Raw genomic sequence first — 89,686 nt, forward strand, 5'->3', positions numbered from 1 at the left:
TGGATCAGCACCGGTGCCCGGCACCCCGGCGCGAGATCGTGGCGCCGCCAGACGTCGAGCAGGTTGTCGCGGCCGCCCGGGCCGTAGGAGATGTTGGAGGTCTGCGCCGCGTACCGGCGATGCGGACCGGGCCGGCCCAACACGCCGCCGCGCGGTGCGCAGACCGGCTTGGTGGCGCCCGGGTGGCACACCTGCTCGCGGAAGTCCGCGCCGAACGACTCCTCGAGAGCCGCGGTGAGGGCCCGATCCGCCCGCTGCGCCGCCCAGCTGGCGCCGACGCGGCCGATGGATGGGTGCGAGACCCGCGACAACGCGTGGCCGGTGAGGACGTGCGGGGGAAACTCCGTGGACAGCCAGCCGGCGAGACACCCCAGCGCAAACGGTGAACCGCGCAGCAACAGTGCGCCGGCCCGGTAGGCGTCCATCGCATCGGCCGCCAAGCGTGACGCCTGGCCACTGGCCCACGAGCACCGTGAAGTCAAGTGCATGGTCACGCTCATGACAACGCCACCCGTCGACGCTATGCACACGTCCCAATGCGGTAAACGGCCGATGAGCAGCCGGTGTTGTACGTGTGTCAAGGGCCCCAACAATAGCCGATACTTGCGGTGCGCGAACGCTTTTCGTGCGCGACGCGGCGGCGAGTCGTGTCGCGACACGCCGTTGGAATAGACTGACCTGCGCATTGCCTCCGTAGCTCAGGTGGATAGAGCAAGGGCCTTCTAATCCCTAGGTCGCACGTTCGAGTCGTGCCGGGGGCACCCAACGTAATGTATGACGTCGGCTGATGCTTGACATTCCTGCTTCGGGTGATGCCTGACAGTGTTTCGGCTGATGCGTGACACCTACTTCGGTTGATCCTTGACACCCCCTCATGAGGAGGCGAGCGTCGGCAGAGCAGCGTCATCGGGCCGTGTCGGTCAGGCGCTAAACCCGCCGTCGACGTTCCAGGTAATGCCGGTGATGAAGTCTGCCTCCGGACTTACCAGGTAAGCCACGGCGCTGGCGATGTCCTCGGCGCGGCCGTAGTGACCGACCGCCGTGAGTTGCCGCATGGCGTCGGCGAATTTGCCCACATCCGGATTAGCGTCGGTCGCCGTAGGCCCCGGCTGGATGACATTGACCGTGATGCCGCGCGGGCCCAGCTCGCGGGCCAGCCCGCGCGTCAACCCGCCGAGCGCGGCCTTGGTCATGGCATAGACAGCGCTGCCCGGATGCGGAACGCGGTCAGCGAAGATGCTGCCCGTGGTGACGATGCGGCCACCGGCACCTAGGTGCGGAATCGCCCGCTGGATCGCCACGAATACGCCCCTAACATTGACCGCCAGCATCCGATCGAAGTCCTGCAACGCAAAAGATTCGGCGACACCGGAGTTACTCAGGCCGGCGTTGTTCACCAGGATGTCTAAGCCGCCGAAGGCCGCCACCGCGGCATCGACCGCATCGGTCACCTGTTGCGCGTCGGCGCTATCGGCCCGAATGGCTACCGCCGCGCCGCCCCGTTCCGACACCTCCGCCCGCAGCGTCTCTGCCGCAGTTCCCGAAGCGGCGTAGGTGAACCCCACCATCGCGCCGTCGGCGGCCAACCGCTTGACGATCGCCGCGCCGATACCCCGCGAGCCACCGGTTACCAGTGCCCGCCTCCCCACCAGAACATTCATATCGGTGCCCGCCTCCTTCAGCTTTGGGATCCGAAGACGCGCCGCGTCCAGTCGGCGAACGACTGCCACCGGATGTCCGGGTTCGCGGTGTGTAGGGCCTCGATGTCTACGCGGTAACCCGGGCCGTTGAGGAACTGCCACATCGCGTGCATATCGGGATTGGCGATGGACTCCAGCGGGGTCTGTTCATGTCGCACGGTGTGCCCCAGCGCCGCGCTGAGCGCGTCGGCCATCTGCGCCGGCGTCGGAGCGTCGCCGGCCAGCTCGATGCGCCGCCCCAAGTACGGCTCCGGATTCGCTAGCACCTTCGCGACGAACGCACCCAAGTCCGGACGGGCCAACTGTTGCAACGGACGATCGGGCGGCAATGGCAGATCGAGCACCCCGGCATTGATGCGGTCCATTCCGCCGAGCGCATTGTCGAAGAAATAGGTGGGGGCGGTAATGGTGTACGGCACACCGCTTGCGGTCAGCTCTGCCTCGATGATGGCTTTGCTTTCGAAATGCGGCACACCGGTGCGCTGATCCGCGCCGGCGACCGAACTGAACACCAGGTGTGGCACCTGCTCGTCGATGGCCGCCCTGACGATCGCACGGCCCTGGGCCACCTCGGCATCGACCCCCGCGTCGAACGGGGTGGTCAGCGCGAATACTCCTGCGACACCGCGCGCCGCCACGTCAAGCGCACTGCGGTCGTCGAGAGAGCCGACGACAATCTCGACGCCGCGCTCACGCAGCCGCCGAACCGACGGCACGTCTGGACGCCGCACCATTGCGCGCACCCGGGCTCCGTGGGCCAGCAACGCGGTGGCAACCGCGCCACCCTGCCCACCGGTGGCACCCAACACCAGAAAGGGTGATTCGGAGGTCGCTCTCAACAGGGTTCCTTGGCGCCACGGCCGCACACCGACTCAGTCTTCGACGTTTTCGCCCCCTTCTGGTGGCTGCCACCCGGCCAGCAGGCGCTCCATGTCGGTCAGCTCCTCGGAAAACACATCCCGACGAGTGCGGGGACCGCACGCTTGTACGAGCCGAGCGAAATCGTCGGCGGCTTTGCGGATCCTCTCCGAGAGGCCAACGGAACCATGTTGGGCGCCGAAGTCATGAGTGGCCGCGTACACCCCCGTCGGCGACACCACCGCATGCAGGTAGGAGAACATCGGCCGCAACGCGTGTTCGAGCACCAGCGAGTGCCGCTCGGTACCACCGGTCGCCGCGATCAGCACTGGCATGTCCGACAGGGTTTGCTCCGGCAACACGTCAAAAAACGATTTGAACAACCCGCTGAACGAGGCATTGAATGCCGGGGTCACGGCAATCACCCCGTCGGCGTCGGCGACCGTGTCGAAGGCGGATTCGAGGTCCGGCGCGGCGAACCCTGCCAGCATCGCGTCCACGATCGGGCGGGCCAGGGGGCGCAGCTCGATCACCGATGCGGTCGCGGTCAGGTTCCGGTCCGCCAACGCCGCACGCACCGCCGCGGTAATCCGGTCGGCCAGCAGCCGGGTCGATGACGGTTCTCGCAGCCCGCCGCTGATGATTGCCAACTTCGTCATGCGCGGTCCTGCCCTGAAGTGGCGGGCCGTTGTGCGCTGCTAGCGCCGGAGTCGCTGCTGGTCGCCGCCTTGACCAGCGCCTCATGCGTGGGAGCGTCGGGCACGTGGTCCGGTCTGCCGATCGCAAACTCCTTGCGCAGTACCGGTATCACTTCTTCTCCAAGCAGGTCGAGTTGTTCCAACACCACCTTCAGCGGTAGACCGGCGTGGTCAATCAGGAACAACTGCCGCTGGTAGTCGCCGGCATATTCGCGGAAACCCAGCGTCCGATCGATCACCTGCTGTGGTGAACCGACGGTCAACGGTGTCTGGGCGGTGAACTCCTCCAGACTCGGGCCGTGCCCGTAGACCGGGGCATTGTCGAAATAGGGCCGAAACTCCGCGGTCGCATCCTGACTGTTGGGTCGCATGAAAACCTGCCCGCCGAGACCCACAATCGCCTGATCGGCGGTGCCATGCCCGTAGTGCTCGAACCGTTGCCGGTACAACTGCACCATTCGTTTGGTGTGCCACGACGGCCAGAAGATGTGGTTGGCGAAGAAACCGTCGCCGTGATACGCGGCCAATTCAGCGACCTCCGGGGTCCGGATTGACCCGTGCCACACGAACGGTGGCACTCCGTCCAACGGTCGGGGCGTCAGGGTGAAGCCCTGTAACGGCGTGCGGTAATTGCCGCTCCAGTCGACGACGTCTTCGCGCCACAGCCGCCTCAGGAGGCCGTAATGCTCGACGGTCAACGGGATCGCTGCCCGGATGTCTTGGCCGAACCAGGGGTAGACCGGCCCGGTGTTCCCGCGGCCAAGCATCACGTCCACCCGTCCCTCGGAAAGATGCTGCAGCACGGCGAAGTCCTCGGCGATCTTCACCGGATCGTTCGTGGTGATCAATGTCGTCGAGGTGGAAAGAATGATCCGCTCGGTCTTTGCCGCGATGTAGCCCAACAGGGTTGTCGGCGAGGACGGCACGAACGGCGGGTTGTGGTGCTCGCCGGTGGCGAACACGTCAAGACCGACCTCTTCGGCTTTCTCCGCGATCATCACCGTGGCACGGATGCGCTCGGCTGCGGTGGGTGTGTAGCCCGTCGTCGGATCCTCGGTGACGTCACCGACCGTAAAAATCCCGAATTGCATACCGGACATCGAGTCACACCTCACGGCCGCGGTGCGCTTTGGGACCCGCTATGTCCGAATAGGCCCGCGGCGCGTGGAAAACGTTACGCCTCGTCCGCAGCACGGGTAAGTGCTTGACTAAAGACCTGGCCGCTAGATGCCGCACCGACGCAGGAGTGATCAGCCGATGACGCAGGACAACGATGCGTGGCCCAGCCTCCGAATTGACGACTGGGCTCCGACGCGGGCCACACTGCACATGTGGATGCAGATCGTCGGCAAGGTGCGACTCGCCCACTCGCCGATGGTCAACCATTGGTGGCAAGTCACTTCGTACGTGACTCCCCGCGGGTTGACAACCTCGGCAATTCCGTATGGGGCCGAGGTCTTCGACATCGAATTCGATTTCATCGATCACCAGTTGCGGATTCGAAGCAGCGCCGGCACCACCCGTGCCGTGGCCCTGGAAGCGATGTCGGTCGCCGAATTCTACGCGCGGACCATGCGGGCATTGGATGAACTGGCACTCCCCACGCGCATCCAGTCACATCCCAACGAAGTCGACCCGGCCCTGCCGTTCACTGAGGACACCGAGCACGCGTCGTACGACCCTACCGCCGCCAACCTGTTCTGGCGCCAGCTCCTTCATGCCGACCGGGTACTTGGGCAGTTCCGGTCGCGCTTCGTCGGCAAGGTAAGCCCCGTGCATTTCTTCTGGGGCGCAATGGATCTCGCGTGTACTCGATTTTCCGGCCGCAAAGCGCCTCGCCATCCCGGTGGTGCGCCGAATTGTGGGGACTGGGTCATGGTCGAGGGCTACTCACACGAACTGAGCAGCTGCGGGTTTTGGCCGGGCGGGGGTGATGAGGGTGCGTTCTACGCTTACGCCTATCCGGAGCCCGACGGATTCGCCGACCACGCGGTCAGCCCCGCCGAGGGTGGTTACCGCAAAGATCTCGGTGAATTCGTCTTGCCGTATGAGGTTGTGCGGCGGGCGACTGACCCAGATCGGACGCTGCTCGGTTTTCTCCAAGACACCTATGAAGCGGCGGCGCTCAATGCTGGCTGGAACCGCGCCGCGTTGGAAGACGACCCGAATCGGTGGAGCGCCTACCGAACACGCGGATGACCGCCGAACGAAAAGCCATTGCCGCGCAGCGAGTTCCGCTGACGTCGCCTGCGGCGCGGTGGCTGATCGCAGCTGCGGTCCTTGGCTCTGGCATCGCCTTTCTCGACGGCACAGTGGTCAATGTCGCGCTCCCCGCTATCGGACGTGACTTGCGCACCGGGTTGACGGGCCAGCAGTGGGTACTCGACGGCTACCTGCTGTCGCTGGCGACGTTGCTGCTTTCCGGAGGCGCGGCGGGCGACCGTTATGGCCGGCGCCGTATTTTTATCGGCGGCTTGGCCGTTTTTACCGTGGCCTCTCTCGCCTGCGGACTATCGCCGACCGTGAGCTGGCTGATTGGCGCACGGATGGTTCAAGGCGTCGGCGCGGCAGCGTTGGTTCCCGGCAGTCTTGCATTGATCGACGTCGGAATCAAAGACCAAGACCGAGGGCGTGCCGTGGGGATTTGGGCGGGCATGTCCGGGGTGACCTCGGCGCTCGGTCCGTTGATCGGTGGTTGGCTTGTCGACGCCGCATCCTGGCGATGGATCTTCTTTGTGAACGTTCCACTGGCTGCCGCCGCGGTGTGGATCGCGGCTCGCCACGTTCCCGAATCGAGCAACACCACCGCACGCGGAGGCCCTGATGTCCTCGGCGCCGCAGCGGCCGTGGTCGGCCTTGCGGGCGTCATCTACGCGCTGATCGAAACCCCTTCTCGCGGCTGGACTTCGGTCACCGTGGCGGCCGCCGCAATCGGCGTCGCGGCACTCGTGATGTTTGCGTTGATCGAGTCGCGTGCCGCCGCCCCGGTGCTACCGCTGCAGTTATTTCGCTTACGCCAATTCACTGGCGCGAACCTCACCACTCTCGCCGTCTATGCCGCGCTCGGAGGCGCTCTCTTTTTGTTGGCGCTGCAGTTGCAGCAAAGCCTCGATTACTCGGCGCTAGCCGCCGGCCTCGCGACGCTGCCCACCACCGTCATCATGTTGCTCGGCTCGCCGTTGGCCGGGGCCTTCGCGGAGCGTGCGGGTCCGCGGCTGCCCATGACAATCGGCCCACTGTTTGCCGCAGCCGGACTGGCCTTTATGGCACGCATCACCCCGGGGTCGTCATATCTCGAAGCGGTGCTGCCTGCAGTCACCGTCTTCGGCCTCGGCTTGGCGTTCACCGTCGCGCCGCTCACCGCCGCGGTCCTCGCCACCGTGCCGGAAGAGCTTGCCGGAACCGCTTCAGGCGTCAACAACGCGGTCGCGCGCCTTGGCGGACTGCTCGCCGTCGCGGTCTTGCCAACCGCGGCCGGTGTCGACGCCGGCATCGGACAACCGCTCGGCCGCAGCTTCGCAGTTGCAATGCTCATTGTCGCTGCAGTCTCCGCGAGCGGTGGGGTCGTCGCGGTCCTCACCATTCGTAGCGGCGTCCGCGTCGTACACCAAGTACTGCCCGGGGTTAACTGCGCCTGCCAGGACCCCTGCACGCGACATGCCGAAGGCTTGGAAGGCGTGTAGTCGCGATCGCCTGCTACAGCCGTGTTGAGCTCACTGCGGAGCCCGCGCAGGTCTCGTCGTATTTCACGGTGTTCACCGGGATCGGTCCGGACCACTACGGCCGCTACCGCGATGTCTTCGTCCCGCTCGGAAAGGCCTGGTTGATCGCGCACCGATTCGTCTCAACGGACCGGCGGGCGCCGAATCCGAACGACGGCACCACCGTCGTCGGTCGGTCTCATGACTCGACGCGCAGCGACGGCACGCGTTCGTACCGCTATTTGCCCATGCCGCGCGCAGCGCCGGAGTTATCCTTCGGCGAAGGAGGACCCATGACGCTCGCATCGACCGCCAGCCCTGAGCGGGCGGTGCTCGCTGGGTTCGGTGGTCGCGTCCGCCAGGCCTGCGACCAGGCGCGCACGGCTGTCGATCCGCGTCCGCTGGAGCGCCTCAGCGCCGAGCTACGAGCAGTGCTGCGTTCGCCGGGCCATCCGCCGCGGGTGTCCGCTGAGCTCACCGGGATGCTCGCCGAACTGGCACAGGCCCGTGCGGCCCAGCTCAAGCGCGGCGACTCGGTGTCGCCGGCGGGCGCCGTCAGCGCGGTGTACGAGCAATTGGACGGCCTTCGCACCGCCGATACCGCACCGGCACTGATCGAGGCCGCAGCGCACGCAGCAGTGTCATGCATCGGCGCCGACCGGGTGTTCGTCTCACGAGTGACCGCGTCATCCTGGATTGTGCAAGCCGTCGCCGGTAGCACGTCGGGTGGCGCGCTGGCGACGTTGGAGAAGCGTCTGCGCGGCATCCCCGCCGTGCTGGGGGCACCCGAACGAGCCTGCCTCGACAGCCGCCACGCTCTTCTGGTCGACGGGGACGCCGCCCAAGGTTCTGACTTCGGTCGCTCCACGGGCAGCGCAAGCTATGTCGTGGCTCCGGTGCTTGCGGCCGGCGACGTGGAGTTGTTGATCCACGCCGACCGGGAACCGACGCGGGGCCGACTCGACGTCGTCGCTCAGGAGACCGCCGGTCAGTTCGCCGACGGCCTGGGTCTGCTGCTGGACAACTTACAGCTGCGGACCACGTTGGTACGCGGGTCGCAGCGCCCCGACCCCGACCCGGCCGATGCGGCGCCGGGCCAACCGATACCCCTGGACGGCGCGCCGTTGCCGGGCGGGCACTCCCTGCCGGCCGGCGCCAACTCGGCTGCCGCCAAAGTGCTTTCGCCACGCGAACTCGAGGTCATGCAATGCATGGCTCGTGGTCAGCGCAACGCCGAGATCGCCGCGGAGCTGATCCTCGGCGAAGCGACGATCAAAAGTCATGTCGCCGCGATCATGCGCAAGCTGCACACCCGTACGCGTGCTGAGGCTGTGGCGCGTTACCTGCGCATGGCGGGTGGGACCGAACCCGAATGACCAGCCCGACCCTGAATTCTTCGTCCCGCCGGCAGCGCGATCTCGACCGACGCACCGATGAACTGCGCATCCGGGCGAGCGTCCTGCTGCGGACCGCACCGGCGGAGGACACCGACCGTGCCGCAGAGATGATCGCGCTGGTCAGCGCCATCTCCGAGGTGCTGGTCACCCAGCCATCGGGTAGCTCTGTCGCCGACTCCCTGACGGGGCTGGCGGCAGATCTGCAAGAGCTCGCATTCGACCTGTATCGGCACCAGGCCGCGGAGCAGGAGCTGCGCGTCGGCGGCTTCAGTAAGGCGTTACGGCGACTGCAGCTGAGCACCGACAGCGCCGTACTCGTCAAGGACGCCTGCGATGAGGTCCGCCGCAGTTGTGGCTTCGAGCGGGTGCTGCTATCCCGCGTCGATCACAGCCGCTGCCGCCCGTGGCGGGCCAGCAGCGACGCTCGCCGGCAGCCGTGGTTCACCAGTTGGGTCGACGGTGATATCAGCCTGCACGACCTCTCGCTGGAACATGTTGTCGCCGAACGTCATCCCGACGTCATCGATACCCGCCAAGCCGGCGGCCATGACATGATCCGGCAGAGCCGATCGACCTCGTACGCGGTGGCTCCGATCGATCCGGGCGGGCAGGTTTCCGGCCTGTTCCACGCCGACCACGGGGTCGGCGGTCGACCCTGTGACGAGACCGACCGCAACATCCTCAACGCCTTCACCGTGGTGTTCAGTCACGTCTACGAGCGGGCGTTCCTCCTCGAACGCTTGCGCTTTCAGCAGCTTCGGCTGCGCGAGACCCTGGCCGCCGTCGACGCCGAGGTCGGCAGGCTGGCGACCTTGCGACCGCTGAATTCGGGCGCTTCCCTACGCGCGGGACTCAGCCGGCGCGAGGACGAGGTGCTCGATCTGCTCGTCCGGGGGATGAGCAACAACGCCATCGCCGAGGCGCTCTGCATCAGCGTCCGCACGGCCAAGGCGCACGTGACCAGCATTCTGATCAAACTCGGTGCGAAAAATCGCTCGCAGGTGATCGCGCAGCTGCACTCGGTACCGAGGATCTCCGCCGACTGAGCTATGCCGCCCGGCTTACCGGGAGCAATCGGCACCTTTGGCGGAGGCCATTCCGTCGACGGTCCGATGTGCGCGACGGGGCCGCATCGCCACGGTAGAGGCGTACGCACACCGCTAAAGGAGCACTTCACACCATGAGCACTACCGTCACTGGTCATGTCAAGCGCTACGTCTACGGCCCCGAGGTCAACTACCTCGGCACCGAGGCGTATCCGCACTACTCGTTCTGCGACATCACCCAAGCCGGCAACACGCTGTACTGCTCGGGGGTCACACCGACTCGAGGTGTCCAGGACGGCACGAACTACCCATACAACCTCGAGGTCGTCTCGGCCGGTGACTTCCGCGGGCAGTACGACTGGGTGCTGGGCACCCTGGGCCGGATGCTCGTGCTCGCAGGTGCGCAATTCCCGCGCGACGTCGTGAACGTGACGGTGATGTGCACTGACATGCAGGCCCTCAACGGGAGTGTCGACATCTGGGCCAAGCACTTCGGCGACGCCTGGCCCGCCCTGACCTACATGCAGGTGACGGCCCTCTACCACCCGGAGCAGATGGTCGAGGCCAACGCCATCGCCGTGATCGGGGACAACTAATGGCAGCGGGCGAACACGTCGTCGAGATGACGGCGGCCGAGCAGCAGGAGGTCATTGCGGCGGCTCGTGAGCTGGCAGTCGAGTTCGACGCCGCCGGCGCAAAAGCCGACGAGGAGAACCAGTTCCCGTTCGCGCTGGTGCCGCGCTACAAGGCAGCGGGTCTGGCCCGGTTCGGGGTTCCCAAGCGTTACGGCGGTGGCGGAGCGGATATTTGGACGATCGCGCGGGTTTCTCGCGCGCTTGCCAACGGCGATCCCGCGATTGCGCTGGCGTTCAACATGCATCAGTGCATGCTCGGCATCTACAAGGCGATGATGACCGAAGAGCAGCGTGAGTACTGGCTGCGGCGCATCGTCGACGAGAACCTGCTGATGTGCGCCGCGTTCAGTGAGGACCGCGCCGGCGTCACCGGCCTGTCCGACGTGACCGCGACACCGGTCGACGGTGGATATCGCATCAGCGGGCGCAAGTCGTGGGTGACGCTCTCGGAGGCGGCCGACCTGCTGACGTTCAGCGCGACCGTCACTGATGCCGACGGCACCCTGCCGGAGGATCACGCGGAAAAGGTCAATCGCGAGCAGATCTTCATCGTCGACAAAAACTCGCCCGGCGTTGAGGTCCTGCGGACATGGAACACCCACGGTATGCGCGCCACCGGCACGCAGACCGTGATGTTCACCGACGCGATCGTGCCGACCGACGCACTTGTCGGCACCATGCGGGGCGGGTTGTTCGCGCAACTCGAGTGGGTCACGATGACCTTCTCGGGCGTCTACCTCGGGCTGGCGGACAAGGCATATGCATCCATGCTGAAAACCCTGCAAAAGAAGAGCCTTGGTGCCACCGCGGCCGCCTCCGACAATCCGTTGCGAGAGAAGGGCTGGGTGCAGCACGACGTCGGCCGTTTGAAAAGCCGCCTGGAACAGGCCGAGCGTCTACTCGAGATGTCCTGCCGACTGCTCATCGAGGGGCGTGACGCGAACTGGGATCCGATGGCCCGGCCGGCACTACTGAATCCGGTAAAGCTGTTTGTATGTGAGACGGCCCAGGACATCACCGAGACCGGCATGCGCTTGATCGGTGGCTCGACGTTCCGTCGCGGCAATCTCCTCGAGCGGCTCTACCGCGACGCGCGAAGTGGACCGTTCCAGCCCGTCACCCCGGACCAGAGTTACGAAATGCTCGGGCAGTTCGAACTCGGGTTGATGAGCGTTCCGGCACCACAACTGGCGCACGACGGCGAACCACAGCTCGCGGCCAGTCGCTGAACCTCGCTCAGGGACCGGATCGTCCACAGGCGGCCGGCGGGCGCTAACCCGCGACACCAGCCAGTTCGTGTGCCACCGCATCGAATGCGCGCAGCGTGTCCAACATGTGCGGTTCGTGGGAGTGGGCCTGGGTGGACACCTTGGCGGCGACGACCTCCGCGGCGCGGTTGACGTAGACCATCTGGCCGCACATGCCAAGGCACAGCACGACATTGCTGCCCGGGTACGGAAACCACATCTGGTTGCGGTACATCCCGCCGGGAAGATCGGTGTCGTGGTCGGGACTGGCGGCGAACGCCTCCCGCGAGTCGGTTCCGCCGTCGAAGGTGTCGGCGAGCCACGCCGCCGGCACCACTTGCCGACCGGTCAACGACACACCGTCGCGCAGGAACAACGAACCGAACCGGACCAGGTCGGTGAGGCAGGCGTTGACGCCGCCGTCGAAAAAGCCGGTGCCGACGGAGTCGACCGCGATGGTGGCGTCGCACTCGGCGCCGATGCGACTCCACAGCAGTTCCGACATCAGTTCCGGCATCCGCTGACCGCCGGCGGCCTCGCAGATCCAGCCGAGCACGTCGGTTTCACACGAGCGGTATTCGAACGGGCCGCCGTGCGCCGATTTCTGCCGCAGGGTCAGCAGGAACTCACGCAGCGTGGCGGGGGCGTCCGAGTTTCGCCTGGGCGCCCACCCCATCGCCTGGTCGAGCAGATGTATCTCCGCGGCCGGATCGTCGTAGTCTTCGGAGAACTTGATGCCCGACCTCATGTCCAGCAGGTGGCGTACCGTCGCACCGGCGTAGCCACAGCTCGCCAAGTCGGGGACGAAAGCCGTGACCGGCGCGTCGAGCTGGATGGCGCCGACCTCGTGCAGCGCGCCGACGACAGCGCCCACCAGCGACTTGCTCACCGAAAACAACAGGTGCCGGGTGTCGGCGGCCATGCCATGCAGGTACTCCTCGGCCACCATCGACCCGCGGTGGGCGACGGCCCACCCGTCGGTGGCCGTGGCGGCCATCACCGCCCCGACGGTGGTGGCTGACCCGTCAGCGCTGGCCAGGCCGATCTCGGCGACGGGGGCGCCTGCCGCGGGCAACGCGGCGACCGGTCCGGTCCCGCGGGGGATCATGGCCGTTGGCACGAAGTCTTCGACGTGTTGAAACGACCAATGCGCATAGGGCGCCGACAGCCAGTTGTCCAGGGAGATACCGGCCGGGGCGCTCACGCGCGCGCGACGAGGCGAGAGACGATCGGCGCGGCGGGCGTCAGGGGCGTCGAGACGAACTTCGCCTTCATGCCCTTCACCCAACGCTGGCAGCGCTCGCTGAGCTTGTAGTCGTCGGTTTGCAGGTGTGAGCGAGTGACGAGCACGCCGAGTTGCGCACCCTCGGAACGCAAGTCGCCGGGCGCGGCGACCCGCAGGTAGAAGGCCTCGGAGCCGTCGAGCAGCGTGGCCCAGTCGTTGGCGGTCCGTGAAAAGGAGACCCGACCGTCGTCGTCGATGCGCCATACCCCGGTGCGTGGCGTCGCGGTGAAGATCTCGATATCCGGCGACGTCTCCGTGATGATCACCTGGCCCCAGACCTCGTCTTCGCCATAGCCCCGCTCCCAGCGCGAGTTGATTTCGTCGACGTCGAGCTCGTACTCGACGTCCATGTACTCGAGCAGGTGAAAGAGGAACAGCGGGATGTCGGCGTAGGCCTCGGTGGTCAGGTTCGTCATCGGGCTCGCGCCGCTCAGGCGCGGGTTCACCTCGCCGAGGTAGAGCTCATCGGAGTCGAGATCATGCAGCAGGTCCACCTCGAAGTAGCCGAGGTAACCCTCGCGGCGCATGACGTCGCCCAGCTTCGACACCATCTCCCGCGCGGCGTGCGTCTGGGCCGGCGGCAACACCTCGCGCCAGATGTCGTTGCCGCACCAACTGCCCCGGCTCGGAGTCAGCTCCGAATAACCGACCAGACTCGTCATCGCGGGGCCGACCACGGTGCCGTGGCGGGTCACGGCACCTTCGAGGCACACCTCGACATTGCGGATGCGCTTCATGACTTTGACTTCCTGCTGCGAGGTCAGCGCACCGGCGTGCTCGTCCCAGTCGCGCTGACCGTGCACAAAGAACGTCCCGCTGCCGGCGGCGCCGTAGGCGATCGAGATGACGAGGTCGTCGCCCAATCCGGCGTTTTGCGCGAGCGTAAGCAGTTCGTCGTAGGAACCGACCCGTCCGATTGCGTGCGGCACGCTGGGTATGCCCGCCTCGTTGGCCAGGCGCGTCATGACGATCTTGGAGCCCAGGCGGTTGCGCAGCTCGATCGGCGGGTGCATGACCTCGAGGCCGGCCGACCGCGCGAGGGCCTGAATTTCCTCGTTCATCATCACAAAGCAGCATTTGCCGCCGGGGCCTTTGCCCGCGATGAACTCGAGCGTCTCGGGATCGGAGAGCAGGTGGCTGCACACCTCGTCCATCGAGTCGAAATCACGGCGGTCGCGCCGCCGGGGCACGAACACGCGCGAATGTGTGCCCTCAAAAGAGTCAAAGTAGGTGAGGTAGAAGAAGTTTCGTATCCAGCGGTCCACACCGAGCAGGTTGAACGGGGTCGGCGAGATGAAGAACAGCGGCACCTTGTTGGTGTGGAAGAACGCGCGGACGTCCGAAAGGCCTTTGAGCGGGCCGCGCCGGTCCGGTTCGGGCACGATCACGCCGCCCGCGCTGACGTTGACGGCAGGCGCGTTGCGATCGGCGAGCAGGCGGTGAAGTCACACGGTTTCATTGTTCAAGTGTGGACCGCCCACGGCCGTGCGGCAGTCGCTTAACGCAGTTCTTTCATGAACTCTTTCGCCAACGGTCCGGCGGAGGCCGGGTTCTGGCCCGTGAAGAGATTGCGATCCCGCAACGTGTAGGGCTTCCAGAGTTCGCCGCGCGAGAAGTCGACGCCCATCTTCACCAGCTCGTCCTCGGCGGTCCATCGCGCCTTCTCCCGCAGCCCAACGGCGTCCTCTTCGTCGTTGGTGAAAGCCGTGACCTGATATCCGGCGAATGGTGAAACCCCGTTTCGCCGAGTAGCCAGCATGGCGACCGGAGCGTGGCAGACGATGGCCAGCGGCTTGCCGGATGCGAGCGCCGCGGTCAGTAAGCGACCGGAGTCGGCGTCCTGCCACAGGTCCTCCATCGGGCCGTGGCCGCCCGGGTAGTAGACGGCGTCGTAGTCCTCGAGACGGGCGTCGGCCAACTCGATGGGGCGGCGCAATTCGTCAGCCGATCGCAGGATCTCCTCGAGTTCCCGGGCGATCTCTTCGCTGCCGGCCATCGATGGACGCAGGCTCATCACATCCACGTGCGGCACAACGCCTTTCGGCGTGGCAACCACGATTTGGTGACCGGCATCGGTGAGCTCGCGGTAGGGGGCCGCGAATTCCTCGGCCCAATAGCCGGTGGGATGCCGCGTGCCGTCCTCGAGGGTCCAGTAACTGGCACCGCTCACGACAAACAGAACTTTCGCCATCGCGCATCCCCTCGTCAGCGTGCACCGGATCGACTACCCAGCCTCACCCATCCGATGGCCGGCGTGCAACCGCGAACCACCATTACGACGCCGGTGCGAACTTCCACACGAGATCACGCGCACTCGCGGTCGTTCGATCGCAGGACACCGTGTGGCCGCTCGAGTCCTTCGTGGTCACATTCGGCATGGAACACGGGTGACCCGCGGCAGGTTTGTTCGCGGCGATGAGACCCAAACCGAGCGCGATCAGTGCGGCGATCACGGCAGAGACAATCGCCAGGCGGATGTAACCGATTTTCTTGTCCGTGTTGTTCTGCGCCACGGTTCGCATTGAGCGCTCCTGCCGTCGATGCATTGGGGTGGGTGGCCTCTGCGGCCCGCGATCAGCATCAGCGGCGGGCCTTGGAGGATCCTCAAAAGCTCCTTGGTGGCCCCCCGCAGCGGTGACCGCGCCGGACGACACGGCGGTGTAAATGGCTCTTAACAAGTGCCGGGTGCACATCGTCGCCCAGAGTTTGCCAATTAGATAGCTAAGGAATAACAATTGTCGTGTCGTGCGAGCAGATGACGCCTGCAGGGGGATCATGACTTAGGGCGTCTCTATTCGAGGGGTGGTCGATGTGACGTCGGACGACTGGCAACCGGTGGTGCGAGTTGGAGAACCAAAGTTCGTAGCCGGCCTTGGGAACCGGATCAAAGTTGAGGTCAAGACGCGGGGCTGGCTAAGCCGAGACTGGCGCAACTATTTCGGTCTCCAAGTATCGCTGCAAGGGCTCGATGCCAGGTACTCGTCGTACCCCTGCTGGGATGAGGTCCAGCGCATCGTGGGCACGTGTGCCGTCGATGAGGCGGAGCGCTACATCGAAATGATCGATGCCGCAATCCACTACGCGAACAACAGATTGCGCCACGACACAATGCCCACGACGGTGCTACCGGGGACGCAGCGGGATCACCGAGCATGCGCGGTGCGACGTCGCCAAGCGGCGCTCGATCAGCTGGCGAAGAAGTTGGCGCGGCCCGAGGCCGGGTAATGCCACACCCGGCGGCGAATCCGGCCGCGCGGCAGCAGTTTTACCATTAACCTGCTTAATTATCTCCGTGTAATCAAGCGTCCGCGATAGAACGCTGACTGCCAATCGAAAACTCATTCACGTCGTACGACCATTCTTTGGCGCCCGCATCCCCGGACTAAAAGCAAATCGTCGGCGGGCAGACTCAATACGATTCGGTAATTGACTCAAACGCGCAAGGGGCGCACCGGCGAGCGTGAGTTGGCACGTCGCGCAGTACCCTTACCGTGCCCCGGAGTCACAGCCGATGGCGCAGCATTCGTGCGTCGCCCGGACCCGTCAAACCCCAAGCCGCGGAGGTGCCCGATGGTCCAATCCGACCTGGTCTTGTCCACCGTCGACAATCGCGTCGCGCTCATCACCGTCAATGACCCCGACCGGCGCAACGCCGTGACCGCAGAGATGTCGGCGCGCTTGCGCGAGGCCGTGGAGCGGGCCGAGGCCGATCCCGACGTGCACGCCGTCGTGATCACCGGCGCCGGCAAGGCCTTCTGCGCCGGCGCGGACCTCAGCGCGCTCGGCGCCGCGGGCGGCGACAAAGCCGAGAAGGGCCTGCAGCAGCTCTACGACGGATTCATGGCCGTCGGCGGCTGCCGGCTGCCGACCATCGCCGCCGTCAACGGCGCGGCCGTCGGGGCGGGTCTGAATCTCGCACTGGCCGCCGACGTGCGCATCGCGGGCCCGGGGGCCCTGTTCGACGCCCGATTCCAGAAGCTGGGATTGCACCCGGGCGGGGGCGCGACCTGGATGCTGCAGCGGGCGGTGGGCCCCCAGGTCGCCCGCGCGGCCTTGCTCTTCGGGATGCGTTTCGACGCCGAGGCCGCGGTGCAGCACGGCTTGGCGCTCACCGCGGCTGACGATCCGGTCGCCGCGGCGCTGGAGTTGGCCGCCGGGCCGGCGGCCGCCCCGCGCGAGGTGGTGCTGGCGACGAAGGCGACGATGCGCGCGACCATCAGCCCGGGGGCGCTCGATCATGAGCAGCACGTCTTCGCGATGCGCACGGAGCTCGGCCCGCAGGCGTACTCCATCCAGTCGCCGGAATTCGCTCAGCGGCTGGCGGCGGCGCGACGGCGGTAGTGCCCTCGCAGGTTCATAGGTTGGGATCGGTAGCGGATCGGCCAGAGTGTGCTTTGCTACGAAGACGCCGGCAGGCCCGGCGCCCGACCAAAGGACGTGCACGTGGAGATCAACCGCACCCTCGCCCGAATCGCCGCCGGGGCCTTACTGGCCAGCGGCCTCGCGTCGGCCGGATCGGCTCTGGTCGAAGGCGTCGCCCAGGCGCAACCGGCTCCCGCGCCCCAGGTGTACTGGTGCCCGAACCAGCCGTGGAACCCGGCATGGGGCGAGAACAAGTACTGGAACCAATGCTGGGACACCGACAACCCGCCGCACTTGCCTCCCCCGCCTCCTTCTCGCGCGCCGAGCTTCAACTGCGGCCTGTTCTGGTGCCCCGTACCGCCGCACCCCTGAGCTCTCACAGGTCGAGCAACGCGGTCAGCGGTGACTCCACCAGATCCCGCAGTCCGGTGACGAACCGGGCCGCTTGGGCGCCGTCGGCGACGCGATGGTCGAAGACACAGGTCAGCGTCATCGTCGGGCGCACCACGACCTGATCGTCGACGGCGACCGGGCGCGGTTTGATGGCGCCCATCCCAAGGATGGCCGCTTCCGGGTGGTTGATCACCGGCACGCCGTCGTCGGCGCCCAGCGCCCCGAAGTTGGACACGGTGAAGGTGGAGCCGCGCAACTCCCCCGGCGTCAGCGTGCCCGCCCGCGCACCGCTGATCAACTCGGCTGCCCGAGTTGCCAGTTCGCGGGTGTTCTTGTCGTGCGCGTCGGCGATCACCGGGACCAGCAGGCCCCGCGGGGTGGCCACTCCGAATCCCAGGTGCACCCGCCGGTGGACTCGAACCTGCGGGCCGTCGGGCGAGTCGACCCAAGTCGAGTTGAGAATCTCGTTGTGCCGCAGCGCAATGAGTAACAACCGCATGGTCAGGACGAACGGCGTGACCTTCTGGTCGGCAGCCGTTCGGTCCGCCAGCCGCAAGAGTTCGGTGCAGTCGACCGCGACGCTGACTTTGGCGGCCGGGATCTCCTTGTGCGACAACGTCATCTTCTCGGCCATCCTGGCCTGCACGCCGCGGACGGGTCGGACGTCGGCCCCGTTTTGGTCGGCCGCCGCCAGCACGTCCGCGCGGGTGATGATGCGGTCGGGATCGCGCTGCAGCGAGCGCAGGTCCACCATCAGTTCCTTGGCCAGTTTGCGCGCCGGAGGGGCGGCGAGCGGGCGGCCGGTCCGTCGGCTGGCGTCGATGCCCTCGTCCGCCCCGTAGCCGACGAGCGTGGGCACCGTATCTGCCGTCGGCGGGATGGCCCCATTCGCCGGTGCCGTATCGATGCGAACGAGCACCGCCCCCACGTCGAGCACATCGCCTTCGGCGCCGTGCGTTTCGACGATTCGCCCCGCATAGGGACTGGGAAGCTCGACCTCGGCCTTGGCGGTCTCCACCGAACACAACACCTGGTTGAGCTCGACGTCGTCGCCCGCGGCGACGTTCCAGTGCGTCACCGTCACTTCCTGCAATCCCTCACCGAGGTCGGGAACACGGAACTCCTTGATCCCTGCGGTCATGGCAACTCCAGCGCACGCTCGACGCAGTCCAGCAGCCGGTCGGGGCCGGGCAACCACAGCCGCTCCAGTCGGGCCGGCGGGTAGGGGGTGTCAAATCCGCAGGCGCGCAACACCGGCGCCTCGAGCTCGTAGAACATGTCCTCTTGAATCCTGGCGGCCAATCCGGCGCCGTACCCCAGGCTGCGGGGCCCCTCATGCATCACCACGCAACGCCCGGTCCGATGAATCGACGCCGCGACGGTATCGAAGTCCAGCGGGACGAGTGAGCGCAGGTCGATGACCTCCAGGCTCCAACCACGTTGCCGCTGGGCCTCTTCCGCGGCGCCGACCGCGGTGCTGACCAAGCTGCCGTAGGTCACGACGGTGACATCGGAGCCGGTTCGGCGCACCATCGCCCGGCCGATCGGCGGTTCGGGCCGTTCGGTGTCGACGGTGCCGCGCACCTGATAGCGCCGCTTCGGCTCGAGGTACATCACCGGGTCGGGGCAGGCGATCGCGTGGCGAAGCAGCCAGTACGCGTCCGCCGGGCTGGACGGAACCACCACCTTCAGGCCGGCGGTGTGGGCCCAATACGACTCGGTGGAGTCCGAATGATGTTCGGCCGCACCGATTCCGCCGAAGGACGGGATTCGCACCGTCACCGGCATGTTGATCTCGCCGCGGGTTCGAGTGCGGTACTTCGCCAGGTGGCTGACCACCTGATCGAAGGCGGGGTAGGAGAACCCGTCGAACTGGATCTCGGGCACTGGCACGAAGCCGCGAAGCGCCAGCCCCACCGCGATCCCGATGATGGCCGACTCCGCCAGCGGCGTGTCGAAACAGCGTTTCTCACTGAACGTTTCGGCCAGGCCCTCGGTTACCCGGAAGACTCCCCCCTCGACCGAGACGTCCTCTCCGAACACCAGCACCCGGTCGTCGGCGGCCATCGCGTCATGCAGGGCACGGTTGAGCGCCTGCACCATGGTCAGCGACTGCGCGACGTCGGACGCTGCGGCAGTGAGCGTTTCGTCGGAGCTGGCCGGACGATCCGCGAGCTGGGTCATTCAGGCCTCCCCATCGCTGCGGTCCAGTTCTGCTCGCAGCTGTTGGCGCTGCGCCTCCAGACCGGGTGTCATCTCGGCGTACACCGTGGTGAACACCTCGTCGATGTCGAAATCGGGTGCGCCGAACACCGCGTCACGCAGATCCGCGCGCATTCGTTTGGCGCGCGCGGCGACCCGGTCTTCCAAGCGGTTCGACCACAGCCCCTGCTGCTCAAGGTAGGTGCGATAGCGCGGGATCGGGTCGAGCGCGGCCCAACGGTCCACCTCCTCCTGCGTCCGGTAGCGGCTGGGATCGTCGGAGGTGGTGTGCGGGCCGAGCCGGTAGGTGACCGCCTCGATCAGGGTCGGCCCACCGCCGGCGCGGGCGCGGGCGGCGGCCTCGGCCATCACCGCGTAGCAGGCCAGCACATCGTTTCCGTCCACCCGGATTCCGGGCATGCCGTAGCCGATTGCCTTGTGCGCGATGGACGGCGCCGCGGTCTGTTTGTAGATCGGCACCGAGATGGCCCACTGGTTGTTCTGCACGAAAAACACGCACGGCGTGGCGAACACGGCCGCGAAATTCAGCGCCTCGTGGACGTCCCCGACACTGGTGGCGCCGTCACCGAGGAAGGCCACCGTCACCGAATCCTCGCCGAGGCGCTGGGCGGCCATCGCGGCGCCGACGGCGTGCAGGGTCTGGGTGCCGATCGGGATCGAGGTCGGGGCGCAGCATTTCTTGGTGAATTCCAGTCCGCCGTGCCAGGTTCCGCGCCAAACCGCGCCGACGTGCCCGGGCGGGATGCCGCGGACCAGGTACGCACCGAGTTCGCGGTATTGGGGAAACAGCCAGTCCGTCTTGCGCAGACAGGCCGTCGCACCCACCTGGGCGGCCTCCTGACCGCGACAAGACGCGAACAGCGCCAACTCCCCCTGGCGTTTGAGGTTGACGAACTCGGTGTCCAGCTCGCGGGTGACCACCATCATTTCGTAGAGCCAGCACAGCGTCTCGGCCGGAAGATCGCGGCCGTACCGGGGTTCTTGGGTCGGAGCGCCGTCGGCGGCGACGAGTTGCACGGGCTCGAGGTCGACGGTCATCGGCAATTGGGGCACCATCGCCATACCGTCTCCCTACTTCGGTGCCGCAGGGGTCACAGCAAAAACTCAGCCGGGACCTACCGCGAGCCGAAGCCGATCGCCAGCTACCCGAAAGGCTTCGCTCGCCGCGACACTGGCGTATCCACCATTATGCGCCCGAATGAGAGGAGACCGCGGTGATCGCGAACGTGTCGCGCGCACCCGGTCGGAGCTTAAAACCACGACTTCTGATTTCGGATCGCCGGTGACTTTCGCGGAGTTCACCCGGTCGCGGACTGCCCCGCCCTGCGCACCAGCATTTCCGCGTGCTTGAGCACCGGCGAATCCACCATCTGACCCTCGAACGCGAAAACGCCGCGCTCGCTGCGCGCCGCAGCCAATACCCTTCGCGCCCAGTCGAGTTTTTCCTCGGTGGGGCGGTAGGCGTCGCGCACAACGGGGATCTGGGTCGGGTGGATGCAGACGGTCCCATGGAAACCCACCGCTACGGCGTCGGCGGCCTCGGCCCGCAAGCCTTCGACGTCGTGGATGTCCAGATGCACCGAATCCAGGGCGGCCCGGCCGAAGGTGGACGCCGCCAGCAGCACCGTCGACCGGACGTGGCGGGCGACGTCGCGGTAGGTGCCGTCAGCCAGGCGGTTGGAGCTGCCGCCCAGGGCCGCGACGAGATCCTCGGCACCCCACATCATGGCGATGGTCCCCTGCGCGGCGGCGATCTCGGTGCTGAAGACCGCGCCGCGGGGCGTTTCGATCAGCGCAATGACGTTGCGCGGCGCCAGCGCCGAAACCTGCGCGGCCGATTCCGTCTTGGAGAGCATCACCGTCGTGTAGGGAGTCTCGGCCAGGGCGTCCAGGTCGCGGCCGTGGTCGTCGGTGCCGGCCGCGTTGATGCGCACCACGGTGCGGTCGGGATCCAGCGGGGTCTCGCGCAGCGCCTTGCGCGCGGCGGGCTTGTCCGCCTCCGCCACGCCGTCCTCGAGGTCAAGGATCACCACGTCGGCCGCGGCGGCGGCCTTGGCGAACCGCTCGGGACGGTCCGCTGGGCAGAAGAGCCAACCCGGGCCGGCGTCGTGCAGGTTCATCGGTTCTCCTCTTAGTCGGGGCGCTTCTGGACCAGCGTGGTGCGCACGGCGCGCGCAACGACATCGCCGTCCTGGTTGCGCCCCGTGTGCTCGAGAGTAACGATGCCCTCGCCGGGCCGGCTCTTCGACTCACGTTTGCCGGTGCACACCGTTTCCGCATACAGCGTGTCACCGTGGAAGACCGGCTTGGGAAACGACACCTCGGAGAATCCGAGATTGGCGACGATGGTGCCCAGCGTCAGCTGTGACACCGACAGCCCGACCACCGTCGACAACGTGAACATGGAGTTCACCAGGCGCTCGCCCCGAAAGCCCGGCTGTTGGGCGGCCCACGCCGCATCCAGGTGCAACGACTGGGTGTTCATCGTCAGCGTGGTGAACAACACGTTGTCGGCTTCGGTGACCGTGCGACCGGGCCGGTGCAGGTACGTTGTGCCGATCTCGAATTCCTCAAACCACAGGCCCCGCTGGATAATTGACTTGTCGCTCATGACAGCCCCAGCGACCGCGCGATGAGCATCAGCTGCACCTCGGTGGTGCCCTCACCGATCTCGAGGATCTTGCTGTCGCGGTAGTGACGTGCCACCGGGTACTCGTTCATGAATCCGTACCCGCCGTGGATCTGGGTGGCGTCGCGCGCGTTGTCCATGGCCGCCTCCGACGCGATCATCTTCGCGATCGCCGCCTCCTTCTTGAACGGCTTGCCGGCCAACATCTTTGCGGCCGCATCGTAATACGCCGTGCGGGCGACGTGGGCGCGGGCTTCCATCCGGGCGATCTTGAAGCTGATCGCCTGGTAGGACCCGATCGGCTGGCCGAAGGACTGGCGTTGCGTGGCGTACTTGACGCTCTCGTCGACGCAGCCCTGCGCGGCGCCGGTCGCCAGTGCGGCGATCGCGATGCGGCCCTCGTCCAGGATGGACAGGAAGTTGGCGTAGCCGGTTCCGCGGGGACCGAGCAGGTTCTCCTCCGGCACGCGGGCGTCGGCGAAGCTCAACGGGTGGGTGTCGGAGGCATTCCAACCGACCTTGCTGTAAACCGGTTCGACGGTGAATCCCGGTGTGCCGTTGGGCACGATGATCGTCGAGATCTCTTTCTTGCCGTCACCGATCGTTCCCGTGACGGCGGTGACGGTGACCAGTTTGGTGATGTCGGTGCCGGAGTTGGTGATGAACTGCTTGCTGCCGTTGATCACCCACTCACCGTCATCGAGACGGGCCGTGGTCCGGGTGGCGCCCGCGTCGGAACCGGCACCCGGCTCGGTGAGCCCGAAGGCGGCCAGGGCCCGGCCGGCCGTCAAGTCCGGCAGCCACTTGCTTTTCTGCTCTTTGGAGCCGAAGCGGAAGATCGGCATCGCGCCGAGGCTGACACCGGCCTCCAAGGTGATCGCCACCGATTGGTCGACCCTTCCCAGTTCCTCGAGCGCCAGCGACAGGGCAAAGTAATCACCGCCCATGCCGCCGTACTCCTCGGGGAACGGCAGGCCGAACAACCCCATCTCGCCCATTTTGGCGACGACTTCGTACGGGAAGCTGTGCTCTTCATCGTGTTTGGCCGAAACGGGTGCGACCACGGTGCGCGCGAACTCGGCGACCGTGGCGCGAAGATCCTCGTATTCCTTGGTCAGCGTTCCCGCGCTGGTGGATGTCGTCATGTTTCGTCCTCACTCGAATCTGCTGCTTCGGGCTCTTCGGGCACCAGCCGGGCCAGTACCTGGTCGACCGTGACCTGGTCGCCGACGGAGACCAAGAGCTCCACTCGTCCCGAAACGGGTGCGGGGAGCGAGTGTTCCATCTTCATCGCCTCCACGACCACCACCACGTCCCCCTCGGACACCTCGTCGCCGGAAGCGGCCTGGACCGCGATCACGCTGCCGGGCATGGGGCTGAGGATCTCGGCCTGCTGCGCACCGGCGGCGCGGTGGATCTTGTGTTCCTCGGCCTCGCGCAGGTGCCACGCTCCCCGTTCGTCGGCGATCCACAGATGCCGGTCGGCCTCCGCCCAACGGTATTCGCGGCGCACGCCGTCCAGCGTGACGTCCATCCGTTCCCCGTCCACTTGCACGGCGGCGCACTGGATCTCGCCAGCACCCACCTGTACCCGGGCGTCGGTGGGTGGTCCCCAAACCGACACGGTGTCGCTGCGCAACGGGGTCTGCATCTCGGTCCGCACGGGCGCGGGCGCGCCCCCGACCCGCCATCCGGTCGGGACGGCCCAAGGGTTGCCCGCGGCGCGCCGGTCCAGCGCCCACTGGCGATAGAGCCCCCCGGCGGCGAGCACGTCGTCGGGCGCCGGCAATGGCGCGAAGTCCGCCACCCTCTCGTCCAGCAGCGCCGTATCGAGGTCACCGGCTTGCACCCGCTCGTCGGCGAGCAGGAACCGGAGGAACTCGATGTTGGTCTGCACGCCCAGGATCGCGGTCTGCGTGAGCGCCGCGTCGAGTTTCGCCAACGCCTCGTCGCGGTCGTCGCCGTAGGCGATCACCTTGCTCAGCATCGGGTCGTAATCACTGCCCACCACCGTGCCCGCCAGCAGCGACGAGTCGACCCGCACGCCGGCACCCGACGGTTCGGATACCCGCAGCACCTTGCCGCCGGTGGGCAGGAATCCCCGCGCGGGGTCCTCGGCGTACACCCGGGCCTCGATCGCGTGGCCCCGCAGTTCGACGTCGTCCTGCGCGAACCCCAGCTTCTCGCCCGCGGCCACCCGAAGCTGCCACTCGACCAGGTCCAGGCCGGTAACCGCCTCGGTGACGGGGTGTTCCACCTGAAGGCGGGTGTTCATCTCCATGAAAAAGAACTCGTCGGGCCGGTCGGCGGAGACGATGAACTCCACTGTGCCCGCGCCGACGTAATCGACGCTGCGGGCGGTGTTGCACGCCGCCGCCCCGATGCGCGCGCGGGTCTGTGGGTCGAGCAAGGGGGACGGCGCCTCCTCGATCACCTTCTGGTGGCGGCGCTGCAGGCTGCATTCGCGCTCACCCAGGTGCACCACGTTGCCGTGCGTGTCGGCGAGCACCTGCACTTCGATATGTCTGGGGCGCAAGACAAATCGTTCCAGAAAAAGGGTGTCGTCACCGAACGCGGCGGCGGCCTCCCGTCGCGCGCCGACCAGCGCGTCGCGCAGCCGGCTCGGGTCGTCCACCAGGCGCATGCCCTTGCCGCCGCCGCCCGCCGAGGGCTTGATCAGCACCGGATAGCCGATTTCGTCTGCGGCCGAGGCTAACTCGTCGTCGCTCAGCCCCGGCTTGGCCACCCCGGGCACCACCGGCACGTCGAAGGCGGCGACCGCGTTCTTGGCGGTGATCTTGTCGCCCATCACCTGGATGGCTCGCGCCGGCGGGCCGAGGAACACCACGCCGGCCCGCTCGCAGGCGGCGGCGAATTCGGCGTTCTCGGAGAGGAATCCGTAGCCCGGATGGATCGCCCGGGCACCGGTGCGTGCCGCCGCATCGAGCACCTTGCCGATGTCGAGGTAGCTCTCGCGGGCAGGGGCGGGACCGAGGCGGACGGCCGCGTCGGCCTCCTGGACATGCCGGGCCTCGACGTCGGCGTCGCTGTACACCGCGACCGATCGGATACCCAGCCGGCGCAGGGTGCGCATCACCCGGACAGCGATCTCGCCGCGGTTGGCCACCAAGACGGTCTCGAACATGGTCATCACATCCGGAAGACGCCGTAGGAGACCGGATCCAGCGGGGCGTGGGCGCATACCGAAAGGGCAAGCCCGACAACGGTTCTGGTGTCAGCGGGGTCGATGATGCCGTCGTCCCACAGTCGGGCGGTCGAATAGTACGGGTTGCCCTGGTCCTCGTATTGCGCGCGAATGGGCGCCTTGAACGCCTCCTCCTCGTCGGGCGGCCAGGGTTTTCCGGCCGCGGCGAGCTGTTCGCCGCGCACCGTCGCCAGCACCGAGGCCGCCTGCTCACCGCCCATGACCGAGATCCGGGCGTTGGGCCACATCCACAGGAAGCGTGGGGAGTACGCCCGGCCGCACATCGAATAGTTGCCCGCGCCATAGGATCCACCGATCACTACGGTCAGCTTGGGCACCCGGGCGCAGGCCACGGCCGTCACCATCTTGGCGCCGTGCTTGGCGATGCCGCCGGCCTCGTAGTCACGGCCGACCATGAAGCCGGCGATGTTCTGCAGGAATAGCAGCGGGATCTTGCGTTTGTCGCACAGCTCGATGAAATGGGCGCCCTTCAAAGCGGATTCACTGAACAGGACGCCGTTGTTGGCGACGATCCCGACCGGGTGGCCGTGGATGCGGGCGAACGCGGTCACCAAAGTCTTGCCGTAATTGGCCTTGAACTCGCTGAATTCGCCGCCGTCGACCAGCCGCACGACCACCTCGCGCACGTCGTAGGGCACCCGCGGATCCGGCGGCACCACATCGTAGAGCTCGCTCTGCGGGTGCTTGGGTTCGACGGACGGCAACACCTCCCATTGGGCGGGGTCGCGCGGGCCGAAGGTCGCGGCGATCGCCCTGACGATGCGCAGCGCGTGTTCGTCGTCGTCGGCGAGGTGGTCGGTGACACCGGAGATCCGCGAGTGCAGGTCTCCGCCGCCGAGGTCCTCCGCCGAGACCACCTCGCCGGTAGCGGCCTTCACCAGGGGCGGACCGCCCAGGAAGATGGTCCCCTGCTCACGCACGATGACGGCCTCGTCGCTCATCGCCGGCACGTAGGCGCCGCCGGCCGTGCACGAACCGAGGACGGCGGCCACCTGCGGAATCTCCTTGGCGCTCATGGTCGCCTGGTTGTAGAAGATACGGCCGAAGTGCTCGCGGTCGGGAAACACCTCGTCCTGGCGCGGCAGGAAGGCGCCGCCTGAGTCCACCAGGTAGATGCAGGGCAGGCGGTTCTGCAGCGCGACTTCCTGTGCGCGCAGGTGCTTCTTGACGGTCATCGGATAGTAGGTACCGCCCTTGACCGTCGCGTCGTTGGCGACGATCACGCACTCGCGGCCCGACACCCGGCCGATCCCGGTGATGATTCCGGCGCCCGGGGATTCGTCGTCGTACATGCCGTTGGCGGCCAGCGGGGCCAGTTCCAGGAACGGGCTGCCCGGGTCGAGCAGTCGATCCACCCGCTCGCGCGGTAGCAGCTTGCCGCGGCTGACGTGACGTTCGCGGGCGCGTTCGTTGCCGCCCAGCGCCGCGGCCGCCAGCTTGGCGTTCAACTCGGTCACCAGCCGGCGGTGCTCGTCGGCGAACGATGGCGCGGTCATCACTGCTGAACTCACGAATGCCTCCCGGTCCTCGCCAGCACAAGCGGCGGTTCGGTCTTGTCGCGCACCTCGTCGGCCGAGACGCCGGGGGCGGTCTCGACGAAACGCAGACCGTCATCGCATACGTCGATGCCGGCCAAGTCGGTGATGATGCGGTTCACGCAACCCGCGCCGGCCTGGTCCATCGCCGCAGCAACCTCCTTGCCGTCGGGCGGGGGTTTTGAGTTAATGCTCATTAACTCACGGCTGAGAATACCATCATCGATCCCGCCGGTCCAGGGACGACGACACCGGACCGTCGCACCCATTACGGCAGGTTAAGCCGCGGAAGACTCGTGCTAAGTTAGTGACGATTAACCAACTGGACGGGGATTCGTCATGACAACGTCCACCTCGGACGGGCAGCCGGGCCCACCGGATGTCCCAAATCGACGCAGCCAGTTGAAATCCGACCGCCGCTTGCAGCTGCTGGCGGCGGCCGAGCGCCTGTTCGCCGAGCGCGGCTTCCTCGCCGTGCGGCTGGAGGACATCGGCGCGGCCGCCGGGGTGAGCGGCCCCGCCATCTACCGCCACTTTCCCAACAAGGAGTCGCTGCTGGTTGAGCTGCTGGTGGGCATCAGCGCACGCCTGCTCGCGGGCGCCCGGGAGGTGCGGGCCCGCAGCTCCGACGCGGCCACCGCGCTGGACGGTTTGATCGACTTCCACCTGGACTTCGCGTTCGGCGAGCCCGACCTGATCCGCATCCAGGACCGCGACCTCGCGCACCTACCCCAGACGGCCGAGAAGCAGGTGCGCAAAGCGCAACGCCAATACGTCGAGGTGTGGGTCGGAGTGCTGCGCGAGCTGGACCCCGACCTGGCCGAGGCCGACGCCCGGCTGGCGGCCCACGCGGTCTTCGGCCTACTCAACTCGACGCCGCACAGCATGAAATCGCCCGACACCTCGCGCAGCAAATCCGCCCGCACCGCGCGGTCGCGCGCCGTCATGCGAGCGATGACGGTCGCCGCGCTGGCCGCCGGGAACCGCTGCCCCTGAGTCACCGCTGGTGAGGTGATTCGCCGTTCGGAGGCGCGGCGCAGGTACTCTGCAATCCATGAGGTGGACATGAACGATTCACGTCCCACCGAGCGGTTCAGCCCCTCTCTGCCGGGATCGGGCCCGCAGGGCCCGTGGTATCCGCCCGCCGACCCCGCATACGCCGATCAGGCGCGCTATGCGCCCACCTACGGCGGGCAGGCTCCGCCGTGGGCGCACGACATGAACGAGGCCAACACCACCAAGGAGTTGCCGGCGTACTGGCAGCACGAGCTGCCTTCGTCCGGACAACCCCCGGGGTCGGCGCCCCCACCGCCGGATGGCCCGAAGCCTCCGCCGCGGTGGCTGTGGATCGTCGCCGGCGCGGCCGTGCTGCTGGTGGTCGCCCTGGTCATCGCTTTGGTGCTGGTGAACGACGCGATCAAGACGCAGACCGCCGTCCCGCCGCTGCCTGCCATGCCGGAGACGACCGCGACGATGCCCAGCCCGTCGACACGCACGTCGACACCGCGCATCCCGGCCCCCGTGCCGCCCACCGGCGGTTACCCGACGCCCACCGAGTCCACCGGCCCGGCCGCGATGCAAGACATCGTCTACAGCGTGGCCGGCGAGGGCCGGGCGATCAGCATCATGTACATCGATACCGGCGACCTGATCCAGACCGAATTCAACGTCGCGCTGCCATGGACCAAAGAGGTCAGCCTGGCCAACTCGGCCGCGCATCCGGCCAACGTCACGATCGTCAACATCGGCCACAACGTCACCTGTTCGGTCACCGTCGACGGTGTCCAGATGAGCAAGCGCGTCGGCGTGGGCCTGACGATCTGCGACTCGAGGGGCTAAGCGCCTTAGGACGGTTCGGCCGCGAGAGCGCCGCGTGCGGGAACCCGAACCGCCAGCATCGCCAGCAGACCGGCGAGCAGCACCAGCGAGATGCCGCCCAGACCTGCGCGCACGGCGCCGAAGATGTCCACGAATACCGAGAACAGCCAGGGCGCGACGAACGCCACCGCCCGCCCGGTCATCGTGTAGAGGCCGAAGGCGACCCCTTCCCTGCCGTGTTTCGCCATCTGCAGCAGCAGGGCACGCGAGGACGACTGCGACGGCCCGATGAACATGCACAGCAGTAGCCCGCAGATCCAGAACGCCACCGGACCGGACAGCAGCATCAGCGTGATGCCCAGGACGACGATCGCGGCCAGCGACGCCACGATGACGGGTTTCGACCCGACCCGGTGATCGACGAACCCGCCCAGCACCGCGCCCACGGCCGCGACCACGCTGGCCACCACACCGAACACCAGCACGTCACCCTGCGAGATGCCGTACACGTTGACGCCGAGCACGGCGCCGAAGGCGAAGATCGCCGCCAGGCCGTCGCGGAAAAGTGCGCTGGCGAACAAGAAGTAGACCAGGTTGCGGTCTCGCCGCCATTCCGCGGAGACCTCGGTCCACAGCTTGCGGTAGCCGCCGAGCATGCTCGTCGGCTCGTAGGCCTCGGCCGAGTCGGGAAGCCGATGCGCGACGAACAGCAGCGGCAGGGCAAAGATCGCCAGCCAGGCCGCCGCGACCAGCATTGCCTCCCGGACGTAGAGGCCGTCGTGCATGGACACCCGCAAGAACCCACGCGTCGCGTTCGGCCCGGAGCCCTCCCCGGAAATGAACCCGCTGTAGACCACGAGCAGCAGCAGGACGCTGCCGACGTAACCGGCCGCCCAGCCCACCCCGGAAATCCGGCCAGCGGTCTGCGGCGTCGAAAGTTGGCGCAGCATGGCGTTATACGGGACGCTGGCCAGGTCGCCGCAGGCCGCCGTCGCCCCCATCAGCACCAGCCCGGCCCACAGATAACCGGGGCGGTCGTGGATGAAGAACATCGCGCACGTCAGCGCGACGGCCAAAGCGGTCAAGACGCTCAAGGCCACCCGCCGGCGATGCGGGGACTCCACCCAGACGCCGACGGCCGGCGCCAGCAGCGCGACCGTCAATCCGGCGATGGCGGCGGCGCGCCCCAACCAGCTTGCCGGCGTGGTGGCACCGGAGATGCCCACCCCCACGCTGCTGGTCAGATACACCGAGAAGACGAAGGTCCCCACGATCGCGTTAAGGCCGGTGGAGCCGCAGTCCCAGAGCGCCCACGCGACCACCCGGGATGGCACCGGCGTGAGCGAACGCGACGACGGCTGACCCATGCCCGGCACTCTATTTGCTTCGCAGCCGACCCGCCGCGCCCGGCTTCGCCGCGCTCGCGATCGCTGCAATTTGTTTCGCAGTCGACCCGCCGCGCCCGGCTTCGCCGCGCTCGCGATCGCTGCAATCTGTTTCGCAGTCGACCCGCCGCGCCCGGCTTCGCCGCGCTCGCGATCGCTGCAATCTGCTTCGCAGCCGACCCGCCGCGCCCGGCTTCGCCGCGCGCGCTGTCTACGATTGGCTCATGCCGATCCCCGCTCCCAGCCCAGACGGGCGTGCCGTTGTGACCGGAGCCTCGCAGAACATCGGCGAGGCGCTGGCGACCGAACTGGCCGCTCGCGGACACAGCCTGATAGTCACCGCGCGACGCGAAGACCTGCTCAACGAGCTGGCCGCCCGCCTGAGCGACAAGTACCGCGTCACGGTCGACGTGCGACCCGCCGACCTTGCCGATCCCGGGGAACGGGCGAAGTTGTGCGAAGAACTGGCAGCCCGGCCCATTTCGATCCTGTGCGCCAATGCCGGCACCGCGACCTTCGGTCCGGTGGCGACGCTGGACCCCGCGGGCGAGAAGGCCCAGCTGCAGCTGAATGTGCTGGGCGTACACGACCTTACGCTGGCGGTGCTGCCCGGCATGGTTGAGCGCAAGGCCGGCGGAATCCTGATTTCCGGGTCGGCGGCGGGCAATTCGCCGATTCCGTACAACGCCACCTATGCGGCCAGCAAGGCGTTCGCCAACACATTCAGCGAGTCGCTTCGCGGCGAGCTGCGCCACTCCGGTGTGCACGTCACGCTGCTGGCGCCCGGACCCGTGCGCACCGACCTGCCCGACGACGCCGAACGGTCGCTGGTCGAAAGGCTGGTGCCGGAATTCCTGTGGATCTCCACCGAACACACAGCCCAGGTGTCCCTGGATGCCTTGGCGCGCAACAAGATGCGCGTGGTTCCGGGCCTGACGTCGAAGGCGATGTCGGTGGCCAGCGGCTACGCGCCGCGCGCTATCGTCGCGCCCATCGTCGGCGGCTTCTACAAAAAGCTCGGCGGCGGGTAGTCGTTACTTCCGGCGGCGGCGGCCGGTACCGAAGATGTTCTTGGTGATTTCGCGGATCGCCGTGTTGATGCCGCTTTTCACAGTCGGGTTGCTCAGCACTTCCTCCCACATGGCGGGGCCTTTCGGCTCTGCCGGCTGCGGCATCGGCAGCGGCGGCTCGTTCGCCGGCACCGGCGGATAATCGGACTGGGCCTGCGGCGGCGGGGCCTGCCGATCCGGCGCGCCAACCTGAGGCGGAGCCGGCTGTTCGATGGTCTGCCCGTATTTCTCTTGCAGCGGACTGCTTTTCGCTGCGGCGGTGATCGCGTCATTTCCGATCGAGGCCATCAGCGACCGCGGCACCCGCATGCGGGTCCATGCGACGGGGGTGGGCGCGCCCTTCTCGGATAACACGGTGACGACGGCCTCCCCGATACCCAGCGACGTCAGCGCCGACTCCAGGTCGTAGACATCGGTTTTCGGATAGGTCCGCACGGTTTTGCTCAGCGCCTGCTGATCGTCGGGGGTAAACGCCCGCAGCGCGTGCTGGATCCGGGCGCCGAGCTGGGAGAGCACATCGTTGGGCAGGTCGGTGGGCAGTTGCGTGCAGAAGAACACCCCGACGCCCTTGGAACGGATCAGTTTGACGGTCCGCTCGACCTGTGCGAGGAACGCCTTGGAGGCGTCGGCGAACAGCAGGTGCGCCTCGTCGAAAAAGAAGACCAGCTTGGGCTTGTCGATGTCGCCGATTTCGGGCAGCACCGCGAACAAGTCGGCGAGCACCCACATCAGAAAGGTGGAGAAGATGACGGGTCGCAGTGACTGACCGCTGAATTCGAGCAGCGAGATGACACCGTGGCCCCGGTCGTCGACGCGCAGCAAGTCCTGGGGATCGAGCTTCGGCTCGCCGAAGAACGTGTCGCCGCCCTCGCCGGCGAGGTTGACCAGCGCCCGCAGGATGACGCCCGCCGTGGTCGGCGAAACACCGCCCAGGTCTTTCAGATCGGCCTTGCCCTCGTCGCTCGCCAAGTGGCTGATCACGCCGCGTAGGTCAGCAAGGGTGACCAGCGGGCGGTTGGCCTGCTGGGCCCAGTAGAAGATCAGCCCCAGCGTCGACTCTTGAGTGGCGTTGAGCCCCAAGACTTTCGACAGCAGAACGGGGCCGAAACTGGCAACGGTCGCCCGGACCGGCACGCCCAGTCTCCCGGTGCCCAGCGACAAGAACTCGACCGGGAATCCGGTCGCCGCCCAGTCGTCGCCGGTGTCTTTGGCGCGCGCGGCGGTCTTGTCGTTGGCCTCCCCCGGCCGGGCCAGACCCGATAGGTCGCCCTTGACGTCGGCCATCATCACGGCCACGCCCGCCGCGCTGAGTTGTTCGGCGATCAGCTGCAGCGTCTTGGTCTTGCCGGTTCCGGTCGCGCCGGCCACCAGGCCGTGCCGGTTGATGGTGGCCAACGGGATGCGAATCTGTGCCGTCGGGTCGACGGTGCCGTCAACGACGACCGTGCCCAATTCGAGTGCCTGCCCGTCGACGGCGTACCCGTTGGCGATCCGGCGCGCGGGTGTCTCGGCGGATTCGGTGCTCATCGTGCTGCGCCCCCATTCCCAGTGGTTCGGCATGCGGTCCGGCAACGCTCACCCTACTTCTCCGGCGCGATTAGGGGCGATGGCCAGCGCGAGCGCCACGTGGGCCTAGTCTGAGCGCTGTGCGAGACGAGTTGGTGTGGATTGATTGCGAGATGACGGGGCTGGACCTGGGCTCGGACAAGTTGATCGAGATCGCGGCCCTGGTCACCGACGCCGACCTGAACGTTCTGGGCGACGGCGTCGACGTGGTGATCCACGCCGACGACGGGGCGCTGTCGTCGATGATCGACGTGGTCACCGAAATGCACACGCGTTCAGGGCTGATCGACGAGGTGCGGGCGTCGACCGTCGACCTGGCGACCGCCGAGGCGATGGTGCTCGATTACATCGGCAAGCACGTCAAGCAACCCAAGACGGCGCCGCTGGCGGGCAATTCCATCGCCACCGACCGCGCGTTCATCTCCCGTGACATGCCGGCGCTGGACTCGTTCCTGCACTACCGGATGATCGACGTGAGCTCGATCAAGGAGCTCTGCCGGCGCTGGTATCCGCGGATCTACTTCGGCCAGCCGGTCAAGGGGCTCGCCCACCGGGCGCTGGCCGACATCCACGAATCGATCAACGAGCTGCGGTTCTACCGGCGCACCGCGTTCGTGCCCCCGCCGGGTCCGTCTACCAGCGAGATCGAGGCGGTGGTCGCCGACCTGAGCGGCGGCAGCGGGGCACCGGGACCAATCGATTCGGCCCCCGAGCCACCGACCGGTTAGTATCGACGTCGCCGCTCGTTGGCGGCAATGGTGGCTGTAGTTCAGCTGGTAGAGCACCAGGTTGTGATCCTGGATGTCGCGGGTTCGAGCCCCGTCAGCCACCCCAATCGGCCGGAAGCCCTTGCTGCTTCCTGACCGCTGGGTCGTTCCGGCCCACGCAACGCGAATGCACCCCGAACGGGAGGGACAGCGCGCCGTGCCGCCGAACCGTCATCGGCTCCCCCTGAACGCGGCCATCGCGGGCTGCGCTGCCCTGCTCGCGGCATGCGGGGGTTCGAACCAGACGGCGACCACCGTCACGTCGACGGTGCCGGCAGAGACCAAGACAGTGACCGTGACCGCCGCCCCGCCACCCCCGCCGGGACCGAAGACGACCATTGCCTCGGACGGCACGTTCATCATCGGCAGCGACATCGCTGCGGGCACTTATCGAAGCGCCGGGAAATACGGGTGCTACTGGGCGAGGCTGCGCAGCCTGGACACCACCGACATCATCGACAACAACGTCAACGACGGCCCGCAAGTGGTGCAGATCCTCCCGAGCGATCGCGCATTCATGACCAGAAACTGCGCGGCCTGGCACAAGGCCGACTGACACGCACGTCAGGTGTTGGCGTTACCCGCTTTCCACTGCGGCCAGGGAATGTTCCAGTCGCCCAACCCTTCCGTGCCGGGCAGCGTAGGCCCCACCGTGTTGATGACCTCGACGATGTCGCCGGTCTTGCTGTGGTCGTAGAACCACTCGGCGTTGCTGGGGCTCACGTTCAGGCACCCGTGGCTGGTGTTGGTGTGCCCCTGGGCGCCGACCGACCACGGCGCGGAGTGCACGAAGACACCGCTATAGGACATCTGGGTGGCCCAGTCGACTTCGGTGCGATATCCGTTGGGCGAGTTGACCGGAACGCCGTAGGTCGACGAGTCCATGATGATGTGCTTGAACCGGCCGCCGATGATGTAGAAGCCGTTGTCCGTCGGTGTGCTGTCCTTACCCATCGACGTCGGCATGGTCTTGACCACTTCGCCGTTGACGCGCACGGTCACCGTCTTGGTGGTGTCGTCGGCGGTCGAAATGACCTCGTCGCCGATGGTGAAGTGGGTCTTGACGTTGTCCTCACCGAACATTCCGTCACCCAGATCGACGCCGTAGGTGTTGACCGCCACGTCGATGGCCGTTCCGGATTTCCAGAAATGCTCGGGGCGCCAACGCACTTCGCGATTGTTGAGCCAGTAGAACGCGCCCTCGACGGGCGGGTTGGTGGTGATCTTGATGGCCTTCTGGGCGGCGGCACGGTTCGCGATGTTCTCGTCGAACCGGATCGCCACCGGCTCACCGATGCCCACGACCTCGCCGTCGCCCGGGGCGACGTAGGGCATCGTCAGGTGAGCGGGCGAACTCGTCTGGAAGGTCATCTGCCGAGTCGCCGCGCCGCCCATGCCCAGCGCTTTCACGTTCAAGGTGTAGCGCCTGTTGTAGCCGAGTTGCTCGGTGGTCGACCAGCGCAGCCCGTCGGGACTGAGCTGTCCGCTGATGGACTTGCCGTTCTCGTTGACCATGGTCACCGACGCCAGAACGCCGTCGGCGACACTGACCGTCACCGGGGCATCGACGGTGACTCCGACGGCGCCGTCGGTCACCGAGGAGGTGAGCTTCGGGACGAGCAGGTCAGCGAACGGGGTGCCCTTGTCGAAGATCACTTTCGCCGGCGCGGCGGTGTGGTCACCACCGCAGGCAGCGCCGAACACGGCAACCGAAGCGATCGCGGCAGCCAGCCACGACCGTCGTCTGCGCAAAGGCGTCATCGAGTGACCTTCCACCAAATTGATCCAGTTGGTCACCGCTGACCAGAACAGTGCACGCATTGTAATGGGTTTTGTGGCCCTCAGAGGCCGACCTTGACAGGTCCGTGACCAGGTGCCACGCCGGGCCGGCTGGATGGTGCGTTCAGGCCGGTTGGTCGATGCGGTCGCGGAGTTCGGCCTCGACCCGGTCGTGGGTCGTGACGGCCTCGATGCGCGCGAGCTTGACGATGGCCGCCGCCATCGCCAACACCGCCAGTGCGAGGACGCTCAGCCTGATCGGGCCCGCAGCCAGCGTCTCGTCGAGCACGACTACGCCCAGCGCCGCCCCCACGACCGGCTGCGACACCTGCAGCGCGGGCATCGACGCGGTCAGCGGTCCGGCCCGGAAGGCCGCCTGGCTCCACACCACACCACCGACCGTGACCAGAATCGCGGCGTACAGCTCCGGGGTTCGGATGACCGCCCATGCGCCGTCGCCGAGCCGGGCGACGACCTCCTTGGCGAGCACCGCGAAGATTCCCCACAGCGAACCGGACACCAGGGCGAACAGCACCGCCGCCGCGGAGCCACCCCAGATCCGGCCCGCCACCACGCACGCGACCAGCAGCGGCCCCAGCACAGCGGCCACGAGGGCCCAGGTTCTCAGGGGCGCGGACGAATGACCGGCCCGCGGATTGCCGACTACGGCGACCACCGTTACGGAGACCGTCAGCAGCCCGGCCCATATCCACTCCGCGCCGGTCATCTTTCGATGAAACAGCCTGGCGTTGATCGGCAGCGCAAACAGCAGCGAACACATGAGCAGCGCCTGCACCAAGAGCACCGAACCCTGACCCAGAGCGGCGGCCTGCAGTCCGACGCTCGCGACGAGCAGCGCCGCACCCCACCACCACCGCCCGTTTCGCAGCAGGCTAGCGAACAGTCCGACGTGACCAATCGACTTGTCCTCGATGCAATGCGCCGCCCGTTGCTGCAGAACGTCACCGGTCGCGACGCACAGCGCCGAACTCAGCGCGAGCACTGCGGCGATCTCCGCGTGGGCCATGGAAAGGTTCTCCGTCGATGTCGGAAGTCAGCCGCAAAGCCCGGCAGGCAGTAGCGACGGTCGTGCGTCAGCCACGGTTCGCCGCTTTCGTCGGCCATCTCTTGATCATCGGTCGTGCCGACTCGGGCGCGTCGGCGGCCCAGCGCCGCCGGCCCACCTCCGCGGCCGCGTCCTCACCGGTGGCCGACCGATTCCGCAGCCACTCCAACGGTCTGGGCGCCCACCAGGTCCACCGGCCAAGCGCGTGAATGAAGGCGGGCACCAACACCATTCGCACCAGGGTCGCATCGGCCAGCACCGCGAGCGTCAGGCCGAGGCCAAGCATCCGCATGAACGACACGTGAGCCGGGATCAGTGCGGCGAACGAGATCGACATCACCACCGCGGCGGTGGTGACCACCCGGCCGATCCCCGCTATGCCCAAGGCCGTGCTCTCGTCGGTGGCGGCGCGCTCTTCGGCGGGGCTCGGCGGTGTGTCCTCGATGGCTTGCGAGGCCAGCCAGTACTCGTGGATTCGGGACACCAGGAATACCTCGTAATCCATCGCCAGCCCGAACGCGATGCAGAACAACAAAACCGGGATGTTGGCGTTCAACGTCCCGTTCGGCGTCGTCCCCAGCGCACCGAGATTCCCGTCTTGAAAGATCCACACCATGGCGCCGAACGCGGCCGTCAACGACAGCACGTTGCACACCAGCGCCTGCAGCGGCAGCACGGCGCTCCCGGTGAGCAAGAACAGGAGCGCGAAGGTGATCAGGGCGATCAAAGCGAACACCAGGGGCAACCGCGTGGTGATCGCGTTGACGCTGTCGCGGTTGATCTGAGACAGGCCCGTCATCTCCACGGGATGTCCGGCCGGCCCGGCGACCTGGTGCAATCGGTCCAGCTGAGTGTTGGAGGCCTGCGAATACAGCGGCGCGGAGCTCGTCACGGACAGGAACGCAGCGCCGTTGGCCAGCCCGGTCGCCGTGGCGGCCGGACCCACCCGATTCCCCGCGACGAACGTTCCTGTCGGCGCGCTGACAGCGGACACGTCGGGTATCCGCGACAGATCGGCGGCGTAGCGCTCGAGGTCGGCCGGTGTCACACCGCGCGTGTCGGGAACCACGACGGTGACGCCCGTTCCGAACCCGTTGGCAAAGTCGTTGTCCAACATGTCCGCGACCTGACGGGACGACGCTGACCGGGGCAACACCCGCTCGTCCGGGAAGCCCCATTTCACGCCGAGGAAGGGAACGCCCAACAACAGCAGCAAGGCGACCACGCTCAGACCGACCGGCAGGGCGTGACGTAACACGAACCTGGTGGACCGGTACCAGAACTGGTCTTGTAGCGGCTGGTGCGCATGATCACGGAACGACCGCTGCCCATGCAAGACTCGGTGCATCACGCGACGGGCGTCCATCGCGTCCAGCCGGGGCCCCAGCAGCGCGATCGCGGCGGGGGTGATCACGACCGCCGCTACCGCGACGATGGCCGCGGTGGCCACGATGGTGTAGGCCGACGACTTCAGGAAATACATGGGGAACACCGCCATCACCGCCATCGACAGCCCGACGGTGGTCGCCGAGAAGAGCACCGTGCGGCCGGCGGTGGCCATGGTGCGGATCAGCGCCCGGTCCCGGTCGCCGCTGCGCGCCAGCTCCTCGCGGAAGCGGCTGATAATCAGCAGGTTGTAGTCGATCGCGAGGGCAAGGCCCATCGCGATGCTGAGATCCAGCGCGTACGTCGACACGTCGGTGGCGAACGTGATCAGCCGCAACACCGACATGGTGCAGACGATGGCCAGGGCGCCCAGCATGATCGGCAGCGCCGCCGCGACCACGCCGCCGAGCACCCACACCAGCACCGCGAAGCTCAGCGGGATCGCGATCGACTCCATCAACAGCAGGTCACGCTCGTTCTGGTCGTTGATCTGGGCGTACGCCACGGCCATGCCACCCGCGCGCACGGTCACACCTTCGCGGTCGTGCACCAGTTCGTCCGTCAACGCGCTGGCGTACTTCTGGGCGTCGTTCTCCCCGCCTTTCAGGCCGGCGACGATCATCCCGGACTTGTGGTCCTTGCTGACGAGCTGGGCGGCGGCTTGCGGTGGGGAGGTCCACGCCGAGGACACGTTCAGCACCCACGGCGAGGTTTTCAGGCGGTTGGCGATGTCGATCCCGACGTCACGGGCCTGGTTGCTCTGCACGCCGGCCGGGGCGGTGACGACGATGAGCATCTGCTGATCGGTCTCGTTGAACTTGTTTCGCAGGACCTCGGTAGCCCGGGAAGACTCGGAGGTGGGGTCCTGAAAACCGCCCCCCGACAGGCTGTTGATCACCGGCAGCCCGAAGGCCGCGGCTGCGACTAGCACCAGGAGGGCGATCCCGATGATGCGCCGCGGGGCGGCGATGGCGAGACGGGTGATTGCCTGCAGCATCTGTGGCCCTTTCTGTCCTAGTCCCAGCCCATGCCTATACCCGGCCGCGGGCCGCCTGACGCCCGCCCCACCGAATTGGTGTCGCCGCTGGAGCAGGTTGCCGCTGCGAGTGACCATCGCCACTCGCCAGCGGATAGGTCCAGGCGTTTAACACAATTAATCTAGAACCGCGTTTGATGTACCGGTGGTCGGGTATCGGTCGGAGCGGCGCCTTAGTTAGGAAAACTCGGTATGCATGGCGCCGGTTCGGTTGGACGAGTGTCGGATTGGATGAGCGATGAACACGACGGACAACGCGATCGCGATTAGGCACCCAACCGAAGACGACTGGCTGGCTCTGTATGAGAACCAGGCTCGCACATTCGGCGACCCGGCGGATTCGCACACCGTCGAAGCCTGGAAACGCCGAGTCTCGTTGGAAGACATTCTGATTGCGGAAGACGTCTCCGATCCGCAGGATCGATTTCCGGTCGGCACGTCCATCATCTACCGTTCGCGGCTGACCGTCCCGGGGGGCATCAGCCTGCGGGCTGCGTGGTTGACGATGATCTCGGTCGCCTCGACGCATCAGGGCAAGGGAATTTGGGCCCAGCTCAGCGCGCAGGGACTGCGAATTCTGCTGGATCGCGGCTACCCGATCATCTGCGGTGTCCCGACCCAAACCGCGATTTACGACGGTTTCGGCGCCGGCGTGGCGACGCACGGCCACACCTACGTGATCGAGCGGCGCGCGGCAAAATTGCGAGCCGCGCCCAGTACCAATCGGGCACGCGAGGTCAACGCCGCCCGCGCACGACGTCTGCTGCCGGAAATCTACGAGCGCTGGTGCGACATCACCCCCGGGGCCGTGGCGCGCAATAACGCTTGGTGGGAGGACTATTTGGAGGACAGGCCGACGCAGCGCGGCAACCGGTCTGCCCTGTATCACACGGTCCACCCGGACGGCTTCCTGACCTATCGGATCGCTGATCAGCCGCACCACACCTTCCAGCCACCCTTCGGCACGGTGATCGTCGAGGACTTCTGCCCGATCACGGACGAAGCACATACCGAACTGCTTCAGACGCTGCTGTTTCTGGACATGTTCGACCGGATAGAGATCGAGGTACCGCGCGACGACCCGCTGCCGCTCAAGTTGCGAAATCCGCGCGCCGCTCGGACCAAAGGAGTCAGCGATTTCCTCTGGGCACGCATCAACGACGTGCCAGAAGTGCTTGGTGCCCGCGAGTACGGCGCCGATGCCGACATCGTGCTGGACGTCGCCGACCCGCTCAACCTGGCGGGAGGGCAGTTCCTGCTGCAGACGCGGGATGGCGCGGGCAAGTGCACGCCGCACGACGGACCGGCTGACATCAAGATCTCACTGGCCGACTTGGCGACGATTTACATGGGCGCTTACCGGGTCCGCGAGCTGTTCCGCGCGGACCGCATCACCGAACTGCGTCCCGGCGCGCTGCGCGCACTCGACGCCGCCTTCGGCACCGACCGGGCGCCGTACTGCGGAACGCTTTTCTGAGTTGGGTTCAACGGCCGCAGGCTGTTTCGCCGGGCAAGTTCGGCGGTACGCCCGTCGACCGGCCCACCACCAGCGGCCGGCCCCCGCGGTCGTGGCTATCCTGGAGCAGATCGGAGGATTTCACAGCGCGGCAGGACGCCTGTTATTGTCGCGTACGCGGTCTCGGCCGTCGAAAGCGCCGTTAGCTCAGTTGGTAGAGCAGCTGACTCTTAATCAGCGGGTCCGGGGTTCGAAACCCTGACGGCGCACCACTGAAAAATCCGGGGACGCCTTTTCGCGCCCCGCTGGCCCGCGAATTGGGCCCGCCCGACTTTTTCGGCGTAATTCGGCTGCCGTGCGAATGTGGCGGCAGGTAGCTTCTCCTTCACGGCGAGTGCCCGGTGGAACGAGCCGTGCCGAAGGAGCTGCAATGGGGTTCATCCAGCCGAATCTGCCCGTCGTCGACGTGGCCGAATGGAGCCAGCAACCCCGCGCCCAGCGGATCGTGCCGATGGTGCGCCACATCGCCGAGAACGGCTTCGGCACCCCGCTGGTGATGCATGTGATGTACGGCGTGAAGATCGCGCTGTACGTGCTCGGCGGCTGGGTGTTCGGGTGGTGCACGACGGGCATCGGCAGCTTCACGGGCGTCGCCGCCTGGTGGTCGGAACCGATCGTGTTCGAGAAGGCCGTCCTGTACACGATGCTGTTCGAAGTCATCGGCCTGGGCTGCTGCTTCGGGCCGCTGGCCGGCCGGTACTTCCCGCCGATGGGCTCCATCCTGTACTGGTTGCGCCCCGGCACCGTCCGGCTGCCCCCGTGGCCCGATCGGGTGCCGCTCACCAAGGGCAGCGTCCGCAGCCCGATCGACGCGATCCTCTACGGCGCGCTGCTGGCGCTGCTCGCCGTCGCGCTGATGTCCGACGGCACCGGCCCAATTCCGCCCCTGCACACCGAGATTGGTGTGCTGGCGCCCTGGCACACCGTCGCGATCCTGGCCGTCCTGGCCGTCGTCGGCCTGCGCGACAAGGTGATCTTCCTGGCCGCTCGCGGCGAGGTCTACGCGCCGTTGGCCTTGGTCTTCCTGTTCTCCGGGGCGGACCCCATCATCGGGGCCAAGGTGGTCTTCATGGTGATCTGGTTGGGGGCGGCCACCTCAAAGCTCAACCGGCACTTCCCGTTCGTGATCTCGACGATGCTGGCGAACAACCCGTTCATCCCGTCCGGGGCGCTGAAGCGGTCGATGTTCAAGCGCTATCCGGACGACCTGCGGCCCAGCGCGCTGGCGGGTTTCATCGCGCACTTCTCCACCGCCGTGGAAGGCCTGGTGCCGCTGGCGCTGCTGTTCTCGCACGGTGGCTGGCCGACGGCCGTCGCAGCGTTCGTGATGGTCGTCTTCCACCTGAACATCCTGCTGGCCTTCCCCATGGGGGTGCCGTTGGAGTGGAACGTGTTCATGATCTTCGGGGTGCTGTCGCTGTTCGTCGCGCACGCCGGCCTCGTATTGTCGGACCTGGCCAACCCGTTGCCGGTGGCGATTCTCTTCGTCGTCATCGCCGGTGTCGTCGTCATCGGCAACCTGTACCCGCGCAAGGTGTCCTTCCTGCCGGGCATGCGCTATTACGCGGGCAACTGGGACACCACGGTGTGGTGCGTCAAGCCGTCGGTCGACGAGAAGTTCCGCACCGGCTCGCACGCGCTCGGTCCGATGCAACACCTGCAGCTCGAACGCCTCTACGGCTCAAAAGAGGAGACCCTGGTCCCCCTGCACCTCGCGATGGCGTTCCGCGGGATGAACACCCACGGGCGCGCGCTGTTCACCCTGGTGCACCGCGCGCTGGCCGGCTACGCCGAGGACGACTACAACCTGTGCGAGGGCGAGATCCTGTGCTCGATGGTGCTGGGATGGAACTTCGGCGACGGGCACATGCACAACGAGTGCCTCATCGAGGCGCTACAGCAGCGCTGCCATTTCGAGCCCGGTGACGTGCGGGTGGTGATCCTGGACGCGCAGCCCATCCACATCCAGCGCCAGGAATACCGGCTGGTCGACGCGGCGACCGGCGAATTCGAGCGTGGCTATGTCGACGTCGACGACATGGTCACGTCGCAGCCGTGGGCCGACGACATTCCGGTGCACGCGCAGAGCGGCACCAGCATGACCTGACTCGTCAGCGGTTCCGGACGCGGTGCACCACCACCACGACGACGAGGACACCGACGCCGGCCAGTGACACCGTCACCGCGGGCTTCTTGACGAACGCGATCACGCGAACCTTGAGGTCATCGGCCAGGCGGCGCGGGTTGGCCCGCACGGCAAGCGAGTCGACGGTAGCCGCCAGCTGGTCGCGGGCGACGTCGATGTCCCGCTTGATGGCCTCGGGGTCCCGGTCCGCCACGTGTCTGTCCTCCCAATCGGCCTGATGCACCTGAGGCACTACCCTAGATCAGCTGGCGATAACCCCAACGCTCCGGTGAACAGAAAGGGGCCCCGAAATTGGCCGAGACCACGCGGCTTGCGCCGGGCGACAAAGCGCCCTCCTTCAGCCTGCCCGACGCCGACGGCAACAAGGTGTCGCTAGCCGATTACAAGGGCCGTCGCGTCATCGTCTACTTCTACCCCGCGGCCTCGACACCGGGCTGCACCAAGCAGGCCTGCGACTTCCGCGACAACCTGCACGAACTCAGTGACGCCGGCCTCGATGTCGTCGGCATCTCCCCCGACAAGCCCGAGAAGCTGGCCAAGTTCCGCGACGCTGAGAAGCTGACGTTCCCGCTGCTGTCGGATCCCGACCGCAAGGTGTTGACGGCCTGGGGTGCCTACGGCGAGAAGCAGATGTACGGAAAGACCGTGCAGGGCGTGATCCGTTCGACGTTCGTGGTCGACGAGAAGGGCAAGATCGCGGTCGCCCAGTACAACGTGAAGGCGACCGGCCACGTCGCCAAACTGCGGCGCGACCTGTCAGTCTGAACCGGCCGGAATAGCCGACCATTGCACTCTGCACAGGCCAAAGCGATCATTTAGCGGTGGACTCGGACGACCCCGAGCAATACATTCGCGACCTCGAGCACGGCGCCGGCAAGGCGCCGGGCCCCGCGCCGCAGCCGTTCGGGACGCCCAGCGATGGGCAGTTCGGCGGCCCGCGCAAGTTCGGTGACGTCGCAAAGCTCGCGAACACGCCGCGGGGGAAGTTGATCTTGGGGGCGTGCGCGGTCGTGGCGGCGTCAGCGATCGCGTACTTCGTCAGTCACACCGGCACCACCGTGCAGGGCAACCTGGTGATGATCAACAGCGGCGCAAAAGACACCATCGACTGCAACAACGGAAACCTGAAGCTGGACGGCGACAACAACACCTACACCGTCACCGGCCACTGCGGACGGCTGGGGATCTTCGGCAGCGGGAATCACGTCGCTGCTGACAGTGCCGACACCATCGACGTTTTCGGCGACGACAACGCCGTGACCTACCACTCGGGCTCACCGAGGATCGAGAAGACCGGAAACAACAACGTCGTATCGCAACGGCGGTAAAGCGGTTGCCTGGCCGCCGTTAGGCCAGGTTGGCCAGCAGCAGCGCCTCGGCGATCGCGGCGCGTTCCAGCACACCGAGGTGCAGGCTTTCGTTGATGCTGTGCGCCTGGGTGCCCGGGTCCTCGACGCCGGTGACCAGGATCTTGGCTTGTGGGAACGCTTCGGCGAACTCGGCGATGAACGGGATGGAACCGCCCATGCCCATGTCGATGGGTTCGGTACCCCACGCCTGCCGGAAGGCCGCCCGCGCGGCGTCGTACACCGGACCGCTGGCATCGATGGCGTAGGGCTCGCCGACGTCGCCGCGGGTGACGGTGACCCGCGCGCCCCACGGTGCGTGCTCGCAGAGATGCGAGGTCAACGCGTCCAGGTGCGCGTCGGCGTCGCCGCCGGGGGCAACCCGCATGCTGATCTTCGCCCGGGCCCGCGGGGTGAGCGTATTCGACGCCTTCTCGATCGGCGTGGTGTCGATGCCGATCACGGTGATCGCCGGTTTGGCCCACAGCCGCTGCGGCGCCGAGCCCGAACCGATCTCGGACACCCCGTCGAGCAGCCCGGAGTCGGCGCGCACCCGCTCGGGCGGGTAATCCACAGGGGCGGCGGTACTTTCGTGCAGGCCGGCGACGGCCACGTTGCCGTCGTCGTCGTGCAGGCTGGCCAACAGCCGCACCAGGACGCTCAGCGCGTCGGGCACCACGCCACCCCAGATACCGGAGTGCAGGCCGTGATCGAGCGTGGCGACGTCGACGACGCAGTCGACCAGGCCACGCAGCGAAACCGTCAGCGCCGGAACGTCGGTGCTCCAATTGTCCGAGTCGGCGATGACGATGACGTCGGCGGCCAGCGCGTCGCGGTGGGCGCCCAGCAGCCGGCCCAACGACGGCGACCCGGATTCCTCTTCTCCCTCGACGAAGACCGTCACGCCGACCGGCGGTTGACCGCCGTGCGCCCTGAAGGCGGCCAAATGCGTTGCGATGCCGGCCTTGTCGTCGGCGCTGCCGCGGCCGTAGAGCCGCCCGCCGCGTTCGGTGGGCTCGAACGGCGGCGACGCCCACTGGCCGGCGTCGCCTTCGGGCTGGACGTCGTGGTGGGCGTACAGCAGCACGGTCGGCGCGCCCGGCGGCGCGGGGTGGCGTGCGATGACTGCGGGCGCCCCACCCTCGCTGACGATCCGCACGTCGCCAAAACCGGCCTGCGACAACAGGTCCGCCACCGCCTGCGCGCTGCGGTGCACCTCGTCGCGGCGGCCGGGATCGGCCCACACCGATTCGATGCGCACCAGGTCTTCGAGATCGCGGCGCACCGACGGCAACACCTCGCGGACGCGCTCGACAAGATCGCTCATGATCTCGAGGCTAGTCGGCTTACGCCCAGCGCCGCGCTGGCGTGACTCTGGGCGTCGACAGTCACGCTGGCGTGACTCTCGACAACGCTCAGGTCGTCTCCAGGATCGCCACCGCGGCCGCGGTATCCCCCTCGTGCGTCAGCGACACATGGATCGTCACGTCTGCCAGGTGTTTGGCGATGTCGCCGCTCAGCCGCACCCGGGGCCGCCCCCACATGTCGGTGACCACCTCGATGTCGCGGTGGATGTCCTCGGGCAGCACGGGCCGTTGCGCGAACCGGGACCCCGACCACGCCTTGATCACCGCCTCCTTCGCCGCCCATCGCGCCGCCAGGTGGCGCGCCGCGAACGAACTCTTATCCGAAGCGTCGCGGCGCTCACCCGGGGTGAACGTCTCGGAGAAGACGGTTCCCGGCTGATCGACCTGCTCGGCGAAATCAGGGATGGAGACGACGTCGATCCCCACACCGACAATTCCCATGGAACGCCAGGCTAACGGACGGTCGAATACGTCATCCGACCGAGACCTCGTAGGCCTCGCCCTCACCCAACCGGGATGCCGGGTCCAGCAGCATCGCCGCCTCCTGACGCTTCTCCGGTGCGTCATGGCTGAAACGACGGTCCGCCGGCCGCTCGTACATCGGCGCGCCGCCGGCGATGGCCGAGGCCAGCCGGCGCTGACCGGCCAGCAGTCGCGCCTCGGCACGCCGCTGGTAGTCCGCGCGCTGATCGGCATCAAGCGACGCGATGAACGCCTGCGGGTGCACCAGCGCCACCAGCCCGGACACGTGGCCGAACCCGAGGCTGGTCAGCAACCCAGCCTTGAGCGGGAACTTCTCCGCCAGCCGCAGCGTCTCCCGCACCCAGACGAAGTGCGCCGAGCTGGCCAGTTCGTCGTCGACGCAGTCCAGGCTGCGGTTGGGCGGGATCACGCCGTCGCGCAGCATCTGGCACAGCCCCATCATCTGGAACACCGCCGCGCCGCCCTTGGCGTGGCCGGTGAGGCTCTTCTGCGAGACCACAAACAGGGGAGCGCCCTCGGAGCGGCCCAGCGAGTCGGCCAGCCGCTCATGCAGCTCGGTCTCGTTGGGATCGTTGGCCAGGGTCGAGGTGTCGTGCTTGGAGATCACCGCGATGTCGTCGGCGCCGACGCCGAGCCTGCCGAGCGCCCGCGCCAACTGCGAGTCTTTCCCGCCGCGGCCGGCACCCAGGGCACCCAGGCCCGGCGCCGGGATCGAGCTGTGCACGCCGTCGGCGAACGACTGCGCGTAAGCCACCACGGCCAACACGGGCAGGCCCATCTTGAGCGCCAGGTCGCCCCTGGCGAGCAGGATGGTGCCGCCCCCCTGGGCCTCGACGAAGCCGAGCCGGCGCCGGTCGTTGGGCCGGGAGAACTTCGAGTCGTGGATGCCCCGGCCCCGCATCATGGACGTGTCAGCGGTGGCGGCCATGTCTCCGAAGCCGATGATGGCTTCCAGCGTCAGGTCGTCGAAGCCGCCGGTGACCACCAATTCGGCCTTGCCGAGGCGGATCTTGTCGACGCCCTCCTCGACCGACACCGCCGCGGTGGCGCACGCGCCGACCGGGTGGATCATCGCCCCGTAGCTACCCACGTAGCTCTGAATGACGTGCGCGGCAACAACGTTCGGCAGCACTTCCTGCAGGATGTCGTTCGGCTTGGTTCGGCCGAGCAGGTTGCCGTGATACATGGTCTGCATCGACGTCATGCCGCCCATGCCGGTGCCCTGGGTGCTGGCCACCAGGCCCGGGTGCACCCACCGCATCAACTCGGTCGGGGTGAAGCCAGACGACAGGAACGCGTCGACCGTCGCGACGATGTTCCACAGCGCCACCCGGTCGGTCGAGCTGGCCATGTCTTGGCTGATTCCGAACACAGTCGGATCGAACCCAGTGGGGACCTGCGCGCCGACGACCCGCGACAGCTTGGTCTTGCGCGGCACCCGAATCTCGGTGCCGGCCTTGCGGATCACCTGCCAGTCGCTGGAATCGGGCACCGGCCGCACGATCGTGTGCTCGGGGTCGAAATCGACGAAGGCGCGAGCGTCGGCCTCCGAGGACACCACGAAGGAGAAGTCCTTCTCCAAGAACACCGACACCAGCAGCGGCGAGGCGTGGTCGGGGTCGATCGCGCCATCGTCGACGAACTCGCGAATGCCGACCCGCTCGACCACGATGTCGTGGTAGCGCTCGACCAGCTCGGTCTCGTCGACCAGGTCACCGGATTCGGTGTCGTACCAACCGGGTTGAGGGTCGTCCTCCCAGCGGACCAGGCCGGTGGTCCAGGCCAGCTCGAGGACGCCGGCCGCCGACAGTTCGTTGTCGACCTCCATCTCGAACCGGGTGCGCGACGAACCGTACGGGCCGATCTCGGCGCCGCCGACAATCACCACCAGGTCGGCCGGGTCGACGTCCAAATCGGCCCATTCAGGCGCCGGTGCCGGCTTGAAGCCCCGCGGCGGGGACGGCAGCGCGGCGATGGTGCCTTCGGCCGCAACGTCTTCCGATACCTGCTCGCTCGACGTGGCTTGCTCGCGCGCCTTGGCGGCCAGTTCGGCCATGTCGAGGTTGGCCTCGGCGAGGCCGCCGGTCAGGTCCGCCTTGATCGGCGCGCCGGCCGCCGCCACCTTCGACTCGACGTCGCAGAGGTCCAGCAGCATGGCAGCCATCTGCTCGGTGGAATACGTGGTGACCCCGGCCTCCTCGACCGCCTCGACGATGGCGTCGTTGTGGCCCATCAGCCCGGTGCCGCGGGTCCACCCGATCAGCGCATGCGCCAGGCTGACCCTTGCGGCCCACGAGGATTCGGCGTGCCAACGACTCACCAGCGCGTCCAGTGCCGACTTGGCCTCACCGTAGGCGCCATCCCCGCCGAACATGCCCCGGTTGGGCGATCCGGGCAGCACCACGTGCAGCCGCGACGCGATGTCGCGCTCGGCACCGATCTTGGACAGCCCACCGATCAACCGCTGCACCGCCCACAGCAGAACCTTCATCTCCATCTCGGAGCGCGAACCGGCCTCCGACAGGTCCCCGGCGACGCGGGGCGCCGCGAACGGGAACAGCAGGGTCGGGGTTTGCGCGTCCTTGATGTGAATGGACTGCGGCCCAAGGCTTTCGGTCTGCTCGGTGCCGATCCATTCCACCAGTGCGTCGATGTCGGAGTAGGACGCCATGTTGGCGGCGACCACCCACAGCGCCGCGCCGTACCGCGCGTGGTCGCGATACAGCCCGCGATAGAACGCCAGCCGCTCGTCGTCGAGCTTCGACGTCGTGGCGATGACCGTCGCTCCGCCGTCGAGCAGTCGCGCGACGACCGACGCGGCGATCGAGCCCTTGGAAGCGCCCGTCACCACGGCGACTTCGCTGCTGTACGGACCGGGGTCGGGGTTCTCGGCGCCGGCCGCGATGCGGCCGTACAGCGAGGCATGGATCTGGCGACCGGCGGCCAGCGATTTGCCTTGCCACCAGGTGGCCTGGGTCGCGACGACATGGCCTGTGCCCTCGAACCTTTCGGACAGGCTCTTCCACTGGGCGTCGATCTCACCCTCGTCGGCCAACCAGAGCTTGACCAAATCCTCGCGTGCGCTGGCCCATCGATCGTCGAAGACGACGGCCTTCTTGGCGTCGAAAGCCGGCGCCACCAACCGGGGCCAGTCCGCGCCCAGTTCCCCGGTGACCAGGTCGATCAGCTCGGCGTCGGTAGCCGCCGGCAGCGCGCTCACCGGGTTGTCGTGGCCGAGCTGGCCCAGGATCAGGCGGGCCGCCGAGGCGAGCACACCGTCGCGGCCGGTGATCTGGTCGGTGAATTCGCTCAGCGCGGCCGCGTCGACCGTCGCGCCGCCGCCACCACCGGAAGACGGCAGCGCCACCGCGATCCCCCGACGCGCGGCCACGGAGGCCACCGCGGCGTCGACGACCTTGTCGACCGACGCGGCGTCGGGCAGCGCGCCCTCGTGCAGGTGGCCCATGGCGCCCCCGCGAACGCTGGTGCCCTCGCGGGTGCCCAGCGCCACTTCCACCGTGACATGCTTGGCCCAGCCGTCGCCGAGCTCCCACGTCTTCTTGACCCGCTCGGCGATCGCGGCGGGCCGCTTGCCCGAGGGCCCCAGCACGGTGCGCAGCTGGTCGTTGATCGCGTCGGAAAGCACTGGGCCGAAAGGCTTGTAGGTGCGCGCGAGCTTGGTGACCTGCGACCGCAGACCGGCCAGGTCAGCCTCGGCGGCGCCGTCGATGGCGCCCAGGTTCAACTCCGACCCGAGGTCGACCAGCAACTGGTTGCGCCGCGACGAGGCGCCGTCGGTGATCGACTCGATGGAGTCGAGCTGCTCGATCTGGTCGATGCGCATCTTGGCCGACAGTGCGATCAACGCCAGGGTGGCGTCGGCGGCGTCGAACCCGATGTCATCGGGCCGCGGGCCCGAGGGTGCGGCCGACGGCGCGGGGGCGGCCGGCGCGGCCTCCACCGGAGCACCGGACGCCGTCGGCGCCTCGGCCGGCTCGTCGGCCTCCGGTTCGGGCTCGGGGTCGGTGTCGGTGGCGAAGAGCACCGCCGCGTCGCGCTCGGCGTTGAGCACTTCGACTGTGCTGTGGGCATATTCGGGCAGCTTCAGGGTGTTGGTGGCCAGGCCGGCGACGGTCGGCGCCGACTTCACGCCGATCTCGACGAAGCGCTCGACACCGAGACCGCCGGCCGCCTCCTCGGTGAACAGCAGGTCCTGGGTTTCGATCCAACGCACCGGGCTGGCGAACTGCCAGGCCAAGAGCTCGATCAAGACGATGCGTGCCATCTCGTTGCGGCGCTCGGCGAGCCAGGTGTCGTAGTCGGCCAGGATCGCGTCGAGCGGCTCGGCGGGCACCAGATCCCGGATCTCCTGGATGAAGTCGCGGTCCAGGGTGAACGGACGCGGCACCAGGTTCGGGATGTAGCGCCCGATGATGACGTCGGGATCCTTGTCGCGCGGCATCACACGCTCCAGCGAGCGGCGGAACTCCGCAACCCCGACGCGCAGCACCCGCGAGTGGAACGGCACGTCAATGCCCGGCACCAGGATGAACGAACGCTTGCCGCCGCTGAGCTCGCGGCGACGTTCCACCTCGGCCTCCAGCTCCTCGAGGCCGCGGACGGTGCCGGCGATCGCGTACTGCGAACCGCGCAGGTTGAAGTTCACGATCTCCAGGAATTCCCCGGTGCGCTCGGCGATTCCGGCCACGAAGCCGGTGACTTCGTCGTCGGGCAGGTCGATCTGCGATGGCCGGATGGCGGCCAGCCGGTAGTTCGAGCGGCCCAGCTCGTCGCGCGGCACGATGTCGTGCATCTTCGAACCACGGTGAAACACCGTCTCCAACAACGCTTCCAGCTCGTAGATGCCCGTGACACAGGCCAGCGCGGTGTACTCCCCGACCGAGTGACCGCAGGCGATCGCACCTTCGACGAAGGCACCCTGCTCACGCATCTCGGCGACTTGGGCCGCCGCCACGGTCGCCATCGCGACCTGGGTGAACTGCGTCAGGTACAGCACCCCTTCGGGGTGGTTGTAGTGCACGCCGCTGGCGATGATGCTGGTCGGGTTGTCGCGCACCACGTGCAGCACCGAGAAGCCCAGGGTGTCGCGGGTGAACTTGTCCGCCTTGTCCCACACCTTGCGGGCGGCCTTCGACCGGGCGCGGACGTCCATGCCCATGCCCTTGTGCTGAATCCCCTGGCCCGGGAATGCGTACACCGTGTGGGGGGCGGCCAGGCGCGCCGTCGCCGACATCACCAGGTCGGACCCGATGCGGGCCGCAACCTCCAGAACCTCTGCGCCCTGGTCGATTCCGACGCGCTCGACACGGAAGTCGACCTCGTCGCCGGGGCGCACCATGCCCAGGAATCGCGCCGTCCAGCCGATCAGCCGGGCCGGCGGGCGCGCCTGGCCATCGGTGGCGGTCACCGCGTGCTGCGCCGCGGCCGACAACCACATGCCGTGCACGATCGGCGATTCCAGGCCGGCCAGCAGGGCCGCCGCGCGGTCGGTGTGGATGGGGTTGTGGTCACCGGACACCACCGCGAACGGTCGCATGTCGACCGGGGCGGTCAGCCGGACGTCGCGGCGGCGGCGACGCGGGGTGTCGGTGGCGTTTTCCGATACCGCACCGCCGGCCCGCACCGGGTCGGTGAGCTCGGCGACGCCCGTGCGACCAAGGATCGCGAAGCGCTCGTCGAGACGGGCGATGGTCGCGCCATCGGCGCCGGCGATGCTCACCGCGACCCGGACCACCCGGCCCATGTCCGTGTCGATGGCAGGGGAAGCCGTTGCACTGATTGCCAATTGGGCCTCAGCCTTGGGCAGCACGCCGACGACGTGGGCGGCGTGGTCCAGGTGCACGAGGCTCAGCAGGCCCTCGACGACCGGGACGCCGGCGTCGGTTGCCGCCGAACCAATCGCCGCGAAGACCGCGGGCCAGCACAGGCCGACCAGCGCGTCGGGCACGGTGGTGAGCCCGGGCGCCAACGGTTCGCCGAAGGTCGCGGTGACCCCGGTGTGATCGGCGACCCGCTCGGGGTCCCAGTCCACCGTCACGGTGGCCGTGCCGTCGACGACCGCGGGCAGGAATTCCGGCCCGTCGACGCCGGCGGCGATCGCCAGCACGGCGCGCATGGCGGTGGCGGCGTCCTCGGTGGACACCACGGGGGTCCCGCCGTCGACCGTGTTGGCCGGCAGGCTGAACGGGATGTCGATCCAGGTTCCCGAGATCGGGACGCTGAGCACCACCCGGTCGCCGTCGACCTCGAGCCGCGCGCCCGTGAATGAGTTTGTGGCACGGCGGCTTTCGGGCCCCTCGTGCACCAGCCAATCGCCGGGGTCGGCGATCCGGTGGACCGGGTTGGTCGCGGTGCGGCCGGCCCACTGCACGTCGGGGGCGTCCAACACGACGGCGAGCGGTCCGGTGACGTCCGGGCGACCCAGTCGACGCGACGCGACGGCGCGGGGCTGCCCGTTGGCGGACAGCACCTCGTCGATGGCGGTCTGCTCGAAGCGGTCCAGCAACTCACCGACGGGTTCGTCCATCCGGGTGATGCCGGCCACGGCCGCGGTGCCCGGGATGATGCACACCTGGTCGGCGTCGTAGCGGGCATCGTGCGCCTGCCACAGCGAGTCGCTGCGCCACCAGCGCCGCACGTCCTTGTCGATGACCGGTACGAAGTTGACGGGCTTGCCCAGCATCTTGCACAGGGTGACGAAGAAGGGGACGTCAGCCGGGTGCAGTTGCACCGTGTCGGCGTCGGGGTAGTGGGCAAGCAGCGCGGCGATTGCGTCTTCGGGCCGTTCCAGCAGCGCGGCATCGTTGAACAAGGTCTCGATGGGGCCGGAATCGTTTGCGTGCAAACGGGCTTCGGCGCGCTGCAGCATCTGCTGGAACCGGTCGCGCCAAGTGTCGGCCAGCCACGGGCTGCCCGGTGCGGCGGTGTCGGCGGTGGAGTTGCCCTCCCCGATGCTCAGCTCGACGTAGCGCCGCAGCCACTGCAGGTAGGTCATGTCGGCCACGTCGCCGAAGTACGGCTTGGCCGTGTTGGCCATCGCCGCGATGATCTCGTCGCGACGAGCTGCCACGGCCTCCGCGTCACCGGCGACCTCGTCGAGGAGCCGCCCGCACCGCGAGGCGCTGTTGTCGATCTCGTGGATGTCGGCACCCAGCTGGCTGCGGCTGGAAGCCATGCCGCCCACGGCTTTTCCGGCACCCACCCACTGATCGGTGCCCTGCGTTTCGACCAGCATCCGCTTGACCGACGGCGACGTGGTGGCCTCCTTGGTCGCCATCGCCGCGGTGCCGACCAGGATGCCGTCGATCGGCATCAGGGGGAAGCCGTACGCCTGCGCCCAGCGTCCGGACAGGTACTCGGCCGCCCGCTCGGGGGTGCCGATCCCACCGCCGACGCAGACGGTGATGTTGGGGCGCGACCGCAACTCGGAATACGTTGCCAGCAGCAGGTCGTCGAGGTCTTCCCAGGAGTGGTGGCCGCCGGCGCGCCCGCCCTCGATGTGCACGATGACCGGCTTGGTGGCCACTTCGGTCGCGATTCGGATGACCGAGCGGATCTGCTCGACCGTGCCGGGCTTGAACACCACGTGACTGATGCCGACGGCGTTCAGCTCCTCGATCAGCTCCACCGCATCCTCGAGGTCGGGGATGCCGGCGCTGATCACCAGGCCGTCGATCGCCGCGCCGGACTGACGCGCCTTCTGCACCAAGCGCTTTCCGCCGACCTGCAGCTTCCACAGGTACGGGTCGAGGAACAACGCGTTGAACTGATAGGTGCGGCCCGGCTCGAGCAGCGTGGCGAGCTCATCGACGCGGGCGGCGAAGATTTCCTCGGTGACCTGCCCACCGCCGGCCAGCTCCGCCCAGTGCCCCGCGTTGGCCGCGGCGGCGACGATCTTGGCGTCGACCGTCGTCGGGGTCATGCCCGCGAGCAGAATCGGCGAGCGTCCGGTCAACCGGGTGAACTTCGTCGAGAGCTTGACCCGGCCGTCGGGAAGGCGGACGACGGTGGGGGCATAGGTCGACCATGCCCGCGCCACCTCGGGGACGGCGCCGACCGTGAACAGGTTGCGCTGCCCGCCCCGGGTCGCGGCCGGCACGATGCCGACACCCAGGCCGCGGATCACCGGCGCGGTCAGCCGGGTCAGGATGTCACCGGGTCCCAGGTCGAGGATCCAGCGCGCACCGGCCTCGTGCACCCGGCTGATCTCCTCGACCCAATCCACGCGGCGCACCAGGATGGACTCGGTCAGTTCGCGCGCCAGCGCGACATCGAGCCCCACCTTCTCGGCCCACCCGCCGACGATGTCGATGCCATCGGCCAACCGGGGCGTGTGGAAGCCGACCTCCACCTGCACCGGATCGAACACCGGCGAGAAGACGTCCCCACCGCGCAGCTTGTTCTTGCGGTCGGCCTCTTCCTTTTCCGAGATCTGCCGGCAGTACAGCTCGAACCGGGACAGCTGTTCGGGCGTTCCGGTGATGACGACCGAACGCCGGCCGTTGCGAATGGACAGCACCGGCGGCAATACGGTGCGGACATCCTGCGCGAACTCGTCGAGCAGCCGGCTGATGCGCTCGGGGTCGGCGTTGGTCACCGACACCATCGGCGGGCGGTCGCCGAGCACGGAGATCCCGCGCCGACGGGCCACCAGCGTGCCGGCAGCACCAATCAGCTGCGCCATCGCCAGCAGCTCGGCGTCACGGGCGCCCCCGGCCTTGAGCGCCTCGACGGCGAGCACCCCTTGCGAATGCCCGGCCACGGCCACCGGCGGGGTGTCGTTCAGGTCCATGCCTTGACGCGCCAGGGCGCGCACGGCCGCGATCTGGGTGAGCAGCACACCCGGAATCGACACCGCGGCCGACGTGAGGTGCTTGGCCGACGGGACCGGGTCCTCGGCCGCCAGCGCGCGAACCCAATTGAGCGGCTCGAAACCGATCGGCCGCACCACAACCAGCTCTTTGGCCACCGGCTCGAGTAGCAGCTCCACCTCACCGGCCAGCGTTGCCAGCTCCGATTCGATCCCAGCCGAGGACACCAGCTCTTCGAGGGTTTCCAGCCAGGCGCTGCCCTGGCCGCCGAACGCGACGGCGTACGGCTCGCCGGCCGTCAGACGGTCGACCAGAGCGTGGGCGGTGCGCGGTCCGTTCGGCTCGCGCTCAGCGGACAGCCGGTCGTGCTCGTGGATCGTCACGTCTGTATCTCCCTCAATGCGTCATGTACGTCTTACGTATCAGTGCGTCCAGCCGGTCCGTCGGGGACAGGAACTCACCGAGTCCATCGATTCCGCATCGAATCGCGACCGAAAATCCGCCTGACCCGTGTCTTGTCGGATGGGCGGGCCCGTGGATCGAGCGGCTCGGCGGACTGCATCGGCTGCACTAAGAGTGTCATAAGGGTCGACCCTCGTTTGGCCTCGTGATCGGTTACTGGTGAGTACTACGCACGGGTAACCGTGTCGTGGGTAACACGAGGTTTAATCGGCGGCGCGGGCGCGGCGAACAAACCTGCTGCATGCAGGTGGTTACGGTCGAGTAGCTATAACTGCGCTGATCAAAGCAGTTTTGTTATGTAATCGTTATGTAAAAATTTCGAGCCGTCGAGCCGCACCGAGCCCGCTTCGGCCGTGTTTCTCGGGCGGCATTCGCGCCCGCCGCCGCGAAGAGTGAGCGAACGAGTGTTTGCTGGGATCTCTAAGAGTCGCGGCGCGAGGGTGACCGGTGAAGCAATTCGGCGACTATGCCCATTGGCCGAATTGCGGCTGGAGGATTTCGTTGATGTCCACCCCAACCCCACCGACGCTGCGTTTGTCGATCTCGACCTGGTGCAAATGGGCGGCCGGGTGGGTCAATCCCTTGGGTGACCCCCAGTTGTGCTGCCAGAAGTAGGAGCCCAAACCGTCGTGCAGCGCCCAGTCGATGGTCTTCGAATTGGCGTACACACCTGTGCGCTGATGACCGATCACCGACTCCCACGACCGCAGATAGGGCGCGATCAGCTGTTTGTACTGGTCGTACGAGGGGTCGTCGTCGATGGAGGCGTAGATCGGCGCGCTCGCGGGCCCGCCGGCGGCGGCGTGCAGCTGCATCCCGCGCTGCGCGTGCTGCAGCCCGGCATTGGCTCCCCCGAGCCAGTCGGCGGTGTTGCCCTTGCCGTACTGATAACAGGAAACGATTTTCAGACCGTTGCTGTTGAGGTCGCGCGCCTCGGCGACCTGGATCGGCTTGCCCAACATCCAGTTGCCACCGGGTCGCCGGTCCGACACGTACCTGATCGATCCCACGGCCCCCGCGGCCCTGATCTGGCTGGCCGGGATGACGCCCGCCGCGTAGTCCAACAGGGTGCCGAGCGACGCCGACGCCGGTGTGGCCACCACGGACGCGCCTGTGACGCCCAGACCCACCAAGGCTGGGGTTGCAGCCGCGAGTCTGAGCAGGTCACGTCGCGAAACCGAGGACACAAGCGACAGCGTACGGCAGTAGTCCCATCTGGCACATTGACCACAGTGATCACATCTGCATCACGGTGCCGCATCCTCGGTTTGGGGCGACGCCACCACGGGCAGCACGATGACGCTCACCGTCTCCAGACCACGGCCAGCGGTCTGCCGGGCGATCGCGTCAAGGAAGTGAGCGGCGGCCGGGTTGATCGACCCCGCCCAGGCCCGGAATCCCTGGACGATGACCGGGTCGCGCTCCAACGACGGATGCACTGCCCTCAGCACGCCTACCACGTCGTCGGGCAGCGGGTCGGCGAGCTGTTCGTCGATCCAGCGCTGGGCGAGCTCGGTGGCCGCGCCCTCGTCGGCCAACTTGATCACGTCGCCGGCGAGGTTGCGCAGCCGGTCGAACAGCACCTGGCGTCCCGGCGTCTCGGCCAGTTCCGCCAGCAGCGTGCTGGCCGCCGCCGGCAGGACCATCTGCCCGAAGAGCACCGGGACCGGCAGGTCCCACTCCTGGAACAGGTCGGCGTACATGCCGGCGACGGGCTCGGACAGCGGCGCGCTGAGCCGCCCGATGACCCCGATGCTGTCGCGGTGCGTCGTCGCAAGCCTGCGCAGGATGCCCTCGTTGCCGTCTTCGGCGGGGCGATCGGTGGCCGCGCGGGATCGGTCGATGGCCGCGATCAGCTGGTCCAGCCGGTCGCGCTGACGCACCAACAAGGTCCGATGTTCATCGAGCAGACCCGCCAACGTGGTGCGGCCACCCGCGATCAGCCGCTGGATGTCGTTGATGCTGACGCCGAGGCTTCTCATCAGATCGATGCGCAACAGGTCGAGCACCTGCTCCACGTCGAAGACGCGGTAGCCGTTGGACAGATGCTCGGCGCGCAGCAGGCCGATCTTCTCGTAGTGGCGGATGCGACCGGAAGCGATCCCGGTCAGGGCCGTGACGTCGCCGATCAGCAACTGCTCAGCCACTCCTTGACCTTACAACTGTGGCAAGGTCTGTACTGATCAGATGGAACGCGACCAGCTGATCGATCTCACCCGCCGCGCCTTGAAGTTGGCGCGCGACAGAACCACCGATCTCGCCCCGCAGGAGCACCGGGTCCAGGCGCGGGCCTACACGTCGGCGGAGCGCCACGAGCAGGACCGCGCCCTGGTGATGGCCAGCCCGCAGCTGGTCGGCTATGCCTCGGAGTTGCCCGCCCCCGGCGCGTATTGCACCAAGACGGTGATGGGCCGGTCCATCCTGCTGACCCGGACGGCCGACGGATCGGTCAAGGCGTTCGACAACGTCTGCCTGCACCGCCAGTCGCAAGTGGTGACGGGTTGCGGCAGCGCGAAACGATTCACCTGCCCGTACCACGCGTGGACGTACGACAACAGCGGGCGCTTGGTCGGCCTGCCCGGTCGCGAGGGGTTTCCGAGCGCGGCGATCGCAAGCGCGGCGAAGCCGGGCGCAGCGGGTCGCCGCCAAACCCCCGCGGCGATCGCAAGCGCGGCGAAGCCGGGCGCAGCGGGTCGCCGCCAAACCCCCGCGGCGATCAAGGCCGATGGTTTGACGGCGTTGCCCGCCGCCGAGTATGCGGGGTTCCTTTGGGTCGCATTGGATCCCGCCACGGACCTGGATGTCGCCGCGCATCTGGGCCCCTTGGCCGCCGAGCTCGATTCGTGGGGCATCGGGCGCTGGTCTCCCCTGGGCGAGAAGGTGCTCGACCGCCCGATCAACTGGAAGCTCGCGGTCGACACCTTCTCGGAGAACTACCATTTCGCCACCGTGCACCAGCAGACCTTCGCCACTATCGCCCGCAGCAACTGCACGGTGTTCGACGCATTCGGTCCGCACCACCGGCTGATCTTCCCGCTCAACACGATCCTGGGACTCGACGAGGTCCCCGAAGAGCAGTGGGATCCGTTCCAGAACTTGGTCGTGATCTACGCGCTGTTCCCCAACATCGTGCTGTCGGTGACCATCGCCAACGGCGAGCTGTTCCGGATCTACCCGGGCGATCGGCCAGGGAGATCGATTACCGTTCACCAGAATTCGACACCGCTGGATGTCTCCGACGAATCGGTGGCCGCAGGCGCCCAGGCCGTCTTCGAGTACGCCCACTCCACCGTGCGCGACGAGGACTACCGGCTGGTCGAGGGCCTGCAGGCCAACCTCGAGTCGGGCGCTAGCGATCACTTGCTGTTCGGGCGCAACGAACCCGGGCTGCAGCATCGCCACATCGCCTGGTCCCGTGCGCTTGCGGAGGCTCGCGACACTTAAACCACGCACACGACACGCCGCACAACGTGTGCGTGGTTTCAGTCTCGACGCCACGCCTCTCAATCGGTGCCGGATATAGCCGCCACCAGGTCGTCCAATAGCGTGGCGAGCGCGTCGTTTTGGGCCGTGCGCACCGTGGTCAACAGCCCCACCGCTTCCTGCCGGCGTCCCCGGGCCAACAGCTGCACCAGCAGACCCGCGGCCATCTGCAGGTCCCGGTCGGCGGGTTCCATGTTCGCGACAGTGGTGGCCAGCACCTCCACCAGCTCCCAGTCCCGATACATGGCCAGCGAGCGCTCGTTGAACGCAAAGCCGGTCACGGGTTTGCCCCACAGGGTCCCGCTGTAGCGGTACGGACCCTCCATGTATTCGATCGGCAAGCCGTGCGCCGGCGCGGGTACCAGGGGCTCCCCGATGACGTCGAGTTCCATCGTGCGGCAGGTGATCCGGTGGCGATCCGGCATGTATCGGGCGGCCGCATGCGGCCGCACCAACGGCTGCACCGCCTCCGGCCAGCGCACATAACTGCGGATCGTCACCTCGACGTCTTCGGCGCATTCCGGCGGAATGGCCGGGTCGGGATGACTCATCGTCACGCCGGTAAACGGCTGCAGCGCATTGCCATTGGTGCGGTCGAACTGCCGCCAGATGCTCAGGTCGACGCCATTGTCGAAGTTGATGGTGCGCCATTCATGGGACCGCGCCCGCGGGTCTCCCCCGGTCCCGCCGCCGCCGGCGTACTTCGGGAACCACTGCCGGTCGATGTGCCCGCTGCTGCCGGAAACCTGTTCGACGACGTCGCCCCAACGCAGCGTGCCCGCCATCGCCATGCCGGTCTGGAAGTACGAGTAGGTCTCGACCTGGCCAAAGCAGCAGATCTTCCCGTTGTACGTCGAGGCACCCACCGGGGTCGGTGCGCGCGTTGGCGTTACGGCCAGGTCCAGGCGCATCGGGCGACCCGCCTGGTCCTGGCCGACCAAGCTGACGCGATAGGTATAGGGCAGCAGCCCCCCGTCGGCGTCTCGACACGTGGTCCAAGATGCGGTGCCGGCGCCGCTCACGTAGTGGATGTCCAGATAGCCCGGCGTCAGGCTCAGCTTGGGCTGCGCTGAAGGCGTCATGTTGGCCGGCGGCATGTCGTAGTCCGTGTAGGTGCCGTAGTCACCGGTGTCGAGATCGAACAGCGCCAACGTGTAAAAGTCCGCGACCACGGTCCCGCCGGGCCGATTCTTGTTGAATATCGTCAGAAAGGCGAACGACCGGTCGGACTCGGCAGCCTCAAGCTGCCCCGCGATGAACCAGGTGTCCGACTCCTGATCCGGGTGCTCACCTTCGGCGGCGGGAAAATCCAGCTGGCTGTCTCCGGGCACCAACTGGAACGGGTAACTGCGCCAATCGCTGGTCATATCGGCCCTCGCTGCTTTTTTGGCTATGTTAGCGTCAATAGCGAAATCACGGTCACTCTGCCATGTGCGCCCAACCCTCCCGAGGAAGTGTCCGATGACAGCAATTGCCGACCACCGGTCCTACAGCGAACTCTTCATCGGGGGACAGTGGCGCAAGCCCGCCAATCCCCAACAACTCGCCGTCATCTCCCCGCACTCGGAAGAACCGGTCGGGCAGGTGCAGGTGGCTGGGCCGGAAGACGTCGAAGCGGCCGTCGCCGCCGCACGACACGCCTTCGACCACGGCCCGTGGCCGCGGATGACCCACGCCGAGCGCATGGCCAAAGTCGAACAGCTCGCCACGATCTACGCCGGCCACATCGAGGGGATGGCCGACCTGATCACCGACGAGATGGGCTCCCCGCGCAGCTTCAGCCGAATGGGGCAGGCGGCGGCCGCGGCGACGCTCATCCACCTGTCGCTGGCGGCCGCGCGCGAGTTTCCGTGGGAGGAACGGCGGCAGGGCGTGCTCGGCGAAGTGCACCTGCGCAGGGCCCCGGTCGGGGTGGTCGGTGCGATCGTCCCGTGGAACGTGCCGCAGTTCTTGATCATGCCCAAGCTGATCCCTGCGTTGATCGCGGGGTGCACGGTCATCATCAAACCCGCGCCCGAAACCCCTTTGGACGCTTTGTGGTTGGCGGAGATGATCGAGCAGCTGGACCTCCCCGACGGGGTCGTCTCGGTGCTCCCCGGCGGCCCTGAGATCGGCGAGGCGCTGGTACGCCATCGGGGTATCGACAAGATCGCGTTCACCGGCTCGAGCGCCGTCGGCCGCCGCATCGCCGCACTGTGCGGCGAACAGCTCAAGCGCGTGAGCCTGGAATTGGGCGGCAAGTCCGCGGCGATCATTCTCGACGACGCCGACGTCGGCAAGACCGTCGCCGGATTGAAAACCGCCGGACTGATGAACAATGGCCAAGCCTGCGTCGCCCAGACCCGCATTCTGGTCAGCGACCGACGACACGACGAGGTCGTCGACGCGCTGGCCGACATGATGTCGGCCCTCAACGTCGGTGATCCGGCCGACGACGCCACCGACATCGGACCCCTTGTCGCGCAACGGCAACAACGACGCGTCCAGGACTACATCAAGTCCGGCCAGGCCGAGGGGGCCCGGGTCGTCCTCGGCGGCCAGGACAGCCCGTCGGACCACGGCTGGTACGTGCGGCCGACGCTGTTCGCCGACGCCACCAACGACATGCGCATCGCCAGGGAGGAGATCTTCGGCCCGGTGTTAACGGTGCTGCGCTACCGCGATGAGGACGACGCCATCCGCATCGCCAACGAGACCGACTACGGTTTGGCCGGTTCGGTGTGGACCTCCGACATCGCACACGGCATGGAGATCGCGGCCGGTGTGCGGACCGGCACCTACGGCATCAACATGTACACGCTCGACATCGGCGCCCCGTTCGGCGGCTTCAAGCAGTCGGGTATCGGACGTGAATTCGGCCCGGAGGGCCTTGACGAATACGTCGAGCTGCAGACGTTGGTGTGCAAAGGACAGCTACCGCCGCTATAACCGCCGTCAGTGGCCCCTGCCCATCATCGGGGCATATGACGATTTCCGGTTGCGATATCACCGGCGATATCAAAATCCGTACCCGTCCCATGGTCGCTGGAGCTGGCCGCCGCGACGCCGTTAGCGTCGGCAGACCGCGAGATGCAGCGCGGCTACCTCGTCATCGGCCACTGACGGGCATCTGCAGGGTGAGCTCGACCGGGCAACACAGCGCGCCGTGCTGATTGGTCACCTGAATCTCGATGTCGACGAGGCAACGGGGCGGGTCCACCGAGTCGTCGCGACGCTTGGCCACCGCGCGCCCCCGGCCGATCATCGTGTCGCCGGCGTACACCGAACCCATCAACCGCAAGGAGCGCCGCACCACGCGACTGCTCGGGCCCGCCCAATCGGTCGCGACGCGGTCGGCGAAGCCGGCGAGGTGCATCGTGTTGACGTAGATGGTCGGATTGCCTTGCCGCCGCGCATATTCCGGGTCGAAATGACCCGGGAAATAGTCCCACGTCGCTCCGGCGTTCTCGACCACTCGCTGGTAGCTGATGTGGTCGACAACCTCGGGCAGGTCGACCGGAACGCTGATCTCGTCGAAGTCCAGGCCGTCGCCTGTCACGCGGATACCCCCGGAGTGAAGCGGAACAACGTGTTGCGGCACCGGGCGACCACCGTCTGGTCCTGACGGCGATAGGTCTCCAGCGTCTCGACGAAATGGCCGACACCCAGCCGCGTCCGCTTCTCCGGTGACACCGACACCAGTTCCTCGACGACGGTGAGCACGTCACCTTCGACGATGGGCTCCAGGAACTCGACGTCGTTGGCCGCGTTGATGAACGTGGTGCCCGGCAGCGGCACCCGCAACACCATGGACGCCGTCGGCGACCTGCCCTGCGGCTGCCACGGCGGGGGGATCAGCCACCCCATCAACAGGGCCGGGGGCGCAAGCAGGCCGCCCCACGTCCGATTCGCGAAATCGGCGTCCCAGTAGGAACGATTGCGGTCGTGGACCATCGCGGCGAACAACTGGATGCGCGCGCCGCTGACCGCCGTGGCCGCGGTGCGCGGCTCGCTGGCGGCGCCGACCATCCGCAGCGCGTCTTCGTAGGCGCCGAAGGCCAGCTGGTAACTGAGGTCGGGATCCACGCCACTCACATAACGAGCGGGTGCCTGCTGGGCGCCGAATCCCATTGCAGCGCACGGGAAGTGAAGTACCAGCCGCCACGCTCATAGATGAGCGTGTCCCGGAAGATCCCCGTGGCCCGCAGCGTGGTGTCACCGTACATGGCGGCGAAAAGCACGGCGACGCAATGCTGTGTCGCGTTGACCCCGTCGACACGGATCTCATGATCGAGGGTGACCAGCCGTTGTCCGTCGCCGCCGTCGAACGCCGCGCGCAGGTCATCGAACGTGTCACCGTCGCGGTGATAGGTCGCACCGGAGTGACGGAACGTGGCGATCCAGCGGTCACGATCGCCGTCGGAGTAGGCCCGGTTGTGCCGGGCGTTCAGGTTGAGGATGGCAGCGCGGCCCGTGGCGGCCTGCAGCATTTGCTGTTCCTGATAGGACATGGTCATTGCGGTCTCCAGACTTTCCCGGGAAAGGACTGCCAACGAGCGGACGCACGTAACACTAAAGTAACTTTCCGACTAGTACGTAACATTGACGTAACCTACCGGCTAACGATATAGCCTTGAGCTTCACGATCCCACGCCTCCTCAGACACCCCCCGCTTCCGCAACAGGTCCTTACGTATCCGCCCGATGACGTTCTTCGGAAGTTCGCTGACGACCTCCACGAATCGTGGCACGCAGAAGTACGGCATCCGGGCCGCGCAGAAATCGAGCAGCTCGGTGTAATCCACTGTGGCCCCGGGCTGCAACGTCACCACCAACAGGATGTCGTCTTCGCCCAGCGCGCTGGGCACGCCGACCGCGGCGGCTTCGGCCACCGCGGGATGGCTCGTGACGACGGCCTCCACCTCCACTGAGGAAACGTTTTCTCCCCGCCTGCGCAGCGAATCCTTGCGACGGTCGACGTAGCTGAGGTTGCCTTCGGCGTCGAACCGGCCGAGGTCGCCGGTGCGAAACCATTCCTGGTGAGCCTGCATCCGTGAGCCCTCGCCGAGATAGCCTTCGCTCATCACGCCCGGGTACCGGGGCCGGCAGGCGATTTCTCCTACCGCGCCGGCGGGCAGCGGATCGCCGGCTTCGCCGACGATGCGCACGTCGAAGTTCGGATTCGGCCGGCCCGATGTCCCGGGCACCCCATCGTCGGCCAGGGCCTTGACGGCGATCGGGAACGCCTCGGTCATCCCGTACATCGTGACGATCCGGCAGGCGTAACGCATTTCGATGTCGCGATACGCCTTGGCGTCGATCGGAGCCGCGGAGATGAACCGCAGTGGCAGCTGCGCGTCCCGGGGATCGGCCGGCAGGTTATGCAACATCGACACCATGGCGCCGGTGCCGGCGAAGCCGACGGCATTGCTCGCGCGGACGTCGTCCCACACCTGGCCGGGGTGAAATGCCTGCGCCAGCACGGTCGTCGCGCCGAGCAGCATCGGGGTCAGCACGCTGGGAGCCGCGCTCAGGTGAAACAGCGGCATCGCCGTCCACAGCACCTCCCCGGCACGCAGTTCCCAGGCCGACGCGACCGTGGCGGCCACCGTAAACAGGTAACGCCACGTCGTGGCAACCGCTTTCGACGGTCCGGTGGTACCGGACGTGAAGAACAGCGCGCCCACCTCCCCCGGTGCGGTGCACGCATCGGGGGCCGGCCGTCCGGCACAGCGGTTCAATGCCGCCTCGAGTGAATCGTCTTGCAGCACAACGCTGGGCGCGACGTCCAGCGCGCCGGCGACCTGGTCGACCCGGGGCCGCCGCTTCGCGTCGGTGAGGATCACCTTGGCCTGCGACAGCCGCAGGGTGTGCGCCAGGAACTCGCCCTTGTTCGCGGCGTTGATGGCCGCGCTCACCGCACCCAGGCGCGCCGCGCCCAGCCAGAAGTACACCCATTCCGGGCATGTTCCGGTGAACAGGGCTACGGAGTCACCGGGGCCAACGCCTGAGTCCGCGAGCAGGTTCGCCGCGGCGCAGGACCGCTGCCGCATCTGCTCGAAGGTCAGCTCGACACCGGCGATCGACATCATCACCCGGTCGGGATACTGCTCGGCACGACGATCGAGCACCGACGGCACGGTGAAACTGTCGACGCCGAAATCGGAAGGCCCGAGAGGGCCGCTCCGGTCGGGGCACATCAGGCCTCCAGGGGCTTCCGATTAGGCTCTCGCCGCCGCCGGATCGGGCTCACCGGCTGCGGTGTAGCCGAAATCGGACTGCGACGGCTGTGCGCCCGGGTAGAAACGGTGCGCCCAGCGGCGAAGGGCCGCATAGTCGTGCGCTTCTTCGGGAGCCAGGTTCGGCTTCTCCAGGTACTTCATGTTCTCCCACGTGAAGAAGTCTTGCTTGATGACTTCTTGCTGCAGCGCCAGGAATTTGGCCGCGCGACCGGTCGGCGCGTCGCCCGTGTCGCCCGGCTCGCGGACCGACGCCTGGGTGTAGAAGTAATCGGTGTAGTCCTCGTCGACCGGCGTCTGCCCGGTGACCTGGACGGTGGCCACCAGCTCACTCGGGAAGCGGACAACCCCCAGCCCCAGTGAGTAGTTGTCGTAGATGATCTTGGCGTCGACCGGCCCGTGGGGGGTGAGCCAGGTCGACGCGCGACCGCCCCCGAAATGGGCGTTCACGGTCGCGTGCAGGTGGTAGCCCGAGACCTCGAACGACGCGGTGGTGGCGGGATTGGCGGCCTTGTGCACGTATTGCACGTGGTACGGATCGGCGGCGTTCTCGATGATCATCTGCGGGTGCACCTTCACCCGGTTGACCATCTGGGTGTGCGGATGCAGCGGGTAATACTCGTTGGTTTCCAATTCGGGCAGCACGGGCGGCTGCCAGTACGGCGCCCGCCCGTGGCGCTCGTGCCAGGCGAGGATGAAGCCGTACCACTCGACAGTCGGGTAGGTGCGGATGCGGACGTTGTTCTTGCAACCGATCTTGCTGTAGGGAATCAGCGCATTGGTGCCGTCACCGCGCCAGCGCCAGCCGTGCCAGGGGCAGACGATGTTGTCGCCTTCCACGGTGCCGCCGACGCCCAAATTCGCGCCGAGGTGCTGGCAATAGGCGTCCATCACGTGCACCCGACCGGACTCGGTGCGGAAGATGACGAGTTCCTCGCCGAAGTAATGGGCCCGCTTGACCTGACCGGCGGCCACGTCGGAGCCGAAGGCGACGATGAACCAGCCCGTCGGGAACCGGTAGGTCGACAGCGCGATGCCGGCTTGCCCGAACTCGCGTTCCGAGGGATCTCCGGCCGAATCCGACGCCCGGTCCGAAATCGTATGCGTCACGAGCTCTCCATATCCCGCCCTGCCCAGGCGAGCCGAGCGCAACTGGGCCGCGCTCCACTCACCGCTGGTTCGACGACCAGGTCTATTTTTACTATCTTAAGCATTGAACGTCAACGCGACACCAGACGCGTCCGGCAGAGCGGGGTTCGAAGATGACGGCTGCGGCGGTAGACCTTTCCGATTTCGCCTTGTGGCGCAACGGATTCCCCGACGATCTGTTCGCCGAGTTGCGACGCAACCGGCCACTGTTCCGGCACGAACTGACCCCCGGCGTCGCCGAGACGGTGCACCGCGATTTCTGGGTGGCGACCAAACACCGGCACGCCGTCCGCCTGCACCGCGACACCGACTCGTTCACCGCGGCCGACGGGCCGCTCATCCAGCCGGTCGCCATGTTCTCGTCGTCGCCAACGATCATCACGCTGGACCCACCGGACCTGAACAAGCGTCGCAAACTCATCGCGGGCGCGTTCAATCCCCGAGCGATCGCCAAGCTGGAGACCGGCATCCGCGCGCGTGCGGCGCAGATGATCGACGGCCTGCTCGCCGCGGGCGGTGGAGACTGGATCGAGCACGTCGCCGACGCACTGCCGATGACCGTGATCGGCGACATCATCGGCATCCCGGAGCAGGACCGCCCGCGAGTCTTCGACCTCTTCGACCGAATTCTGAAGGCGCTCGCGCCCGAAGCCCGCCCGTCCGGGCAGGTAGAACTCGAGCTCTTTGCATCGGTCTTCGACTACGCCATGGAGCTGACCGCCGAAAAGCGGCGCAATCCCACCGACGACATCTGGAGCACGCTGGCGTCGGCGGTGATCACCGGCGACGACGGTGCGGAATTCAGGTTGCCCCCCAACGAACTCGAATTCTTCTTCTTCGTCTTGGCTTTCGCCGGCAGCGACACCACCAAGAACGCCCTCGCGATCGGCCTGCAGGCCTTCCTGGCCAACCCCGAGCAGGTCGAGCGCTACCGGGCGGACGAAGGCCTGCGGCCGACCGCGGTCGAGGAGGTGCTGCGCTGGGCGTCGCCGGTGGCCTACTGGACGCGTACCGCCAAGGTCGACCTTGAGATGGACGGCCAACACATCGCCAAGGGCGAACGGGTGGTGTCGATGCTGCGCTCGGCCAACCGCGACGAGGAGGCGTTCTCCTTGCCGTTCACCTTCGACATCGGCCGTCAACCCAACCCGCACGTCGCGTTCGGCGGCGGCGGACCGCACCACTGCCTCGGCGCGATGCTCGCGCGCGCGGAACTCCGCGCGGTGTTCGACGAGCTGCTGCTGCGCTGTGACGACATCGCGATCGGGCCGGCCACCGTGGCTTACCCGAACCTGATGACGAATATGTCGATCTACGACGAAATGTCGATCTCGCTGACGGAACGGCGCTAGCAGCTCAATAGGGTGGCGGCGAATCCCCGAAGGCCGCGAGGACGGCCAACGGGTCCAGGTAGTCACGCCAGTGCACGATCTTGCGGTCCTTCACGGTGATCACCGAAACGAACCTGTTGACGTACGGGGCACCGGTCTTCACCACCGTGCCATGCATGGTGTACTCCAAAATCACCACGGACTTCTCGGGGTCGTAATAGCGATACACGCCGCTGCTGTGACTCTGGACGATGGATTCGCCGTAGTCGGAGTAGAGCTCGGCCAGCGCCTCTCGCCCGACAACCGTGCGCGGGTAGTCCGGGACGGTAATGACGTACTCGACCACCACATCCTCGGCGTGCATGTCGAAGAAGTCGGTCCCGTCGACCAAGCCGCTCAAACCCCCGGCGACGACCTCGAAGTAGGGCCGCATCGCGGCGTACTTGGCCATATCTCGCGACGACATAGACGCACTCTATGGTGCGCCACCGACGTGTGCAGGGCGACGTCAGTCGATCAGTCGCAGTGCGGCCTTGGGGCACTGATCCACCGCGGCGCGCACGTCGATCTCCAACCGGGGCGGCACCGGCCCGTCCGCGATCTGCACCACGTCCTCGTCGCCCAGCTCGAATACTTCCGGCGCCAGCGATTCGCAGAAACCGTTGGCCTCACAAAGGTTTTCGTCAACCGTCACGCGCATCAGATGCCCTCCACTTCTCTAGAGGCCCTTGGGTCGGGTCCCGATCACCCCGCTGCTCGCGAGGCGCGTCAGTTCTTCGTCGGTCAGCCCGCAGCGATCGCGCAGTATGTCCTCATTGTGCTCACCCAGTCGCGGCGGTGGCCGCAGCAGCCAGTTGTCCTGTCCGGCGAGCCGCGCGAACGGTGGGCAGGGATAGCGGCCCGCACCGGTGCTGGGGTGGTGCAGGGTCTCCAGGAAGCCCCGGTGGCGCAGTTGGGGATTGTCGGTGACCAGCGACGGCGACACGACCGCAGCGGCGGGCACGCCAGCGGCCGCCAAGCGCTCCACCGTCGCGTCAAGCGGTTGCCGGCCGAACCACGCCGCCAGTCGGCGATCGATGTCGTCGGCCCGCTGGAGCCGCCCCGCGGCGGTGGACAGCCCCTCGTCACACCACGCCGGTCGATCCATCGCCTCGACCAGCGCACACCACTGCCGGTCGTCGCGCACGGTGACCGCGATCCAATCGTCTTCCCCGGCGCAGCGGTAGATGTTCTGGATCGCGTCGCCGAAACCGCGGTTGCCACGCCTGGTCAGCGTCGTCCCGAAGACCTCGAATTCGATGGCCTGTATCGCGGTGGCGTTGAGCACCGTTTCGAGCATCGGGAGCTCGACCAGCTGGCCCGAGCCGGTGCGTTCGGCGAAGCTCAGCGCGGCCAGCACGGCGAACGCGGCGTGCACGCCGGCCAGCGGGTCGCACGCCCCGCGCGGCGTGACCGGCGGGGTGTCGGGCAATCCGGTCACCCATGCCAGGCCGGCGATCTGCTCCATGGTGGGCGCGAATCCGACCCGGTCGCGCCACGGCCCATCCAGACCGAAGGCGGGCATGCGGGCGACCACGAGCCTCGGGTTGACGTCCAGCAGCACCTCGGCGGTCAGGCCGAATTGTTCCATCACCCGGGGTGAAAAGTTTTCGATCACCACGTCGGCGCCGGCGGCCAGCTCGGTGAACAGGCGCCGTCCGTCCTCGGACCCCAAATCCAGTGTCACCGAACGCTTGTTGGTGTTCATGGCGTGGAACACCCAGCCGTACTCCCACCAATCGTCGACGTCGGTGCGCATGCCGCCCGAGTAGCGAATGCCGTCGGGCCGTTGTATCGATTCCACCTTGACGACGTCGGCGCCGAAAGCGGCCAATAGGTGGGTCGCCGCCGGGCCGGCCCAGAACGCGGTCAGGTCGATGATCCGCACGCCGGCCAGGGGTAACGTGCGCGGAGCCGCGGCTTTCCCGAGTCCCCTTGGGGCCCAAGGGCTCTCATTATCGGCCTCACCGAGAGCGGGAGTGACGCCCGGCGGGGCGGGCGCGCACGCCGACATCAGCCACGGCGCTCGGGGTTGGTGAAAGCCGGCCGGGTTGGGGACAAATGCCCCGCGCTGCGTCACGTACTCCATCTCCCGGATGGTGGAGCCGTTGCCCAGCGCGGCGATTGGCAACCGGAACAGTTGGCCGAGCTCGACGATCTCCGCCACGGTCCGTTCGGCCAGCCAGGGGCCGATCTGCTCGCGAATCAGGTCGCGGTGGGCCCACCGGCCGATCTGGAAGCGGAGCTGTTCGATCTCCTCGAGCTGCGGGCATTCGACCATCGCGAGGAAGTCGAGCCATTGTTGGCCGGTGACCATGGTGATCCCGACGTAGCCGTCCCTGGCGGATTCGATGGACGGGACTTCGAGCGTGCGGCCGATCGGCGGCACGCGCAGCAGCCGGGAGTGCAGCCATTCGCTGCTCTGCATCGCGGTCAATGCCTCGAGCATGGACAGGTCGAGGTGCTCGCCGGGGCCGCCGCGTTCGACGCGGCGGCGCACGGCCAGCGCGCCGAACGCGCCATACACGCCGCCCATGTACTCCCCCAGGTCGCCGCCGATGGAGATCGGCGGCCCTGCGGGATCACCGCGGAAACCGGGCGAGCCCGCCCCCGCCTGCAGGGTGAATTCGCTGGCGGCCCGGCCAGCGTAGGGCCCGGTCCAGCCGAAGTCGGAGATCGTTACGACGATCGCGCTCGGAGCCGCGGCCATCAGCCGCTGCGGGTCGACACCCAGCGCCGCGGCCCGCTCGCGCCCGGCCGTGATCACCACCACGTCCGCGGCGGCCAGCACCGCGGAAAACCGCGCAGAGCCGGGCGGGCACGTCATGCTGCGCTTGCCGGCGTTGAGAAAAGCGAAAAACGGTGAACTCTCCCCGTCCGGCACCGGCGACCGGGTCGCAGAGTAGTTGCGGAGCCAATCCCCCTGCGGCGGTTCGATTTTGCGTACCTGCGCGCCGGCATCGGCCAGCAGCTTCCCGCAGTAGCTGCCGGCGATCCGGTCACTGATCTCGACGACACGCAGGTCGTGCAGCGGTGTGGGCCGGCTGTCGGACCGCTCGCTCACTTACACCCGCCCTCCCGATCGACACGCGATCGAAGAAGCTATTTATACCATTACTGCTAAAATAGCTAAGCCAGCGAGTTGATTAGTATCGAGGATCGGATGACCGACTTGGGAATTGGGCGCGACGCCCGTCGCCGATTGTCGGCGCCGCGGATCGCTGAGATCGTAGCCGACGAGTTGCGTCGCCAGATCATCAACGGCGACTTGGCGGACGGCGATCTGTTGCCGCGGCAAGAGGTACTCGTCGAGCAGTTCAACGTGAGTCTGGTTTCGCTGCGCGAAGCGCTGCGCATTCTCGAAACCGAGGGCCTGGTGTCGGTGCGCCGGGGTAATCGCGGTGGCGCCGTCGTGCACGCGCCGGCGAAGACCAGCGCCGCGTACATGCTCGGGCTCCTGCTGCAGAGCGAGTCGGTCGCGGTCGCCGACCTCGGAATGGCGTTGCAGGAACTCGAGCCAGCGTGCGCCGCGCTGGCCGCCCGGCGGCCAGACCGCGCGGACACCTTGGTCCCAGAACTCAACCGGGTGAACGACGCCATGGCCGAAAACATCGAGGACGGCGCGCTGTTCACCGAAATCGGCCGGAAATTCCACGATCTCGTGGTGCGAGGGTGCGGAAACCACACCATCATCGCGGTGGTCGGCAGCTTGGAGACGCTGTGGACCAGCCACGAACAACAGTGGGCGGACGAGAGCGCGGCGCGCGGCACCTACCCTTCCCTGGCTCAACGCCGCGCCGTCCTCGGCACGCATGTCAAGCTGACCGAGACCATCGCGGAGGGCGACGTCGACCGGGCGCGTCGCATTGCGGGTCGCCATCTCGCCGACACGCAGACGTACGTGCTCTCCGATCGGCACGACCAACGTATCCACGCACTGTCGCCGCAGGCTTTGTCGCGGACGCGGGATTTCCGGCAACCGTAAGAGGCGCCCCTTGAGAACCGCATTGGTCACCGGCGGCAGCGGCGGGATCGGCAAAGCGTGCGGTCGCAAGTTGGTCGAACTCGGTTACGACGTCGTGCTGGCCGCGCGGCGCGAGGCCCCGTTGCGCGCCGCCGCTGAAGAGATCGGTGCGCGTCACGTGGTGGCCGATGCCTCGGATCCGGTCGGATTCGTGTCGGCCGTTCGCCCGGGCACCGGTCGTTCCTACCGAGGCGCGGCGGCGCCGCCAGGGAACGCCTTGATCACCGATTCGCCGAATTCGTGCAGCGACTCAGGCTTCGCGAAGTCGGCGAACCACACGTAGAACCGCTCGACCCTGTGGGCGGCCAGGTCGCCGAAGTGGCCGATCAGCTCGTCGGCGTCGCCGCAGACCAGGCCCGAGCCCAGGTGGCCGAATCGGCGAGCGCTCACCTCACGCACCGCTTTGGGATCGCTGCCGGCCCGGACAAATCCCACCATCTGCTGGACCGACACCCGGGCCGGCCCCGCTTCGGGGGCAAGCTTGGGCAGTCGGTCGAGCTGCGTCGCCGGGGCATTCCACCAATCCGCATGCCTGCGAACGAGTTCCATCATCCGGGGGCCCGTTCCGCCCAGGACCAGGGGTATCGGATGTGACCTGCGTGGGGACTGGACATTCTCCCCGGTCCCGTCGCCCCAGTACTCCCGGATCAGCTCGAGATTGCGCCCGAGTTGTGCGATCCGGGCCTTCGGATCCTGCTGACCGACAGCGAATCTGGTGAACTCCGTGGGCCAGGACCCCGCACCCAGCCCCAGATCGAACCGGCCTTCGGATGCGTCCGACAGGGTGACGGCTTGTTTGGCCAGCACGGCCGGGTGGCGAAACGCGTCGCACAGCACCAGGTGGCCGATCCGCAGCCGCTCCGTCTTGGCGGCCACCCAGCCGGCGATGCCCATTGCCTCCCAGATGCTCCCGTCGGGCAGTCCGGGCGCCTCGAGATGGTCGATGAACGCGATGCCGTCGAAGCCGCTGTCCTCGGCGTGGCGGGCACGCTCGACGATGTCGGCCACCGACAGCCGCAGCTGCGGCAGGAACAAAAACCACTCGACCATGCGCCCAACCTATGCGTCATTCCCGTGCGATTGCGGAGGGGGCCGCTAGATTACTATCTTTATTATGTTAGGGGTCTTATGGATGTTGGAATGAACGCGGAGCAGCTGTCGCTGCGCGACACCGTGCGCGACATCCTGCGCACCGAGTGCCCGCCCGACTCCGCCCGGCATGCCATGACTGACCCGCAGCGGTGGCGCACGCTGTGGAAGACCGTTGTCGACCTCGGTTGGACGGAACTGGCCGCTCCAGGGACCGGCGACTATGGACCGGTCGAGCTCGCGGTGGTGCTCGAAGAATGCGGTGCCGCCATCGCGCCGATCCCGCTGTTGAGCAGTGTCGGGCTGGCCGCCGGCGCGTTGCGGGAGGCGGGCCTGGACGCGATTCTCGATGACATAGCCGGCGGTGTGGTCGCCACCCTGGCCGTGCACGCCAAGGGATCTCGGCTGCCCGGGGCGCCGATGACACTGCGCGCCGGGCGCCTGCGCGGCCGGGCGGTCGCGGTCCCCAACCTGTCGCGCGCCGAGCTGCTCGTCACGCTGGCGTGGGCCGACACCGCCCCCGATGGCACCGTGGTGGCGGTCGCGCGCTGCGCCGACGGAGTGACCGTCATCCCCCGCGAATCGACCGACCCGGCGCAGCCGCTGGCAGACGTCGAGGTCGACACCGAGCCGTTGGTCAGCGCACCGGTCGATACCGAGCAAGCGTTGACGGCGCCGTTGGTGGCCGCAGCCGCCGATTTGGTCGGCACGGCCAGCGCCGCCTTGAATCGGGCCGTCGAGCACGCCAAGACCCGCCGCCAGTTCGGCACGCCGATCGGTGCGTTCCAGGGGATCAAGCACGCGCTGGCCGACAACTATGTCGGGTTGGAGCGCGCCCGCAGTCTCACGTACGCCGCGGCGGCCCGGCTGGCCGACCCGGCCACGGCGCCCGCGCAGGCGTGGATCACAGCGGCACTCGCCAAAGCGGCGGCCGGCGATGCGGCCGCCCACTGCGCGAGAACCGCGGTCCAGGTCCACGGGGCGCTCGGGCAGACCTGGGAGCACGACGCCCACCTCTACGTCCGGCACGCCTGGCAGGCCGCCGCGATGCTGGGCGACAGCCGCGCCCTCTACCACGAGGTCGGCCGGCGGTTCGCGGGAGGCGCGGCATGACCGCGGTGGTCGACGAGTTCGGCACCTGGTTGACGGACTTTCTGCCGAGCGACTATTACGACAACTACCGCCAATACCGCTGGGATGTGACCCTGCGGCGCGATTACCAACGAGCCGCCTTCGAGGCCGGATGGATTCAGCCAACCTGGCCATCGGAACACGGCGGCCGATCGCTTGGCTTGCGCGACGCGATGGAGGTCCGACTCGAGGCGGCGATGCGCTCGGCGCCCAAGCTGCCGAACATCGCGGGTCCCAACGTCGCCGCCCCCGGCATCCGTCAGTTCGGCACCCCGGCCCAGATCGAGCGGCTGCTTGTCCCGCTGCTGCGCGGAGACGAGTGGTGGGCGCTGGGAATGTCCGAGCCGGAGGCCGGGTCGGATTTCGCCGGCCTGCGCACTCGCGCCGAACGCGACGCAGACAGCTTCCGGGTCAACGGGCACAAGATCTGGACCACCCAAGCACACGAATCGCGTTGGTGCACCCTCTATGCCCGCACCGACCCGCAGGCGCCGAAACACCGCGGGATTTCCTGCCTGATCCTCGATCTGCGCTCGCCGGGGGTGCAAATCGAACCCATCCGGATGGCGTCGATCTCCGACGAGACGTTCTGCGAGGTCTTCCTCGAGGACGTCGAGGTGCCGGCGGACAACCTGCTGGGACCGCTGCACGGCGGGTGGAACGTCGCCCTCGCGTCGCTGCACCACGAACGCCAGATGATCTGGATCATGAACTGGGTCGAGATCAAGCGCGGGCTCGAGTCGGTGCGCAGGGCGCAGCCGACCGCCGACATCTGCGCGGAACTCGGCTCCCTGCTCGCCGACGCCGAGGCGTTGCGGGCCACCGGGTACCGCGCCCTGGGCAACGAACTCGCCGGACGGCCGAGCCCCGAGGCCGACACCATGAAGCTGCTCGGATCCCTTACCTTGCAGCGTGTCTGGGAACTCGCCGCCGCCGCGGAAGGAATGCAATCGCTGAGCGACCCGGATCTGCTCTTCGAACGGCAGGACGCGCTCGCCGCGACCATCTACGGCGGGACATCGGAGGTCCAGCGCAACATCATCGCCGAGCGGGTGCTCGGGCTGCCGAAGGGATGACAACGATGGATTACGACCTCGGCGACGACGCCGCACAACTGCGGAACCACCTGCGCGAACTGGTGGCCAACCACATTCCCGCCGATTTCCTCGGCGCCTGCACCGACAACCCGCGGGACCTGGCCACCACCGAGACGTTCTGCAAACTGCTGGCGGCCGAGGGCCTGCTGGCCCTGGGCTGGCCGAAAGAACATGGCGGCGGCGGAGGTTCGGTCTGGCAGCAGACGGTGCTGCGCGAGGAGATGTGGGCCCAGCACGAGCCGCGCGGTCCCCAATACATGGGAATCAACTGGGTCGGCCCCGCGCTGATGCGCTACGGGACGGCCGAACAGAAGGCCAAGCACCTGGCCGCCATCGCCGCGGGCGACGTGATCTGGTGCCAGGGCTTCTCCGAGCCGGAGGCCGGTACCGACCTCGCCTCGTTACGCACCCGCGCCGTACCGGACGGGGACGGTTGGCGCATCACCGGCCAGAAGGTGTGGACCTCCTATGCACTGATGGCATCCTGGTGCGTGCTGGCGGCGTGCACCAACCCCGAGGCACCAAAGCCCAAGCGGCTCACCCTTTTTCTGATGCCGATGGACCGTCCTGGCTTTACCGTCCGGCCGATCGGGTCCATGCTGGGCCCACATCACCTGAACGAGATGTTCCTCGACGACGTGCGGGCCTCTCCCGGCGACATCCTCGGCGAGGTCGGGGACGGCTGGCGGGTCATGCGCGAGGCGCTGGCCTTCGAGCGCGTCGGCATCGCCCGCTACGCGCGCTGCGAATCATTGCTCGACCGGATGCGCACCCAGCTCGGGGACGACTGGTTCGCGCTGCCCGAATCGCTGCGCTCCCGGTGGGTTCGGGCGCTCGTCGATCTTCGGGTAGCCCGGTTGCTGGCCTACCGGGCAGTGTCATTGCAGGACGATCCGGCGGCGGGCGCGGCGGCCAGTGCCGCCCGTATCGCCACCACGACGTGCGACCAGCAGGTCGCCGAGCTGCTCTTTGACGTGCTGGGCCCGATCGCGCTCGATAGTGGCAGCGGCGCGGCGCTGCACGGGGCGATCGAAGACCATTGGCGGTACGCCCAGGCCGCCACCGTGGCTTCGGGCACCATCGAAGTGCAGAAGATGTTGGTAGCCCGGGACGTGTTGGGAGAGCACCGGTGAAAACTGACCTGCCGCAAGACATCTGCGACTTCGCCGCGGTGGCGGCCAAGCGGTTCGCCCGGCTGGGCGGTCCGCAGGCGGCGTTGTGCGCCGAGACCGACGACGCCATCCGGGGCGCCGCCGGCGAGGCCCTCCGCGATGTCGGCGCATTCGAGCTCGATGTCCGGTCGGCGCCCGACGACCTGCTGGCCGCCGCGGTGTTGTGCCGGGCCGCCGGCGCGATGGTGTTGCCCTATCCCCTGGTCGAGGAATTGCTCGCGATCGACGGCGCCCGCCTTGCCCTGGTCAACCCCGAGGCGCCGCGCGTCGACCACGGCGACCTTCCGGGTGACTGGATCGCCGCCGACTTGGACGGCAACCGCTACCACCCAGAGCCGGCGTCGCGGACCAGCGCCAAACTCGGGCCGTTCCTGGTGCCCGCTTCCCTCGGCGCACCCGATGGAACCGTCCCCGCCGACGACGTTAATCTGCATCTCGTGCTGGGATCTTGGCGGATTCTGGGATCGATGGAGCAGGCGCTGCAGATTGTCACCGACCATGTGCGCACCCGCGTTCAATTCGGTAAGCCGCTGGCGGATTTCCAGGCCGTCAGGTTCGCCGTCGCGGAGGCCGCGGTCGCCGTGCGCGGGCTGCACGAGTTGGCCAAATACACCATCTGCCGGCCGGAGTCGCTACCGACACAGGTCCGTTCGGCGGACGCACTCGTTCTGCGGCTCAAGGCGTCCGACACCGGGCGCCAGGTGCTGCGCATCTCCCATCAGTTGCTCGGCGCCCTGGGCTTCTGCGACGAGTCCGACGTCAGCGTCCTCGACCGGCACACGCAACCGCTGATCCGCTTGCCGCTCGGCGCCGAAGCGCTCGCGCTGCGACTGATTGCCGGCGTCCCGGACGGCTCCCTGGAAACACTGTTCAGCTGCCCGGTACCGGCGTGACCGCGCCGGCGACGATGCAGTGGGGGTATCTCCCGCTTGCGGGCGAGAGGAGCGGCGCTCGTGACTAAGCCCGCATCGGCCGAAGTGGCGACCAACCCCTTAGCGGATGGAATCGCGTTCGGCGCCAAGCTTTGTGAGCTCGCCCAGCAGCGCGGCGGCGACACCGGGGTCACCATCGTCGCCCTCGACGGCACCGCGCAGTCGCTGACGTTCGGTGAGCTCGATGCGCACGCCAACCAATGGGGCCGCGCGCTCGCCGCCAACGGCGCCGAAACCGGCTCCCTTGTCGCGCTGGCGATCCCGAACTCGGTACACCTGGTCGTGGCCACGCTGGGCTGCTGGAAGATCGGCGCCGTTCCGGTTCCCATGCACTGGGACCTGCCCGAATGGGAGCGCGACCGGGTGCGGGAGGTGATCGATCCCGCCGTGGTCGTCGACGAGGTGAGCCGGTGGCGACTGGAGGCCCAGGCCGGCGCCGAGTCCGCCGAGGCCCTGCCCGAAGCGGTCTCCCCCAACGTCAACGGCATCTGCAGCAGCGGTTCGACCGGCATACCGAAAGTCATCCTGAGCCTGGCGCCCTCGCTGTGGACCCCACACCACGGCGAGCCCTTCCTGTCGAACTGGACGCCCGTGGCTACACCGCAGACGATCATGGTGCCCGCGCCGATGTACCACACCAACGGGTTCGCCACCTTCTTCTTCCTGCTGGCCGGCGACCACCTGGTGATACTCGAAAAATTCGACGCCGCAATCGCTTTGGATGTCATTGAACGCTTCCGGATTACCAATTTCACGGCCACGCCCACGATGCTCGCGCGCATCGCGGCCCGGCCCGACGTCCGGCAGCGCGACTTGTCCAGCATCGTATTCATTCTGCAGGGCGCAGCGGTGATGCCGCCGTCGCTCATGCACACCTGGTTCGAGCTGCTGAGCCCGCAGCAGATCGTCTCGGCGTACGGTATGACCGAAAACCTTGGGCTCACCGCGTTGCGGGGCGACGAGTGGCTCGCGCACCCCGGCAGCGTCGGCCGCGGTTTTCGGGAGACCGAGATCCGGATCCTCGACGCCGGAACGAAACAGCTCGGCCCCGGCGAACACGGCGAGATTTACCTGCGCGCGCCGATGAGCGCGGGATCGCGCTATGTGGGCGGCGCGGCGCCGCTACCGACCACCGAAGACGGCTTCCGCTCCGCCGGCGACATCGGCTATCTGGACGAGGACGGTTACCTCTACATCGTCGACCGCCGCGTCGACATGATCATCACGGGCGGCGCGAATGTCTTTCCGGCAGAAGTGGAGTCGGCGCTGGCGGGCCATCCCGACATCGCCGACGTGGTCGTCATCGGACTCGCCGACGCGCAGTGGGGACATCGGGTGCATGCGGTGGTGCAGCCGGCCGACGGCGCGGCGCTCGCCGAAGAACAGGTGATCGAGTACGCCAAGAGCCGCCTCGCTCATTACAAGGCGCCCAAGACCGTAGAGTTCGTCGACGCGATTCCCCGCACCGCGGCGACCAAGGTCAATCGCTCGGCGATGATCGAGGCGCGGGGTGGCTGAGGCGTCCGACGCCGACACCGTCAACCGACGGCGGTGATTCCGGAATTCGAGATGGTGAACCCGCGACCCGAGACGACGGTGCACGTCACCCCATCGGTCTCCGATCGGCATGTGAACGGGCCGGTTCCCTTCGCCTGGCCGTAGGCGAGGGTCGGGGTGCCCTCGGGAGGGTTGGCCAGACAGCTTTCGCCCGTGCAGCGCGACAGGACCCCTGCGGGATCCATCGTCACCGACTGCGGCGGGGCGATGGTGAAGCAGAACGTCGAGTCGGGGATTCCCCGGCGCTGGTAGTCGATCTCGCAGCTGATGTTGCGTGTCGGGGAAAGGAAGGTCACGTAGCTGTCCTGATCCGCGGCGGCCGGCGGGGCGAACGCTATGGCCGCGGCGGCGGCCAGGACGGTTGCCGCGACGGTCGGTGCGTATCTCAACACCCGCTAACCGTGCCACAGCGGAGCACGCGACGCACCGATTCGGTGCATCTCGTTACCGACGTTCGCCCCCGGGGCCACGCCGCTCGTCAACCCGCCGACGGCGCCGAGGCCTGCTCCATTCCCCGAGCGTGCCTGAGCATTGCTTTGGCCGCTCGCATCGACAACGCCGGCGAGAGCCGCTCGAGGTACCAAAAGGCCTTCCACCATGCGGGCACCACGATGATCGCGTCCCCGCGCAACACGGCACGAAGCGCGCGCTCGGCAAACTTCTCGGGCGCCATCGGGTGCAACCGCTCCCACATCTTGAGGATCTGCTCGTCGCTGATGCCTGCCAGGCCAGTCCGTCCATACTTGCCGCCGGTGAGGATCGGGGTCCGGATCACCCCGGGGCACAGCACCGAGACCTGCACCCCGTGGCGCTCTGCCTCCAGGCGCAACGTCTTCGAGAGGGCGACGACGGCGTGTTTGGCGGCGGTATAGCTTGCCTGGCCCGCAGTTGTCATCAGGCCTGCCATGGAGGCGGTGTTCACGATGTGGCCGGAGCGCTGCCCGATCATGATCGGATACACCGCTTGGATACCGTGCACGACACCGCGCAGGTTCACATCGAAGACGTCGTTCCAGTCGTTGAGTGTGTACTTGTCGATCTCACCAGCGACTCCGATGCCCGCATTGTTGAACAGGTAGTCGATCCGCCCCGATTGCTGCACCGCCCCGGCTACGGCGCGCTCAAACGCCGGATAGTCGCGCACGTCCAGCTCGATCGCGTGCGCCTTGCCGCCGCGGCTGTTGAGGCGTTGTGCGAAGTCCTGCGCGGGGCCGATCTGCCGATCGGCGATCCAGACTTCGGCTCCGTGGCGGATCAGCTCGGTGGTCAACGCCGCCCCGATGCCGGATGCACCGCCGCTGACGAATGCGACTTTCCCGAACACGCTCGCCACCATTGCAGCAGCCTAAGCGCGGTAACCTCATTCTCATAGCGCGCGCCGCGCGCCGAGGAAGGGGACGAAGCGCTCATGACCGACCTTGGCGACGACGTCGAAGTGACGCGCGGCGACCGCTTCATCAAGACGGCCGTGGCGATCTTGGGCGAAACCGGGCGTACCGACTTCACCGTGCAGGAGGTGGTCGCCCGCTCCAAGACGTCGCTGCGTGCCTTCTACCAGCACTTCAGCAGCAAGGACGAGTTGCTGCTGGCGCTGTTCGACCGGACCATCGCCCAATCGGTGAAAACCTGGCGCGCCGAAACCCAAGGGTTGGACAGCACCGCGGCGTTGAAACTCGTCATCGACCGCATCAGCCAGCAACCGGAATCGAGCACCCAGGACAGCCTCAATCGCGCATTGACCCTCTATAACCAACACCTGGCCGAAACCCGGCCCCGCGACTACGCCCGCGTGCTCTCCCCGTTGCATCAGCTCCTACGCGACATCGTCGGGCAGGGCATCACCGAGGGGGTCTTCCACCCCGGAGTCGACGTCGGCGCGGCGGCCGCCATCGTCATGCAGACGGTGATGGGTGCACAGCGATTGCATTGGCTGGGAACGGAATTGAACCGCGCCCCCGTTGACGCGGGCCAACTGTACGACTTCTGCAGTCGCGCCCTCGGCATCCGGGAGACCGACGAGGAATCGCCCGCGCAGTCGCTGACCGAGCTGTTCGCCCAGATCGGCATGCGACCGGGCACCCGCGCCGGCGAGTTCGCGATGACGATGCCCGTCAGCCCGGCCGTCGTCAACACGTCCGGCGCTCTGCAGGGCGGCCTGGTCGCGACGCTCGTCGACGTCGCGGCTGGCCGGTTCGGCCTGGACTACCTGGCGCCGGGCACCACGATGACGACCGCCGACCTGTTCATCCGTTACCTGCGCCCGATCCGGCAGGGCTGGGCGTATGCGGTGCCCCGGATGCTGCGGTCCGGGCGGCGGGCAATGGTCATGCAGGTGGACGTCTACGGCGACGGCGACGAGCTCCTCGCGACGGCGACCGTGAATTTCGCGGTCCTCAACGGCAAGACACCCCAGCTTCCCAGCTGGCCGAACGCCTAGCCGGCGACGGCGGGCGTCACGCCAGCGTGGCACTCGTTGCCGAACGTCACGCCAGCGTGACTGCCGAGCTCGCTCGCGCGCTACCCGCGCCCCGCCTGGAAGTGGTAACGTCATTACCACTCAGAGAGAATTCGAGATTTCTGCCGAGGAGATCGCCATGCCGTCTCGCGAACTTTCCTTCCCCGTGTTCGACGCGGACAATCACATGTACGAGCCGCAGGAAGCGCTGACCAAGTTCCTGCCGGAGAACCGCAAGCGGGTCATCGACTACGTCCAGGTGCGCGGTCGCACCAAGATCGTCGTGCGCGGCCACATCAGCGAGTACATCCCCAACCCGACGTTCGAGGTGGTGGCGCGGCCCGGGGCCCAGGAGGACTACTTCCGAAATGGTGCGCAGGGCAAGTCCTATCGCGAGATCCTCGGCGAGCCGATGAAGGCCATCCCCGCGTTCCGCGAACCGGGCGCGCGCCTCGAGGTGATGGACGAGCTCGGCATCGACTACGCCCTGATGTTCCCGACCCTGGCCAGCCTGGTCGAGGAGCGCATGAAGGACGACCCGGAGATGACCCACGACGTCATCCACGCGCTGAATCAGTGGATGTACGAGCAGTGGTCGTTCAACTACTCCGACCGCATCTTCGCCACCCCGGTGATCACCCTGCCGATCGTCGAGCGCGCGCTCGAGGAACTCGAATGGGTATTGGAGCGCGGCGCTCGCACCGTCCTGGTGCGCCCGGCGCCGGTGCCCGGTTATAAGGGCAGCCGGTCGTTCGGGCTCGAGGAGTTCGACCCGTTCTGGCAGGCCTGCATCAAGGCCGAGATCCCCGTGTCGATGCACGCCTCGGACAGCGGCTATTCGGAATTCGCGAACGTGTGGGAACCCGGCGACGAGTTTCTGCCGTTCAAGCCGACCCCGTTCCGCAGCTTCGCGATGGGCCACCGGCCGATCCTGGACGCGATGGGCGCGCTGGTATGCCACGGCGCGCTGTCCCGCAATCCCGAGCTGCGGATCCTGTCCATCGAGAACGGCGCCGACTGGGTGCCCGACCTCTTCAAGGGCCTCAAGGGCGTCTACAAGAAGATGCCGCAGTCGTTCAGCGAGGACCCGATCGAGGCGTTCAAGCGCTGCGTCTACATCACCCCGTTCTGGGAGGACCGGTTCACCGAGATCGTCAAGATGGTGGGCACCGACCGGGTGCTGTTCGGTTCCGACTGGCCGCACCCCGAGGGCCTGAAGGATCCCATCTCCTTCGTCGACGAGCTGACCGACTTCGACGAGGCGGACATCGCCAAGATCATGGGCGGCAACCTGATGAAGCTGATGAAGGTTTCGGCGGATTCGAAGAAGCCGGTCTCAGCCTGACCCGTCGTCGGCGCCGAAGACCGAGACCACGCCTTTCGTCTCGAACAACGCGAAACCTCACGTCGGCCGTTGTCTGGTGACCATGCTGGCGTAAGAACGCGCCATGTCGTCGTGAGTAAGCCCGCACCGCAACAGGTTTCGCTCGTCGAGCTGGCCACCGCGGACGAGCACCCACACCAGCGGATCAACGAGTCTGTGCACCCACGGAATGAACCGCAGACGGGCGACGATGTCGTGGACGGCTATCCGGGTGAGCAACGCGGCCGCTCCGGTCAACCATGGGGTGGTCGCGGAGCATGACCTTTTCCGGTGAAGCACGCCCATTCGCTGCCCGGTTTGTTGTCGTCGTGTCAATACAACTTTGTGGTGTGCACTGAGGATCCCGATGCCGCTGCCAATGATCAGCGTGACGAACAGGACGTTGAGCCAGGGGTCGACTCGCAGCCACACCGGATAGTCGAGCGTCGTCATGCCTGAGCTCCAGCCAGTCGAACCACTGTTGTCGTTGTGGATAGGCCATGTTGCCCCCGACAGCACGGTCGCGTGCGTCGCAAGGAAGGCGGCGGCAAACGCGAAAGCGAATGTGCCCGGAGTGAAATCCCACCGTCCGGTCGCGACCTCCAGCCCGGGCACCACGGAACAGCCGCACGCCTCGCAGGGAAAACTGTTGCACCGAGCACCTGCTCGCCATTGCTAGTCTTAATGTCTGCGCCTGGCGAGTGCTCGGCACGTTTGGGCCAGCTTGCGGGACTCGGTCCGGGAATGGGTCCGTAGGAGGGACGGCCAATGGCGCCCCAGAGAGACTGGGATAAGACCGTGGGTGCGGCCGACGACGTGCGCCGCATTTTCGAGAATGTCCCTGCGCTGTTGGTCGGCCTCGAGGGCCCCGACCACCGATTCGTCGCGGTCAACGCGGCCTACCGCGCACTCAGTCCGCCGATCGACACCATCGGCCTGCTGGCGCGGGAGGTCTATCCCGAGCTGGAGGGCCAACAGATCTTCGAGATGTTTGACCGGGTGTACGAGACGGGCGAGCCTCAGTCGGGCACCGAGTGGCGCGTGCAGGCCGATTTCGAGGGATCCGGTACGGCGCAAGAACACTTCTTCGATTTCATTGTCGCGGCGCGCCGCGCCGACGACGGCTCGATCGAGGGGGTACAGCTCGCGTTCGTCGACGTGACCGACCGCGTGCGGGCGCGGCTTGCCGCCGAGTCCCGCATGCGCGAGTTGTCCGAGCGGTACCGCAACGCCCGCGATTCGGCGACCGTCATGCAGCAGGCCCTGCTGGCCCCTTCGGTGCCCGTCGTTCCTGGTGCCGACGTCGCCGCCGAGTACCTGGTCGCCGCGCAGGACACCGCCGCCGGCGGCGACTGGTTCGACGCGATTCCGCTCGGGGACAGACTGGTGCTCGTCGTCGGCGACGTCGTCGGCCATGGCGTCGAGGCGGCCGCGGTCATGTCGCAGTTGCGCACCGCACTGCGGATGCAGATCCTGGCGGGATATCCGGTCGCCGAAGCGCTGGCGGCGGTGGACCGCTTTCACGAACATGTGCCCGGATCGAGGTCAGCCACCGTGTGCGTGGGATCGCTCGACTTCAGCACCGGCGAATTCCAGTACTGCACCGCCGGACACCCACCGCCGTTGCTGGTCAATACGGAGACCGACGCGCGCTATCTCGAGCCGTCCGGCGCCGGTCCGCTCGGCAGCAGCACGGGCTTCCCGGTACGCACCGAGTTCCTCGACGTGGGCGATGCGATCATGCTTTACACCGACGGCCTGATCGAGCGCCCCGGCCGGCCGTTGATGGCCAGCACCGCCGAATTCGCCGAGTTGGCCGCGAACGTCGCCGGCGGCCAAGGCGGATTCGTCATCGATCCCCCGGCGCGGCCCATCGACCGGATCTGTTCGGAGACTTTGGAATTGCTGCTGCGGTCGACCGGCTACAACGACGACATCACGCTTCTTGCGGTGCAGCGGCGCACGCCCCCGCCGCCGCTGAAGATGACGCTCGACGCCACGATCCACGCCGCACGTGCCGTGCGCTCCCGGCTGCGTCAGTGGCTCGCCGACGTCGGCGCCGCCGCCGGGGATATCTCCGACGTCGTCCACGCGATCTCGGAGTTCGTCGAGAATGCGGTCGAACACGGTTACGGCGCAGAGGTTTCCGACGGCGTGGTGGTGGAAGCGTCACTGGCCGGAGACGGCAACCTGTACGCGTCGGTACGCGACCACGGGCAGTGGAAGGATCACCGGGAAGGCGAGCAGGGCCGCGGCCGCGGCCTTGCCATGGCCGAGGCACTGGTGTCCCACGCGCACGTCAGCCACGGGCCCGGCGGTACCACCGCCAGCGTGACGCACCGCCTGTCGCGACCGGCCAATTTCGTCGCCGACACGATCGTCAGTCGGGGAAATCAGCCGAAGTCGGTCAACTCCGAGTTCGTCTCCCTGGTCGCCGAACCCGGCCGCATCGTGGTCAGCGGTGACGTCGACTCCACCACCGCATCAACCCTGGACCGCCAGATCGCGGTCGAAAGCCGTTCCGGCGTAGCGCCGTTGACGATCGATCTCAGCGCGGTGACCCAGCTCGGTTCGGCTGGTGTCAGCGCACTGGCCGCCGCCCGCGACCGGGCGCAGCGACAGGGCAGCGAGTATGTTCTGGTGGCCCCGCCGGGAAGCCCGGCGCACCATGTCTTGTCGCTGGTGCAGCTCCCCGTCGCCGGTGGGCTCGCCGAGAATCTCGTCGCCGAGGGCTAGGGGCCCTCGGAGCGCTGGCCGTGCCGCACCCGGTTGAACGGCACACCGCGGTCGGCCGCGAACTCGCGAGGGAAGCCCAGCACCCGCTCGCCGATGACGTTGCGGGCCATCTCCGTGGTGCCACCGCCCATCGCGACGGTCTGGCGCGACAGGTAGCGCAACCCGGTTTCCAGCCCTTCGCCAGGCTCGCCGACGACGCCGGCGCTTCCCGCGATCGCCATGGCGGTGTCGACATTCACGAACACGGTCTCGGCGTGGAACAGCCTGATGAGCGTTCCGGCGGCCGGCGGCAGCGTGCCGTCCCGGACGCTGCGGTAGACGTGGCCGATCAGCTGCTCGGCCACCGCACGCTGCACCAGCGCGCGGCCCGCCAGCTGCTCCACGCGTTCGTTGCCGGCCTGGCCGGTCTTCTCGATGAGGCTCACGTAGTCAACGGGAATCGTGTCGCCGCCCTCGCTGCCGCTGCCGCTGGCGAACTCGGACCCCTGTCCCACCGCCCGGCGCTCGTGGTACAGCTGCCGCGACGCCACCGCCCAGCCACCGTCGACCTCGCCGACGACGGCGTCGTCGGCGACATCCACCCCGTCGAGGAACTCCTCGCAGAACTCGGTGGAACCGCTCAGCATCGTGATGCGGCGCAGGGTGATTCCCGGGTGAGCGATAGGCACCAGGAACATCGTCAAACCCTCGTGCTTGGGCACATCCCAGTTGGTGCGGGCCAGGCACAACCCGTAGTCGGCGGCGAACGCGCTGGTGCTCCACGTCTTGGCCCCGTTGAGTATCCAACGATCGCCCTGACGTTCGGCCCGGGTGATGACCCCGGCCAGGTCGGATCCGCCGCTGGGCTCCGACAACAACTGCACCAGGACCTCGTCACCGCGCAGCGCCGCGCCAATGTGGCGCTTCTTTTGCTCCTCGCTGCCGGTGTCGAGCAGTGTGGCACAGCAGATCGTGAACGTGGGGGTGTTGAGGATCAGCGGCATCTCGTAGGTGAGGGATTCCGCGTCGAAGGCCTTCTGGTACTCGTAGTCGAGCCCGAGGCCACCGTACTCGCGGGGAAAACAGATCCCAGCGAATCCTCCTTCGTACAACCGCTTTTGAAGTTCTCGGGCCCGACGCCAGGATCGTTCGTCGTCGCGCGGGGCGGGCGGGGGCGACTCAGGATCGATTCCAGGCATGTTGCCCGCCAGCCATACCCTGGCCCGGGCAGCGAAGTCGGCAACGGATTCGGTTGTCATGGTTTTGAACGGGCCGCCTTCTGGTGTTCGTAGACCCGCAGGTTGTGTTCCTCCGGCGTCCCAAACGTGGAGCGGTACAACGTGACCCGGCGCAGGTAGAGGTGCAGGTCGTGCTCCCAGGTGACGCCGATGCCGCCGTGCATCTGCACGCAGGCCTGGACGACTTGGCCCGCCATCTCACCCACGTAGGACTTGGCGATGCTGGCCGACAGGCCCGCTGCGGGCGAGTTGGCCGCGACGTCGGCGACCGCCGCGGCCGTGGTCGCGCGGCAGGCTTCCAGCCACAGCTTCATGTCGGCGAACTTGTGCTTGAGGGCCTGGTAGGACGCCAACGGGCGCCCGAAGGTGTGCCGATCGAACGCCCACTGAACGGTCAGGTCGAACACCGTCTGCAAGATGCCGACCACCTCGGCGCACTGCAGGATCTGCGCGATCTGGCCCTGCCGGTCGACGAGCGCGGGCGTCTCGGCGGCGGAGCCGACGACCGCGGATCGCTCCACCACCACGCCGTCGAACCGCACCCGGGCGTATTGCTTGACCATGTCGACCGACTGCTGCGCGACGATCGTGACACCGGGCGCATCCGTCGGGACCAGGAACTGGCGGACCTCGTCACCGCAACGCGCCACCATCAGCAGCACCTCGCTCTGCGCGCCCGCCTCGACCCGGTCCTTGCTGCCGTCGATCCGGTAGCCCGAATCGGTGGGGGTGGCCGTGACCGACGGGTCCAGCGGAGCCCACCCGCGACCGGGCTCTGAAACCGCCCACGACGCCACGGTTTCGCCGGACATCAACGCCTCGATGGTGGCGACGTGCGGCTGTCGGTCCGCGCACGCGACAAGAGCGGCGAGCACGACGCTAACCGGATACAAGGGTCCCGGCGCCACCGTCTTCCCGAGCTGTTCGGCGACCAGCGCCAGATCCGCCAAACCGCTGTCCGAAACGCTGCCGCCGCCCAATTCCTCGGGGACCAGCAGGCTCGTCCAGCCGAGGTCCGCGGCGCGCCGCCACCACGCCGGATCGAAGGACTCCCCTGCGGCATGCAGCTCGCGCACGCGGCGCAGCGGCGCCTCCTTTTCCAGGAAGGCTTGGGTGGTCGAGGTGAACAGCGTCTTTGCGGGGGAGTCGAGTGTCGTCATGCTGCCTCTCGTGGAGGATTCGCCGGCGTTCCGATGGTAGCAACGGGCATACGGTAAGAGCTACCGGAGTCCACTCGATAGCGCACGTCACCTCCTGAAGCACCCGCCGCCCATCGGCTCCGCCTCAGCGTTCCCCGGGGAACGCCTTGACCGTCGCCGGTAGCCCATACAGGGCGGTCGCGTTGCCGCGCATGATCCGCTCGCGCTGGTCGGCCGGGAACCGGTTGATCGCGTAGGACGGCGCGTCATAGCTCCAGTGCGGGTAGTCGGTCGAGAACATCAGGTTGTCGCCCAGGTTCATCATCTCCAGGTACTGCCGGAACTGCACGATGTCGGTGTCTTCCAACGGCTGGGTGGTGAACCGAACATGTTCGCGCACATAATCCGACGGGCGGCGGCGCACATTCGGCAGGTCGCCACGGCGGGCCTCCCAGATGCGGTCCATCCGTGACATGACCGGCATCGCCCACGTGAAGCCGCCTTCGACGAACACCACCCGCAGGTCGGGGTGGCGGTCGAACGCGCCGTCGAACACCAGGCTCATCAGGTGTGAGACGTAGAGCAGGGGCCAGGAGGCGAAGAAGTCATGCCAATGTGCCGGATTGCCAACCGGATACAGCGGGATGAGCTCAAAGGGCGTCTGTCCCATCAGGTGCGTGGCCACGGGAAAGCCGTTGCGGGCTGCGGCTTCGTAGAGCGGATCGAAATGCGGGTTGCCGAACGGGATCCCACGCGTCTGGGGCGTCATCAGCACCTGGGCCATGTACGGATGTCCCGCCCAGCGTTCGACCTCGCGCGCCGCATGCTCGGGCGTCTGCGCGCTGACGCTGATCGATCCGCGCCAGCGGCCGTGCCGGTTGTTCTTGTCGAGCCAGACGTCGGCGAGCCAGTCGTTGTAGGCGGATTTCAGTGCGTGTTCGGCTTGCGGCAGCTGGGCGTCGCACATCGGTTCCAGCGTCGCGATGCTGACGCCGGCATCGAGCAGCAACTGCTTGGCGGCGAATTCCGGGTCGCTGCCCGCAACTCCACCGTCGGGCGGGGCGGCGTCCAGCCGCAGCGACATCGTCTTGTACGAATCCGGTGTGTCGTAGAAATGCGGCACCGGGGCGACCGCATTGCCGGTCGGCCAGATCTTGTCCACCCATTCGGGCGCCGCGTACGACTTGATCACCTCGGTCGAGGCCGGCAGCGGGTGCACGTCGGTGTCGACGATGGTGACTGCTATTTCGTCCTCTTGACCTGTCGCGGAGTCGGCCCGCTCGATCGTCGTCATCGGACACGCTCCTTCAATCCGTAAAGCTCGCTGGCGTTTCGCCACAGCACCTTCGCGCGTTGCGCGGCATCGAGGCCCTCGGCGCCACTCGCGGGCGGCGACGTGGACCAGTGCGGATACGCCGACCCGTACATCAGCAGGTCGGACTTACCGGTGAACTCCATCCAGCGCTGCGCGTCGGCGGCATCGGTCGGCCCGTCGAACGCCGAGGAGCAGAACCGGACGTGCCCGGGCAGGTATTCGCTCGGATAGCGGTCCACCCATGGGGTCTGATCCCGCATCGAGACCCAGAAGGTGTCCAGGCGCCAGATCAACGGGGTGAGAATGTCGTAACCACCGTCGGCGAAAACGAACTTGAGGCCGGGGTGCCTGCCGAACACGCCCTCGACGATGAGGGTGGCCAGGTGCACGAAGTAGTTCAGCGGCATGAAGGCCGCATACCCCGGATAGGTGTGGGCGTGCCCGGCGAAGGTGGGCGGATAGTCGACGCCGTTGCCGCCGTTGATGTGCACCGCCACCGGCAGTCCATGGGCGGCGGCGGCCTCCCAGATCGGCTCGAACATCGGTTTTCCGTAGGGCTCGCGTGACTGCATCGGGACGCCGACCTGGACCAGCTTGGGGTGGTCGGCCAGTCGCTCGATCTCCGCGACGGCGCCCTTGGGGTCTTCCGGGTTGACGCGGATGGTGCCCCGGAACCGATCCGCGGGGTCCGGCTCGAGCCAGCGGTCGAGCAGCCAATCGTTGACCGCCGCGCAGATGCGGCTGTTGAGCAGGTAGTCGGCGATGTTGCCGCGGGTCAGCGGGTTGAGGATGGCGTAGTCGACACCGTGTTCGAACAGGTGCCGGCCGACCGTCTCGGGATCCGAGCCTGGGTAGTGCTCCCCGTAAAGGTCTTGGCGGTAGTCGCCTCCGGGCGCTTGGTACCACTGCTGTTCGACGTCGGGGATCGACCGCAACTGGTGGGCGGGGGGTAGATAGCGCCGTATCTCCGCGTTGTAGCCGAAGTGCGGTTGCACATTGGCGTCGATGATCATGGGGCTCATGCGGTCAGGTACACCTTCCCGTCGGTGACGTCGACCGGGTAGGTGCGCACGCGGCGCGCGGGGTCGGCGAGGTTCTGCCCGGTGGTGATGTCGAATTCCCAGTTGTGCCAAGGGCATCGGACAACTTGGCCATCACGAACGCGGCGCAGGCCGCCGGGTTCGTCCGGGGCGAACTCGTTGGTACCACCGGTCAGACCCAGGCACAGCGGGGCGCCCTCGTGAGAGCAGTAGTTGACGATCGCGTAAAGCTCGCCGCGCA

At 67.4% G+C, this 89,686-nt stretch carries 75 protein-coding genes, 3 tRNA genes and 5 pseudogenes; 35 read left to right on the plus strand and 48 right to left on the minus strand.

Annotation, left to right across the window (positions count from 1 at the left end):
• A pseudogene (locus A5695_RS07610) lies at nucleotides 1–500 on the minus strand (alpha/beta hydrolase); the annotation flags it as partial.
• Nucleotides 501–687: 187 nt separating this feature from the next.
• Here A5695_RS07610 and A5695_RS07615 point away from each other — a divergent pair.
• Nucleotides 688–761: transfer RNA gene (locus tag A5695_RS07615), tRNA-Arg, on the plus strand.
• 159 nt (nucleotides 762–920) lie between these two features.
• Here the strand turns inward: A5695_RS07615 and A5695_RS07620 are convergent.
• From A5695_RS07620 to A5695_RS07635, 4 genes are read right to left on the minus strand one after another with little or no spacing between them, the layout of a single operon-like run.
• Nucleotides 921–1,661, minus strand: a complete 741-nt coding sequence (locus tag A5695_RS07620; protein ID WP_068079623.1) for a 3-oxoacyl-ACP reductase family protein — start codon at nucleotides 1,659–1,661, stop codon at nucleotides 921–923.
• Nucleotides 1,662–1,678: 17 nt separating this feature from the next.
• The gene (locus A5695_RS07625) at nucleotides 1,679–2,539 is read right to left on the minus strand and encodes an NmrA/HSCARG family protein (RefSeq protein ID WP_068079747.1); all 861 of its coding nucleotides are present in this window, start codon (nucleotides 2,537–2,539) and stop codon (nucleotides 1,679–1,681) included.
• 33 nt (nucleotides 2,540–2,572) lie between these two features.
• The gene (locus A5695_RS07630; RefSeq protein ID WP_068079625.1) at nucleotides 2,573–3,217 is read right to left on the minus strand and encodes an FMN reductase; all 645 of its coding nucleotides are present in this window, start codon (nucleotides 3,215–3,217) and stop codon (nucleotides 2,573–2,575) included.
• Nucleotides 3,214–4,347: an LLM class flavin-dependent oxidoreductase gene (locus A5695_RS07635; protein WP_068079628.1), complete on the minus strand. Its 1,134-nt coding sequence runs from the start codon at nucleotides 4,345–4,347 to the stop codon at nucleotides 3,214–3,216. Before A5695_RS07635 ends, A5695_RS07630 begins: the two co-directional genes overlap by 4 nt.
• Before the next feature lie 166 nt (nucleotides 4,348–4,513).
• On the opposite strand from A5695_RS07635, the gene A5695_RS07640 reads away from it, so the two are divergent.
• From A5695_RS07640 to A5695_RS07665, 6 genes are all read left to right on the plus strand, one after another.
• Nucleotides 4,514–5,455, plus strand: coding sequence for a DUF5996 family protein (locus A5695_RS07640; RefSeq protein ID WP_068079630.1), 942 nt, complete (start codon nucleotides 4,514–4,516; stop codon nucleotides 5,453–5,455).
• Nucleotides 5,452–6,939 carry an MFS transporter gene (locus tag A5695_RS07645; protein WP_068079632.1) on the plus strand — a complete coding sequence of 496 codons (1,488 nt, stop codon included), beginning with the start codon at nucleotides 5,452–5,454 and terminating at the stop codon, nucleotides 6,937–6,939. Before A5695_RS07640 ends, A5695_RS07645 begins: the two co-directional genes overlap by 4 nt.
• A 311-nt stretch (nucleotides 6,940–7,250) precedes the next feature.
• Nucleotides 7,251–8,333, plus strand: coding sequence for a helix-turn-helix transcriptional regulator (locus A5695_RS07650; protein WP_197515389.1), 1,083 nt, complete (start codon nucleotides 7,251–7,253; stop codon nucleotides 8,331–8,333).
• Nucleotides 8,330–9,400 (plus strand): helix-turn-helix transcriptional regulator, encoded by a 1,071-nt coding sequence (locus A5695_RS07655; RefSeq protein WP_068079636.1) that lies wholly within the window; start codon nucleotides 8,330–8,332, stop codon nucleotides 9,398–9,400. The genes A5695_RS07650 and A5695_RS07655 overlap by 4 nt, the downstream gene beginning before the upstream one ends.
• Before the next feature lie 134 nt (nucleotides 9,401–9,534).
• Nucleotides 9,535–9,996 carry a RidA family protein gene (locus A5695_RS07660; RefSeq protein WP_068079638.1) on the plus strand — a complete coding sequence of 154 codons (462 nt, stop codon included), beginning with the start codon at nucleotides 9,535–9,537 and terminating at the stop codon, nucleotides 9,994–9,996.
• The gene (locus tag A5695_RS07665; protein WP_197515390.1) at nucleotides 9,996–11,264 is read left to right on the plus strand and encodes an acyl-CoA dehydrogenase family protein; all 1,269 of its coding nucleotides are present in this window, start codon (nucleotides 9,996–9,998) and stop codon (nucleotides 11,262–11,264) included. Before A5695_RS07660 ends, A5695_RS07665 begins: the two co-directional genes overlap by 1 nt.
• Nucleotides 11,265–11,307: 43 nt before the next feature.
• On the opposite strand, the gene A5695_RS07670 is transcribed toward A5695_RS07665, so the two are convergent.
• The 4 genes from A5695_RS07670 to A5695_RS07685 all read right to left on the minus strand — a co-directional run bounded on the left by A5695_RS07670 (nucleotide 11,308) and on the right by A5695_RS07685 (nucleotide 15,089).
• The gene (locus A5695_RS07670) at nucleotides 11,308–12,486 is read right to left on the minus strand and encodes a serine hydrolase domain-containing protein (protein ID WP_068079640.1); all 1,179 of its coding nucleotides are present in this window, start codon (nucleotides 12,484–12,486) and stop codon (nucleotides 11,308–11,310) included.
• On the minus strand, nucleotides 12,483–13,955 hold the full coding sequence (locus A5695_RS07675) for a biotin carboxylase (protein ID WP_068079642.1): 1,473 nt from the start codon (nucleotides 13,953–13,955) through the stop codon (nucleotides 12,483–12,485). Before A5695_RS07675 ends, A5695_RS07670 begins: the two co-directional genes overlap by 4 nt.
• Before the next feature lie 110 nt (nucleotides 13,956–14,065).
• Nucleotides 14,066–14,758: a type 1 glutamine amidotransferase domain-containing protein gene (locus A5695_RS07680; RefSeq protein WP_068079643.1), complete on the minus strand. Its 693-nt coding sequence runs from the start codon at nucleotides 14,756–14,758 to the stop codon at nucleotides 14,066–14,068.
• An 82-nt stretch (nucleotides 14,759–14,840) separates the two neighbouring features.
• Nucleotides 14,841–15,089 carry a hypothetical protein gene (locus A5695_RS07685; RefSeq protein WP_068079646.1) on the minus strand — a complete coding sequence of 83 codons (249 nt, stop codon included), beginning with the start codon at nucleotides 15,087–15,089 and terminating at the stop codon, nucleotides 14,841–14,843.
• Between the two features lie 289 nt (nucleotides 15,090–15,378).
• Here A5695_RS07685 and A5695_RS07690 point away from each other — a divergent pair, with 289 nt between their 5' ends.
• From A5695_RS07690 to A5695_RS07700, 3 genes are all read left to right on the plus strand, one after another.
• The gene (locus A5695_RS07690) at nucleotides 15,379–15,792 is read left to right on the plus strand and encodes a hypothetical protein (protein ID WP_068079751.1); all 414 of its coding nucleotides are present in this window, start codon (nucleotides 15,379–15,381) and stop codon (nucleotides 15,790–15,792) included.
• A 345-nt stretch (nucleotides 15,793–16,137) separates the two neighbouring features.
• Nucleotides 16,138–16,908, plus strand: a complete 771-nt coding sequence (locus A5695_RS07695) for an enoyl-CoA hydratase (protein WP_068079648.1) — start codon at nucleotides 16,138–16,140, stop codon at nucleotides 16,906–16,908.
• Nucleotides 16,909–17,010: 102 nt separating this feature from the next.
• A complete protein-coding gene (locus tag A5695_RS07700; protein ID WP_156749511.1) occupies nucleotides 17,011–17,301 on the plus strand; it encodes a hypothetical protein in 291 nt (96 codons plus the stop codon).
• Nucleotides 17,302–17,305: 4 nt separating this feature from the next.
• On the opposite strand, the gene A5695_RS07705 is transcribed toward A5695_RS07700, so the two are convergent.
• The 9 genes from A5695_RS07705 to A5695_RS30190 form a co-directional block, all read right to left on the minus strand.
• Complete coding sequence (locus tag A5695_RS07705; RefSeq protein WP_068079652.1) at nucleotides 17,306–18,463, minus strand: dihydrolipoamide acetyltransferase family protein; 1,158 nt, start codon at nucleotides 18,461–18,463, stop codon at nucleotides 17,306–17,308.
• Nucleotides 18,460–19,506 carry a 3-methyl-2-oxobutanoate dehydrogenase subunit beta gene (bkdB, locus tag A5695_RS07710; protein ID WP_068079654.1) on the minus strand — a complete coding sequence of 349 codons (1,047 nt, stop codon included), beginning with the start codon at nucleotides 19,504–19,506 and terminating at the stop codon, nucleotides 18,460–18,462. The genes A5695_RS07705 and bkdB overlap by 4 nt, the downstream gene beginning before the upstream one ends.
• Nucleotides 19,507–20,607, minus strand: coding sequence for a pyruvate dehydrogenase (acetyl-transferring) E1 component subunit alpha (gene pdhA, locus A5695_RS07715; RefSeq protein ID WP_068079656.1), 1,101 nt, complete (start codon nucleotides 20,605–20,607; stop codon nucleotides 19,507–19,509). It lies immediately after the preceding gene.
• 236 nt (nucleotides 20,608–20,843) lie between these two features.
• Nucleotides 20,844–21,665: a CoA ester lyase gene (locus A5695_RS07720; RefSeq protein ID WP_068079658.1), complete on the minus strand. Its 822-nt coding sequence runs from the start codon at nucleotides 21,663–21,665 to the stop codon at nucleotides 20,844–20,846.
• A gap of 11 nt (nucleotides 21,666–21,676) precedes the next feature.
• Nucleotides 21,677–22,156, minus strand: a complete 480-nt coding sequence (locus tag A5695_RS07725; protein ID WP_068079660.1) for a MaoC family dehydratase — start codon at nucleotides 22,154–22,156, stop codon at nucleotides 21,677–21,679.
• Nucleotides 22,153–23,319, minus strand: a complete 1,167-nt coding sequence (locus tag A5695_RS07730; RefSeq protein WP_068079662.1) for an acyl-CoA dehydrogenase family protein — start codon at nucleotides 23,317–23,319, stop codon at nucleotides 22,153–22,155. The genes A5695_RS07725 and A5695_RS07730 overlap by 4 nt, the downstream gene beginning before the upstream one ends.
• Nucleotides 23,316–25,319 (minus strand): acetyl/propionyl/methylcrotonyl-CoA carboxylase subunit alpha, encoded by a 2,004-nt coding sequence (locus tag A5695_RS07735; RefSeq protein ID WP_068079753.1) that lies wholly within the window; start codon nucleotides 25,317–25,319, stop codon nucleotides 23,316–23,318. The genes A5695_RS07730 and A5695_RS07735 overlap by 4 nt, the downstream gene beginning before the upstream one ends.
• Nucleotides 25,320–25,324: 5 nt before the next feature.
• Nucleotides 25,325–26,896: a carboxyl transferase domain-containing protein gene (locus tag A5695_RS07740; protein ID WP_068079664.1), complete on the minus strand. Its 1,572-nt coding sequence runs from the start codon at nucleotides 26,894–26,896 to the stop codon at nucleotides 25,325–25,327.
• 11 nt (nucleotides 26,897–26,907) lie between these two features.
• Nucleotides 26,908–27,204: a hypothetical protein gene (locus A5695_RS30190; RefSeq protein ID WP_369830167.1), complete on the minus strand. Its 297-nt coding sequence runs from the start codon at nucleotides 27,202–27,204 to the stop codon at nucleotides 26,908–26,910.
• A gap of 70 nt (nucleotides 27,205–27,274) precedes the next feature.
• Between A5695_RS30190 and A5695_RS07750 the strand changes: the two genes are divergently transcribed.
• Together A5695_RS07750 and A5695_RS07755 are read left to right on the plus strand one after the other, a co-directional pair.
• Nucleotides 27,275–27,931, plus strand: coding sequence for a TetR/AcrR family transcriptional regulator (locus tag A5695_RS07750; RefSeq protein ID WP_082945898.1), 657 nt, complete (start codon nucleotides 27,275–27,277; stop codon nucleotides 27,929–27,931).
• 63 nt (nucleotides 27,932–27,994) lie between these two features.
• On the plus strand, nucleotides 27,995–28,774 hold the full coding sequence (locus A5695_RS07755; RefSeq protein WP_197515391.1) for an MmpS family transport accessory protein: 780 nt from the start codon (nucleotides 27,995–27,997) through the stop codon (nucleotides 28,772–28,774).
• A gap of 5 nt (nucleotides 28,775–28,779) precedes the next feature.
• Here the strand turns inward: A5695_RS07755 and A5695_RS07760 are convergent, their stop codons facing one another.
• Nucleotides 28,780–30,120 (minus strand): MFS transporter, encoded by a 1,341-nt coding sequence (locus A5695_RS07760; RefSeq protein ID WP_068079670.1) that lies wholly within the window; start codon nucleotides 30,118–30,120, stop codon nucleotides 28,780–28,782.
• 242 nt (nucleotides 30,121–30,362) lie between these two features.
• Between A5695_RS07760 and cmrA the strand changes: the two genes are divergently transcribed.
• On the plus strand, nucleotides 30,363–31,169 hold the full coding sequence (cmrA, locus tag A5695_RS07765; protein ID WP_068079757.1) for a mycolate reductase: 807 nt from the start codon (nucleotides 30,363–30,365) through the stop codon (nucleotides 31,167–31,169).
• Nucleotides 31,170–31,172: 3 nt separating this feature from the next.
• Here cmrA and A5695_RS07770 read toward each other — a convergent pair whose 3' ends face one another.
• Complete coding sequence (locus A5695_RS07770; RefSeq protein ID WP_068079759.1) at nucleotides 31,173–32,735, minus strand: helicase HerA-like domain-containing protein; 1,563 nt, start codon at nucleotides 32,733–32,735, stop codon at nucleotides 31,173–31,175.
• 119 nt (nucleotides 32,736–32,854) lie between these two features.
• On the opposite strand from A5695_RS07770, the gene orn reads away from it, so the two are divergent.
• The 3 genes from orn (at nucleotide 32,855) to A5695_RS07785 (ending at nucleotide 34,097) form a co-directional block, all read left to right on the plus strand.
• Nucleotides 32,855–33,502 (plus strand): oligoribonuclease, encoded by a 648-nt coding sequence (orn, locus tag A5695_RS07775; RefSeq protein WP_068079672.1) that lies wholly within the window; start codon nucleotides 32,855–32,857, stop codon nucleotides 33,500–33,502.
• Between the two features lie 30 nt (nucleotides 33,503–33,532).
• Nucleotides 33,533–33,608, plus strand: a tRNA-His gene (locus tag A5695_RS07780).
• 60 nt (nucleotides 33,609–33,668) lie between these two features.
• A complete protein-coding gene (locus tag A5695_RS07785; protein ID WP_231974753.1) occupies nucleotides 33,669–34,097 on the plus strand; it encodes a hypothetical protein in 429 nt (142 codons plus the stop codon).
• A gap of 8 nt (nucleotides 34,098–34,105) precedes the next feature.
• Here A5695_RS07785 and A5695_RS07790 read toward each other — a convergent pair whose 3' ends face one another.
• The 3 genes from A5695_RS07790 to A5695_RS07800 form a co-directional block, all read right to left on the minus strand.
• On the minus strand, nucleotides 34,106–35,302 hold the full coding sequence (locus tag A5695_RS07790; RefSeq protein WP_068079763.1) for an Ig-like domain-containing protein: 1,197 nt from the start codon (nucleotides 35,300–35,302) through the stop codon (nucleotides 34,106–34,108).
• A 142-nt stretch (nucleotides 35,303–35,444) separates the two neighbouring features.
• Nucleotides 35,445–36,347, minus strand: a complete 903-nt coding sequence (locus tag A5695_RS07795) for a DMT family transporter (protein ID WP_068079674.1) — start codon at nucleotides 36,345–36,347, stop codon at nucleotides 35,445–35,447.
• Between the two features lie 67 nt (nucleotides 36,348–36,414).
• Nucleotides 36,415–38,769 (minus strand): MMPL family transporter, encoded by a 2,355-nt coding sequence (locus A5695_RS07800; RefSeq protein ID WP_068079676.1) that lies wholly within the window; start codon nucleotides 38,767–38,769, stop codon nucleotides 36,415–36,417.
• A 277-nt stretch (nucleotides 38,770–39,046) separates the two neighbouring features.
• On the opposite strand from A5695_RS07800, the gene A5695_RS07805 reads away from it, so the two are divergent.
• The 3 genes from A5695_RS07805 (at nucleotide 39,047) to A5695_RS07815 (ending at nucleotide 42,431) form a co-directional block, all read left to right on the plus strand.
• The gene (locus A5695_RS07805) at nucleotides 39,047–40,285 is read left to right on the plus strand and encodes a GNAT family N-acetyltransferase (protein WP_068079678.1); all 1,239 of its coding nucleotides are present in this window, start codon (nucleotides 39,047–39,049) and stop codon (nucleotides 40,283–40,285) included.
• Nucleotides 40,286–40,460: 175 nt separating this feature from the next.
• Nucleotides 40,461–40,536: transfer RNA gene (locus tag A5695_RS07810), tRNA-Lys, on the plus strand.
• Nucleotides 40,537–40,694: 158 nt separating this feature from the next.
• Complete coding sequence (locus tag A5695_RS07815; RefSeq protein WP_068079680.1) at nucleotides 40,695–42,431, plus strand: DUF3556 domain-containing protein; 1,737 nt, start codon at nucleotides 40,695–40,697, stop codon at nucleotides 42,429–42,431.
• A 4-nt stretch (nucleotides 42,432–42,435) separates the two neighbouring features.
• Here the strand turns inward: A5695_RS07815 and A5695_RS07820 are convergent, their stop codons facing one another.
• Nucleotides 42,436–42,663 (minus strand): DUF3618 domain-containing protein, encoded by a 228-nt coding sequence (locus A5695_RS07820; protein ID WP_067760600.1) that lies wholly within the window; start codon nucleotides 42,661–42,663, stop codon nucleotides 42,436–42,438.
• A gap of 98 nt (nucleotides 42,664–42,761) precedes the next feature.
• On the opposite strand from A5695_RS07820, the gene bcp reads away from it, so the two are divergent.
• On the plus strand, nucleotides 42,762–43,235 hold the full coding sequence (gene bcp / locus A5695_RS07825) for a thioredoxin-dependent thiol peroxidase (protein ID WP_068079682.1): 474 nt from the start codon (nucleotides 42,762–42,764) through the stop codon (nucleotides 43,233–43,235).
• A gap of 56 nt (nucleotides 43,236–43,291) precedes the next feature.
• Nucleotides 43,292–43,798 (plus strand): DUF3060 domain-containing protein, encoded by a 507-nt coding sequence (locus A5695_RS07830; protein ID WP_068079684.1) that lies wholly within the window; start codon nucleotides 43,292–43,294, stop codon nucleotides 43,796–43,798.
• A gap of 19 nt (nucleotides 43,799–43,817) precedes the next feature.
• On the opposite strand, the gene A5695_RS07835 is transcribed toward A5695_RS07830, so the two are convergent.
• The 5 genes from A5695_RS07835 to A5695_RS07855 form a co-directional block, all read right to left on the minus strand.
• Nucleotides 43,818–45,143: a dipeptidase gene (locus A5695_RS07835; RefSeq protein ID WP_068079687.1), complete on the minus strand. Its 1,326-nt coding sequence runs from the start codon at nucleotides 45,141–45,143 to the stop codon at nucleotides 43,818–43,820.
• An 88-nt stretch (nucleotides 45,144–45,231) separates the two neighbouring features.
• Nucleotides 45,232–45,624 (minus strand): holo-ACP synthase, encoded by a 393-nt coding sequence (locus tag A5695_RS07840; protein ID WP_068079689.1) that lies wholly within the window; start codon nucleotides 45,622–45,624, stop codon nucleotides 45,232–45,234.
• A gap of 31 nt (nucleotides 45,625–45,655) precedes the next feature.
• Nucleotides 45,656–54,880: a type I polyketide synthase gene (locus tag A5695_RS07845; protein WP_068079692.1), complete on the minus strand. Its 9,225-nt coding sequence runs from the start codon at nucleotides 54,878–54,880 to the stop codon at nucleotides 45,656–45,658.
• Nucleotides 54,881–55,423: 543 nt separating this feature from the next.
• A complete protein-coding gene (locus tag A5695_RS07850; RefSeq protein WP_068079694.1) occupies nucleotides 55,424–56,146 on the minus strand; it encodes a DUF1906 domain-containing protein in 723 nt (240 codons plus the stop codon).
• A 60-nt stretch (nucleotides 56,147–56,206) separates the two neighbouring features.
• On the minus strand, nucleotides 56,207–57,106 hold the full coding sequence (locus A5695_RS07855) for a MerR family transcriptional regulator (protein ID WP_068079696.1): 900 nt from the start codon (nucleotides 57,104–57,106) through the stop codon (nucleotides 56,207–56,209).
• A 40-nt stretch (nucleotides 57,107–57,146) separates the two neighbouring features.
• Here A5695_RS07855 and A5695_RS30195 point away from each other — a divergent pair.
• Together A5695_RS30195 and A5695_RS30200 are read left to right on the plus strand one after the other, a co-directional pair.
• A pseudogene (locus A5695_RS30195) lies at nucleotides 57,147–57,578 on the plus strand (aromatic ring-hydroxylating dioxygenase subunit alpha); the annotation flags it as partial.
• A 108-nt stretch (nucleotides 57,579–57,686) separates the two neighbouring features.
• Nucleotides 57,687–58,403, plus strand: a pseudogene (locus A5695_RS30200) (SRPBCC family protein); the annotation flags it as partial.
• Between the two features lie 59 nt (nucleotides 58,404–58,462).
• On the opposite strand, the gene A5695_RS07865 reads toward A5695_RS30200, so the two are convergent.
• On the minus strand, nucleotides 58,463–59,809 hold the full coding sequence (locus A5695_RS07865; protein WP_068079699.1) for a secreted hydrolase: 1,347 nt from the start codon (nucleotides 59,807–59,809) through the stop codon (nucleotides 58,463–58,465).
• A gap of 94 nt (nucleotides 59,810–59,903) precedes the next feature.
• Between A5695_RS07865 and A5695_RS07870 the strand changes: the two genes are divergently transcribed.
• The gene (locus tag A5695_RS07870; protein WP_068079702.1) at nucleotides 59,904–61,370 is read left to right on the plus strand and encodes an aldehyde dehydrogenase; all 1,467 of its coding nucleotides are present in this window, start codon (nucleotides 59,904–59,906) and stop codon (nucleotides 61,368–61,370) included.
• 160 nt (nucleotides 61,371–61,530) lie between these two features.
• Here the strand turns inward: A5695_RS07870 and A5695_RS07875 are convergent, their stop codons facing one another.
• From A5695_RS07875 to A5695_RS07895, 5 genes are all read right to left on the minus strand, one after another.
• Nucleotides 61,531–61,980 carry a MaoC family dehydratase gene (locus A5695_RS07875; protein WP_068079704.1) on the minus strand — a complete coding sequence of 150 codons (450 nt, stop codon included), beginning with the start codon at nucleotides 61,978–61,980 and terminating at the stop codon, nucleotides 61,531–61,533.
• Nucleotides 61,977–62,450 (minus strand): MaoC family dehydratase N-terminal domain-containing protein, encoded by a 474-nt coding sequence (locus tag A5695_RS07880; RefSeq protein WP_231974756.1) that lies wholly within the window; start codon nucleotides 62,448–62,450, stop codon nucleotides 61,977–61,979. The genes A5695_RS07875 and A5695_RS07880 overlap by 4 nt, the downstream gene beginning before the upstream one ends.
• A gap of 62 nt (nucleotides 62,451–62,512) precedes the next feature.
• Entirely contained in the window at nucleotides 62,513–62,938 is a 426-nt protein-coding gene (locus A5695_RS07885; RefSeq protein WP_068079708.1) for a nuclear transport factor 2 family protein, read from the minus strand.
• 95 nt (nucleotides 62,939–63,033) lie between these two features.
• Nucleotides 63,034–64,620 (minus strand): AMP-binding protein, encoded by a 1,587-nt coding sequence (locus A5695_RS07890; RefSeq protein WP_068079710.1) that lies wholly within the window; start codon nucleotides 64,618–64,620, stop codon nucleotides 63,034–63,036.
• Nucleotides 64,621–64,641: 21 nt separating this feature from the next.
• The gene (locus A5695_RS07895) at nucleotides 64,642–65,769 is read right to left on the minus strand and encodes an aromatic ring-hydroxylating dioxygenase subunit alpha (protein WP_156749513.1); all 1,128 of its coding nucleotides are present in this window, start codon (nucleotides 65,767–65,769) and stop codon (nucleotides 64,642–64,644) included.
• 152 nt (nucleotides 65,770–65,921) lie between these two features.
• On the opposite strand from A5695_RS07895, the gene A5695_RS07900 reads away from it, so the two are divergent.
• The gene (locus tag A5695_RS07900) at nucleotides 65,922–67,160 is read left to right on the plus strand and encodes a cytochrome P450 (protein ID WP_068079712.1); all 1,239 of its coding nucleotides are present in this window, start codon (nucleotides 65,922–65,924) and stop codon (nucleotides 67,158–67,160) included.
• Nucleotides 67,161–67,164: 4 nt separating this feature from the next.
• On the opposite strand, the gene A5695_RS07905 is transcribed toward A5695_RS07900, so the two are convergent.
• Genes A5695_RS07905 through A5695_RS07915 form a run of 3 tightly spaced genes read right to left on the minus strand, consistent with a single transcriptional unit; the run spans nucleotide 67,165 to nucleotide 70,242 of the window.
• Nucleotides 67,165–67,605 (minus strand): nuclear transport factor 2 family protein, encoded by a 441-nt coding sequence (locus A5695_RS07905; RefSeq protein ID WP_068079714.1) that lies wholly within the window; start codon nucleotides 67,603–67,605, stop codon nucleotides 67,165–67,167.
• Nucleotides 67,606–67,647: 42 nt separating this feature from the next.
• Nucleotides 67,648–67,839 (minus strand): ferredoxin, encoded by a 192-nt coding sequence (locus A5695_RS07910; RefSeq protein WP_046185638.1) that lies wholly within the window; start codon nucleotides 67,837–67,839, stop codon nucleotides 67,648–67,650.
• 18 nt (nucleotides 67,840–67,857) lie between these two features.
• Nucleotides 67,858–70,242 (minus strand): CoA transferase, encoded by a 2,385-nt coding sequence (locus A5695_RS07915; RefSeq protein WP_068079716.1) that lies wholly within the window; start codon nucleotides 70,240–70,242, stop codon nucleotides 67,858–67,860.
• A 99-nt stretch (nucleotides 70,243–70,341) separates the two neighbouring features.
• On the opposite strand from A5695_RS07915, the gene A5695_RS07920 reads away from it, so the two are divergent.
• Both A5695_RS07920 and A5695_RS27360 read left to right on the plus strand, forming a co-directional pair.
• Nucleotides 70,342–71,163 (plus strand): FadR/GntR family transcriptional regulator, encoded by an 822-nt coding sequence (locus tag A5695_RS07920; RefSeq protein ID WP_068079718.1) that lies wholly within the window; start codon nucleotides 70,342–70,344, stop codon nucleotides 71,161–71,163.
• A gap of 10 nt (nucleotides 71,164–71,173) precedes the next feature.
• Nucleotides 71,174–71,365, plus strand: a pseudogene (locus A5695_RS27360) (SDR family NAD(P)-dependent oxidoreductase); the annotation flags it as partial.
• 20 nt (nucleotides 71,366–71,385) lie between these two features.
• Here A5695_RS27360 and A5695_RS07925 read toward each other — a convergent pair.
• Nucleotides 71,386–72,252 (minus strand): LLM class flavin-dependent oxidoreductase, encoded by an 867-nt coding sequence (locus A5695_RS07925; RefSeq protein ID WP_068079720.1) that lies wholly within the window; start codon nucleotides 72,250–72,252, stop codon nucleotides 71,386–71,388.
• 78 nt (nucleotides 72,253–72,330) lie between these two features.
• On the opposite strand from A5695_RS07925, the gene A5695_RS07930 reads away from it, so the two are divergent.
• From A5695_RS07930 to A5695_RS07950, 5 genes are read left to right on the plus strand one after another with little or no spacing between them, the layout of a single operon-like run.
• On the plus strand, nucleotides 72,331–73,404 hold the full coding sequence (locus A5695_RS07930) for an acyl-CoA dehydrogenase family protein (RefSeq protein ID WP_068079722.1): 1,074 nt from the start codon (nucleotides 72,331–72,333) through the stop codon (nucleotides 73,402–73,404).
• Complete coding sequence (locus tag A5695_RS07935; protein WP_068079724.1) at nucleotides 73,401–74,498, plus strand: acyl-CoA dehydrogenase family protein; 1,098 nt, start codon at nucleotides 73,401–73,403, stop codon at nucleotides 74,496–74,498. The genes A5695_RS07930 and A5695_RS07935 overlap by 4 nt, the downstream gene beginning before the upstream one ends.
• Complete coding sequence (locus tag A5695_RS07940) at nucleotides 74,495–75,652, plus strand: acyl-CoA dehydrogenase family protein (RefSeq protein ID WP_197515392.1); 1,158 nt, start codon at nucleotides 74,495–74,497, stop codon at nucleotides 75,650–75,652. The genes A5695_RS07935 and A5695_RS07940 overlap by 4 nt, the downstream gene beginning before the upstream one ends.
• The gene (locus A5695_RS07945) at nucleotides 75,649–76,584 is read left to right on the plus strand and encodes an acyl-CoA dehydrogenase family protein (RefSeq protein WP_068079726.1); all 936 of its coding nucleotides are present in this window, start codon (nucleotides 75,649–75,651) and stop codon (nucleotides 76,582–76,584) included. The genes A5695_RS07940 and A5695_RS07945 overlap by 4 nt, the downstream gene beginning before the upstream one ends.
• A 60-nt stretch (nucleotides 76,585–76,644) precedes the next feature.
• Nucleotides 76,645–78,141: a class I adenylate-forming enzyme family protein gene (locus A5695_RS07950; protein ID WP_068079728.1), complete on the plus strand. Its 1,497-nt coding sequence runs from the start codon at nucleotides 76,645–76,647 to the stop codon at nucleotides 78,139–78,141.
• 20 nt (nucleotides 78,142–78,161) lie between these two features.
• Here the strand turns inward: A5695_RS07950 and A5695_RS07955 are convergent, their stop codons facing one another.
• Together A5695_RS07955 and A5695_RS07960 are read right to left on the minus strand one after the other, a co-directional pair.
• Nucleotides 78,162–78,572 (minus strand): hypothetical protein, encoded by a 411-nt coding sequence (locus tag A5695_RS07955; protein WP_231974754.1) that lies wholly within the window; start codon nucleotides 78,570–78,572, stop codon nucleotides 78,162–78,164.
• A gap of 86 nt (nucleotides 78,573–78,658) precedes the next feature.
• Entirely contained in the window at nucleotides 78,659–79,516 is an 858-nt protein-coding gene (locus tag A5695_RS07960) for an SDR family oxidoreductase (RefSeq protein ID WP_068079730.1), read from the minus strand.
• A gap of 72 nt (nucleotides 79,517–79,588) precedes the next feature.
• Between A5695_RS07960 and A5695_RS07965 the strand changes: the two genes are divergently transcribed.
• Nucleotides 79,589–80,617, plus strand: a complete 1,029-nt coding sequence (locus A5695_RS07965) for a hotdog fold thioesterase (protein ID WP_068079732.1) — start codon at nucleotides 79,589–79,591, stop codon at nucleotides 80,615–80,617.
• 157 nt (nucleotides 80,618–80,774) lie between these two features.
• A complete protein-coding gene (locus tag A5695_RS07970) occupies nucleotides 80,775–81,980 on the plus strand; it encodes an amidohydrolase family protein (RefSeq protein WP_068079733.1) in 1,206 nt (401 codons plus the stop codon).
• A 57-nt stretch (nucleotides 81,981–82,037) separates the two neighbouring features.
• On the opposite strand, the gene A5695_RS30205 is transcribed toward A5695_RS07970, so the two are convergent.
• Nucleotides 82,038–82,256 (minus strand): hypothetical protein, encoded by a 219-nt coding sequence (locus A5695_RS30205; RefSeq protein ID WP_156749514.1) that lies wholly within the window; start codon nucleotides 82,254–82,256, stop codon nucleotides 82,038–82,040.
• Between the two features lie 26 nt (nucleotides 82,257–82,282).
• Nucleotides 82,283–82,451 (minus strand): annotated as a pseudogene (locus A5695_RS30210) (oxidoreductase); the annotation flags it as partial.
• Nucleotides 82,452–82,766: 315 nt separating this feature from the next.
• Here A5695_RS30210 and A5695_RS07980 point away from each other — a divergent pair.
• The gene (locus tag A5695_RS07980; protein WP_068079737.1) at nucleotides 82,767–84,734 is read left to right on the plus strand and encodes a SpoIIE family protein phosphatase; all 1,968 of its coding nucleotides are present in this window, start codon (nucleotides 82,767–82,769) and stop codon (nucleotides 84,732–84,734) included.
• On the opposite strand, the gene A5695_RS07985 is transcribed toward A5695_RS07980, so the two are convergent.
• From A5695_RS07985 to A5695_RS08005, 5 genes are all read right to left on the minus strand, one after another.
• The gene (locus A5695_RS07985) at nucleotides 84,731–85,972 is read right to left on the minus strand and encodes an acyl-CoA dehydrogenase family protein (RefSeq protein ID WP_068079739.1); all 1,242 of its coding nucleotides are present in this window, start codon (nucleotides 85,970–85,972) and stop codon (nucleotides 84,731–84,733) included. The genes A5695_RS07980 and A5695_RS07985 overlap by 4 nt on opposite strands.
• Nucleotides 85,969–87,111: an acyl-CoA dehydrogenase family protein gene (locus A5695_RS07990; RefSeq protein WP_068079741.1), complete on the minus strand. Its 1,143-nt coding sequence runs from the start codon at nucleotides 87,109–87,111 to the stop codon at nucleotides 85,969–85,971. Before A5695_RS07990 ends, A5695_RS07985 begins: the two co-directional genes overlap by 4 nt.
• Before the next feature lie 124 nt (nucleotides 87,112–87,235).
• Nucleotides 87,236–88,384, minus strand: a complete 1,149-nt coding sequence (locus A5695_RS07995) for an amidohydrolase family protein (RefSeq protein WP_068079743.1) — start codon at nucleotides 88,382–88,384, stop codon at nucleotides 87,236–87,238.
• Nucleotides 88,381–89,418 (minus strand): amidohydrolase family protein, encoded by a 1,038-nt coding sequence (locus A5695_RS08000; protein ID WP_068079771.1) that lies wholly within the window; start codon nucleotides 89,416–89,418, stop codon nucleotides 88,381–88,383. The genes A5695_RS07995 and A5695_RS08000 overlap by 4 nt, the downstream gene beginning before the upstream one ends.
• Before the next feature lie 5 nt (nucleotides 89,419–89,423).
• On the minus strand, nucleotides 89,424–89,686 hold a 263-nt coding region (locus tag A5695_RS08005), incomplete at its 5' end, for a Rieske (2Fe-2S) protein (RefSeq protein WP_068079745.1).

Origin of the sequence: Mycobacterium sp. E1747 (assembly GCF_001667775.1) — a bacterium.
Taxonomy (GTDB): Bacteria; Actinomycetota; Actinomycetes; order Mycobacteriales; family Mycobacteriaceae; genus Mycobacterium.

Coding starts and splice junctions, on each gene's coding strand:
- A5695_RS07620 (WP_068079623.1), bottom strand. CDS start 1,661: ATGAATGTTCTGGTGGGGAGGCGGGCACTGGTAACCGGTGGCTCGCGG.
- A5695_RS07630 (WP_068079625.1), bottom strand. CDS start 3,217: ATGACGAAGTTGGCAATCATCAGCGGCGGGCTGCGAGAACCGTCATCG.
- A5695_RS07635 (WP_068079628.1), bottom strand. CDS start 4,347: ATGCAATTCGGGATTTTTACGGTCGGTGACGTCACCGAGGATCCGACG.
- A5695_RS07640 (WP_068079630.1), top strand. CDS start 4,514: ATGACGCAGGACAACGATGCGTGGCCCAGCCTCCGAATTGACGACTGG.
- A5695_RS07645 (WP_068079632.1), top strand. CDS start 5,452: ATGACCGCCGAACGAAAAGCCATTGCCGCGCAGCGAGTTCCGCTGACG.
- A5695_RS07650 (WP_197515389.1), top strand. CDS start 7,251: ATGACGCTCGCATCGACCGCCAGCCCTGAGCGGGCGGTGCTCGCTGGG.
- A5695_RS07655 (WP_068079636.1), top strand. CDS start 8,330: ATGACCAGCCCGACCCTGAATTCTTCGTCCCGCCGGCAGCGCGATCTC.
- A5695_RS07660 (WP_068079638.1), top strand. CDS start 9,535: ATGAGCACTACCGTCACTGGTCATGTCAAGCGCTACGTCTACGGCCCC.
- A5695_RS07665 (WP_197515390.1), top strand. CDS start 9,996: ATGGCAGCGGGCGAACACGTCGTCGAGATGACGGCGGCCGAGCAGCAG.
- A5695_RS07680 (WP_068079643.1), bottom strand. CDS start 14,758: ATGGCGAAAGTTCTGTTTGTCGTGAGCGGTGCCAGTTACTGGACCCTC.
- A5695_RS07685 (WP_068079646.1), bottom strand. CDS start 15,089: ATGCGAACCGTGGCGCAGAACAACACGGACAAGAAAATCGGTTACATC.
- A5695_RS07695 (WP_068079648.1), top strand. CDS start 16,138: ATGGTCCAATCCGACCTGGTCTTGTCCACCGTCGACAATCGCGTCGCG.
- A5695_RS07705 (WP_068079652.1), bottom strand. CDS start 18,463: ATGACCGCAGGGATCAAGGAGTTCCGTGTTCCCGACCTCGGTGAGGGA.
- bkdB (WP_068079654.1), bottom strand. CDS start 19,506: ATGACCCAGCTCGCGGATCGTCCGGCCAGCTCCGACGAAACGCTCACT.
- pdhA (WP_068079656.1), bottom strand. CDS start 20,607: ATGGCGATGGTGCCCCAATTGCCGATGACCGTCGACCTCGAGCCCGTG.
- A5695_RS07720 (WP_068079658.1), bottom strand. CDS start 21,665: ATGAACCTGCACGACGCCGGCCCGGGTTGGCTCTTCTGCCCAGCGGAC.
- A5695_RS07725 (WP_068079660.1), bottom strand. CDS start 22,156: ATGAGCGACAAGTCAATTATCCAGCGGGGCCTGTGGTTTGAGGAATTC.
- A5695_RS07730 (WP_068079662.1), bottom strand. CDS start 23,319: ATGACGACATCCACCAGCGCGGGAACGCTGACCAAGGAATACGAGGAT.
- A5695_RS07735 (WP_068079753.1), bottom strand. CDS start 25,319: ATGTTCGAGACCGTCTTGGTGGCCAACCGCGGCGAGATCGCTGTCCGG.
- A5695_RS07740 (WP_068079664.1), bottom strand. CDS start 26,896: ATGACCGCGCCATCGTTCGCCGACGAGCACCGCCGGCTGGTGACCGAG.
- A5695_RS30190 (WP_369830167.1), bottom strand. CDS start 27,204: ATGGGTGCGACGGTCCGGTGTCGTCGTCCCTGGACCGGCGGGATCGAT.
- A5695_RS07750 (WP_082945898.1), top strand. CDS start 27,275: ATGACAACGTCCACCTCGGACGGGCAGCCGGGCCCACCGGATGTCCCA.
- A5695_RS07760 (WP_068079670.1), bottom strand. CDS start 30,120: ATGGGTCAGCCGTCGTCGCGTTCGCTCACGCCGGTGCCATCCCGGGTG.
- cmrA (WP_068079757.1), top strand. CDS start 30,363: ATGCCGATCCCCGCTCCCAGCCCAGACGGGCGTGCCGTTGTGACCGGA.
- A5695_RS07770 (WP_068079759.1), bottom strand. CDS start 32,735: ATGAGCACCGAATCCGCCGAGACACCCGCGCGCCGGATCGCCAACGGG.
- A5695_RS07785 (WP_231974753.1), top strand. CDS start 33,669: ATGCACCCCGAACGGGAGGGACAGCGCGCCGTGCCGCCGAACCGTCAT.
- A5695_RS07790 (WP_068079763.1), bottom strand. CDS start 35,302: ATGACGCCTTTGCGCAGACGACGGTCGTGGCTGGCTGCCGCGATCGCT.
- A5695_RS07795 (WP_068079674.1), bottom strand. CDS start 36,347: ATGGCCCACGCGGAGATCGCCGCAGTGCTCGCGCTGAGTTCGGCGCTG.
- A5695_RS07800 (WP_068079676.1), bottom strand. CDS start 38,769: ATGCTGCAGGCAATCACCCGTCTCGCCATCGCCGCCCCGCGGCGCATC.
- A5695_RS07805 (WP_068079678.1), top strand. CDS start 39,047: ATGAACACGACGGACAACGCGATCGCGATTAGGCACCCAACCGAAGAC.
- A5695_RS07815 (WP_068079680.1), top strand. CDS start 40,695: ATGGGGTTCATCCAGCCGAATCTGCCCGTCGTCGACGTGGCCGAATGG.
- A5695_RS07835 (WP_068079687.1), bottom strand. CDS start 45,143: ATGAGCGATCTTGTCGAGCGCGTCCGCGAGGTGTTGCCGTCGGTGCGC.
- A5695_RS07840 (WP_068079689.1), bottom strand. CDS start 45,624: ATGGGAATTGTCGGTGTGGGGATCGACGTCGTCTCCATCCCTGATTTC.
- A5695_RS07865 (WP_068079699.1), bottom strand. CDS start 59,809: ATGACCAGCGATTGGCGCAGTTACCCGTTCCAGTTGGTGCCCGGAGAC.
- A5695_RS07870 (WP_068079702.1), top strand. CDS start 59,904: ATGACAGCAATTGCCGACCACCGGTCCTACAGCGAACTCTTCATCGGG.
- A5695_RS07880 (WP_231974756.1), bottom strand. CDS start 62,450: ATGGTCGGCGCCGCCAGCGAGCCGCGCACCGCGGCCACGGCGGTCAGC.
- A5695_RS07885 (WP_068079708.1), bottom strand. CDS start 62,938: ATGACCATGTCCTATCAGGAACAGCAAATGCTGCAGGCCGCCACGGGC.
- A5695_RS07890 (WP_068079710.1), bottom strand. CDS start 64,620: ATGTGCCCCGACCGGAGCGGCCCTCTCGGGCCTTCCGATTTCGGCGTC.
- A5695_RS07900 (WP_068079712.1), top strand. CDS start 65,922: ATGACGGCTGCGGCGGTAGACCTTTCCGATTTCGCCTTGTGGCGCAAC.
- A5695_RS07905 (WP_068079714.1), bottom strand. CDS start 67,605: ATGTCGTCGCGAGATATGGCCAAGTACGCCGCGATGCGGCCCTACTTC.
- A5695_RS07910 (WP_046185638.1), bottom strand. CDS start 67,839: ATGCGCGTGACGGTTGACGAAAACCTTTGTGAGGCCAACGGTTTCTGC.
- A5695_RS07920 (WP_068079718.1), top strand. CDS start 70,342: ATGACCGACTTGGGAATTGGGCGCGACGCCCGTCGCCGATTGTCGGCG.
- A5695_RS07925 (WP_068079720.1), bottom strand. CDS start 72,252: ATGGTCGAGTGGTTTTTGTTCCTGCCGCAGCTGCGGCTGTCGGTGGCC.
- A5695_RS07930 (WP_068079722.1), top strand. CDS start 72,331: ATGGATGTTGGAATGAACGCGGAGCAGCTGTCGCTGCGCGACACCGTG.
- A5695_RS07935 (WP_068079724.1), top strand. CDS start 73,401: ATGACCGCGGTGGTCGACGAGTTCGGCACCTGGTTGACGGACTTTCTG.
- A5695_RS07940 (WP_197515392.1), top strand. CDS start 74,495: ATGACAACGATGGATTACGACCTCGGCGACGACGCCGCACAACTGCGG.
- A5695_RS07960 (WP_068079730.1), bottom strand. CDS start 79,516: ATGGTGGCGAGCGTGTTCGGGAAAGTCGCATTCGTCAGCGGCGGTGCA.
- A5695_RS07965 (WP_068079732.1), top strand. CDS start 79,589: ATGACCGACCTTGGCGACGACGTCGAAGTGACGCGCGGCGACCGCTTC.
- A5695_RS07970 (WP_068079733.1), top strand. CDS start 80,775: ATGCCGTCTCGCGAACTTTCCTTCCCCGTGTTCGACGCGGACAATCAC.
- A5695_RS07980 (WP_068079737.1), top strand. CDS start 82,767: ATGGCGCCCCAGAGAGACTGGGATAAGACCGTGGGTGCGGCCGACGAC.
- A5695_RS07985 (WP_068079739.1), bottom strand. CDS start 85,972: ATGACAACCGAATCCGTTGCCGACTTCGCTGCCCGGGCCAGGGTATGG.
- A5695_RS07990 (WP_068079741.1), bottom strand. CDS start 87,111: ATGACGACACTCGACTCCCCCGCAAAGACGCTGTTCACCTCGACCACC.
- A5695_RS07995 (WP_068079743.1), bottom strand. CDS start 88,384: ATGACGACGATCGAGCGGGCCGACTCCGCGACAGGTCAAGAGGACGAA.
- A5695_RS08000 (WP_068079771.1), bottom strand. CDS start 89,418: ATGATCATCGACGCCAATGTGCAACCGCACTTCGGCTACAACGCGGAG.